The organism is Micromonospora chokoriensis, from assembly GCF_000718555.1.
Lineage (GTDB): Bacteria > Actinomycetota > Actinomycetes > Mycobacteriales > Micromonosporaceae > Micromonospora > Micromonospora chokoriensis_B.
Genome location: NZ_JOAN01000007.1, coordinates 1 through 115,343, shown reverse-complemented (window position 1 = coordinate 115,343; position 115,343 = coordinate 1). Strand labels below are relative to the sequence as shown.

Sequence of the window (115,343 nt, the reverse complement as noted above, 5' to 3'; positions counted from 1 at the left end):
CCAGCACCACGTACGCCAGGCCGCGCGCGCCGCGCGCCTTGGCCCAGTCCTGCCAGCCGTCCAGCTCCTTGCGGCTCTGCGCCGCGCCGCCCGGCATGACCACCGCGCCGACGTAGCCGCCCGCGTCGATCGCCCCGGCGAAGACCCGGAACTCGGTGCCGCGCAGGTAGTCGGTCAGCTCGGTCAGCTCGACCCCGTAGCGCAGGTCCGGCTTGTCGGAGCCGTACCGGGCCATCGCGTCGTGCCAGGTGATCCGTGGGATCGGCCCGGAGATCTCGTGCCCGGCCAGGTTCTTCCAGAGCGTCGAGACGATCGCCTCACCGAGGTCGATCACGTCGTCCTCGGTGACGAACGACATCTCGATGTCGAGCTGGGTGAACTCCGGCTGCCGGTCGGCGCGGAAGTCCTCGTCGCGGTAGCAGCGGGCGATCTGGTAGTACCGCTCCATGCCGCCGACCATCAGCAGCTGCTTGAACAGCTGCGGCGACTGCGGCAGCGCGTACCAGCTGCCGGGCTGCAGGCGCACCGGCACCAGGAAGTCGCGGGCCCCCTCTGGCGTCGAGCGGGTAAGCGTCGGCGTCTCGATCTCCAGGAAGTCCCGCTCGTGCAGCACGCCCCGGGCAAGGTGGCTGGCGCGCGAACGCAACCGCAGCGCGTTCGCCGGGCCGCTGCGGCGCAGGTCCAGGTAGCGGTACCGGAGCCGGATGTCGTCGCCGGCCTCGATCTGGTCGTCCACCGGCAGGGGCAGCGGCGCGGCCTCGGAGAGCACCTCCAGCTCGACGACGGTCACCTCGACCTCGCCGGTGGGCAGCTCCGGGTTCTCGTTGCCGGCCGGGCGGCGTGTCACCTCGCCGACGACCTTCACGCAGAACTCGTTGCGCAGCGCGTGCGCGTCCTCTTCGCGGAAGACCACCTGGACAACACCGGAACCATCGCGCAGGTCGACGAAGATGACCCCGCCGTGGTCGCGGCGGCGGGCCACCCAGCCGGCGAGCGTCACCGTCGAGCCGGCGTCCGCGGCGCGCAGGCTTCCGGCATTGTGGGTACGGATCACGGCTGGCAACTCCTCATCGTGGAACAGTCCTCACCAGCATTCTGTCAGGGGTGGCCGCCCCGCCTCCGGGCACCCGGCAGGCCGGCACGATTCGCTGGTGGGGTGGACCGGCGAACCCGACTCCCCCGGCGGCCGCGCCGGTTAACGTGGCGAAATGCGCGCCGTACCGAACTGGGCCGTCGCCACGGCGGCAGCCGCGCCCTTGTTGCTGGTGGCCGGTTGGACGGTGGCGCAGGCCCGACAGCCCGTCGGGTACGACCCGATTCGGGACACCATCAGCGAGCTGGCGGGGCAGGACGCCACCGACGCCTGGATCATGGTCGTGGCCCTGGTGCTGCTCGGCTGCTGTTACCTCTCGGTCGCCGCCGTCCTGCACGCGGCCGGTCTGCCCAGCCGATTCCTGCTCGCCGTTGGTGGGGTGGCCACCATCGCGCTTGTCGCCTTTCCCCGGCCTCCGGTGGGCGGCTCGCTCAGCCACGGCATCGCGGCGACGGTGGCCGTCCTCGCCCTGGTGCTCTGGCCGGCCGGCTCGGCGCTGTGGCTGCCGCGCGGTCGCGACACCGAGCATCCCACCCGACCGGAGCCGCCCTGGGCGTTCCGCCGAGCGGTGGGGCTGAGTGCCACGGCGGTGCTGCTCGCCCTCTTCGGCTGGTGTGCGTTCGAGGTGACAAGTGGGTCCCGCACCGGGCTGGCCGAGCGGGTGACGGCGGTGGCGGTCTCCCTCTGGCCCCTGCTGGCGATCCTCTCCGCCCGGCGGGCGCACCTCGCCTGGTCGGCCGGCGGCACCGTACGCGTCGGCCCGAACCTGCCAACCATCGGCGTGGTACCCACGGATCCGCTCGGAGGGCCGCGCCGGCCCACCCCCGGGCGACCCGACCAGTTGCCGTGAGGCGAGCCACCAACGCGACGCGGGCCGCCGGAGTGTTCCGGCGGCCCGCGAGCGGTGCGTGGATCAGAAGACGCTGACGCCGTAGACGTTCAGCGCCTCGGTGACCGGCTGGAAGAACGTCGTGCCGCCGGTGCGGCAGTTGCCGCTACCACCGGAGGTCATGCCCAGGGCGGTGCTGCCGCTGAACAGCGAGCCACCGCTGTCGCCCGGCTCGGCGCAGACGTTGGTGCGGATCAGGCCGGAGACCGAACCCTCGGCGTAGTTCACCGTGGCGTTGGTCGCGTTCACCGTGCCGCTGCGCAGGCCGGTGGTGCTGCCGGAGCGCTGCACCGACTGGCCGACCGAGGCGTTGCCGGCGCCGGTGATGTCCCGGTAGCTGCCGTTGTAGAGGTAGACGTTGCCGGCGGCGTTGGCCGAGTTGCTGTGCCGCACGATGCCGTAGTCGTTGCCCGGGAAGCTGGTGCCGGCACGGGTGCCGAGCAGCGAGGTCTGACCCGAGTTCGAGTACCAGCTCGACGAGATGTTGGTGCAGTGCCCGGCCGTCACGAAGTAGTAGGTGCTGCCGCTGCGCACGTTGAAGCCGAGCGAGCAGCGCCCGCCCCCGCCGGCGTAGATGGCCTGACCACCGGAGATCCGGGTGCTCAGCACGCCGGCCTCGGCCTCGACCCGGACCGCGCCGTTGGCCCGCGCGGCGGCGGCCTTGACCCGCTCCAGCTTGGCGCCGGTGACGGTGCTGTCGACGGAGACGACGACCTGGTTGGTGACCGGGTCGCTCCACCAGGCGGTACCCGGGATCTTGGCGGAGCGCTCCAGCTCGGCGGTGGCCCGGTTGAGCTCGGCAGCACCGCGGGTGACGTAGCGGACGACGGCGCCGGCCTTGCTCGCCTTGCTGGCGGCGGCCGCGTCGGTCACCGTGACGACGGACTTGCCGCTGGCGTCGATGTACGAGCCGGCGGAGCGGTCGCCGAGTTCCGCGGAGAGCGCGGCGGCGGCATCGGGCGACGCGGCGGGAGCGGCCTGAGCGGGCGCGCCGATGAGCGAGCCGACGACCAGGGTTCCGGAGACGGCGACTGTGGCCGCAACACGGAGTGAGGACCTCGTGGGTCGCATGTAACAAACCTCCTGGGCGGGGGAGCGGGTCTCGCCGGGGCGGCTGACCCGAGGGCAACCCGGCCGATCTGGGGAAACCGGCCGGCTGAGACTGAAGTATTCACATACTTAAGATCATTGACAAGGCTTGGATTCGCCCGGATTTGCCGATCTTGGCGGGCCGCGCAGCCGCAACACCGTCGACACGTTGGCGAACAGCCACCGTCACACCCAACCCACTCTTGGCGCGCACACCCATTAATGCCATCGGGCCGCTGCGGCGACGGAGGTCGTACGTCAGGGGGTGCGGCGACGGGCGCCCGGGCCCGGGCTGGGCATCACGTCGCGTGACCGACTCACGTCGTGCCCGTCGGCGCAGCGCAGTTCGGCGCGCACCTCGGCACCACAGTCACGGTGCGTCACGCTGAGCGGCGAGCCCGCCGCATCGGCGAGGTACCGGTCGCCCCAACCGAGCACCGCGACCAGCACCGGCCACAGGTCCAGGCCCTTCTCCGTCAGTCGGTACTCGTGGCGCAGTCGACTGCCAGGCTCCCGGTACGGCTCGCGGCTCAGCACGCCCTGCTCCACCAGGCCGGCGAGCCGGTTGGTCAGCACCTGGCGTGGGATGCCGGTGCGTACTCGCATGTCGTCGAAGCGGCGTACGCCGGTGAACACCTCGCGAAGGACCACAAGCGTCCACCGCTCACCGAGGACCTCCATCGCGCGGGCGATGGTGCAGTTCTCCACTGACCAGTCCAGAGCCGCGGGTCGCATCCGACCAGGCTAGATCTCGTTGACAGACTCAGCAACCTGCTGCCAGGCTGCGTCCATGACGCAGACGCAGGAACCGGCGCGCAGCCGCACCTTCACCTGGGCTGACCCGACCGTCAACGCCGCTCAGGTCGGTCAACGCAGCGGCCTCGACATGATCCAGGCGATGATCGCCGGCGAACTGGCCGCGCCGCCGGTGATGCATCTGCTCGACATGACCCGGATGGAGGCCGAAGAGGGTCGGGTCGTCGTCGAGCTGACCCCGCAGGAGTTCCACTACAACCCACTCGGCAGCGTCCACGGTGGCGTGCTCTCGACACTGCTGGACACCGCTGCGGCGTGCGCCGTGCACACCACACTGCCCGCCGGGGTCGGCTACACCTCGCTGGACCTCAACGTGAAGTTCCTCCGCCCGGTGACCGTCGACAGCGGCACCCTGCGCTGCGAGGGCACGGTGCTGCAACGCGGCCGCCGCACGGCCCTGGCCGAGGCCCGCATCACCGACGCCACCGCCCGCCTAATAGCCCACGCCACAAGCACCTGCCTCCTCCTCCCCTAACCACCCCAACCCCTGCCCCTGCCCATGCGTTGATCATGAAGTTATTGCCCCGACACGCCGGTGCGAGTGGGAATAACTTCAAGATCAGCGGGGAGGGCGGGCCGGACGCGGGAGGTGGGAGGGGCAGGGAGGAGGCAGGGGGGTGGGGGGTTAGCGGAGGGCTAGGCGGGCGGCTCGGGCGTCGCGCTTTTCTTCGAAGCGGCTCGCGGCGCGGTCCAGGTCCTCCAGCTGGGCGGCGAGCTGCTCGCGGGCGGCTTCGCCGTCGGCGTTGAGGCCGGTCACGTTGAAGACGTCCCACTGGCGCAGGACCGGCTGCAACACCTCGTCGCGGTGCTGACGCAGGTCGTAGATGCCGGCCAGCGCGATCGCCACCGACTTGCGGGCGAAGCCCTCGATGCCGCTACCCGGCATCTGGAAGTCGGCCACCACGTCGGCGACGGCCCGCATGGCCTGGCTCGGGGCCAGCTCGAACGAGGCCGCGAGCAGGTTGCGGTAGAAGACCATGTGCAGGTTCTCATCGGCGGCGACCCGGGCCAGCAGCGCCTCGCAGGCGGGGTCGCCGGTGGCCTTGCCGGTGTTGCGGTGCGAGATCCGGGTGGCCAGCTCCTGGAACGAGACGTACGCCAGTGAGTGCAGCACCTCGTCGCCGTGGGCGTTGGTGTAGCCCTCCGACATGTGCGTCATCCGGGCCCGCTCCAGCGCCACCGGGTCGACGGCCCGGCTGACGGTCAGGTAGTCGCGGATCGCCACGCCGTGCCGACCCTCCTCGGCGGTCCACCGGTGCACCCAGGTGCCCCACGCGCCGTCGCGGCCGAACAGGGTGGCGATCTCGTGGTGGTACGAGGGCAGGTTGTCCTCGGTCAGCAGGTTCACGATGAGCGCGGTGCGGGCCACGTCCGGGATGGTGGAGTCGGTCGGCGACCACGCCTCGCCGCCGAGCGGCCCGTCGAAGGTACGCCCCTCGCTCCACGGCACGTACTCGTGCGGGAACCACTCCTTGGCGAGCGAGAGGTGGCGGTCGAGGTTGCGCGCGACCACCGGCTCCAATTCGACGAGCAGCGCGGTCTGACTCATGGTGGTGCTGACGGTCACGAGAAACTCCCTACGGTGGCGTAACTTACGCTACCGTAGGTCCCCGCGGCCGTTAGCGCCAGTGGGCACACTCAACCGACCGTCGGCTTGAGGTCTTCCAGGGGTGGCATCCACTCCCCCGCACCGGCCGTGACCTGCGCACCGGAGCGGATGTCCTTCACCTCGTCCGGCGCTGCGTCGACACCCGGGAACCAGACGTACGGGATGCCGCGCCGCTCGGCGTAGCGGATCTGCTTGCCGAACTTCGCCGCGCTCGGCGACACCTCGGTCGGCACCCCGCGCCGCCGCAGCGCCTCGGCGACCCGGTTGCTGGCCGTCCGCTGCTCCTCGCTGGTCACCGCGACGAGCACGGCGGTCGGCACCGAACGCGAGACCGTCAGCTCCCCCGCGCCGAAGAGCAGCCCGAGCAGCCGGGTCACCCCGATCGAGATCCCCACCCCGGGGTACGAGACCGCGCCGGCGCTGGCCAGGTTGTCGTACCGGCCGCCGGAGCAGATCGAGCCGAACCGCTCGTAGCCGCGCAGCTGGGTCTCGTAGACGGTGCCCGTGTAGTAATCCAGGCCACGGGCGATGCGCAGGTCCGCCACGCAGAGGCCGGGCGAGTGCTCGGCGGCGGTCTCGACCACCCGGACCAGCTCCTCGATGCCCTCGTCGAGCAGCGGGTCACTCACCCCGAGCGCCCGGACGGCGTCGGCGAACGAGGCGTCCGGGGCGGAGATCTCGGCCAGCGCGAGGCACGCCTTGGCCTGCGCCTCGCTCGCCCCGGCGGTCTGGGCCAGCAGCTCGGCCACCTTCACTGGGCCGATCTTGTCGAGCTTGTCCACGGCGCGCAGCGCCGCCTCCGGGTCGGTCAGCCCGATGCCCCGGTAGAAACCCTCACAGATCTTGCGGTTGTTGACCTGGATCGTCACCGGCGGGATCGGCAACGAGCGCAGCGCGTCCCCGATGACCAACGGCATCTCCGCCTCGTGGTGCGGGGCCAGGGTGTCCCGGTCGACGATGTCGATGTCGGCCTGGACGAACTCCCGGTAGCGGCCCTCCTGCGGCCGCTCGCCGCGCCACACCTTCTGGATCTGGTAGCGGCGGAACGGGAAGTTCAGCTTGCCGGCGTTCTCCAGCACGTACCGGGCGAACGGCACGGTCAGGTCGAAGTGCAGGCCGAGCTGGTCGTCCGTGCCGGCACCCTCGGCGTCGGCGTGCAGCCGCCGGATCACGTAGACCTCCTTCGAGGTCTCGCCCTTGCGCAGCAGCTGGTCCAGCGGCTCTACGGCGCGGGTCTCCAGCGGCGCGAAGCCGTACAGCTCGAAGGTGGCCCGGATCTTGTCGAGCACGAACTGCTCGATCATCCGCTGGCCGGGGGTCCACTCCGGGAAGCCGGAGATGGGCGTGGGCTTACTCATCGGCGTACTCCTTGCGGTTCCGCGCCCGCGGCGCGGTGGTGTCGTGGGTCCGCGCGCGGCGCGGACGAAAGATCTAGAGGCCCCGGGTGGGCGCGGCCGGCGACGTGCCGGCCACCTCGATGAGGTACGGGTTGCTGGCGCGCTCGCGGCCGATGGTGGTGCTGGGTCCGTGGCCGGGCAGCACGACGGTGTCGTCGGCCAGCGGAAGGATCTTGTCGCGCAGGCTGGTGAGCATGGCCGGCATGCTCCCGCCCGGCAGGTCGGTGCGGCCGATCGACCCGGCGAAGAGGACGTCGCCGGAGAGGCACAGCTCGTCCGCCTCCCAGCTCGACCCGGCGCCTGGCAGCCGGAACAGCACCGACCCGCCGGTATGGCCGGGGGCATGGTCGACGGCGATCTCCAGGCCGGCGAGCGTGAGGGTGGCGCCGTCGGTCAGCTCCGCCACGTCCTCCGGCTCGGTGTAGCTCAGCCGGCCGCCGAAGAGCGACGTCAGGTCGGTCGAGAGGCCCTTGGACGGGTCGGCCAGCATCTCCCGGTCGCCGGGGTGCACGTAGGCGGTGATGCCGCGCGCACCGCAGACCGGCGCGACCGAGAAGGTGTGGTCGAGGTGGCCGTGGGTGAGCAGCACGGCGGCCGGATGCAGGCGGTGCTCGGCGAGCAGCGCGTCGAGCTGGTCGAGAACCCCGATCCCGGGGTCGACCACCACGCACTGCTCCCCCGGCGCGGTGGCAACCACGTAGCAGTTGGTGCCGAAGGCGTCCGCGGGAAAGCCGGCCACGAGCACGGGCGCTGTCCTTTCCGTCGAGCAGCTGTCGTCCTGCCCAGCAGCCTATCGGTCGGGCCGAGCGAGTTTGCCGGGTCCGTCCCTCGCGCCTCATCCGGCACAGTGACAACCTCCGATAAGCGCTGCTCGGGACGGGGTGGACCTCGTACACCACATTCCCAGTCACTAGCCGTACACTCTGGCGGGCGTGTGGCGCGGCACACGTGACGCCCGGACGGGCCGGGGCGACCGGCCGCCGGCGACGACCAGGCAGAGGAAAGGGGAGCACCGGTGGCTTCCAGCAGGGACCGGCAGCGCAAACTGGCGCGGGCCAAGCTCGACCGGCAGTTGGTTCGCCGGGCCGCCGCTACGCGGCGCCGTCGGCAGATCCAGGCCGGAGTTGGAGCGGCCCTGATCCTCGTGTTGGTCGTGGCCGGCTCGGCCTGGGGGCTCGGGGCGTTCGACTCCGACCCGAAGCAGAACACGGCCGCGGAGGACACCTGCCTCTGGACGCCGCAGGACGCGACGGCCAACACCAACCTCAAGGACGTCGGCACGCCGGCGACCAAGGATCTGCCCACCAATGGCACCCGGGCGATGACGGTGACCACCAACCAGGGTGCGCCGATCACCGCCGAGCTGAACCTGACCAACTCCCCGTGCGCGGCGGCGAGCGTCGCGCACCTGGCGAGCCGGTCGTTCTACGACAACACCAAGTGCCACGAGATCACCGCCGAGGGCGCGCTGCGCTGCGGCGACCCGAGCGGCACCGGTCTCGGTGGGCCGACCTACTCGTTCTACGACGAGGAGGTGCCGACCGTGCCGTCGGCGTCCCCGTCGGCCAGCCCGGCCCCCGGCCAACCGCCGACGTACCCGAAGGGCACGGTGGCGATGGTCTCCAACCCGCCGGGCAGCAACGGCAGCCAGTTCCTGATCTTCTTCAAGGACTTCACCACCGCCGACCCGAAGTACCCGGTGATCGGCCGGGTGACCGGCGGGCTGGACGTGGTGGAGAAGATCGGCGCCCTCCCGACCGTGGACAATGGGACCGGGGCCAAGGTCAAGCCCAGCACCGATGTGACGATCCAGAGCCTCACGGTCGGTGAACCGGTCACCGGTGCGGCACCGTCGGCCTCCGGCACCCCGGCCAGCAGCCCGAGCGCCGGCTGACCGGGCGCCACCACCCATCTAACGCGGCACTCAGCAGCAGACAGCCAGGAGGATCCAGGCGTGACGTCCACCAGAGAGCGGCAGCGCGCGGCGGCACGCGCCCGGCTCGAGAAGGATATGGCCGAGCGCGCGGCGAAGGCCCGCAAGCGCCGGCAGACAACGGCGATCGTCAGCGCGGGCGCCGCACTGGTGCTCGTGGTCGCCGGCACCGTCTGGCTGGCGGTGACCCTCGGCGGCGACGATGACAAGACCGACACCGCCGCGCCGGCGGCTGGCGCTTCCGAGTGCGCGTACACCGCACTGCCCAAGGAGCAGCGGCCCCCGCAGATCAAGGACGTGGGGGTGCCGAGCAACCAGCAGTCCGCCAAGGGCATCCAGACCATGACGATCGACACCAACCTCGGCCCGATCACCGCCAAGATCGACCGGTCGCTGGTGCCGTGCACGGCGGGCAGCTTCACCTACCTCGCGGAGAAGAACTTCTTCGACAACACCAAGTGCCACCGCCTCGTGACCGAGGGCATCAAGGTGTTGCAGTGCGGTGACCCCAGCGCCACCGGCAACGGCTGGCGGGACACCGACGGCCAGGGCGGCCCGAGCTACCGGATGGCCGAGGAGAACCTGCCCACCGACAAGCGCCCGCCGTACCCGGAGGGTGTCATCGCGATGGCCAAGTCCAGCGAACCGGGCAGCACCGGCAGCCAGTTCTTCATCGTGTACGGCGACTCTCCGCTGGACCCGGCGTACACCGTGCTGGGCACCATCACCGGCGGCATGGACCTCGTCATGGACGTGGCCAAGGCCGGCGACGACGGGGCGTTCGCCCAGCAGGCCGGCGGCGGCCACCCGAAGAAGGAGGTCATCATCAAGGACCTCACGATGAGCGCGCCGCAGAGCTGACACTCGCGCAGACGACCAAGCGCCCGCCGGCTGAGCCGGCGGGCGCTGTCGTGTCCGGGGTACGCGTCAGGCGCCGGAGGTGACCCGGTAGGCGTCGAAGACGCCGTCGACCTTGCGAACCGTGGCCAGCAGGTGGCCCAGGTGCTTCGGGTCGGCCATCTCGAAGCTGAACCGGCTCACCGCCACCCGGTCGCGGGTGGTGGTGACGGTGGCGGAGAGGATGTTGACCCGCTCGTCGGAGAGCACCCGGGTGACGTCGGCCAGCAGCTTGTGCCGGTCCAACGCCTCGACCTGGATGGCGACCAGGAACGTCGAGGCGGAGGTGAGCTTCCAACTCACCTCGACGACCCGCTCGGCCTGCGCGCGCAGGTCCTCGGCGTTGGCGCAGTCGTCGCGGTGCACGCTCACCCCGCCGGAGCGGGTGACGAAGCCGAACACCGAGTCCGGTGGGACCGGGGTGCAGCAGCGGGCCAGCTTGATCCAGACGTCGCTGACGCCCCGGACCACCACGCCCGGGTCGCTGCTGCTCTGCCGGCTGCGCGGTGGCCGGGTGGCGACGGCGGTCTCGGCGATGTCCTCCGCCGCGCCCTCCTCGCCGCCGTACGCGGCCATCAGCTTCTGCACCACCGACTGGGCGGAGACCTGACTGTCGCCGACCGCCGCGTAGAGCGAGGCCACGTCGGCCAGGTGCAGGTCCCGAGCGATCGACATGAGCGCGTCGGAGGTGAGCATCCGCTGCAACGGCATGCCCTGCTTGCGCATCGCCTTGACGATCGCGTCCTTGCCGGCCTCGATCGCCTCCTCGCGCCGCTCCTTGTTGAAGTACTGGCGGATCTTCGTGCGTGCGCGCGGGCTCTTGACGAAGCCCAGCCAGTCTTGCGTCGGGCCGGCCGTCTCGGACTTCGACGTGAAGATCTCGATCACGTCGCCGTTGGACAGCGTCGACTCCAACGGCACCAACTTGCCGTTGACCCGCGCCCCGATGCACTTGTGCCCCACCTCGGTGTGCACCGCGTAGGCGAAGTCCACAGGCGTCGACCCGGTCGGCAGCGGGATGACGTCACCCTTCGGGGTGAAGACGTACACCTCCTGGCTGGACAGGTCGAAGCGCAGCGCGTCCAGGAACTCGCTCGGGTCGGCGGCCTCGCGCTGCCAGTCGAGCAACTGCCGCAGCCAGGTCATCTCGTCGATGTGCGCGGGCGGGCCAACGATCTGAGTGCCCTTGTGCTCCTTGTACTTCCAGTGCGCGGCGATGCCGAACTCCGCGGTGCGGTGCATCGCGTACGTGCGGATCTGCATCTCCACCGGCTTGCCGGTGGGCCCGATGACCGTCGTGTGCAACGACTGGTACATGTTGAACTTGGGCATCGCGATGTAGTCCTTGAACCGGCCCGGCACCGGCTGCCAGTTGGCGTGGATCACACCCAGCGCCGCGTAGCAGTCGCGAACCGTGTCGACCAGGATGCGCACGCCCACCAGGTCGTAGATGTCGTTGAAGTCGCGACCCCGCACGATCATCTTCTGGTAGATCGAGTAGAGGTGCTTCGGCCGCCCGGTGGTCTCCGCCTTGATCTTGGCGGCCTTCAGGTCCGTGCCGACCTTCTGCGTCACCTGCCGCAACAGCGACTCGCGCTGCGGCTGGTGCTCCCCGATCAGCCGGTTGATCTCCTCGTACCGCTTCGGGAACAGCGTGCCGAAGGACAGATCCTCCAGCTCCCACTTGATCGTGTTCATACCGAGGCGGTGCGCCAGCGGCGCCAGGATCTCCAGCGTCTCCTTGGCCTTCTGCTCCTGCTTGGGGCGGGGCAGGAAGGTCAGGGTACGCATGTTGTGCAGCCGGTCGGCGAGCTTGATCACCAGCACCCGCGGGTCCTTGGCCATCGCCACGACCATCTTGCGGATCGTCTCGGCCTTGGCCGCGTCGCCCAGCTTGACCTTGTCGAGCTTCGTGACACCGTCGACAAGCAGGGCGACCTCGCCACCGAAGTCGGCACGCATCTGGTCGAGGGTGTACTCGGTGTCCTCGATGGTGTCGTGCAGCAGCGCGGCGACAAGCGTGGTGGTGTCCATCCCCAGGTTGCCGAGGATCGTCGCCACCGCGAGCGGGTGGGTGATGTAAGGGTCGCCGGACTTGCGGTACTGCCCGGAGTGCCACCGCGCGGCCGTGTCGAAGGCGCGCTGGAGCAGGCGGGCGTCCGCCTTGGGGTGGTTGTCCCGGTGGCTCGCGATGAGCGGCTCCAGCACCTCGCTGACCTGAGAGGTCTGCCAGGGCGCGTTGAACCGGGCCAGCCGGGCCCGCACCCGCCGGCCGGTGGGCGCGTTGGACAGCCCGAAGCCGCCACTGGGCGACGGGTCGATGCCGGCGTCGGTCGGGAACGGCACCACGACGCCGTCGGCGCCCGGGGACGCCTCGACGCTCGGCGGGCCACTGGTCGGATGCGCCGCGCTCTCGCTGGAAGCCCTGCCGGAGCCGTTGCCGGTGCCCGTCACCCGGGCTGGCACGTCGCTCGGCCGGTCGGTCATCGAGCCGTCAGCGTCGCCTGTCGGGTGCACCGTGCCCTCCGCCGGAGGGACGACATCGTGGGACACCGGCCTCCTCACCGCTCGCCGGAAACACGCCAGCCGAACATCGGCCGGCCTGGTCTCGCCCGCCGGACGGTGTACCGCCGGCGTCAGCAATGGGCAATGCTACCCGCACGGACGGTCCCCTGCCGCTCCGCCAGACGGTCGGCGCCCGGCCCATCCGCCGGGTCCGGGATCAAACGGTCAGTAGGGCGTGGACGGGACGCGGCGTCAGTCTCTCGCGCCCTCCCAGGAAGCCGAGCTCCAGCAGCACGGTGAAGCCGGTGACCGTCCCGCCGGCCCGCTCGACCAGGTCCAGCGTCGCCTCGGCCGTGCCACCGGTGGCCAGCACGTCGTCGACCACCAGCACCCGGTGCCCGGCGGTGAAGGCGTCCTCGTGCACTTCGAGGGTGGCCTCGCCGTACTCCAGCTCGTAGGAGACCGAGTGCGCCGGGCGAGGCAGCTTGCCGGCCTTGCGCACCGGCACCACGCCCACCCCGGCCGCGTACGCGACGGCGGCCGCGACCACGAACCCGCGCGCCTCGATGCCGACCACCACGTCGAAGGCGTCCCGCCCGTGGTAAGCGACGATCCCGTCGATCACGTCACGGAAGACCTTCCCGTCGGCGAAGAGTGGCATCAGGTCCTTGAACATGATGCCGGGCTTGGGAAAGTCGGGCACGTCCAGCACCCGACTGGCGACCAGTCGGGCGACCTCCGGGCCGCTGTCCCCGTGCGCCGCGGTGCTGTGGGTTTCCGTCACGGCTGTCTCGCTCCCCTTCAACGACGAACGGCGTCCGGCAACAGCATGCCGGACGCCGTTCGGGTGTTTCCTGTCGGGTCAGCGCCGCTTGGCGCCACCCGGCCGGTTGCCGCCGCCAGCCGGGCGACCGCCCCGGACGCCGGTCGGCCGCTTGCCCGCCGGCCGAGCGCCCACCTTGGGGGCGGCACCAGCCAGCGCGGCGGCGTCCGCGTCGAGCGGCTCGTCGGTCGCGTCGGCCGAGGCCGGGCTCACGACACCCTTACCGGTGACCTCGCCGCGGGCGAGGCCGCCCCGGCGGGTCAGGACGCGCTTGTTGTGCGCCTGGATCCGCGGGTCGTAGTTCTTGAGCAGCGCCAGCAGCGGGGTGGCCACCAGGATGGAGGTCAGGAACGCCACCGCCATACCGACGAACAGCACCAGGCCGAGGTCCTTCAGCGTGCCGGCGCCGAGCAGACCGGCACCGATGAAGAGCAGACCGCCGACCGGCAGCAGGGCCACCACGGAGGTGTTCAACGACCGCATCAGGCTCTGGTTGACGGCCAGGTTGGCCGCCTCGCCGTACGTCTGGTTGTTGTTGGCGGTGATGCCCCGGGTGTTCTCCTGGACCTTGTCGAAGACCACCACCACGTCGTAGAGCGCGAAGCCCAGGATGGTGAGGAAGCCGATGATCGTCGACGGGGTGACCTCGAAGCCGACAAGCGAGTAGATGCCGGCGGTGAGGACCAGGTTCGTGATCAGCGAGGCGACCGCGGCGACGGCCATCCGCCACTCGAAGCGCAGGATCAGGTAGACCATCACCAGCGCGATGAAGATGACCAGACCGAGGATGGCCCGCGAGGTCACCTGGCTACCCCACGCCTCGCTGACCTGGTTACCGCTGATCTGGTCGGCGTTGATGCCGAAGTCCTTGGCGATCTGAGCCTTGACCGCGTTGGCCTGCTCGGCGGTGAGCTGCCCGGTACGCAGCTCGTAGGAGTCACCGCCGGGGCCGCCGACCTTCTGCGCGGTGGCCACGTGGGCGCCTGTGTTCTCGGCGGTGAGGGCCGCGTTGACCTCGCGCTCGGCGTCGTTCAGGGTGCCGACGCTGGCCGGCACCTGGAACGAGTTGCCGCCGGCGAACTCGATGCCCAGGCTGAAGCCCCGGAGCGAGAAGCTGAGGATCGCGATCAGGACCAGGATCCCGGCGACGCCGAACCAGAGCTTGCGCCGGCCGACGATGTTGAGACCGGCCTCGCCGTTGTAGAGGCGGCTCGCCAGACCGTTTTCAGCCATCTCAGGCCTCCTTGGCGCGCGGGTTGCGGGGCTGAGTCGGCTGGTTGCGGGCCGGAAGCGCCCGGCCCAGACCGCTGACCCGCGGGGACAGGAACGCCCGGGTCCGGGCGAACATCGTCATGATCGGGTGGCGGAAGAGGAAGACCACGACCAGGTCCAGCACGGTGGCCAGACCGAGGGCGAACGCGAAGCCCTTGACCGTGCCGACCGAGACCACGTAGAGCACCACCGCGGAGAGCAGGGTGATCGCGTTGGCCGAGATGATCGTGCGGCGGGCCCGGATCCAGGCGCGGGGCACCGCGCTACGCGGGCTACGCCCCTCCCGGATCTCGTCCTTCAATCGTTCGAAGTAGATGACGAACGAGTCCGCCGCCACACCTAGTGAGACGATCATGCCGGCGATGCCGGCGAGGGTGAGCGTGAAGCCGATCTGCCGGCCGAGCACCACAAGCGCGCCGAAGACCAGCAGCGCGGAGAGGATGAGGCTCAGGAAGATCACCGAGCCGAGCAGCCGGTAGTAGAAGAACGAGTAGATGATGACCAGCAGCATGCCGATGCCCGCCGCGAGCAGACCGGCGCGCAGGTGGCTGGCGCCCAGGGTGGCGGTGACGTTCTGCGCCTCCTGCTGCTTGAAGGTCACCGGCAGCGCGCCGTAGCGCAGCTGGCCGGCGAGCGCGCTGGCGTCCTTCTGGTTGAAGTTGCCGGTGATCTGGGAGTTGCCGGTCAGCACGCCCTGGATCTCCGGGGAGGAGACGATCTCGTTGTCCAGCACGACGGCCACTCGGCACTTGCCGTCCTGGCCCAGCGCGGTCGCGTCGCAGGCCTGACCCTCGTTGTTGAACGCCTCACGGGTGAGGTTGGTCCACTTGCCCTGGCCGTCGCCGGTGAAGTCGAGGCTGACCACCCAGGCGTTGGTCTGGTCGAGCACCGCGTCGGCGTCGTCCACGTCGGTGCCGAGCACCTTGGCCTTGTCGAGCAGGTTCTTCGAGGCGCCGTCCTCGCAGGCGACGACCTGCTGGTTCGGGTCGGAGATCGACGCCGGCGGGCGCTTGTCGAGCTGCGCGCAGCTGATCGTCGGCACGTTGAACTGCATCTGCGCCGGCAGCACCGCGACCTCCTGCGCCGACAGCGTGCCGAACGGCTTGAGCTTGTCGGCGAGCGACGGGTCGGCGCTCAGGTCGGCCGGGGCCTGCAGCCCGTTGGCGGCCTGCCAGGATGCCGCGCCGACCTTCTGCTCGACGGCCTTGCGCTGCTCCTCGATGCTGGCCGGCACCGGCTCGGAGCTGGCACTGGGCGCGGCGGCGCTCGGCGAGGCCGTGGCGGACGCGGAGGGGGTCGGCGTGGCGCTCGGCGACGCCGGGGCCATCCCACCCTGACCGCCGCTGGGCGACGAGGTCACCTTCGGCGAGGCGCTGCCCGACGGAGTCGGCTGCACGCTGCCGGACGGGGTCGGGACGGCGCTGCCGGACGGGGTCGGCGTGGCGGCGGGCGGTGCCTCGGCCACGCCGCTGCCGGAGGCGGCTTTGAGCACCTTGCGGAAGCGCAGCTCGGCCGCGCTGCCCACCTCGTCGAGGTTCCGGTTCTCACCGGGCAGGGAGATGACGATGTTCCGGTTGCCCTCGGTGACCACCTCGGCCTCGGCCACGCCGAGCCCGTTGACCCGGTTCTCGATGATCTGCCGGGCCTCCTCGAGGTTCTCCGCCGTCGGCGGCTTGCCATCGACGGTGTTGGTCGCCTCCAGCGTCATCCGGGTGCCGCCGATCAGGTCCAGACCGAGCTTTGGCTCGAGCCGGTCCTTCAAGCTGCCGTTGGCTCCGGCGAAGAACACCAAAAGATAGAGGACCACGAAGATGAACCCGAGCACGGCGAGCTGCCGCCCGGGGCGCATCTGTCCCTGAGGTGGTGGTGCCACGGCTGTCCTGTCTCCCTGTACGGTCGCGCCGCTGTGCGCAGCGGCGGCGGTGTCGGGCCGGGGGCCCCGCCCGACGGGTCTGCCTTGAGCCGACGAGATGCCGACACGAAGACCGGGCGCCCCGGCGTGGAACGCCGACGGCCACGGAATCGTGCCGACGCCCGGCGTCGACCCAACTATCCAGTTTTCACGTCTCGTCCGCTGCCCCGTCGGGCGCGGCAACCCGGAAGCCGGTCGACCGGTCGTACGCCGGACCCACCGCTCCCGGGACGGGGTCAGTCCTTGGCGGTGTCCGCGTCCTCGGTGACCGGCTCGCTCGGCAGCTCCGCGCGGGTGACCACCCGCGCGATGGCCGGGCGGGCGTAGCGGGTCTGCACGCCCGGTGCGACCTCGATCAGGACAGTGTCGTCCTCGATGCCGGTGACCGTGCCGTAGAGCCCACCGATGGTCACGACCTCGTCGCCGGGGCCGAGGTTGGACTGCATCGACTCCGCCTCACGGCGGCGCTTCTGCTGGGGCCGGATCATCATGAAGTACATGACACCGAAGAGCAGGGCGATCATCAGGATCGGCGTGAAACCGCCGGCCCCGCCGCCCGCTGCTGCGTATTGCACGGTTACTGCCTTCCCATTGGCCACCTGCCCGGCACCGTGGGTGCCGGAGCGGAGGCGGATTCTCACGTCCTGTACAGACCGCGGCGAAGTCTAAACCCTGCACCTGAGAACACCGAATGCGGCACAGATCACGTTCACATCACGGCAGTTCGGTATCCAAGGAGAACAGATCGGGCACAGGCGGACTATCCGCGCCAAATGTACCATTCGGCGGGGTGCGTCCCAGATGCCGCCAGGCGGCCTCGGTAGCCACCCGCCCCCGGGGCGTACGGGCCAACAGACCAGCCCGCACCAGGAACGGCTCGCAGACCTCCTCGACCGTGTCCGGCTGCTCCCCCACCGCCACCGCGAGGGTGGACAACCCGACCGGGCCGCCCCGGAACGAGTCGACCAACGCGGTCAGCACCGCGCGGTCGAGCCGGTCCAGGCCGAGCGCGTCCACGTCGTACACGATCAGGGCGGCACGGGCGGTGTCGAGATCGACCACCCCGTCGGCCCGCACCTCGGCATAGTCGCGGACCCGGCGCAGCAGCCGGTTGGCGATCCGCGGCGTGCCCCGGGACCGACCGGCGATCTCGGTAGCGCCGTCGGGGGTGATCGGCACCCCCAGGATCCGCGCCGAGCGGTGCAGCAGCGTCTCCAGATCCGCCGGGGCGTAGAAGTCGAGGTGCGCGACGAAGCCGAACCGGTCGCGCATCGGCCCGGTCAACAGGCCCGAGCGGGTCGTCGCGCCGACCAGGGTGAACGGCTCGACGTCCAGCGGAATCGCCGTCGCCCCCGGACCCTTGCCGACCACCACGTCGACCCGGAAGTCCTCCATGGCGCTGTAGAGCAGCTCCTCGGCCGGCCGCGCGATCCGATGGATCTCGTCGATGAAGAGCACGTCGCCCTCGGCGAGACTGGTCAGGATCGCCGCCAGATCGCCGGAACGCTCGATCGCCGGGCCGCTGGTCACCCGGATGCCCGCGCCCAACTCGGCGGCGACGATGTTGGCCAGGCTCGTCTTGCCCAACCCGGGCGGGCCGGAGAGCAGGATGTGGTCCGGTGGCGACCCCCGCCGCATGGCGCCCTGCAACAACAGGTCGAGCTGGTCGCGTACCCGGTCCTGAGCGATGAACTCGGCCAGCCGCTTCGGCCGTACCGTGGCCTCCGCGTCCCGGTCGGCGTCGCTGACGTACGCCGACACGAGCCCCTCGGTCTCGCTCATCGGGCCACCCGCGCGCTCATCGGGTGCGGCCCAGCAGGCGGATGGCCTGCTTGAGCAGGACCGGCACCGGCGGGGTCTCCCCCTCGATCGACTCCGCCACCGCGGCCACCGCCTGATCGGCCTGACCGGCCGTCCAGCCCAGCCCGACCAGCGCCTGCCGGACCTGCTCGGGCCAGCTGCCGCGGGTCACCCCGGCCGCGCCGTCCGCGCCGATCGGGACCGGGCCGATCCGGTCGCGTAGCTCCAGCACCAGACGTTCCGCACCCTTCTTACCGATCCCCGGTACGCGGGTCAGAGCGGCCGTGTCGGCGTTGGCGATCGCCTTGCGCACCGCGTCCGGGGTGTGCACTGCCAGCACCGCCTGGGCCAGTCGTGGGCCGACCCCACTGGCGGTCTGGAGCAGCTCGAACAGCGACTTGGCGTCGTCGTCGGCGAAGCCGTAGAGGGTCAGCGAGTCTTCCCGCACGATCAGGCTGGTGGCGAGCCGGGCGACCTGGCCGACCCGTAGCTCGGCGAGCGTCCCGGGTGCGCAGTGCACGGCGAGGCCGACACCGCCGACCTCGATCACGGCCTGGTCCGGGCCCGTCGCGGTCACCGTGCCGCGCACGCTGGCGATCATCGCGCTCCTCCTCGTCGTGCCCGGTCGGCTGCGGCGGCCAGCTTCGAGCGGGTCCCGCCGCGCCACACGTGGCAGATGGCCAGGGCCAGCGCGTCGGCGGCGTCGGCCGGCTTCGGTGGCTCGGCCAACCGCAACAGCCGGGTCACCATCGCCGTCATCTGCGCCTTGTCGGCCTGACCGGACCCGGTCACGGCCGCCTTCACCTCGCTCGGGGTGTACGTCTGCACCGGCAACCCGGCCCGCGCCCCGGCCAGCACGGCGATGCCGCTGGCCTGCGCGGTGCCCATCACCGTGCGTACGTTGTGCTGGCTGAAGACCCGCTCGACGGCGACGCTCTCCGGTTCGTGCTTGGCCACCAGCTCGTTCAGCGACCGGTCCAGGTGCAACAGGCGCAGCGCCAGGTCGTCGGCCGGGTCGGTGTAGACCACGTAGTAGGCGACCAACGTGCAGGGTCGGCCGGGCACACCCTCGACCACGCCCACCCCACACCGGGTCAGCCCCGGATCCACACCGAGCACGCGCACGCCGCCCCCTCCCCAGCCGTTAGCAGTACGTGTGTTCGACACCCTAACCGGCGCCCTTCCCACCAGCCCCACGGGACACGCCCGCCCGCGCCCGCGCCGCCCCCGCGCAAGGCCGCGCCGCCCCGCGCGGGAGGCCAGCCCGGGCCAAGATCGTGCTCGATCCAGGTTCTAGTGGCCTTACCGACGCACCGATACCACTACATCCTGGATGTAGCGCGATCTTGGCGGGTGGGGCCACACAGCTTGGGTACGGAGTATGTGTCGCTGACCCATGTGCCGGGGAGCACACAGCTCGTAACTTCTTGCGCCATGACGGCAGAACCCGTGGTGGTCCCCCACGTCGTACAGGTCGACCTCTCCGGTCGGACCGCCCTGGTCAGTGGTGGCGGCAGCGGCATCGGGCGGGCGTGCGCCCTGCGGCTTGGCGCGGCCGGCGCCAAGGTGCTTGTGGTGGACCGCAACCTGGAGGCGGCCAAGGCGGTGGCCGCCGAGGTCGGCGGTCGGGCCGAGGGCGTCGACCTGTCCGACGCCGCGGCGGTGGACTCGCTCGACCTGGACGTGGACATCGTGGTGAACAACGCGGGGCTCCAGCACGTCGCGCCATTGCAGGACTTCCCCGTGGAGCGCTTCGAGTACATCCAGCGGGTGATGGTGGAGGCGCCGTTCCTGCTGATCCGCCGGGCGTTGCCGCAGATGTACGCCCGGGGCTGGGGGCGGATCATCAACATCTCCTCGGTGCACGGGTTGCGCGCCTCGCCGTACAAGGCGGCCTACGTCTCGGCCAAGCACGCTCTGGAAGGGCTGTCGAAGGTGGTCGCGCTGGAGGGCGCCGCGCACGGGGTGACCGCCAACTGCATCAACCCGGCGTACGTGCGCACCACCCTGGTGGAGAGCCAGATCGCCGACCAGGCGGCGAGCCACGGGATCGACGAGGCCGAGGTGATCGAGAAGATCATGCTGGCCCGGGCCGCGATCAAGCGGCTGATCGAGCCGGAGGAGGTCGCCGAGTTGCTCGCGTACCTCTGCTCGCCGCCGGCGGCGTTCATCACCGGCGCCTCGATCGCCCTCGACGGGGGCTGGACGGCCAACTAGTGGGGCTGAGCACAATGTCGACCATGTCATCGCCGGTGGAGTTCCTGGAGCTGCTCGCCCGTGAGGCCGCGGCGGTCGAGTTCGAGGGACCGCTGGTGGCCGCGCGGGCTGCCGGGCTGCCGCCGGACCGGCTGGCCGAGCTGGAGCAGGCCAGGTCGGTGGCGTTGCGGGTCCGCGCACTGCTGGAGCGTCGGCGTCGCCGCGAGAGCGAGCTGTCCGGCCTGTACGACACGGTCAGCGACCTGGCCGGGCTGCGCGACCTGGACGACGTGTTGCGGGCGATCGTGCACCGGGCCCGCCACCTGCTCGGCGCGGACGTGGCCTACATGACGCTCAACGACGACGAGCGTGGCGACACCTACATGCGAGTGACCGACGGCTCGGTCTCGGCTCGTTTCCAGCGGCTGCGCCTGCCGATGGGCGCCGGTCTCGGTGGCCTGGTGGCGCAGTCCGGCGCCCCGTACGTCACCGCCAACTATGGCGAGGACGCGCGCTTCCATCACACCGGTGAGATCGACGCCGGGGTCGGGGAGGAGGGGCTGGTGGCGATCCTCGGGGTCCCGCTGCGGCTCGGTTCCACCTCGATCGGGGTGCTCTACTCGGCCAACCGTTCGGCCCGGCCGTTCCTCCGGGAGGAGGTGGCGTTGCTGGTGTCGCTGGCCGCGCACGCCGCGGTGGCGATCGACACCGCCCGGCTGCTGACCGAGACCCGTTCGGCGTTGGCCGAGCTGTCGGCGGCGAACACCACCATCCGGGCGCACAGCAGCTCGGTGGAGCGGGCCGCGGCGGCCCACGACCGGATGACCGCCCTGGTGCTGCGCGGTGGCGGTGTGGAGGACGTGGCGGCGGCGGTGACCGAGGTGCTGGGCGGCGCGCTGTTGGCGTTGGACGCCGAGGGCCGGCTGCTGGCTCGGGTGGGTGAGATCGAGGAACCGGACCGGGCGGACATCGTCGAGGCGGTGGCCGCGTCGCGGACCGAGGGGCGCAGCGTACGCCGAGGTCCACTCTGGTACGCGGCCGTGGTGGCAGGCACGGAGAACCTGGGCGCGCTGGTGCTGCGCCCAGACGACGAGTTGGTCGACGCCGATCAGCGGATCCTGGAACGAGCCGCGTTGGTGACCGCGCTGCTGCTGCTGTTCCGCCGAACGGTCGCGGAGGCGGAGGGGCGGGTCCGTGGCGAGTTGCTGGACGACCTGATCGCCCGCCCGCTGCGCGACACCGACGCGCTGCGCAGCCGGGCCCGCCGGCTCGGCGTGGATCTGGACGCGCCGCACGTGCTGGTGGCGGTGGGCGACGACGCGATCGCCTCGACCGGCTCGGCCCGGCAGCGGGTGCTCTCCTGGGCCACCACGTACGCCTCGGCGCGCGGCGGGTTGGCCGCGGCGCGCGATGGCCGGGTGGTGCTCATGCTGCCGGGGCTGGACGCGGGCGGCAGTGCCCGCGCGGTGGCCCGGGACCTGTCCCGGGTGACCGGGCGACCGGTGACCGCCGGGGCGAGTGGCCCGTCGAACACGCCGTCGGCGCTGGCCGGGACGTTCCAGGAGGCGGACCGGTGCCTGACGGCGCTGGGCGCGCTGGGCCGGGCGGGGCAGGGCGCGAGCACGATGGAGCTGGGCTTCGTCGGGCTGTTGCTGGGCACGGTCGGCGACCGGGGTGAGAAGGACGTGACCGAGTTCCTCACCGCCACCGTCGGGCCGGTGCTCGACTACGACGCCCGGCGCGGCACGGCGCTGGTAAAGACCCTGGAGGCGTACTTCGGGGTGGGTGGCAGCCTGGCCCGGGCCGCCGAGCAGCTGCACGTGCACGTCAACACGGTGACCCAGCGGTTGGAGCGGGTCGGGCAGCTGCTCGGCGTCGACTGGCAGCGACCCGAGCGGGCGCTGGAGGTGCAGCTCGCGCTGCGTCTGCACCGGCTGCGCGCACCGGCCCGCTGACCGACGCCCGCCTGCGGGCCCAGCGAGCCGCTGGCCGGGCGTGCGGCGTCAGCGGGCCTGGATGCCCACCAGCACGGCGTCGACCACCCGCTCGGGCAGGGACTGCTCGTCCAGGTCCGGATTCCACTGCAGCACCCGCTGGATCAGCATCGGCCCGGTGAGCAGCGCCATCGTCACCTCGACGTCGATGTCGGCGCGGAGCACCCCCTCGTCGATGCCGCGTCGCAGCACCTCGCGCATCAGCTGACGCCGGGGCGAGATGATGTTCTGGTAGAGCTGGAACTGGTCCGCGCTGCGGTTCACAGCGGGGGCCAGGCAGGGCATGATCTTGGCTGCCCGTGGGTCGACGTTCTTGCCGATCGCGCCGACCAGCAGCACCAGGTCGTCGCGGACGGAGTGGCCCGCCGGCTGCGCCATGACGCCTTTGAGTCGCCGCAACGCGTCCAGCAGCAACGCGTCCTTGCCGGCCCAGCGGCGGTAGATGGTGGCCTTGCCGACCCCGGCGCGGGCGGCGATCGCCTCGATCGACAGCGCCTCGATGGTGCTGCCCTCGGCGAGCAGGTCGAGGGTGGCCTCGATGATCGCCTCGTCGGCGCGGATGCTCCGCGGTCGCCCGGGCGACCGCGGAGCATCGGCAGTGGACGTCATGTCCGCCATTCTCGCCGAACCTATGCCGTGCCGGCGAGTTCGGGCTCGGCGACCGGCGCCGCCGGGGCGACGCTGGTGTCCTCCTTGCCCGGCATCCAGCGCAGCACCACGATGATCCCGAGCGCGGCGATCACCGCGGAGAGCCCAGCCGCCCAGTGCATGGCGGTGACGAAGGCGTCGTTGGCCGCCGAGATCAGCGCCGGCGCCGCCGGGCCGAGCTGGCCCGCCACCGCGTACGCCCCGGAGATCGACTCGTTGGCCGCGTCGTGGGCCTGCGTGGGCAGACCGGTCAGCGCGTCACCGATGTCGCTGCGGTAGACGGCGGAGAGCACCGAGCCGAGGACGGCCACGCCGAGCGCGCCGGCCACCTGCCGGATGGTGTTGCTGACCGCGGAGCCGACACCGGCCTTCTCCCGGGGCAGCGCCGACATGATCGACTCGGTGGCCGGCGGCATGATGTTGGCCATCCCGGCGCCCTGGATCAGGAAGACGAGCAGCACGATCCAGATCGGGGTGGACGCGCCGATGAAGACGAAGGCACCGAGTGACACCACGGTCAGCGCCAACCCGACGGTGGCGACGGCCTTACCGCCGTAGCGGCGGACCATCGCGGCGCTGCGCGGCGCGAAGATCAGCTGAGCGCCGGCGAAGGGCAGGAAGAGCAGGCCGGTCTGCAACGGGCTGTAGTCGCGCACGAGTTGCAGATAGAACGAGCCGAAGAACATCGAGCCCATCGCGGCGAAGAACACCAGGCCGACGATGGCGACCGGCGCGGCGAACCGGGGCACCTTGAACAGTCGGACGTCCAGCGACGGGTGGTCGCTGCTCCGCTCGTGCTGCACGAACCAGGCCAGCACCGCGAGCCCGACCAGGATCGAGCCCCAGGCCAGCGGGCGGTCGAAGCCGTGCTCGCCGCCGTCGATGATGCCGTACGAGAGGGCGACCAGGCCGACCACGGAGAGCAGGACACCGAGCACGTCGACGCGACCAGGCCGGGGGTCACGCGACTCGGGGACCAGCAGCGCGACCAGGACCACGCCGGCGACTACCACCGGCACGTTGATCAGGAAGACCGAGCCCCACCAGAAGTGCTCCAGCAGCGCGCCGCCGAGGATCGGGCCGATCGCCACGGCGAGACCGACCGCGCCGGCCCAGACACCGATGGCCCGACCACGCTCGCGCGGGTCGAAGACGTTGGAGATGATCGACAGCGTCACCGGCATGATGGCCGCGCCGCCGACCCCCATCAGGGCGCGGGCCGCGATGAGCTGGCCGGGGCTCTGCGCGTACGCGGAGAGCAACGACGCCAGACCGAACAGCGCCAGACCGATCATCAGGAAGCGCTTGCGGCCGGCGCGGTCGCCGAGCACCCCGAAGGTGAACAGCAGCCCGGCGAAGACGAGCGTGTAGGAGTTGATGGACCACTCCAGCTCGCCCTGGCTGGCGCCGAGGCCGTGCACCGGGTCGGCCAGCGTACGCAGGGCGACGTTGAGGATCGTGTTGTCGAGGACGACCACGAGGAGGCTGATCACCAGCACCCCCAGGATCGCCCACCGCCTCGGGTGTCCGGTGTTGTTGTGCAGCTCCATGCCTGGCTATTCCCCCCACGCTTGTCACCCGCGACGCAATACGATACGGGTCAGACTCGTAACGCGAGTCAGCCTACGACGCGCATTAACGATACGGTACCGATCCGTATCGTATGTGGTGGGCGTCACGCCCGGCCGGGACGGTCCGGCAGGCGGCCACGGCGTCCGACAGCGTGCCGAGACGGATCGCCGGATCGCCGAGCGGCTCGATCCAGCCCGGCCCGGCGCCGTACACCCGCAGGAGCGGGAAGTCCCGGGCGAAGCGCACCAGGCGGTACGCGCGGCCGGTGAGCGGCGTCTGCGACCAGAGCACGACGGTGTGCGGGCGGGCCCGGCGCACCGCGCTGGTCAGCGCGGGCCAGGGCAGCGCGGGGCCGAGATTCAGAGCGCCACGGCCCTGCTCGCGCAACGCGGCGGCGAGCGCGAGCAGGCCCAGGCTGTGCGCCTCCTGCTCGGCCCCGGCCAGCAGCACCCCGCCGGTGGGCAGTGACCGGCCCGGCTCCCGGCGGTACGCGTCCAACCCGACCCGGACACCCTCGAAGAGGGCGTGCTCGATGACGACCTCGGCGGCGGTACGCCCCGACAGCCGGGCCAGCAGCGGACGGCAGACCTGCTCCCAGAGCGCCGGCACGCCCCACGCCTCGGCCACCGCCAACAGCGACGAGGCGACGCCGTTGGCGTCCAGGTCCTCAGCCGCCAGCGACACCTGCTTGTGCGCGATCTCCACGGCCTCCGCCGGCATCGGATCGGTCAGCACCAGACGTACCCCCGGGTAGACGTTCTCTACCCGGGGTTCGCTCGAAGGGCGCGTCGCGGATGCGCCGTCGCGGGATTCAGCGGCGGCGGGTCGCCAGCCGGTGGGCCAGCGCGGCGACGCTGCCCCAGATGCCGCGCCGGAACAGCACCACGACGAGGACGAAGATGCCGCCGGTCACCAGGCCGATCGCCTCGAACCCGGAGAACGACAACAAGTCCTCCAACCGGACCACGAGGGCCGCGCCGAGCACCCCACCCCAGAGGGTGCCGATCCCGCCGAGCACCACCACGATGACCGCCTTGCCGGAGGTGGTCCAGTGCAGCACGTCCAGCGAGACGAAGCGGTGGCCGACCGCGAACAACCCGCCGCCAAGGCCGGCGATGAACCCGGAGAGCACGAACGCGGTGAGTTTGTAGCGGTGCACCGGGTAGCCCAGCGCCCGCGCTCGGGCCGGGTTGTCCCGGATGCCGACCAGCACCCGACCGAACGGTGAGTGCACGATCCGCCAGGCGGCGGCGAGCCCGAGCAGCACGATCGGCAGGATCGCGTAGTAGAAGAAGTAGTCGTCGGTGAGGTCGACGCCGAACAGGTCGCGGGGCACCCCCTGCAGGCCGTTCTCGCCCTGGGTCACCGAGCGCCACTCGTTGGCGACGTAGTAGACCAGCTGCGCGAAGGCCAGGGTCACCATGGCGAAGTAGATGCCGGTCCGCTTGACCGCCAGGTAGCCGATCGGCACGGCCAGCACCGCCGCGGCCAGGGCCCCGGCCAGCACCGCGAGGGGGAACGGCAGGCCGGCGTGGATGGCCACCAACCCGGTGACGTACGCCGACGTGCCCCAGAACGCGGCGTGCCCGAAGGACATCAGCCCGGTGAAGCCGAGCAGCAGGTCCACCGCCACGGCGAACAGCGCCCAGCAGAGGATGTCCACCGCGACCGCCGGGTAGAGGCCGTTGGGCAGCCACGCCGCGACGGCCAGACCGACGGCGAGCAGCGCGTACCGCACCCAGCCGGGGGCCCGCGCCACGGCGATCAGTCCGGACGGCGGTGTCGAGCGGGACGCGTCGGTAGGAGTGTGCACGGTGTTCGTCATGCGGGGGCCTCCTCACGACCGAACAGGCCGGCCGGGCGCCAGAGCAGCACGCCGGCCATCACCACGAAGACGATGGTCTGCGAGACGAGCGGGAAGTTGGACAGGTACGCCTCGCCCCACGCCTGCACCAGCCCGATGCCGAAGCCGGCGGCAACCGAGCCGAAGATCGAGCCCAGCCCGCCGATCACCACCACGGCGAACACCACGATGATCAGGTCGGCGCCCATCAGCGGGTTGACCGCCCGCATCGGCGCGGCCAACACACCGGCGAGGCCGGCCAGCCCGATGCCGAAGCCGAAGACCGGAGTCACCCACCGCCCGACGTCGATGCCGAACGCGCGGGTCAGGTCCGGCCGCTCGGTGGACGCCCGGACCACCATGCCGATCCGGGTCCGGGTCAGCACCCACCACACCGCGACGCAGAGCAGCACCGTGAAGCCGAGGATGAAGACCCGGTACGTCGGGAAGTCGAAGAGCCCGAAGTCGACCGACCCGCTCAACAGCGACGGCGTCTCGTACGGGCTGGACTGCACGCCGTAGCGCAGCTTCACCAGGTCCTGGAGGATCAGCGTCAGCCCGAAGGTGAGCAGGAAGTTGTAGAGCGGGTCCAGTGTGGTCAGCCGGTGGATCACCGCGCGTTCCAGCGCCATGCCGAGCAGACCCAACCCCACCGGCATGATCACCAGGGCTGCCCAGAACGGCACGCCCGCCTCGGTGAGCAGCACGTACGCCCCGAACGCGCCGAGCATGTAGAACGCGCCGTGGGCGAAATTGACCACCCGCAGCATGCCGAAGATGACCGCGAGCCCGAGGGCGAGCAGGGCGTAGAACGCCCCGCTCACCAACCCGTTGAACGTGTTCTGCGCGAATCCGCTCATAGTTTGCAGTCCGCCGAGGGCGCGCGGAACGCCTCCGCGGCGGGGATCGTCTTGAGCACCTTCACGTAGTCCCACGGCTCGGTGACCTCGGACTGCGGCTTCACCTGGGCCAGGTACGCGTCGTGCACCACCCGGTGGTCCTCGGCGCGGATCTTCCCGTTGCGCAGGAAGACGTCCTCGACCGTCTTGCCCTCCAGGCCCTTGACCACGGCGTCCGCGTCGTCGGTGCCGGCGGCCTGCACCGCCTCCAGGTACTGCAATGCCGCCGAGTAGTTGGCCGCGTGCGCGAACGTCGGCCTGGTGCCCGCCTTCCCTTGGAAACGGTCGGCGAACTCCCGGTTCTTCGCGTCGAAGTTCCAGTACCAGGCGTCGGTGTACGTGGTGCCGGCCAGCGCTGCCGGGGTGAGCGAGTGGATGTCGGTGAGGAACATCAGCCCCACCGCGAGGCCGACGCCCTTGTCCCGCAGCTTGAACTCGTTGTACTGCTTCACCACGTTGACCAGCTCCGCGCCGGCCTGCATGGTGCCCAGCACGTCCGGCTTCGGGTTCAGGTTCGGTGCCTTGAGCAGGAAGGTGGAGAAGTCACCGCTGGTGTTCGGGAACGGCGCCCCGTCCTTGCCGACGACCGCCCCGCCGGCCGCCGTGATCGCGGTGGAGAAGCTCTTCTCCATGTCCTGACCGAAGGCGTAGTTCGGGTAGAGGATGTACCAGTTCTTGCCGATCTGCTCGGTGGTGGTCTTCCCGGTGCCGTTGGCCAGCATGTACGTGTCGTACGCGTAGTGGAAGGTGTATTTGTTGCAGCTCTTGCCGGTCAGGTCGGTGGTCGCCGCGCCGATGTTGAAGTAGAGCTTCTTCTTCTCCTTCGCCACGTCGGCGACCTTCAGCGCGGCCGACGAGGTGGGCACGTCCAGGATCAGGTCGACGCCCTTGCGGTCGTACATCTCCTGGGCCTTGGAGTTGGCCACGTCCGGCTTGTTCTGGTGGTCGGCGGTCTCCACGGTGATGTCCCTGGTCACCGCCTTGTCGCCGTACTTCGCGGTGAAGTCGGCGATGGCCATCTCCACCGCCGCCACCGAGTTCTTCCCGGACAACTCCGAGTACGCCCCGGACTGGTCGTTGAGCACGCCCAGCACGACCTTGCCGCCGGTCAGCTTCTGGTCGCCACTCGACTGCGGGCCACCGCCACCGCACCCGGCGACCAGCACCACCACGGCCGACGCCGCGGCCACACCCATCGTCCTGCGCATGCCCACTCCATCCATCCCGTGCGTCGTCGCGCGGGTCGTCGTTGAGAAGATTCAGATCCCGAGGTACGCGAGCAGTTCGCGCTCGCGCGAGCGCACCTCGGAGTTGTCCATCGCCTCGGCGACACGTCCCTCGGCGAGCAGGTAGTGCCGGTCGGCGACACCTGTGGCGAAGTGCAGGTTCTGTTCGACCAACAGCACGGTCACCCCGTGCCGTTTGGCCTCGCGCAGCAGGTCGCCGACCTGCTGCACCAGCAGTGGCGACAGCCCTTCGGTGGGCTCGTCGCAGAGCAGCAGCCGGGCGCCCATCCGCAGCACCCGGGCCAGCGCGAGCATCTGCTGCTCGCCGCCGGAGAGCATGGTGGCCGCCGAGTCCCGCCGGGTGTGCAGGGCCGGGAACGCCGCGTACACCCGTTCCAGCGACCACGGGTCGGGGCCGACGGTGGGTGGCAGCGTGAGGTTCTCGGTGACGGTCAACGTGGCGTAGCTGCCCCGGTCGTCGGGCACCCAGCCCAACCCGAGGCGGGCCCGCTTGTGCGCCGGCAGCCGGGTGATGTCCCGCCCGTCCAGCTCCACCGTGCCGCGCTGGCCGGGGTGCAGCCCCATCACGCAGCGCAGCAGGGTGGACTTGCCGGCGCCGTTGCGGCCGACCAGGGTGACCACCTCGCCGGCGGAGACCTGGAGGCTGACGTCGCGCAGCACCTGCGCCTCGCCGTAGGAGGCGGACAGGTTCTCAATGCGCAGCATCAGCGGCTCCCAGGTAGGCGGTGATCACACGCTCGTCGGCGCGAACCTGCTCGTACGGGCCCTCGACGAGGACCTTGCCGGCCTGGAGCACGGTCACTGTGTCGGCGAGTCGGCCGACCACGCTCATGTTGTGTTCGACCATCACCACGGTCCGGCCCTGGCGGACCCGGCCGATCAGCTCGACGGTGCGATCGACGTCCTCCAGGCCCATGCCCGCGGTCGGCTCGTCGAGCAACAGCACCTTCGGATCGAGCGCCAGAGCGATGGCCAGCTCCAGAGCCCGTTTACGGCCGTACGCCAGCGACTCGGACGGCACCTGCGCCAGCTCGGCCAGCCCCACCATGGCCAACAGCTCGTCGGCCCGCTCGGTGTAGCGGCTCATCAACTTCGCCGAACGCCAGAACCGCCAGCCCAGCCCGCTGGGCGACTGCAACGCAAGCGCGACGTGCTCACGGGCGGACAGCTGCGGAAAGAGGCTGGTGATCTGGAACGAGCGGGCCACGCCGAGGCGGGCCACCTGCTCCGGGGGCAGCCCGGTGACGTCCCGCCCGGCCAGCTCGATCCGGCCGCCGCTCGGTCGCAGGAAACCGGTGAGCAGGTTGAACAGGGTGGTCTTGCCCGCGCCGTTCGGGCCGACAAGCGCGTGCACACTGTCCGACGCCACGTCGAGGTCGACGTCGTCGACCGCCCGGAAACCCCGGAAGTCCCGGGTCAGCCCACGGGCCGACAGGAGCGCTTGCCCGGCCATCGCCTCATCCTCCGCACGCCGCAGCGACGGTCGATTCGGTGACCGCGGTCACAGGGCCGTCGCGTGGACGAAACCTACGGCGAGCCGACGGAGTCGAGCCATGTCGATGGACTCCATATTCGGCCTGCGGTTGACGTGCACGAACGCCACTCCCCCGCGCCGCCAACTTGACCGAGCCCCCTAGGTTGATGATCCACACAGTTCAGCGGAAGGTTCCCACCCCATGCCCGTCGGTTTCACCATGGCGATCGTCTTCGCCGTCGCCCTGGCGGTCAGCGCTGTCGTCGCTCTCGTCGCCCCCGCACGGTCGCCGAAGCGGATCGCCGCCCTCGCGGCGCTCGCCTTCCTCGCCCTCACCCTGGTGGTGGGTGTCGCCTCCAGCGCCCACTCGGTGCCCATCCGCTCGGTCGGCATCGTCACCAGCTTCGGCAAGCCCACCGGCGAGGTGACCGGCTCGGGCCTGAAGTGGGTGGCGCCCTGGCAGAAGGTCGGCGAGTGGGACGCGGGCCGGCAGAAGTACGACCACATCGGCGGCGACAACTGCGTCCGCGTACGCACCGGCACCCTCGCCGACGCCTGCGTCGAGGTGCTCGTCGAGTGGCAGGTCAAGCCGGAGAACGCACCGAAGCAGTTCATGGACTACAAGGGCGACTTCGACAGCTTCCGGGGGCAGCGGGTGGGTGTGCAGCTCGACAGCGCGGTCAACGACGCCTTCGCGGCGTACAACCCGCTGGAGAAGATCGACGCCCAGACCGGCGACCTCAACGTCGACCTGAAGCCGTTCGCCGCGAACATCAAGACCAGCGCGGAGACCCGGCTCGCCACCGACGTGGACATCCTCTCGGTGACCATCACCCGGGTGAACCACGACGACAAGACCGAGGGCAACATCAAGGCGTTCCAGGACAAGCTGGCACAGACCCGCAACCTGGAGCAGGACCGCAAGAACGCGGAGATCTCCAAGCAGATCACCGAGACCAACGCGAAGGTCGACAAGGTGACCCGCTGCCTGGAGATCGCGGAGAAGAACGGCGCGAACCCGGGGCTCTGCATCAACCCGGGCATCGTCACCGGCAAGTGACCCGCAGCCGGCCCACCCCGCTACAGGTGGGCCGGCTCGCGCGTTGCGTTGATCTCGGGCTAGGCGAAGCTGAACAGCGGCGGAAACACGAGGACCACGATCCAGGCCCACGCTGCGTAGACCGGCAGGTAGCCGGTCTGCCACCGAACGAGTGTCCCGAACGGCGTGCGCCGACGGATGAAGGACAGCAGCAGCCACGCCGACCACGCGAGGTTGACCAGGAGGATCACGTTCTCGCCGAGCGCGGCAGCCCGGTTGGGCGTACTGCCGTAGTCATCGGTGATGCGCCCGGTGATCTCTACCAACACCAGCACGTCGATGGCCAACGCACTGACCACGAGCGCGAGTTGAAGTTTGTCGAACGGGCCGGGCGGGGCCAGCGGATCGCGGGCCGAGAGTGAGTAGAGCAGCAGCCCCAGCACCACGACCAGCAGGAGGTCGAAGAGGAGCAGCGCCTCACGCTCGACGTCGATGCCGTGGCTGGTCCAGACGACAGCGACGAGGAAGGCGAGCAGGGCGGCCGTGAAGAGCGGGGTGAACAGCCGGGTGAGGACCGGCGCGATGTTCTCGACGACACTCTGCTTGGCCTCGACGAGCCACCCGGCCACGACGACCGCGGCTGCGGCGCCACCGGGCAGAAGCCACTGCGAGACGAACTCCTCCGGGACGATTCCGATGGCCGCGAAGGTGTTGAACAGGAACGCGGAGAGCACGCCGCCACCGAGGGCCATCAGCACCAGGTAGATGAACCACTCACCGGTGAACCGGATGAAGTCCATGCGTCGGCGGGAGGAGCGCCAGTCGTCGGCGACATAGGCCAGACCGACCACCAGCCACAGGGCGATGGGAAGGTGAACGCTGGTGACGACCACGGACTGCGAATCGTCCGCCAGGGGGTAGGCGTTGGCCGCCACCGCGCCGATTACGAAGAACACCGCCAGTGCCGCGATCACCGACCGTCGGGCTCCCCGGCGCCAGGCCAGGAACGCCGCCAGCCAGGGCAACGCGAACAGGGTGAAGTTCCGCGCGTAGAACGAGCCGTCGTCGGCGAAGCTCAGCCCGAACAACGCCGGCACCTTGACGGACACCAGCGCACCCGCCGCACAGCCGAGCATGACCCACAGGTCCCGACGCGAGCGCGTGCCGCCGACCGGGCTGCCGGAGTCGCCGGTCAGCACCAACTGCTTCCATAGCCGTTCCGAGTGTTCCCGGGCGAACTCCCGGGAGAGTTCGTCGAGGCTGCCCATCCTTTTCACCGCGACCAGAAACGCCTCGTCCGGGCTCAGGCCAGCGGCCACGAGCTCGTCGACGGAGCCGCGAAGGTGGTCTTCCAGCTCGTCGGCGTCCACCGCCTGCAGCTCCCGGCGGCGCAGCACGTACTGGCGCCACTGCTCAAACTGCGCTTCCAACTCCTGCGGCCCCTCGTGCGCCGTCATGCCAGGCCCTCCAACGGGCGCACCGTCAGCGGCGCGCGGTCGTGCCAGATCTCCTTGAGCGCACCCACCACGGTGTCCCACTGCCGGCGCTGCTCGGCCAGCTCGGCCAGACCCCGGTCGGTGATGCGGTAGTACTTGCGCTTCCGCTCGCCGGCGACCGCCTGCCAGCTCGACTCCAGATGACCGAGGCGCTCAAGCCGGTGCAGCAACGGGTACAGCAGCCCTTCGGTCCAGTCCAGCTCACCCCCGGACAGCTCGTTGATCCGCCGGAGGATGGCGTAGCCGTAGCTCTCGCCCTCGGCCAGGATGCCGAGCACCATCGGTGTCGCCGAGGCGGCGACCAGGTCCTTGGCGACCTTCATAAAACCTCCCGCCCCTAAACCTAGAAGTACGATGCATAGTACTGCTAGGCATACCTCCTGGCGCAACGGCCGGGGCGAGACGTCGACCGAATCGCCGTTACGGGCAGCTGTGGTGCCGCGAACGGCATGGTCCGGGTTAGCCTTGGCGCATATGGCTACCTTTCGCAGCGCCTCAGTCCTCCTTTCCTCAGACGGCACCAGGACCCCCGGCACCGCCGCGCTCTTCGCCGAGCCGGCCCGTAGGGGCGGAATTCCGCCCTGGGCAGGCGACTTCCGACCTGCCAACAGCGCCGGCAACGGCCCCAAGAACGCGGTCGGAAAGACCTTCACCCTGGAGCTGCCCGACGGCAGCACCGGCAAGGTCGTGGTCCAGGGCCTCAAGAGCGGCAAGGGCGGCGTCGTGCTGGCGCTGATGGGCGAGGACGCCCCGCCCTTCTGACCAGTCGCCCGGCTCTCGTCGCCCGGGTGCCCAGGGTTGGTCCTTCCGGGTCGACCCAGGGCACCTGGCCAACCACGCCCGCCGCTCCCCGAGTTGATATCGCAGCTCGACGCCGAGTGTCGGCTGTGACGAGCGTCAGTCCAGGGTGACCACCCAGCGGGCACCCTCGCCCCGCGCCAGGCGGTCGAACGCCGTGGGCGCCTCGTCCAACGGAATCGTGCCGCTGACCAGCACGCCCAGATCCAGCGCACCCGCGGCGAGTTCGGCAGCCAGCACCGGCACCTCCCGGTCGGGGTCGGACGAGCCGTACACCGAGGAGCGCAGGGTGCGGGCGGAGTGGAAGATGTCCAGCGCGCCGAGGCTCACCATGTCGTCCTTCGCGCCCATGCCGACCACGGTGACCGTTCCCCCGCGCCGGGTGAGCCGCCAGGCGGCGCGGATGGTGGCGGCCCGACCGACGCACTCGAAGGCGTGGTCGACGCCCCGACTCTCGGTGCGCGCCCGCACCTCCTTGGAGAGCCGGTCGTCGGAGAGCAGGAAGTCGGTCGCCCCGGCGGCGAGCGCCAGGTCGCGCTTGGCCTCGGCGACGTCGACCGCGAGGATCGTCGTGGCCCCGGCCCGGCGGGCGGCGCTCAGCACGGCGAGCCCGACCCCACCGAGGCCGATCACCGCCACCGACTCACCGGGGGCCACCCGGGCGGTGTTGCCGACCGCGCCGACACCGGTGAGCACCGCGCAGCCGAGCAGCGCGGCCTGCTCGGGCCGCAGCCCGGCGGGGATGGCGATGACAGCGCTCTCGGGCACCACCACCGCCTCGGCGAGCGCGCCGAGGCCGAGGGTCAGGTGCAGCGGTACCCCGTCCTCGGTCTCGCCGCGTGGCACGGTCGGGGCCGTGGTGTTGGCGCAGAGCCACGGCTCGTCGTGCCGACACCACCAGCAGGCCCGACAGGCGGGCGCCCAGTTGAGCACCACCGGCGTGCCTACCGCCAGCCGACTGCCCGGCCCGACCTCGGCCACTACCCCGGTCGCCTCGTGCCCGAGCACCAGCGGGAACCGCGCGGCGAGGGTGCCGTTGACCATGGACAGGTCGGAGTGGCAGACACCGGCGGCGCGGATCCTCACCCGCACCTCGCCGGGGCCGGGCGCGGGCAGGCGTACCTGCTCGACCCGCAGCTCGGCACCGGAGGAGCGCGCGACGAGCGCGCGAACAATTACCGGCACGGACGCCGGCTCGATGCCGTCCGTCGACGCGGCTGCCGGCTCCCGGTAGCTCATCGCTGGATCGCCTTCAGCTCGCAGAACTCGGCGAGCCCGTGCACGCCCAGCTCCCGGCCCAGGCCGGACTGCTTGTAGCCGCCGAACGGGGCGAGCGGGTTGAACGGGGCACCGTTGATGTCGACCGCGCCGGTGCGCAGCCGCCGGGCCACCGCGAGCGCCGCGTCGGTGTCGGCGGACCAGACCGCGCCGGCCAGCCCGTACTTCGAGTTGTTGGCGATGGCGACCGCCTCGTCGGTGTCGGTGAACGGGATGACGGCGAGCACCGGGCCGAAGACCTCCTCCTGGGCGAGCGCGCTGTCGGGGTGCACGTCGGCGAAGACGGTCGGGGCGACGAAGTGCCCCCGGGTCGGCACCGGAGCGTCCGGGCCACCGGCGACCAGCCGCGCGCCGTCGGCGAGGGCCCGGTCGACGTGGCCGCGCACCCGCTCGGCCTGAGCGGCGGAGACCAGCGGGCCGAGCCGGGTGGCCGGGTCGAACGGGTCGCCGAGTCGATAGCCGGCCACCGCCGCGGCGACCAGGTCGAGGGCTTCGTCGTACCGGTCGCGGTGCACCAGCATCCGGGTCCACGCCGTGCAGGTCTGACCGGAGTTGAGCAGCGCGTTGCCGACGCCCACCTTGACGGCGGTGGCCAGGTCGGCGTCGGGGAGGATCACGTTGGCGGACTTGCCGCCCAACTCCAGCGCGACCCGGGCGATCCGATCGGCGGCGAGCCGCATGATCCGCGCGCCGGTGACGGTGCTGCCGGTGAACGAGACCAGGTCGACGTCGGGGTGCCCGGCGAGGGCCTCGCCGACCACCGGCCCGGTGCCGGGGACCAGGTTGAGCACCCCCGGCGGCAGCCCAGCCTCGGTGACCGCGTCGAAGAGCAGGTACGCGGTCAACGGGGTCAGCTCGCTGGGCTTGAGCACCACCGTGCAGCCGGCAGCCAGGGCGGGGGCCAGCTTCGCCAGCACCTGGTGCAGTGGGTAGTTCCACGGGGTGATCGCGCCGACCACGCCGATCGGCTCGCGGACGACGAGGGAGTTGCCGATCGTCTCGTCGGCCGGTGCGCGGGCGGCGAGCGCGACGTGGTCGCGCAGCACGGTCAACGGGAGCCCGACCTGCACCCGGGTGGCGAGCTTGAGCGGTGAGCCCTGCTCGACGGCGATGGTGCGGGCGAGGTCGTCGGCGCGGGCGGCGAGCGCGGTGTGCAGCCGGTCGAGGTGAGCGGAGCGCTCCGCGGGGGAGGCGGCCGACCAGCCGGGGAACGCGGCACGGGCGGCGGCCACGGCGCGGTCCACGTCGGCCGGGGTGCCGGCCGGCACCTGCCCGATCAGCTCCCCGGTGCTCGGGTTCTCCACATCGGTCAGAGCGGCGTCGGCGGGAGGCGTCCACTCGCCGCCGAGGTGCAGGTGACGCCGGAGGCGCAGGGAGTCGGATAACTGCGACGGCGGGGCGGCGAGGTCCATGGCGTCCCTTCGGGGGTGGGCGACGGGCGATGGCGACGGGATGGGCGGTGGCGACAGGATCGCGACGGGCGATGAAACTAGCGCTGGGAGTTTGGACGCTACCCGTTGGGCCGGACGGACTCCACCGTGTCGACGGTGCGGGCGTACTCGGCGGCCAGGCCGTGCAGCAGGGCGTCCAGGCCGAGGGCGAAGGCGCCCTCGTCCACACTCTGCTGATGCTCGGCGAGCCGGTGCGCCTGGCGCAGGTGCGGGTAGTGCGCGGCGTACAACTCCGGGTCCTCGACGAAACCGCGAGCGAACGAGCCGAGCGCCGACCCGGCCACGAAGTAGCGCAGCGCCGCGCCAATGTGGGTGGCCCGCGCGGGCGGCCAGCCAGCTCGGACCAGGCCGCCGTAGACCGCGTCGGCCATCGCGAGGGCGGCCGGTCGACGGCCTGGACCCTGGGCGAGGTACGGCACGATGTTCGGGTGCGCGGTGAGCGCCCGCCGGTACGACCACGCCCAGTCACGCAGCGCGGCGGCCCAGTCCCGGCTGGCGAAGCCACTGGTGTCGACGGCGCCGGTGACCGTGTCGGCGACCGCGTCGAGGATCTCGTCCTTGGTGGCGAAGTGGTTGTAGAGCGACGGCCCGCGTACGCCCAACTCGGCAGCGAGCCGACGGGTGGAGAAGCCGGGTAGCCCCTCGGCGTCGATGAGCGCGGTGGCTGTCTCGACGATCAGCTGCCGGGTGAGCCGGGGCTGGCGGGGTCGGGGCACTGCGCTCCTCGCGGGTCTGGGACCTGGGGTCTGGACGGGACAAAACTTGCACCGCTAGTTTAAGCGGGACCGGCAGCGCCGACGCCAGGAGGACCACCGTGGACTTTTCGCTTACCGACGAGGAGCGGGCGGTGCGCGACACCGTGCGCGCGTTCGTGACCCGCGAGGTGATGCCCCTGGAAGCGGAGGTGCTCCGCCGGGAACGGGCGCACAAGCCGGGCCTGGACCACTCCGAGGTGCGCGAACTGCAACTCAAGGCGCGCAAGTTCGGTTTCTGGGGCCTGGCCACTCCGGAAGAGTACGGCGGGATGAACCTGCCAGCCGTACTCCAGTCGTTGATCTGGACCGAGTTGGGCCGTACGTTCGTGCCGTTCCGCTTCGGCGGCGAGGCGGACAACATCCTGTTCCACGCCACCGAGGAGCAGAAGCGGGAGTTCCTCGTCCCGACCATCGAGGGCGAGCGACGCTCCTGCTTCGCGATCACCGAACCGGGCGCCGGCTCGGACGCGGCCAACATCCGACTCTCCGCCCGCCGCGACGGCGACGACTGGATCCTCGACGGCGAGAAGACCTTCATCACCGGCGGTCACGACGCCGACTTCGCCATCGTGGTCGCGGTGACCGACCGGGAAAAGGGCGCCCGCAACGGCGGGGCCACCGCGTTCCTGGTGGACCGGGCGATGGGCTGGCGCTCGGAGTTCATCCAGACGATGGGCGAGGGCGGGCCCGCGTCGCTCATCTTCGACGGCGTACGCGTGCCGCACCGCAACATCCTCGGCGAGATCGGGCAGGGCTTCACGCTCGGCATGGAGTGGATCGGCAAGGGGCGCTACACCATCCCGTCGCACGCCATCGGCATCGCCGAGCGGGTGTTGCAGATGGCCATCGACTACGCCAACACGCGGGAGACCTTCGGCACGAAGATCGGCACCAACCAGGCCATCCAGTGGATGATCGCCGACTCGGAGACGGAGCTGGAGGCGGCCCGCTGGCTGGTGCTGCGCTCGGCGTGGACGGTCGATCAGGGCCTGGACCCTCGGCACGCCTCGTCGATGGGCAAGCTCTACGGCGCCGGCATGGTCAACCGGGTGGTCGACCGGGTGCTGCAGATCCACGGCGGTATGGGCTACACCCGGGAGTTGCCCATCGAACGGTGGTACCGGCAGGTCCGGCTCTACCGGATCTTCGAAGGCACCGACGAGATGCAGCGGCTGATCATCTCGCGGGACCTGCTGCGCGGCTACACGAAGATCGGCGGCCACCTGGCCTGATCGATGCGGTATTCACCTGACCTGATCGGCTAGGTGGACACCTCATCCTTTCGGCGATTCGAGGGCTGACGGAAATTGACTGGTAAATGACTGAGACATCGGTCACCAAGCCCACCAATCGATCACAAGACCCGCCCTGAACAGGGGTTTCTGCGACCATCCACCCACTCCGGAATGGTCGGAACCACTGGCCGGGCGTGCGCTGTCAGCTAGCCGTCGGTTAATTCTGTTTACCTATAGCGAGGTCATGCCGCTCACTGTTGACATCCCATTGATGAAACGGAGTCAGCGGTGTCCACGACCAATCAAACCGGGCAAGCGATCGTCCTCGGCGGCAGCATTGGCGGCCTGCTAGCCGCGCGGGTCCTCAGCGAGTCGTACGCGAAGGTGACCGTCTTCGACCGGGACGAGCTGCCAACTGAGAGCACCGACCGCAAGGGTGTGCCGCAGGGCGTACATTCACACGGCCTGCTTGCCCGGGGCCGTCAGGTTCTGGAGGAACTCTTCCCCGGCCTCACCGCCGACCTGACCACCCAGGGGGCCGTCGCCGTCGACCTTCAGCGCGACTGTCTGTGGGTCAACGACGGCCACCGCATCCCCCGGGTCGCCTCCGGCCTGGAAGGGCTCTGCGTCAGCCGCCGCGCCCTGGAGGGGTACGTCCGGAACCGGGTCCGCGCACTGCCCACTGTGGAGATCCGGGACCGCTGCGAGGCGTTGGGGTTGCTCGCGGACGGCGACACGGTCACCGGCGCGCGAATCCTGCCGCGCGGCGCTGGCGAGGAGCACCACCCGGCGGATCTGGTCGTGGACGCGACCGGCCGTGGCAACCGGGGGCCCACCTGGCTCGCCGAACTCGGCTATGAGCAGCCCGTCGAGGACCACGTGGACCCGCAGACGGTCTACGTCTCCCGCGACTACCGCCGCACCCCGGGAGACTCCACCTTCACCGCGTTCATCAGCAGCCCGTCGCCGGGCGCCCCACGCGGCGGGGTCGCCATCGCGGCCGAGGGCGACCGGTGGATGGTAACGCTGCTCGGCGTCGGCGCGGACCAGGCCCCGCCGACCGACCCCGAGGGGTATCTCGCCTTCGCCGGGCGACTGCCCGCCCCGGAGCTGCACACGCTGCTGAGCCGGGCAGAGCCGCTCGGGCCGCCGAAGCGGATGCGGCTGCCCACCAGCGTGCGTCGCCGCTACGAGCACCTCACCCGTCTGCCCGACGGCTTCATCGCGGTCGCGGACGCGATGTGCAGCTTCAATCCGGCGTACGGGCAGGGCATGACGGTAGCCGCAGTGGAGGCGACGGTGCTGCGCGACTGTCTGCGGCAGAGCCGGCGCGAACTCCCCCGCCGCTTCTACGCCGGAGCGGCGAAGGTAGTGGACGTGCCCTGGGACATGGCCGTCGGCGCCGACCTGCGCCACCCGACGATCGTCGGACCGCGCAGCCGTCGTACCCGGTTCCTCAACGGGTACGTCGCGCGGCTGCACGTCGCCGCCGCTCGGCACCCCGCCGTCGGGCGGCGTTTCCTGAGCGTCGCCAACCTGATGACGCCGCCGCCGGGGCTCTTCGCGCCGAGCATCGCCGCCCGGGTCCTCTGGTCCGGCCGGCGTGGCGCCCCGCAGGTGGACGCCACACCGGTCGCGCCGCAGAACGACGAGAAGATCCTCACCCAGGTCGCGGTCTAGCCGGTCAACGCCGACAACGCGGCGTCCACATCTGCCTCGGTGGAGTAGATGTGGAAGGAGGCCCGGACCCGTCCGGCGCGCACCGCCGCCCGGATGCCGGCCGCCGCGAGACGCTGTTGCGCGTCGGGCACGTCCACGCTGACGATGGCGCTCTCCCCCGGTGCCCGGCCCAGCCCGGCCAGGAACCGGTTGGCGAGCGCCACATCGTGCGCCTGGATCGCCGGCACGCCGATCGCGGCGACCACCTCCAGTGCAGGCGCGGCGCCGACCCAGCTGAACCAGGCCGGGGAGATGTCGAACCGGCGGGCGTCGTCGGCCAGCCGCAGCGGCGGGCCGTAGTAGGAGGCGTGCGGGTCGCGGCCCGCGTACCAGCCGGCGGCGTCGGGGCGCAGCCGCTCGCGCACCGCCGGGGCCAGATAGGCGTACGCGGTCCCACGCGGATTCATCAGCCACTTGTAACCGCCCACCGCCACCACGTCGGCCCGGCTGCCGTCGAACGGCAGCCAGCCGCACGCCTGGGTCGCGTCCACCACCACCAACGCGTCGTACGCGCGGGCCGCGGCCACGATCTCGTCGTACGCCGCGACCGCCCCGTCGGCCGACTGCACCAGGCTGAACGCGACCAGATCGGTGTCGGCGTCGATGGCGTCGACAAGCGACTCCAGCGGCACCGTGCGGACCTTGACGCCACGCTCCTCCTGCACCAGCCAGGGGAAGAGATTCGAGGTGAACTCGACCTCGGGGACCACCACCGTGGCACCGGCCGGCAGGGCGGCAGCGACCGGCGCGAGGATCTGCGACACGGCCGCACCGACCGCCACGTCACCGGCCGGCACCCCGATCAGGTCGGCGAAGGCCGTACGGGACCGGTGCACCGACTCGCCCCAGCCCTCCCACGACGTCCGGCCGACCCGCCACGCGTCCAGGGCCTCCTGTAATGCCGTCCACGCCGGCTCGGGCGGTAACCCGTAGGAGGCGGTGTTCAACCAGCCGGGCTCGGGCTGCCACAGCTTCTGCGCCTGCTCGATCTCCATGCCGTCGACGCTAGGCGGGGCGGCGTCGAACGGGCACGGCCAATCGGCGATCGGCGGCCTTGCCAGATCCGTACGGTGGCCTGGCCTGGCCGAGAATCGACCCAGCCGGCAATACTGATTGTGCGCGGGGGACTACGCTGCTTCGGCATGGATAACGGCGCGATTGTCTCGGCCAAGCATCGCGTAGCTGCCGCTACCGACGGGCATGTCAACCTCAGCGGTCTCGGCCTGACCACTGGCGACCTTGCCGAGCTTTTGCGCGACACCCCGGCTCTCGCTGATGTGACTCACCTCGATCTCGCCGGGAACGACCTGGACACCCTGCCGGACGCCGTCGCCGCCTGGACCTCCCTCACCGAACTGAGCCTGAGCACCAACCGGCTCACCGCGCTACCCAATGCAGTCGCCGCCTGGACCTCCCTCACCGAACTGAGCCTGAGCAACAACCGGCTCACCGCGCTACCCAATGCAGTCGCTGCCTGGGCGGCTTTGACCCACCTACATGCGGACCGCAACCAGCTCAGCGCCCTACCGGACACGGTCGCCGCCTGGACTGCCCTGACACAACTCGACCTGGACTACAACCAGCTCAGCGCGCTACCGGACGCGGTCGCTGCATGGACCGCCTTGACACGGCTCGATGTGGACCACAACCGGCTCAGCGCGCTACCGAGCGCGGTCGCCGCCTGGACCCGCCTCGGTGTCCTTTACCTGGACGACAACCAGCTCACCGCCCTACCCGACGCCGTCGCCGCCTGGACCTCCCTCACCGAACTGGGTCTGGAGAGCAATCGGCTCACCGCCCTACCCGACGCCGTCGCCGCCTGGACCTCCCTCACCGAACTGCACCTGGCCGGCAACCAGCTCACCACCCTGCCCGACACCATGGCCGCCTGGGCCTCCCTCATGTCCCTGGACCTCGACGACAACCAGCTCACCACCCTGCCTGATGCCATCGACGCCTTAACGTCCCTCGTCGAGCTGTACCTCGTAGGCAATCAGCTCACCACCCTGCCCGACGCCATTGGTCGGCTCGCAGGGCTTCAGGTGCTCGTCGTACAGGAAAATCCACTTCCGCCTGAGGTGCTGGCCGCCGAGGTGGAGGGTACGAAGGCGCTGCTGGCGTTCCTCAGGGATGTCGCCACCGATGGGATCTCGATCTCGGAGGCGAAACTGCTGTTCGTGGGCGCCGGCGAGGCTGGGAAGAGTTCCCTGCTCGGGGCGTTACGCGGCGAGCCCTGGCAAGATCGTCACCAGACGCAGGGCATGGAGATCAAGCCATTGGTGGTGAGCCACGCCGGCCATGAGATCACCCTGAACGGGTGGGACTTTGGCGGCCAACAGGCCTACCAGCCGGCGCACCAGTTGTTCTTCAGCGCGCCGGCCGTCTACGTCGTTGTCTGGAAACCACGTCCGGGTGTCGCGGCCGGCATGGTGGAAACGTGGATCGCCATGATCGCCCACCGGGCCCCGGACGCTCGGGTCCTCGTGGTCGCGTCCCACGGCGGGCCGTCCTCGCGCGCCGATGCCATCGACGAAGCCCACCTGAAGCAGCGCTTCGGCGATCTGATCGTTGGTTTCCACGAGGTCGACAGCGCCGTCCCGGACGGCCGGCTGGAGGCACTGCGGGAGGCGATCGCCAGGACCGCCGGCACGCTCCCGCACGTACACCGCAACTACCCGGCCAACTGGCAGCGGACGATCGAGGCAGTCACGGCCGGCGGCCAGCAGGTGATCGATTACCGCAGCTACGAAGCGGTAGCCGCAGCGCACGGACTGAACGACTTCCAGGCCCGAACGCTGGCCAGTAACGCCCACCATCTGGGGAAGTGGATCTACTACGCGGACGATGACGCGTTGGCCGCGTTCGTGATTCTTCAACCGGACTGGCTCAACGTCGCGATCGCCGCTGTCCTCGACAGTCGAGACGCCGTCGACGCTCTCGGTCTCGTCTCACACCGCATGCTCGGCAGCCTGTGGAGTACTGCCCAGGCTCCCGACAGCACGCTCTACACGAGGGAACAGCAGCGACTGTTCCTGGCGCTCATGGGGCGCTTCGAGCTGACCTACCAGGTCTCACTCGACGCCGCACCCGAGCCGGTGAGTCTCATCGCGCAACTCGTCCCTGCCGCACAGCCGGACCTGCGGATGGCGTGGGTCGAGTTCCGCCCCGGCGACCGGGAGTACCTGGAGGTGTGCCGGATCTCGGAAGGTCCCGCAGGTCGCGTGGTCATTCCCGACTCCCTGATGTACCGGCTCATCGTTCGACTGCACCATCAGCGCTACACGGAGCCCGATTCCCTGCAGGGCGTGCACTGGCAGCAGGGCATGGTCCTACAGAGCAGGTACGGTGCTCGCGCGCTGCTCACGGTTCGTACCGGGGTCGGTGTCCAGGTCCAGGTGCGTGGCCCGGACGCCGTCACCTACCTGCGCCAGGTCACCGACGAGATCCGTTACTGCATCGAGCGGTTCTGGCCCGGCCTGAGCACCGTCGCCCTCGTCGCCTGCCGGGACGGGTGCGGCTTGCCCACGCCGGGTGCGGGCTTGTTCGATGTCGACAAGCTCATCAAACTGCGCGACGCGCACGGGCAGAGCATCGCGCAGTGCCCGATCTCCGGCTGTGACGCCTTCCCCGCCATCAACTCGCTACTGGGCGGTTCGGGCGCGAGCCAGGACGCGCTTGCCAGTCTGCAGGACGGCGTGGCGCTGATGGACAGCCATGTCCGCGGGCTGAGTCAGCGGGTGACCGAGCTCAACGACACCGTCAAGGCCAATCTCGCGGGCGTGAACGCACAGCTGACCGCGTTGATGTGGCAGCTCAACGACGAGGCCGCAGACGGGCCGCGCCTGTTCACCCTCACCCCCGTCGAGGCGTCCATTCGCAATCCGCAGTGGACCTCCACGCGGATGCGACTGACGTTGTACTGCGAGCACTCGCTCCAGCCCGTGCACGTCCTCGAGCCCGGTCGGCGCGATGCCGGCGTCTACTACACGGACGTCTCCCGAGAATGGTGGACCAGAGCGGTCCCACTCCTGAAGGCCACCACCATGCTCCTCAAGCCTCTCCTGGGCGTGGGTTTGGCCGAGCTCAAACTCGATTTCAGCGAAGAGCAGTGGAAAGCCATCGAAGAGCAGGTCTCCCTGGCGAACGAGACACTGAACGCCGCGGCGGAGGCGGCGAACCACCTCACCGCGGACGACCACAGCGCCGGGCTCGCGGAACGCGTCCCCACCGCACCGACAGCTCCCGTCCACGCCGAGGGTGCCGCCCTCCGGACGCTGCACGTCATTCTCCGCGCCCAGGACGTCACCATCGCCGACCTCCGCAAGGTGGTACGCCCCGACGGCCGCATCCTCTGGGTCCACCGCCAGTTCGAGCACCTCTACCACAGCGGCCTACCCGTCATCCCCTGATCCGGGCTGGCTCACGGTCGCCGTGCGGAGTCGGAGGTCGGGTGGATCCGGGCCAGGCTGTCGGCGAGACCGGCCAGCCACCGGTCGACCTCCACCAGGTGCCGCACCGCCGAGGCGTCGACCTCGCCGAGGAGCGGGCGGATCCGGTCCAGCTGGTCGACGCAGGTGGTCGAGACCGGTGCCCGGCTCGGTGTCCGGCCGTGGGCGACCTCGTCGGCAAGGGCGCCGTACGCAGAATGCAGTTGCCCGGCGGACTCCCGCAGCAGCGCCGCCGCCTCGGGCCAGCCGGCGAGGCAGCCGGGCGGGTTGCGCCGCAGCAGCGACTCCGCGCCGGGCACGACGTGGTGCCCGGCGCTCAGGACGGCGTCCCAGTTCACCTGCTGACGGTGCGGATCGTGCCGCTCGGAGTGGTACTGGCAGTACGACGAGTCGATCAGGACCATCCGGCGGCGCACCCGGTCGATGGCGCCCTCGGGTGGCGGCGCAGCACCGAGCACCGCCTGGACGCTCTGTTCGACCGCGTCCGCGTTGGCCGCCAGGTAGCGGGTGGCGTTGTGCCGCAGGTCGTGGTCCGCGCCGCGCGGCCACATCGCCACCCCGGCGAGCACGCCGATCAACGCGCCGAGCAGGACGTCGACGAGGCGTGCCTCGGCGAGCCGCCACCCCTCCGGGCTGAGCTGGGCGAAGACGACAGTCAGCAGCAGGGTGAACAGCGCCTGCTGCCACACCGGGCCGAGCAGACGACCAACGCCGAAGGCCAGCATCAGGGTGATCGGCAGGACGATGGCGTACACGATCGGCTCGTCGACGACGAGCATCACCCCGCCGCTGAGGAGCGCGCCGGCGATCGTGCCGAGCACGGCCGGCCGCAGCGCGGTGCGGGTGTCGGCGGCCGAGGTCCGCAGGACCGTGAGGGTGGCCAGCAGCACCCAGAAGCCGTGGGTCAGCTCCAACACCCCGGCGGCCACCCGGGCGATGGCGAGCGCCACGGCCAGCCGCAGCGAGCTGTGCAGGTGGGCCGAGCGCGGCGCCAGGTGGGAGCGGAACTGCCACAGGTAGAGCGTCCACGGGCTGCGCCGGGCGTACTCGAACAGCCCCGAGGAGGCGTCCACGCCGTCGAGCCGTGCCCCGGTGGCCACCCGGCAACCGATGGCGAAGACCCGCACCTGGTCCGCGAGGGCCAGCGCGGTCGCGTCCCGACACCACCGGGGTACGTCCGGCGCGTCGCGGACATCGCCCGCTCCCCCGGGGTACGCCGCCTCGGCTCGCCCGACCGCCGCGTCCAGGTCAGCGGGGTCCACCGGCGGGGCACCCGGCGTCAAGCTCCGGCCGGCGGCGCGCGTCGTCTCCGCGCCCGCCCGCAGCAGACGCGCCGCCTTCAGGTCCGGGATCGGCTCCGGCGGGGTGTCCGCCGCCAGTCGGTCCGCCTCGGTGAGCACCTCCCGTAACGCAGCCGCGCAGATCCGCAACGACCGGTCCTGAGCGCCCGCCGCCGTGGGCGCCCACGCCGGCGGGATCCGGCCCAACTCGATCGCCGCCACCACGTCGTACGCCCGCTCGCGCCGAGGGTCTCGACCACTCGCAGCGGCGTGCGGGGCGGTCCACCCCTGCGCGACGGCGTCGAGGAAGGCCGCGACGCCATCCGCCGCCTCGGCGAGGCGCTGCCGGTAGGAGATCGGCACCGGGTCGGGCCAGAGCAACACCTCGGCCGCAGCGAGCAGCACGATGGCGAGCGTCACCCCACCGAGTCGCTCCGGCAGCGTGCCCGGCTGGTACGGCGGAAAGGAGGCCAGGATGTAGAAGAGCTGGAACGCGCTCGCCAAACCCACCAGGCGCGGGTTGCCGACCCCGGCGAACGCCACGACGAACCCGACGACAAGCATGCCGCCGGCGGCCGCCCAGGTGCTCCATGCCAACAGCGAGCCCACGGTGATCAACGCCCACACCGCCGGCAGCGACAGCACGAGGATCCGCGCCCGCTGCGGCGCTGGACCGGGCAGCTGCGCGAACGACCCGGCGGCGATCGTGCCGAACAAACCGTACGTGGCGAGGGTCGAGCTGCCCGCGCCGTAACGGCAGCCGTAGAAGACGACGGACGCCACGAGCGTCAGCCGCGCCGCGCGCCGCAGGATGGCGTCACCCGGGTCACGGCGGCGAAGCCGGCCAAGGAGGCTGGTTCCGAGCACGACCGCCCCCCGGGTTCGTCGCAGCACCTCTCCCCGGCCCACCATTCTCCGCCGCGCCGGGGCGTGGGCGGCGGGTTTGGCGACGAATCACCGCCGAGAGTTGCCAACCGCAGCCCCGTCGTCAGCGCTCAGGTGGCCCGCCACTTCTGGTTGGCTTCACCGCTGCACTGCCAGATCTGCAACTTGGCACCGTTGTCCGGGTTCGAGTCGACCACGTCGACGCACCTGTCCGCCTTGGTGTTCACCAGGTCGAACGCCTTGTTGAGGGTGAACTTCTGCGACGACGCGCCGGAGCACTCGGCCAGGATGACGGCTGCCCCGTCCGTGGTGGAGTGGCCTTTGACATCCAGGCACATGCCCATCGAACGGACAGTGCCGTCCGACGGGAAGGTCCACAGCTGCTTCGCGCTCCGATAACAGTCCCAGATCTGCAGTCGCGCACCGGCGTAGGGGTTGCCATCCTGGATGTCGATGCAGCGGTCACTGGCGAAGCTGGAGATCTGCTTGCCGGCGGGCGTGCTGGCCTTCGTCGGAGACGGTGGCGGGGCAGAAGGCTGCTGCGCCGGATTCCCCGGCGCGGTCGTCGTACCGCTGCCCGTCCCCGGCGACGGCGGCGGCAGCGGCGGCCCCCCGCTGGCCGGCGGTGGCGCGCTGGCGGATCGGGACGCCGGGGCGTCCGCGACCGGTAGGCCCTGGAAACCATCCGCGATCAGCGCGAAGACGGCCGTGCCCGCAGACCATTCGGCGGCCGAGGTGGTCCAGTCGATCGAGTACGCGTGCCCGTTCTGGCCGACGAACGCACGGCTCGACGTGTGCATCGGCGTGCCGTCCTCGTGGGTGTACGTCCACTCCCATTCGGCGGCCCGCACCTGGTAGCGCAGCGCGTCGAGCCGGACCTTCCGGTACTGGGCGTACCGCTTGCGATCCGCCGCCTCCCGCTCCCGAAGCTGGGCGACCAGGTCCGCCGGGACGGTCCGGAGTTCGTTGAGGACGAGCACGCGGCTGCCGTCCGGCTCACGGAACACGGCCCGCTCACCGTCGCGCCGCGCCTGCCAGCCGTCCGGCACCGGTACGAGGAAGCGCGGATCGTCACGGTAGTAGCGCCAACCCGCCGGCGCCGGTGGCAGCACCCTGGACACCGGCGTCTCCGCGATCGGTGACGGATTCGCGGCCGGCGCCGCCAGGTCACCGTCACCCGCGCCGCCGAGCAGCCCACCCTTCAGCAGGGACGCGGTCACCAGCAGGACGACCAGCAGCGCGGCGGCGGCGATCGAACCGATCAGCCGAGCCCGACGCTTGCGTCGCGGCCCCGTCACCGGGACGGGCGTGGGCGGGACGGGCTCGGCGGTGACGAAGTCGGGCACGATCATCGGACGGGGCGTGTCGTCGGTGGCGTCGGCGGCGGCCACCGCACTGTCATCGGTGCTGCTCCCCGGGGTGACGGGTTCGACGACGCTCGGCTCCAGGACGGCGGGCTCGACCGGGGTAGCGGGCTCGGCCGGGACGGCGGGCTCGAGCGGAACGGCGCGCTCGACCGGAACGGCGGGCCCGACCGGAACGGCGGCCTGGCGCAGCAGCCGCTCGGCCTCATCCGCACTGATCCGCTGGTCCGGGTTCCGTCGCAGCAGTCCGTCCAGGAGCGGGGTCAGCCGTCCGGCTCGCTGGGCCCTCGGTGGCGCCTCGGTAGCGAGGGCCGCCAACGTCGCGAGCGGAGACGATCGGTGGTAAGGGGTGCGTCCCTCGACCGCCGCGTAGAGGGTGGCGCCGAGCGACCACAGGTCGGCGGCCGGCCCCACGTCGCCGTCGGTGGCCCGCTCGGGCGCGAGGAACGCCGGCGAACCGAGCACCATCCCGGTCTGGGTCATCCGTGGGTCGCCGGGAATGGTGGCCAGACCGAAGTCGGTAAGCACCACCCTGCCGTCGTCGCCGAGCAGCACATTGGCCGGCTTGACGTCCCGATGCAGCACACCGGCCCGATGTGCTGCCTGAAGGGCACTCAGAACGCCCAGCCCGATCCGCGCGGCGCGGTCCGCCGGCATCGGCCCCTCGGCTTCGAGCACCTGGTGCAGAGACCGGGACCGGACGAGCTCCATCACGATCCACGGGTCGCCGCCGGAGTTCAGCACGTCGAAGACGCGTACCACATTGGGGTGGCCCAGGCGGGCGACGGCGCGCGCCTCGCGCATGGACCGCTCGCGCATCTCCCGGCGTTCGTCGTCGCGCAGGCCGGCCGGTGCCACCAACTCCTTGATGGCGACGTCGCGCTGGAGCATCTCGTCACGGGCCTGCCATACGCGGCCCATCCCGCCCTGGCCGAGCGGACGGACCAGCCGATAGCGATCGGCAATCAACTGTGAAGAGGCATCGAGCACGACAGGAAGGTACCCGGCGAAGTTTACGTACCCAATTTTTGCGGCAGATGTAAATGCGACAGTTGGATATGTCACACGCAAGATCGACTGCTAACCGATCGTTCATTTCGACGTAACTGCATCAGTGCCGCGACCATTGTGGCCCACCGCGATGTTACCAACACGTATATCGGCCTTCTGCTATGAATATCGAGTGAATTCGAATTCCGCTGGACGCCGGACCGGTTGGGCCTTCCTGCGCCTGGTGGTGGCCTTGTCCGCCTGCACGCCGGCTGGTGACTCGCGCCAGCCCACCACGCCGCTGGCCAACGGCGCGCTCGCGTCGACGGACGCCAGCGGTGGCGGGCCGCCCTGCACGGCATCGGTCGAAGCGCTGCCGGCACTGCCAGCGGGCTACCGGTTGGTGCGGAACCTCGGATGGGGTGCCACCAGAACGGCCGAGGCGACCGCCCCGGTCCACGCCAGTGGCTGACCTTCCCTGCCCCACCGCGCCACCCAGCCCCGGTCGATCAAGAGCTTTGCGTCATCCGTGGCGGCGTGCCGTGACGCGAACCTCTTGATCACCGCGCACAGGGAGGGCTGGGGGTGGACGGGTGGGTCTACTGTCTACAGCCTGCGTTCCGGGCGTTCTGTCGAGAGGTCGCCGACATGCTGAAGGCCGAGGATCTTCCCCCGTTTCAGCGCGCCGTCTCCTACGAATCGCAGCGCGGCCAACGCGTGTACGCAACCCTGATCGCGCTGCGGCTGTCCCTGCTCCTGGTTGCGGCGGTCGCGGGAGTCGCCACCTGGAAGCTCGACGATTTTGCCGTAGGCCCGGCGCTGGCCGCAGGCGCCTTCGCGGCCACGTCGATCGTCGAGGTCTTCCTCCTCACCAATCGCCCCAACGAGCGGTGGTACGTCGGAAGAGCCCTCTCCGAATCCACCAAGTCGCTCACATGGCGATTCACCACCGCAGCCGACCCTTTTCCCCGATCGCAGAACGAATCGGACAGCATTGAGGAATTCACCAACCGACTGCTGGGCTTGACCCGAGACATGTCGGCCGCCGGGTTGGCCGCTCCCGCCGTGGCTGGACAACAAATCACCGAAGGAATGCGGACGCTACGGTCCGCTTCCCTTGACCACCGCCGCGACGCGTACCTGACCGGCCGCCTCGAGAGCCAGCGAGCGTGGTACGCCGAGCGGTCCTTGTCGAATCGGGCGCGGGCCACACAATGGTCGGTCGGCATGCTCGTCCTGGAGATAGTCGGCGTGACCCTGGCCGTGTCGAGGGCTGCCGGGCTGACCGACCTCGACCTGCTCGGAGTGGCCGCCGCAGCGGTCGCGGCCGGAGCGGCCTGGACGCAGACGCGGCAGCACGGTGCGGTGGCGACCGCGTACGCCCTGGCAAGTCAGGAGCTTGCCGCCATGGGGTCGCTGGCCAGCCGGATCAGCTCGGAGGCCGAGCTGTCGCGGTTCGTGAACGACACGGAGACAGCGATCTCCCGGGAGCACACGATGTGGCGAGCACGCCGACGCTGACGCCTACAACTCCCAGGGCGAGCTGCCAGGAGATCGACTCGGTTTTCAGGAAGTCGCGGTGTCGGGGTGGCTCGGATGCCCCGATCTTCGGGAAACGTGGTGGATCACCGCCGGGCGGGGGCGCGGCGACACTCGGCCACCGCGACCCCGGCCATGCCACGACTCAGGCCGACGCTCCGACCGACGCGGTCTCCTTCTCGTCGGCGCGCGGCGTCGCCGCCTCGTCGTCGTCGTGCTCGTCGAGCATCGTGGCCTCGTCGAACGGGTCGTTGCCGCTCAACACTCCGGCCGCCCGCTCCCGGTCGAACTCCCCGGTCCAGGTTCCCACCAGCACGGTCGCCACCGCGTTGCCGGCGAAGTTGGTAAGCGCCCGAGCCTCCGACATGAACCGGTCGATGCCGACGATCAGCCCCACCCCGTCAACGAGGTCCGGCCGGTGCGACTGGAGCCCGCCGGCCAGCGTGGCGAGCCCGGCACCGGTGACCCCGGCGGCGCCCTTCGAGGCGATGATCATGAACAGCAGCAGCGAGATCTGCTCGCCGATGGCCAGCGGCTTGCCCAGCGCGTCGGCGATGAAGAGCGACGCCATGGTCAGGTAGATCGCCGTGCCGTCCAGGTTGAACGAGTAGCCGGTGGGCACCGTGATGCCGACGACCGGCTTGCTCACGCCGAAGTGCTCCATCTTGGCGATCAGCCGCGGCAGCGCCGACTCCGACGACGAGGTGGACAGGATCAGCAGGAACTCCCGGCCCAGGTAACGCAGCAGCGAGAAGATCGAGATCCGGGCCACGAACCACAGCAGCGAGCCCAGGAACACCAGCACGAAGATCAGGCAGGTGACGTAGAAGCCCACCATGATCTGAGCGAGGCTCTTGAGGGCGTCCACGCCGGTCGCGCCGACCACGGCGGCCATCGCGCCGAACGCGCCGATCGGGGCCAGCCACATGATCATGGCGAGGACCTTGAAGACGACCCGCTGGATGACGGTGATGGCGCTGAGCACCGGCTCACCCCGCCGGCCCATGGCCTGCACGGCGAAGCCGACCAGCAGGGCGACCAGCAGCGTCTGGAGCACCTTGCCCTCGGTGAGCGAGGAGAGCATCGTCGTCGGGATGATCCCGAGCAGGAACTCCGCCGTACCGGCGGCCTCGTCACCGGCGGCGGCCTTGCCGGAGCCGGCGAGGTCCGGGCCGAGGTTCAGGCCGGAGCCGGGGTGGATGAGGTTGCCGACGACCAGGCCGATGGCGAGGGCGACGGTCGACATGGTCAGGAAGTAGCCGAGGGCGAGGCCGCCGACCTTGCCGACCTTCGCGGCCTGCCGGACGGAGCCGACGCCGAGCACGATGGTGCAGAAGATGACCGGGCTGATCATCATCTTGATCAGGTTGACGAAGCCGGTGCCGATCGGCTTGAGTTCCTTGCCGAAATCGGGGGCGACCAGGCCAACCACGATGCCGGCGAACACGGCCACGATGACGGCCAGATACAGGTAACGGGTACGGTCCCGGCGGACCGCCGGTGCCGGGGTGGTGGCGGATGCGGTGGTGTCCATGTCGACAATGTGAAGCGCGTCTCACCCGTTGACATCCTTGCGGTCATTCTGTTCACCGCGAACGCACTGACAGCGCGCGACGAGGAGGTGGTGGAGGTGGCCCGACGCCAGTGGAGCATCGCAGGGCAACTCTTCGCCCTCCAGGCGATGGTGGTGACGCTGCTCGTGCTGGCTGGCGCGGCGGGCGCCGTCTGGCTGGCTCGTAGCGACTCCCAACAGGCCGCCGAGGACGAGGTGCTCGCGGTGGCCCAGACCGTGGCCGGCTCCCCCGACGTCCGCGCGGCCCTCACCACCGCCGACCCTGCGAGGGTCCTGCAGCCGTACGCCGAATCGACCCGGCAGGCCACGGGCACCGACTTTGTGGTGGTGATGGCCCCCGACCGCACCCGGTTCTCGCACCCGACCCAGGAACGGATCGGCGAGCCGTTCGTCGGCGAGATCGGGCCCGCCCTGGCGGGTCGCGCGTTCACCACCACAAACATCGGGACGCTCGGCGAGTCGGTGCGCGCGGTCGTTCCGGTCTACGACGAGCAGAAACGCCTTATCGGTCTGGTCTCGGTGGGCATCACCACCCGCGCGATCGACCGCAAGCTGCTCGGCCAGTTGCCGGTGCTGTTCGGGGTGGCCGCGCCGGCCCTCGCGCTCGCCGCGACGGGCTCCTGGCTGCTCAGCCGTCGGCTACGCCGCCAGACGCACGGTCTGGGGCCGGCGCAGATGACCCGGATGTACGAGTACTACGACGCCGTTCTGCACTCGGTGCGCGAGGGTCTCGTCGTGCTGACCACCGATCGGCGGTTGGCGCTTGTCAACGACGAGGGCCGTCGGCTGCTGGGGCTCGACGCGGACGCGCCGGTGATCGACCAGCCGGTGGCCGGGATCGACCTGCCGCCAGCGGCGGCGGAGCTGCTCGCCTCCGGGCGTGACGCCCACGACGAGTCGATCCTCGCCGGTGACCGGGTGCTCGTCGCCAACCAGCGGACCACCCGCTTCGAGGGCGCGGTGCTCGGCACCGTGTTGACCCTGCGCGACCAGACCGAGCTGCGCACGCTGGCCAGCGAGCTGGATTCGGTACGCGCGCTGACCGAGGCGTTGCAGGCGCAGACCCACGAGTCGGCCAACCGGCTGCACACCGTGCTGACCCTGGTCGAGTTGGGCCGCGCCGACGAGGCCGTCCGGCTCGGCACCCGGGACCTGGCCCTCGCCCAGCAACTGACCGACCGGGTGGTCGGCGCGGTGACCGAGCCGGCGCTGGCCGCGCTGTTGCTCGGCAAGTCCGCGCAGGCCGGCGAGCGCGGCGTAGACCTGGTCATCGAGCCGGACTGCCGCCTCGACGACAGCCCGCTGCCGACCGGTGACCTGCTCACCGTGGTCGGTAACCTGGTCGACAACGCGCTGGAGGCGGTGGCCGGCACGCCGACGCCACGCCGGGTACGGGTCTTCGTCGGCGCGGTCGACGACGAGCTTGTGGTCCGGGTCGCCGACAGCGGCCCCGGGCTGGCCCCGGAACGGGTCGCCGACGCGTTCCGGCGCGGCTGGTCCACCAAGAGCACCGGCCGTGGCCTCGGCCTGGCGCTGGTCGGGCAGGTGGTCCGCCGGCACGGCGGTAGCGCCGAGGTGGCCCGCGCGGACGACGGCGGCAGCCTGTTCACCGTCCGGCTGCCGGCCAGGATCGAGCCGTCATGACCGGCATCAGGGTGCTGGTCGTCGAGGACGAGCCACTGCTGGCCGAGGCGCACAGCGCGTACACCGAACGGGTTCCCGGTTTCGTGGTGGTCGGGGTGGCGCACACCGCCCGAGCGGCGATGGCGGCCCTGCGCGCCAACGGCGGCGGCGACGTGGACCTCGTACTCCTGGATTTTCGGCTGCCCGACCTGCACGGCCTGGACGTCTGCCGGGCGCTGCGCGCGGCCGGCAGCAGCGTCGACGTGCTCGCCGTGACCTCCGCGCGGGACCTGGCGGTGGTGCGCACCGCGGTGTCCCTCGGGGTGACCCACTACCTGCTCAAGCCGTTCACGTTCGCCGCGTTCCGCGACAAGCTGGAACGGTACGCCGACTACCGCGCGCAGGCGCTCGCCGACGGCGAGGTCGCCGCCCAGCATGAGGTGGACCAGATGTTCGCCACCCTGCGCGGCACCGCCGGGCACAGTCTGCCCAAGGGCCTCGACGCGCAGACCCTCAATCGGGTACGCGCCGCCCTCACCGACGGCACCCGCGCGCAGGTCGGGCTGTCCGCGACCGAGGTGAGCGCGCTGACCGGCATCTCCCGGGTGACCGCCCGCCGCTACCTGGAATACCTAGTGACGGTCGACCGAGCCGCCCGAACCCCCCGCTACGGCACCCCCGGCCGCCCCGAGGTCGAGTACCGCCCCCGCTGAGACCCCGCCCCATGCCAGCCCGCCGCAAGATCGTGCTCGATCCAGGATCTAGTGGTCTCGGTCGAAGAGCGAGGCCACTACTTCAACGATCGAGCACGATCTTCGCGCATCCGGCTCCCATTCCCAGCTCAGCACCCCAGTCGGGAATGCGGTGGCGGGGCGGAGATCCGTTGTTAGACTCGGCGGCGTTGGGTTAGTGGCACGACCAGGGAGACCAGACATGGCGGGTGACGACGACATCTCCGGGTGAGACCGGATGTGTTCGGCCATCGGTTCGGCGCGCGCCTGCGCAGCCGCCGAGGCCATGTCGTCGTTGCACCGGTCCCCGTCGCCGTCGGGCGGCTCAGGCGCGCCCACCCCACCCTTTCGAGGTCACTCGCATGTCTGATGCGTTCATCGTCTGCTCGAACCTGTCCTTCTCCTGGCCGGACGACACCCCGGTCTTCACGGAGCTGTCCTTCACCGTCCCCGGCGGGCGTACCGGCCTGGTCGCGCCGAACGGCGCCGGCAAGAGCACCCTGCTGCGGCTGATCGCCGGAGAGTTGCGGCCCAGCGGTGGCAGCGTCACCGTCGACGGTCTGCTCGGCTACCTCCCGCAGACGCTGCCGCTGGTCGGCGACCTGGCCGTGGCACAGGTGCTCGGCGTGGCCGAGCGGATCGCGGCCCTGCACGCCATCGAGGCCGGCGACGCCAGCGAGGAGCACTTCGCCACCATCGGCGACGACTGGGACATCGAGGAGCGCACCCGCTCCGAGTTGGACCGGCTCGGCCTGGGTGAGCTGTCGCTCGACCGCCGGCTGCACACCCTCAGCGGCGGTCAGGTGATCTCCCTCGGCCTGGCGGCGCAACTGCTGCGCCGCCCGAACGTGCTGCTGCTCGACGAGCCCACCAACAACCTGGACCTGGCGGCCCGGCACCAGCTCTACGACGTGCTCACCGACTTCACCGGGTGCCTGCTGCTGGTCAGCCACGACCGGGAGCTGCTGGACCGGATGGACCGCATCGCCGAGCTGGAGCATGGTGAGATCCGCTGGTACGGGGGCAACTTCACCGCGTACACCGAGGCGGTGCAGGCGGCGCGGGAGGTGGCCGAGAGCAACCTGCGCAACGCCGAGCAGGAGGTCAAGCGGGAGAAGCGGGAGCTGCAGCAGGCCCGGGAGCGGGCCGACCGGCGGGCCAGCAACGCCTCCAAGAACCTGAAGAACGCCGGCCTGGCCCGGATCGTGGCCGGCGGGCTCAAGCGCAGCGCGCAGGAGTCGGCGGGCAAGGCGCAGGAGACGCACGCCAGCCGGCTCGGTCAGGCCAAGGCCCGACTCGACGAGGCAGGCCGGGCGGTACGCGACGAGGACCGGATCGTCGTGGACCTGCCGGACACCACCGTCCCGGGTGGGCGCACTGTCTTCTCCGGCCAGGGGATGCGGGCCCGCTTCGACGACCGGGAGTTGTTCGGCGGCGACGGTGCCGATCTGGTGATCCGGGGACCGGAACGGATCGCGCTCACCGGGGGCAACGGCGTCGGCAAGTCGACCCTGCTGCGCCTGGTCAACGGTGACCTGGACCCGGCCGGCGGCGAGCTGAAGCGGGCCGACGGGCGGATCGCGTACCTGTCGCAGCGGCTGGACCTGCTGGACCTCGACCGGACGGTGGCGGAGAACTTCGCCGCGTACGCGCCGGACCTGCCGGACGCCAAGCGGATGAACCTGCTGGCCCGGTTCCTGTTCCGGGGTGCCCGGGTGAACCTGCCCGTCGGGGTGCTCTCCGGCGGTGAGCGGCTGCGCGCCACCCTCGCGTGCGTGCTGTGCGCCGAACCGGCGCCGCAACTGCTGCTGCTCGACGAGCCGACAAACAACCTGGACCTGGTCAGCGTCGCCCAGTTGGAGAGCGCGCTGTCGGCGTACCAGGGGGCGTTCGTGGTGGTCAGCCACGACGAGCGGTTCCTCGCCGAGATCGGCGTGCAACGCTGGTTGCGGCTGGCCGACGGTCAGCTGCGCGAGATCAGCGCCCCCGACCGGGGCTGAGCCGAGCGGCCCGGCCGGACGTACGCCGGCCGGGTCGCGGCCCGGTCAGCTCACGTTGGCCGGGCCGAGGACGCTCTTCAGGTCACCCATCAGCGCGGTCGTCGCCGCCACCCGGAACGGACCCAACCGCAGGGTGGTGGTGCGCCCGCCGTTCTGCAGTTTGACGTGCACCTCGGTGTCGCCGGGGTGCAGCACAAGGGTTTCCTTGAGCTTCTCCATCAGCGGCGGCGTGCACCGGTGCACCGGGATGGTGAGGGTGACCGGCTTGTTGGTGGCGCTGGTGCTGACGTCCGGCATGGACATGTCCATCGCCATGATCCGTGGGGTGTCGTCGCGGCGGTCCACCCGGCCCTTGACCACCACGATGGCGTCCTCGGCGATGTACTGCCCGATCACCTCGTAGGTGTTCGGGAAGAACAGCGCCTCCACTCCACCGGCCAGGTCCTCCAGGGTGGCCGAGGCCCAGGCCCGGCCCTGCTTGGTGACCCGGCGCTGCACCCCGGAGAGGATGCCGGCGAGGGTGACGACGGCCCCGTCGGGCACCGCGCCCTCCTCGGCCAGGGACGCGATTGTGGTGTCGGCCGCCGCGTTGAGGATGTGCTCCAGGCCGAACAGCGGGTGGTCGGAGACGTAGAGGCCGAGCATCTCCCGCTCGAAGGCGAGCTTGTCGCGTTTGTCCCACTCGCTGTCGCCGATGGTGGGCATCACCGTCGTGCTGCCGGTGTCGGCGTCGCCGAAGCCGGCGCCGAACAGGTCGTACTGGCCGACGGCCTCCTTGCGCTTGACGTCGGCGTACGCGTCGATCGCGTCGGCGTGCACCGCGAGCAGGCCCTTGCGGGGGTGTTCGAGGGAGTCGAACGCGCCGGCCTTGATCAGCGATTCGATTGTCTTCTTGTTGCAGACCACCGCGTCCACCTTGGACAGGAAGTCGTAGAAGTCGGCGTAGTCGCCCTTCTCCTCCCGGCAGCGCATGATCGAGGCGACCACGTTCGCGCCGACGTTGCGCACGGCGGCCAGGCCGAAGCGGATGTCCTTGCCGACCGGGGTGAACGGCCCGGCCGAGGTGTTCACGTCCGGTGGCAGCACCTGGATCCGCATCCGGCGACACTCGGCCAGGTAGAGCGCCATCTTGTCCTTGTCGTCGCCGACGGACGTCAGCAGCCCGGCCATGTACTCGGCCGGGTAGTGCGCCTTCAGGTACGCGGTCCAGTAGGAGACCAGGCCGTACGCGGCGGAGTGCGCCTTGTTGAACGCGTACCCGGCGAACGGCACCAGGACGTCCCACACCGCCTGGATCGCCTCGTCGGAGTAGCCGCGCTCGCGGCAGCCGTCCCGGAACGGGATGAACTCCTTGTCGAGGATCTCCTTCTTCTTCTTACCCATGGCCCGGCGCAGCAGGTCCGCCTGACCGAGGGTGTAGCCGGCGAGGATCTGCGCGGCGCGCTGCACCTGCTCCTGGTAGACGATCAGGCCGTGGGTGGGCGCCAGGATCTCCCGTAGCGGCTCCTCCAGCTCCGGGTGGATCGGTGTGATCTCCTGGAGGCCGTTCTTGCGCAGCGCGTAGTTGGTGTGCGAGTCGACGCCCATCGGGCCGGGTCGGTACAGCGCCAGGACGGCGGAGATGTCCTCGAAGTTGTCCGGCTTCATCAACCGAAGCAGCGACCGCATCGGCCCACCGTCGAGCTGGAAGACGCCCAGGGTGTCACCGCGGGCCAGCAGCTCGTACGCGGCCTTGTCGTCCAACGGCAGGCCCAGCAGGTCGAGCTTTCGGCCGTGGTTCAGCTCGATGTTCTTGACCGCGTCGTCGATGATCGTCAGGTTGCGCAGGCCGAGGAAGTCCATCTTCAGCAGCCCGAGCGACTCGCAGGTCGGGTAGTCGAACTGCGTGATGATCGCCCCGTCGGCGTCGCGGCGCGTCAACGGGATGTGCTCGATGATCGGCTCGGCGGACATGATGACGCCGGCGGCGTGCACACCGGTCTGCCGGATCAGCCCCTCGATGCCCTTGGCCGTGTCGATCACCTTACGGACGTCCGGGTCGGAGTCGTACAGGCCACGGATCTCGCCGGCCTCGGCGTAGCGGGGGTGCTTGTTGTCGAAGATGCCGGTGAGCGGGATGTCCTTGCCCATCACCGCCGGCGGCATCGCCTTGGTGATCCGGTCGCCGACCGCGTACGGGTAGCCGAGGACCCGGGCCGAGTCCTTGATCGCGGCCTTCGCCTTGATCGTGCCGAAGGTGGCGATCTGGGCGACCTTGTCCTCGCCCCACTTGTCGGTGACGTACTTGATCACCTCGCCGCGCCGACGCTCGTCGAAGTCGATGTCGACATCCGGCATCGAGACCCGCTCGGGGTTGAGGAACCGCTCGAAGATCAGGCCGTGCTGGATCGGGTCCAGGTCGGTGATGCCCAGCGCGTACGCGACGAGCGAGCCGGCGGCCGAGCCACGGCCCGGACCCACCGCGATGCCCTGGTTCTTGGCCCACTGGATGAAGTCGGCGACCACGAGGAAGTAGGACGGGAAGCCCATCTGGTTGATGACGCCCAGCTCGTACTCCGCCTGGACGACGTGCCCCTCCGGGATGCCGTTCGGGTAGCGGCGGCCCAGGCCGGCGAAGGTCTCCTTGCGGAACCAGGACTCCTCGGTCTCCCCCTCGGGCACCGGGAAGCGCGGCATCAGGTTGTGAAACTCGAACATCCCGGTCGGGTCGACCTTCTCGGCGACCAGCAGGGTGTTGCGGCAACCCTCCTGCCACAGCTCGGACGAGTCCACCGCGCGCATCTGGTCGGCGCTCTTGATGAAGTAACCGCCGCCCTCGAACCGGAACCGGTTGGGGTCGTCGATGTTGCTGCCGGTCTGCACGCAGAGCAGCACGTCGTGGGCGGTGGCCTGCGCCTCGTGGGTGTAGTGCGAGTCGTTCGTGACCACCGGCGGAATGTCCAGCTTGCGGGCGATCTCGGTGAGCCCCTCGCGGACCCGGCTCTCGATGGAGAGGCCGTGATCCATGATCTCCAGGAAGTAGTTGTCCTTGCCGAAGATGTCCTGGTAGCTGGCGGCGACCTTGAGCGCCTCGTCGAACTGGCCCAGCCGCAGCCGGGTCTGCACCGCGCCAGATGGGCAGCCGGTGGTGGCCATGATCCCCTCGGCGTGCTCGGCGATCAGCTCCATGTCCATCCGGGGCCACTTGACGTAGTGCCCCTCCATGGAGGCGCGCGAGTTGAGGGTGAAGAGGTTCTTCAGGCCCTGCGCGTTCTTCGCCCACATGGTCTTGTGGGTGATCGCGCCGTTACCGGAGATGTCGTCGCTCTTCTGCTCCGGCCGACCCCACTTGACCCGCGCCTTGTGATAGCGCGACTCCGGCGCCACGTACGCCTCGACGCCCAGGATCGGGGTGATCCCGGCGGCCATCGCCTGGTTGTAGAAGTCGTTCGCGCCGTGCATGTTGCCGTGGTCGGTGATCGCCACGGCGGACATGCCGAGCCGCTTGGCCTCGGCGAACAGGTCCTTGAGGCGGGCCGCTCCGTCGAGCATCGAGTACTCGGTGTGCACGTGCAGATGCGCGAACGAATCAGCCATGCGTGGCGCCCCCCGGCGGTGTGGATCTTGTTGGTCGGAGCCGACCGGGACCTACCCTACCGAGGTGATCTCGGCGGCTCCACCGTCCGCGCCGACGGCCGTGGCCCTCGTCTCCTGATCGCCGGACGGTGCGCCTAGGCTCTTCAGGATGGCGAGGTACTACGACGTACACCCGGAGAACCCACAGCCCCGAGTCATCGGCCAGGTCGCCGACCTGATCCGCGGCGGTGGGCTGGTCGCCTACCCGACGGACTCCTGTTACGCGCTCGGCGTCCAGCTGGGCAACCAGGACGGGCTGGACCGGATTCGGCAGATCCGCCACCTGGACGATCGGCACCACTTCACGCTGGTCTGCCGCGACTTCGCGCAGCTCGGCCAGTTCGTCCAGATCAGCAACTCGGTCTTTCGCCTGGTGAAGGCGTCCACCCCGGGCAGCTACACCTTCATCCTGCCGGCCACCAAGGAGGTGCCCCGCCGGATGCTGCACCCCAAGAAGCGCACCGTCGGTGTCCGCGTGCCCCGGCACGTCGTCACCCAGGCGCTGCTGGCCGAGTTGGCCGAGCCGCTGGTGTCCAGCACGCTGGTCCTGCCCGGTGACGATGAGCCGATGACCCAGGGCTGGGAGATCAAGGAACGGCTCGACCACCAGGTCGACGCGGTGCTCGACGCCGGCGAGTGCGGCATGGAGCCGACGACGGTCATCGACCTGTCCGGCGCGGAGCCGGAGATCCTGCGCCGGGGCGCCGGCGACGCGTCCCGCTTCGAATAGGGCGCCCGACGCGGCGAGCGCGTCACCACTTCGATCACCTGGCCTGGCGTCTCTGAGCGCCAGGCCATCGCCGTGCGCGCTCCCTTTGCTCTGCTGCCGCATACGCACCACCCTGCGGCACCGTGCTGGCGCATCCGCGGCAGCAGAGCAGAGGGAGTGAACAACCCTCGTCTCCCCGGGCGCCGCGCGGGACCGCGGGTCGCACCCCAACATCCCCAACAGACGCGACGTTGTTGGCGTAGACAACACTGTGTGCCACACAGTATGGTGTGACACATGGTTAGCGAGGACGTTCTACGGACGCACCTACAGGAGTTGCGTCGAGGCACCGTCGTGGTGGCCAGCCTGGTCGCGCTGCGCCGACCGGACTACGGCTACGCACTGCTGCAACGGCTTACCGACCACGGCTTTCCGGTCGACGCCAACACCCTCTACCCGCTGCTGCGCCGCCTCGAAGACCAGGGCCTGCTGACCAGCGAGTGGAACACCGAGGAGAGCCGACCGCGCAAGTTCTACCGGACCAGCGACGAGGGCGAGTCGATGCTGAGCCGACTCCTTGACGATCTCGCCGCCGTGCAGACCTCCATGACCGGGCTGATCCAAGGAGTGGACCGATGAACACGCTGACCGACCGCTACCTCGCCGCCACCCTGCGCTCGGTGCCCGCCCAGCGCCGCGACGAGATCGCCACCGAGTTGCGGGCCTCCATCGACGACATGATCGACGACCGCACCGGCAGCGGCGAGGACCCGACCGCGGCCGAGCGGGAGGTGCTCACCGAGTTGGGTAACCCGGACGTGCTGGCCGCCCGGTACGCCGACCGCCGGCTGCAGCTCATCGGCCCGACCTACTACCTGCTCTGGCTGCGACTGCTGAAGCTGCTGCTCAGCTTCATCCCGGCGCTCGTCGGCACGATCGTCACAGTTGTCGAGGCGGCCGAAGGAAAGGGTTTCGGGGCCATCGGGCCGGGCATCGTCACGGCCATGCAGGTGGCCGTGCAGATCACCTTCTGGCTCACCCTGACCTTCGCCATCATCGAGCGCACCCAGACGGCCGTGGACCTGCCGGAGTGGACTGTCGACCAACTGCCCGACGCCCCGGTGCACCGGGGGATCCCGCTCGCCGACACCATCGCCTCGGTGATCATGCTGGTGCTGACCATCGCGTACCTGCCGTTGCAGCACTACCAGTCCTGGGTTCGCGGCACCGACGGCGAGAACGTTCCGATCCTCGACCCGGCGCTGTGGTCGTTCTGGCTGCCGGCGCTGATCGTCGTCCTGGCCGCCAGCGTGGTGTTCGAGATCGTCAAGTACCGGATCGGGCGGTGGACCTGGACGCTTTTCGGCATCAAGGCGATGCTCAACCTGGCGTTCACGGTGCCGCTGATGTGGTTGGCGCTCTCCGACCGGCTGCTCAACCCGGCCCTGGCCGAGCGCCTGAGCTGGGTGGCGGAGGCAGACAACCGGGACGCCCTCGGGCTGGCCATCGCGGTCGGCGCGGCGGCGGTCGTCGCCTGGGACCTGATCGACACCGCCCGGAAGACCCGCCAGCAGACCGCCTGAGCGACACCAGAGACGGCGGCCCGGCGCGTACCCCGCGCCGGGCCGCCGCCCGTGCGACGTGACCGGGCTGGCCGGTCGACGGGCCCGGCGGGTGGCGTGGCATCGTTCCCGGATGACCGTGGCATCGCGCGAGGAATGGCACCGCCCGGGTCCAACTGTCGAGCAGCGCCGAAACGACCTCTGGATCGGCCTGGGAATGACCGGGCTGGCGCTGGTGAGCCTCACCCTGGCCCGCAGCACCGGGGCGTTCCTGCTGGGCCCACCGCCATCCGGGCCGGAGCAGCTGCTCTGGACCGTCGCGGTGACCCTGCCGCTGATCTGGCGACGACGGTGGCCGGCCGCGGTCCTGCTGATCGTCGCGGTGGCGTTCATCGCCGCGCAGGCACGATCGGCCCCGGAGACCCAGTTCTCCTCCTGGGCTCTGTTCTGCGCCCTCTACACCGTCGGCGCCTGGGGGCAGGACCGCCAACGGTCCCGCCGCCTGCGCATCGGTGTGATCGCCACGATGTTCGCCTGGCTCGGGATCTACTACACGGTGATGATCGACCACATCCCCTCGGACGCCTTCGCCGACGCGGTCGGGCCGGTGCCACCGGTGCTCGCCGCGATGGTCAACGGCGTGCTGCTCAACGTGCTGGTCTTCGCGTTCGCGTACTTCTTCGGCGAGACCGCCTGGGTGGCCGCGCACCGCGAGCACGAGCTGCGCGCCCAGGCCGAGGACCTGCGCCGGTCGCAGGCGCAGGCCCGGGAACGGGCGGTGCTCGGCGAACGGGTCCGGATCGCCCGGGAGCTGCACGACGTCGTCGCCCACCATGTGTCGGTGATGGGTGTGCAGGCATCCGCCTGCCGCCGGGTGTTCGACCGCGACCCGGGTAAGGCCCGCACCGCGCTCACCGCGATCGAGCAGAGCGCCCGCACCGCCGTCGACGAGCTGCGCCGGATGCTCGGCGTGCTGCGGACCTCCGCCGGCGCCGACCCCGAGCCGCCAATGGCCGGCGGCATCGAACGGATCGACGAGTTGGTCGTGCGGGCTCGGGCCGCCGGGCTGACGGCAACCCTCGGGGTGTACGGCGACCCGGTGGCGCTGCCCGAGTCGGTGTCCCAGGCGGCGTACCGGGTGACGCAGGAAGCGGTGACCAACACCTTGAAGCACGCCGAGGCTGCCCTGCTTGACGTGCGGGTCCGGTATCTGGCCAGGGAGGTCGAGGTCGACGTGACCGACGACGGGCGGGCCGGTGGCCGGGTCGACGCCGTCGGGTTGGGTCTGATCGGGATGCGCGAACGGGTCACCGCCCACGACGGCGACCTGGAGGCCGGGCCGCGGGCCGGCGGCGGTTGGCGGGTACGCGCACGCTTTCCCCTCGCGGCGTCGGCGGACCCGCCGGTCGGCGCGCAGCGGAGGCAGGGCGACGGGCAACAGGTGCCAGCCGGCGCGGAGCAATCGGCGTGAGCGCGACAGAACAGCACGCGCCGGACCCGGGCCAGCTGGTCCGGGTGCTGCTCGCCGACGACCAGCACCTCGTCCGTACCGGCTTCCGGGTCATCCTTGAGGTGGAGGACGACATCGCGGTGGTCGGTGAGGCCGCCGACGGCGAACGGGCCGTCAGCATGACCCGAGCCACCCGCCCCGACGTCGTACTCATGGATGTGGAGATGCCCGGGATGGACGGCCTGGAGGCCACCCGGCAGATCGTCGCCGACGGCCCCGGGGCGCCCGCGGTGCTGATCCTCACCACCTTCGACCGGGACGACTACCTGTTCGCCGCGCTGCGGGCCGGGGCCAGCGGCTTCCTGCTCAAGAACGGCACGCCGGAGGAGCTGGTCGAGGCGATCCGGGTGCTGGCCCGGGGCGACGGGCTCCTCGCCCCGGAGATCACCCGGCGGGTGATCTCCACGTTCGCCCGCCCCGGTGACCCGGCGGGCACCGCCCACCGAGGCCCGGACGCCGACGCCGCGTTGGCAGCGCTGACCCCGCGCGAACGGGAGGTGCTGATGCTGCTCGCCGCCGGGTCGAGCAACGCGGAGATCGCCGCGACCATCCACCTGGGCGAGGCGACGGTGAAGACGCACGTGAGTCGGGTGCTGGCCAAACTCGGCCTGCGCGACCGGGTGCAGGCCGTGGTGTTCGCGTACGAGAACGGCGTGGTCCGGCCGGGCGGGTGACGGCGTCCGCCGCGAGGTGGACCCGCCCGCTCACCCGCCGGGCGGACGGCGCAGCGGCGCGATCGATCTAGCGTGAGTGCGTGACCAGAACGCTTCGCCTCGACGGCGTCGACCGCAGCTTCGGCGACCGTCAGGTGCTCAGGAACGTGTCCTTCGAGGTGTCCGCCGGTCGGATGACCGGTTTCGTGGGCGCCAACGGCGCCGGCAAGACCACCACCATGCGGATCATCCTGGGTGTCCTCGCCCCCGACGCCGGTGAGGTGAGCTGGGGTGGCACGACGCTGACCCGGCAGGACCGTCGGCGCTTCGGCTACATGCCGGAGGAGCGGGGCCTCTACCCCAAGATGACCACCCGCGAGCAGGTGACCTACCTGGGCCGGCTGCACGGGTTGGACGCCGCCGCCGCACGGCGTTCCACCGACGTGCTGCTGGACCGGGTCGGGCTCGGTGAGCGCGGCGACGACCTGCTGGAGACCCTGTCGTTGGGCAACCAGCAGCGCGCCCAGATCGCCGCCGCGCTGGTGCACGACCCCGAGGTGCTGGTGCTCGACGAACCGTTCTCCGGCCTCGACCCGTTGGCCGTGGACACCGTCGTCGCCGTGCTGCGGGAACGGGCCGCCGCTGGCGCGCCGGTGCTCTTCTCCAGTCACCAGCTCGACGTCGTGGAGCGTCTCTGCGACGACCTGGTGATCATCGGCGACGGGGTGATCCGGGCCGCCGGGAGCCGGCAGCAGCTGCGCGACTCGTACACCGTGCCCCGCTTCGAGCTGGTCGTGGAGCACGACGCCGGCTGGGTACGCGACCACCCCGGGGTGACAGTCGTCGAGTTGGACGGCGCGCGAGTGATCTTCGACCTGCCGGCCGGCACCGACGAGCAGCCCGTGCTGCAGGCGGCCCTCGCCCGTGGACCGGTCCGCGCCTTCCGCCCGGTCAGCCCCTCGCTCACCGAGATCTTCCGAGAGGTCACCCAGTGAACGTCACCCAGGCCACCCGGCTGGTCGCCGAACGCGAGATCCGGGTCAAGCTCCGCGACCGGACGTTTCTGTTCGGCACGCTGTTCTTCCTACTGATCGCCGCGGCGGGCACCATCCTGCCGCCGCTGTTCTCCGGCGGGCCGTCCACCGTCGCGGTGACCGAAAGCCTGGCCGCGCCGCTGCGCGCCGCCGGGCTGGAGGTCCGGGTCGTCCCCGACGACCGGGCCGCCGAGCAGGCCGTCCGCGACGACGACGTGGACGCCGCGGTGGTCGCCGGACCAGCCGTCCTGGCCATGGATGACGCCCCCGACGACGTGGTCCGGGCCCTGAGCAGCCAGCCGACCGTACGCCTGCTCGACCCGGACGCGGTCGACCCGGTGGTGGCGTTCCTGGTGCCGTTCGTCTTCGCGTTCGTCTTCTTCCTCACCTCGCAGACGTTCGGTGTGCAGATCGCGCAGAGCGTCATCGAGGAGAAGCAGACCCGGATCGTGGAGATCCTGGTCGCCGCCGTGCCGGTCCGAGCCCTGCTGGCCGGGAAGGTGCTGGCCGGGGCGATCCTGGCGTTCGCGCAGATCGCGTTGATCGCGGTGGTGGCGGTGATCGGGTTGCAGATGGGCGACAGTGGGGGTCTACTCACCCTGCTCGCCCCGGCGATCGGCTGGTTCGTGCCGTTCTTCCTGGTCGGGTTCGTGCTGCTCGCCGCCATGTGGGCGGCGGCCGGCGCGCTGGCCAACCGGCAGGAGGACATCGCCGCCGTGTCGACGCCGGTGCAGCTCGCCGTCATGCTGCCGTTCTTCGCGGTGATCTTCCTGAACGACAACGCCACCGCGATGCGGGTGCTGTCCTACCTGCCGTTCTCGTCGCCGACGGCCATGCCGCTGCGGCTGTTCACCGGCGACGCGGCCGCCTGGGAGCCGGTCGTCTCGCTTGTCATCCTGCTGCTCGCCGCCGGCGCGTTCCTCCTCGCCGGGGCCCGGGTGTACGAGGGGTCGCTGCTGCGCACCAACGGCCGGACCTCGCTGCGAACCGCCTGGCGGGAACGGGAGACGATCGGCTGAGTCGACGGATCGTCCGCAGCGGGCGTCGGTGTCCTGATCGGATGCCGGCGCCCGCTGTCGTACGGCACCGTTCCGAGCGCTGTTCGGAGGCTGTGAACAGCGCTAACACTCCTACGGTGAGCCGATCCTCACGGCCACGACCTGGTCGTCGCCGCCCCGGACCGGAAAGGCTCTCGATGTCCCCACCGATCAACGCACGACAACTCCGTCGACTGCTCAGCGCGGTGCTCGCGGTCGCCCTCGCCAGCACCCTCACGGCCCTCGTGCGGCAGGCGCCGGTCGCCGCCGCAGCGGGCGACCTGATCCTCAACGGCACGTTCGACAACGGCAGCACCCAGCCCTGGTGGACCCGGCTCTCCTCGACCAGCACGACGGTCAACGCCGGGCAACTGCGCGTCCGCACCAGCGCGACGGTCGGCAAGCCCGTCTGGGAGGACCTGGTCGGTCACTTCGAGTTCGGGGTGACGGCCGCGCAGCCGTACCGGTTGCAGTTCGACGCCTCCGCCGACGTCAACCGTTCCCTGCGCGTCTCGGTCTCCCGGGTGGACACGCCGTTCACCTCAGCGGTCGACCAGACCGTCGCGCTGACGTCCTCGATGCGCCGGTTCACGTTCGACTTCGTGTCCCCGTTCGGTGACCCGAAGGCGGTGCTCCTGTTCCACCTCGGCGCGCACGCGGCCTCTACCGTGCGGCTGGACAACATCTCGCTCACCCCGTTGGCCGTCGACCCGGCCACCGACCCGATCCTGTACTGGAACGGTGTCCTGCTGGCCACCTACCGGGCGCTGGACCTGCCGCCCACCACCTCCTCGCGGGAGGCAGCCATCCTGCACGCGGCGATGCACGACGCCGCCGTCTCGGTCACCGGAGTGGGCAACCCCTATCGGGTCCGGGTGCCGGTCAGCTATCCGGGCACCATGGACAACGTCGTGGCACCCTCGCTGCACGCGGCCATCGACCGGGCCGCGTACGACGTGCTGACCGCCCTGTACAGCGGCCAGGGCCAGTCGTACTCCCAGGCCCTCGCCGGCGCTGTCGCCCGCCGGCCGTCCGGGGTGAACACCGCCGAGGTCGCCCGTGGTGACACCGTCGGCGCGGCGGCGGCCGCCGCGAACCTCCAGGCCCGCGCCAACGACGGCTCCGGCAACAGCACGCCGTACCAGCTGGACGGCGTACCCGGGTCGTGGCGGCCGACCAACGGCAAGGCGGCGGTCAGCCCGAACTGGGGTTTGGTCACGCCGTTCGCACTCACCTCCGGTCGACAGTTCCGCCCAGGCCTACCGGCCGGCGCCACCGGGTACGCCGACCTGCTCGGCAAGTCGGAATACCGCACCCAGGTGCAGGAGATCCGCGACTACGGCGGTCGCACGTCGACGCTGCGGACCGCCGAGCAGACGCAGATCGCGTTCTTCTGGGCCAACGACCTGGGGGGCACGTACAAGCCGCCGGGTCAACTCTTCGCGCACACCCGGATCGTGTCGGAGCAACGTCAGCTCGGCATCCTGGCCAACGCCCGGCTCTTCGGGCTGGTCGCGCTCGCGCTCGCCGACGCCGCCATCGCCGCCTGGGATGCCAAGTACCAGACGCCGATCGACCTGTGGCGGCCGGTGACCGCCATCGAGGCGACGGAGGGCCCTGGTTGGCAGCCACTGTCGCAGAACCGCGAGGGCGTGCCGTACACGCCGGCCTTCCCGGCCTACGTCTCCGGGCACGCCACCTTCGCGGGGGCCTGGTCGGCGGTGATGCAGCGGTTCTTCGGCACCGACGCGATCGCCTTCGACGCCACCACCGACGATCCGCACGCCGTGGGGGTCGTCCGGCAGATGACCGGCTTCGACGACGCCGCCGAGGAGAACGCGATGAGCCGGATCTACCTCGGTGTGCACTACCGGTTCGACGCGGACGCCGGGCTCGCCACTGGCCGTTCGGTGGGCGCATACGTGTACGCCAACCGGCTGCGACCGTGAGTCGTACGGCGGCGTGAACGGGGGGCTCCCCGTCCGGTCCTCGGACCGGACGGGGAGCGGCGTGCCGTCACCTGACGGAATCGCACTGCCACTGGCCGAAGCCGCCGTTGCGTAACCAGACATTCCGCGCTGCCCGAATGCTCCACCTCGGGTCCAGTGCGGTCCGACGGTCCGCGCCGAACCGCGACACCTCCATATCGCTGAACTGGAACAGCCCCCAGCGTCGTGACCCGTCCGCTCGGACCTCCACCCGATGCGGGTCCAGCCCGGACAGGCACCGGGCCAGCTCGATCGCCCCGGCCGGATCCTCCGGGAACAACTCGCGCATGTGCTTGCGGATCCGGTCCTCCGGCCACACGACCGTCGCCACCGGAGCGCCCGCCAGCTCGTCGAGGACCTGACCGTCGGCGGTGCCGCTGACCGGCAGCCCACCCAGCGCCTGGAAGGCCATCACCCGGCTGGTGGTGTCCGGGCCGAACCAGCCATCCGCCGCCACCGGCAGCCCGCTCGCCACCAGTTGCTCCTGGAGGTTCAGCACGCACGGGCCGTACATGCCCTGGCGCAGGATCGGCGGGCAGGCGTCGGTCGGCCCGTCCGGGCGGCCCAGCTGGGACACCAGCACACCGGACGCGCCAACCGTCAATGCGCCGAGCAGCGCGAACACCGTCAACCGAAGCCGTCGGCGGGCCGGTCGGGGCACCTGGGGCGTCGGCCCCTCCACCACGGACGTGGGGGGTGGGTCGACAGCCACGGGCGGGTCGCCCTCCGTCGATGGCGTCACCACGCTGTGCTGCGCCACCTGGGTCTCGTCGTGCTCCCGCTCGCTCAGGCGGGCCTCGATGTCCCGACGCACGGCCACGAACCGCTGGGTGTCCTCCGTCGTCGCACCGCAGGCCACCAACAACGCCACGACGGTGCGTTCCCGGGGCAGCGTCGTCCGGCCCAGCATCGTGGCGAGGGTGCTCGGCGGCAGCCAGTGCCCCACCGACGAGGCCCGCCTGGAGATTTCCCGGTAGGTGAGCCCGGAGCGTCGACGCATGTCACGCAGGAGCGCCACGTACTCGATCGCCGTCCCCGGTTCACGGGCAGCGTCATCCATCGAAATCTCCCCCGTGTCGACAATGTCCTTCGGGCCTGTCCGGTAGCTGTCCGAGCCCGGCGGCCGAACGCCCGTTGGCGGCGCGGCCATCGAGAAACGACGCTAGACATGCCGACCGGCCGGAACAATGCCCTGGTACCAGAGGTGCAATGTCCGGGCAGCTCAGTAGCCCCTGTCCGGGTTATGTCCGACCACGTCGGACAGTGACCCGGACCCGGTTTGCACCCGAGCCCGGGGTGTCTGGACAATCGGGCGATGACCACGGGGGACATACGACCGGACGAGGCGGCCGACCCGGCGGAGTTCGTCGACCTGCTGCGCCAACTCAAGGACCGGTCCCGCCTGACGTACCGGCAACTGGAGCAGCGCGCGGCCGCAGCCGGTGACGTCCTGGCCCGCAGCACGGCCGCCGACATCCTGCGCCGATCCACCCTGCCGCGAGCCGAGGTGGTGGCCGCGTTCGTCCGCGCCTGCGGCGCGCAGGAACAGGTCGAGGTGTGGCTGCGGGCGCGGCACCGCATCGCAGCCGGTGAGTTCGTCCCGACATCGCCGGCACCGGACCTCCCGCCGGTCGACACGGTCACGACCGTGGCCCCGGAGGGCCCCAGCGCGGGTCGCCCACGCTGGTTCGCGCGGCCCGCGCCGCTGGCGTTGCTGGTCGTCGCCGCCCTGCTGGCCGCGCTCGGCGTGGGCTTCTGGATCCAGCGGCCGGACGACGGAACGCCACCTGCCGATCCGGCCGCGTCGGCGGGTAGCGACGCCCGTTCGTCGAGCACGCCGAGCGCGGGGCGCAGCCAGATCCGCCCCGTCCGCAGCCCGCACCTCTGCCTCACCGAGGGACGCGACCGCACCGGCGCGTACGACAAGGAGATAGCGGTCCAACGACCCTGCACGCAGGCCACCCCACCGGACACCTCGCTGGAACCGGTGGCCGACGGGCTGTACTTCATCAACTGGGAACACCCGGTACACGGGAAGGGCTGTCTCACCGTCCGCGAGGCTGATCCCGGCCGGAACCTGCTCGAACCCTACGACGACGAAGACTGCAGCGCGAGCAGGTCGAAGCAGGTGTTCCGCTTCGAGTCGACCGGAGCGGCGCCCGGCACGTACCGCATCCGGCCCGACCGTAGCGACCTGTGCGTCGGCCTGCGCGACGACGCCACCGACGTGTCGGCCGAGGCGCTTGTCGAGCCGTGCACCGGCGGCCCGGATCAAGTCTTCCTGGTCGACGCGCTGCCGGGAACCTGACCACGGCGCGGCTCAGCGCGCGGGTGGCACCTGATCCCAGCCGGCGGGCAGCGGGGGCGCCGCCCAGGCGGGGTCGGGCTGCCACTGCGCCCACGCCGGGTTCCACCAGCGCTCGCCCTGATCGAGCAGCGCGGCGATCCGGTCGCCCTCGGCCTGGATGGCGTCTCCCATACCCGGGTAACGCCCCTCGACGAGGCGCTGGGCGAACATCTCGACGTCCTTCCAGACGTACCGGTCGGCGTCCGCGGCCCACCACAGGTCCAGCTCGTGGTCCAGGGTGTCCACCCCGATCGGCGTACGCCGAAACGGGTCCTGGAGGTTGAAGTACCAGCCGGCGAAGTCACGCCCCGGCCCCGTCCAGAACACGTCGAGCGAGTGCGCCTCACCGGGGCGTTGCAGCATCAACTTGCCATGGCCCGACCAGGAGCGGTGCCCGGCGGTCTCCCACGGGTGCCGCCCACATGGGAAGACGCCGGTCTGCGGGAAGCCGAACTCGGCCCCCGGTGGGAGGTAGAGGGCGAGCAACTCGGGCGAATCCTCGACGCAGATCGTCGGGCAGCCGAACCAGACCTCGCCGCGCAGCACCTCACGCCGCACCACGGTGTCACCAGCCGCGAACCGTTCCACCACCACGCCGAGCCTCCTCACTGGCAACCCCCAGCGCGATCTTGCACTTTCTGCTGACGATATGCCCTGCGTGACCCGGTCTGTCGGGTCAGAAAGTGCAAGATCGCGGTGGGATGAGGCGGGGCCAGAGCGAGGTCAGGCGTCTACCGCTGCCATTACCTCGTCGGACACGTCGAAGTTGGCGTAGACGTTCTGGACGTCGTCGCAGTCTTCCAGGACGTCGATCAGCTTGAAGATCTTGCGTGCGCCCTCTTCGTCCAGCGGGATGTTCATGCTGGGGATGAGCGAGGACTCGGCCGACTCGTACTCGATGCCGGCGTCCTGCAGCGCCGTCCGCACACCGATCAGGTCGGTCGGCTCGGAGACCACCTCGTACGCCTCGCCGAGGTCGTTGACCTCTTCGGCGCCGGCGTCCAGGACGGCAAGCATCACGTCGTCCTCGCTGGCGCCCTCCTTGGGGACGATCACCACGCCCTTGCGGGAGAACATGTACGACACCGAGCCGGCGTCGGCGAGCGAGCCGCCGTTGCGGGTCAGCGCGGTGCGTACCTCGGTCGCCGCCCGGTTGCGGTTGTCGGTGAGGCACTCGATGAGCATGGCCACGCCGTTCGGGCCGTACCCCTCGTACATGATCGTCTGCCAGTCGGCGCCGCCGGCCTCCAGGCCGGAGCCGCGCTTGACGGCGCGATCGATGTTGTCGTTCGGCACCGAGCTCTTCTTCGCCTTCTGGATGGCGTCGAAGAGCGTCGGGTTACCCGAGGGGTCACCGCCGCCGGTCCGTGCGGCCACCTCGACGTTCTTGATCAGCTTGGCGAACATCTTGCCGCGCTTGGCGTCGATGACGGCCTTCTTGTGCTTGGTCGTCGCCCACTTTGAGTGGCCGGACATCTTCTACCTCCGTTGCTACCCGCCGTCTGCATCGACCGCACCGCTCACGCCCTGCTCCCGCCGGCGCACGCGGAGGTGCCGGTCAGCCCTGGTGGAAGCTGTGGCGGGCAGATGGCCCTGCCGAATCTCCGCAATCCTACCGACGTCCCCCGGGTCACTGTCATGCACCGCGCACGGCATCGCCGTCCGGTCCTCGCGTACCAGGGCAGACGGGACAAAATCGTGGACGGCCACGAGCATCATGGACGGCCGCGCCGGTCGCCTCCGTCAGGTGGCGGCGCGGACCAGGTCCACGAAGTACGCGTGCACGCGCAGGTCACCTGTCAACTCCGGGTGGAACGAGGTGGCCAGCAGGTTGCCCTGCCGGACCGCCACGATCCGGTCGGCGGCCGCGCCGCCGGTCACCACCCCGATGACCTGCACGCCGGCACCGACCCGCTCGACCCACGGCGCACGGATGAAGACCGCGTGCAACGGCCCACCCGACACCCCGGCGACGGTCACCGGCGCCTCGAACGAGTCGACCTGCCGGCCGAACGCGTTGCGCCGGACGGTCATGTCGATGCCAGCGAAGCCCCGCTGATCGGGTCGGCCGTCGAGCACCTCGGTCGCCAGCATGATCATTCCGGCGCACGAGCCGTAGACCGGCAGGCCGTCGGCGATCCGCTTGTCGATCGGCTCACGCATCTCGAAGATGTCGGCGAGCTTGCTGATGGTGGTGGACTCCCCGCCGGGGATGACCAAACCGTCGACCGCGTCCAACTCCGCCGGGCGGCGCACCGGGCGGGCGTCCGCACCCACCGCGGCCAGCGCCGCCACGTGCTCGCGGACGTCGCCCTGCAGCGCGAGCACACCGATCACGGGTGCCGTCACCGCGACATCACCAGGCCCGAGTGGAGCACGGTTCACCAACCCTTCCTTCCCTCGCGACTGCGGGGCTCGCAAGAGCGGCTCACTCCTCGCGCTCACCAACCCTCCTTCCCTCGCGACTGCGGGGCTCGCAAGAGCGGCTCACTCCTCGCGCTCACCAACCACGCTCGGCCAGGCGGTGCGGCTGCGGGATCTCGTCGACGTTGATGCCGACCATCGCTTCGCCGAGACCCCGGGAGACCTTGGCCAGGACGTCCGGGTCGTCGTGGAAGGTGGTCGCCTTGACGATCGCGGCGGCCCGCTGCGCCGGGTTGCCCGCCTTGAAGATGCCGGAACCGACGAAGACACCCTCCGCGCCGAGCTGCATCATCATCGCCGCGTCGGCCGGAGTGGCGATCCCGCCCGCGGTGAACAGCACCACCGGCAGCTTGCCGCTCTCGGCGACCTCCTTGACCAGCTCGTACGGGGCCTGCAACTCCTTGGCCGCGACGTACAACTCGTCGGCCGGCAGCGAGGACAGCCGACGGATCTCCTGGCGGATCTTGCGCATGTGGGTGGTGGCGTTGGAGACGTCACCGGTGCCCGCCTCGCCCTTGGAGCGGATCATGGCCGCGCCCTCGGTGATCCGGCGCAGCGCCTCGCCCAGGTTGGTCGCGCCGCAGACGAAGGGCACGGTGAACGCCCACTTGTCGATGTGGTTCGCGTAGTCCGCCGGGGTCAACACCTCGGACTCGTCGACGTAGTCCACGCCGAGCGACTGGAGGATCTGCGCCTCCACGAAGTGCCCGATGCGGGCCTTGGCCATCACCGGGATGGAGACCGCCTCGATGATCCCGTCGATCATGTCGGGGTCGCTCATCCGGGACACCCCGCCCTGCGCGCGGATGTCGGCGGGCACCCGTTCCAGAGCCATTACCGCGACCGCGCCGGCGTCCTCGGCGATCTTGGCCTGTTCGGCGTTGACGACGTCCATGATCACGCCGCCCTTGAGCATCTCGGCCATGCCACGCTTCACGCGGGCGGTGCCGACGACGGGGGCGCTACCGGTGTTCGAGGCGGTGTTTTCGGGCACGGCTCATCGCTCCTTGGACGTGCTCTGGGGGTGGGGCAGCGAAAATGCTACGCGCGGTTCAACGCCGTACCGACAGCCAATTGGACCCCGGGTGGCCTGCCCTGTGGCCCTGGTCACCGACCCGGCGGGGCCCGCCGGGGCCCGGCTGCGCTCAGGCCGCGGGGACGTCCGCCGGGACGACGAGGGTCGGATCGTCGATGTCGAAGTAGCGCGGCCACTCCCGACCACGTCCCATCCGCAACAAGCGCACCAGCGGCCGGCTGCGCGCCGAGCGGGCGTCCCGGACCAGGTCGGTGTGCACCTGCCGGGACAACGCGAGCCGCCGGCTGGCGGCGATGACCGCCGCGCAGCTCGGATCGTTCGGGTCCAACTGCACGCCCCGCAACTGCCGGGTGAGGTCGTTCTCCGCCGCCTCCCGCTCGTCCGGGCCGGCGTCCAGGGCGATCCGGGCCGCCGCGTACAGCTCGACGCCGAAACGCCGCTCGGCCAGGACGGCGGCGGCCGCCGCGCGGCGCAGCAGGTGAGCGTCGAGAGCCCGGGCCGCCAGCTCCGCACGACCCTGCAACCGCTCGACCCGGCCGGCGGTCCAGATGAGGTACGCCGCGACCAGCCCCACGACCACGCTCGCGGCCACCACCCACCACATGTGCGGCATCGTAGTGCTGCTCCGTTTCGTCCGATTGGGCGCGGCCGGACCGGGCCCGCCGGTCACCACCGCACCATCCGTCACACCGGCTCAGCCCAGCCCCACCCATTCCTGGTCGATGACCCGCCCGTCGGTTGCCTCGATCGCCGCTGCGTATACCTCCAGAACGCGGCGAGCAACCACCGGCCAGTCGAAATTCGCCACCACCTGATCGCCGCAGGCACTCAGCGTGGCCCGCCCGGCCGGGTCGTCCAGCAGCTCGCTCAGCACGGCACGCAGCCCCACCGGGTCACCCGTGGGGAAGAGCCGACCGGCACGCCCCCCGTCCAGCACCCGCCGGAACGCGTCCAGGTCACTGGCGACCACAGTCGTACCCGCCGCCATCGCCTCGGTGAGGATCATGCCGAACGACTCACCGCCGGTGTTCGGTGCGACGTAGAGGTGCACACTGCGCAGCATTCGCGCCTTGTCCGGTTCGCTGACCAGGCCGAGGAACGTGATCCGCTCGTGCAGTTCGGCGGGGAACTGGTCGTACAGGTCATCGGGGTCACCCGGGCCGGCGACGAGCAACCGCAGACCGGGCCGGGTGGGCGCCAACGCCACGAACGCGTCACGTAGCACCGGGAAGCCCTTGCGCGCCTCGGTGAACCGACCCAGGAACCCGATCGTGCCGCCGGTGTTGGCCGCGCACTCCCCCGGCCAACCCGGCAACGGCTCGGCGTCGGCGAACTTGGCCACCGCCACCCCGTTGGGGATCTCCACCGCGCCGCCGTCCATGTGCTCGACCTGCACCTTACGGGCCAGAGCGCTCACCGCGATCCGAGCCGTGATCCGCTCCAACACGATCTGGAGCACACCCTGCGCGGCGGCGAGGACCCGCGAACGGGTCATCGCGGTGTGGAACGTGGCGACCACCGGGCCACGGGCGGAGAGCACGGCCAGTAGCGACAGGCTCAACGTCAGCGGCTCGTGCACGTGCAGCACGTCGAAGTCGCCGTTGGTGATCCACCGCCGGACCCGAGCGGTCGAGACCGGGCCGAACGCGATCCGGGCCACCGAGCCGTTGTACGGCAGCGGAACGGCACGCCCGGCGGACACCACGTACTCCGGCAGCGGCGAATCCTCGTCGGCTGGCGCGAGCACGCTGACCTCGTGGCCGAGCGCGATCAGCGCCTCGGCGAGGTCCATGACGTGGTTCTGCACCCCACCGGGGACGTCGAAGGAGTACGGGCACACGATGCCGATCCGCATACGTCAGCCCACCCCCTCTAGGCCTGACCGGAGGCCGGCGAGGGCAGCGCCGTGCCCTCCCCCGACCTCCCCTGGTCCAGCCACATCCGCTGCAACATGTGCCAGTCTTCCGGATGCCGGGCGATACCCGCCGCCAGACGGTCGGCGATCAACTGGGTCAGCGACCGGACCCGCTGGTCCAGGGGCCCCACCTCGGGCCCCGGCACCGGCAGCGGGCCGGCGAGCGACGCACAGGCGGCGTCCGATTCGTACCACATCGAGGCCACGTAGAGCGGCGCGCCGGTGTGCAACGCGAGCAGCGCCGGCCCGGCCGGCATCCGGGTCTTCCCACCGAAGAAGTCCACCTCCACCCCCCGGGCGGAGAGATCACGGTCGGCCAGCAGCGGCACCACCGCGCCGGCCCGGAGCCGGTCCAGCAACACGTCGAACGCCGGACGCGGCCCCCCGTGCGTCGGCAGGATCTCCATCCCCAGACTCGCCCGGAAGGCCATGAACCGCTTGTACACGCCCTCCGGCTTGAGCCGCTCCATGACCGTGGTGATCGGCCAACCGCTGGCCGCCACCCAGGCGCCCGCGGCGTCCCAGTTGCCGGCGTGCGGCAACGCCACCACGGCGCCCCGACCGGCGGCCACGTCGGCGGCGAGCAGCTCGGCGCCGTCGAGCCGGAAGTTGGACAGGATCTTCGACCGGCTCAGGGCGGGCAGCCGGAACGCCTCCATCCAGTACCTGGCGTACGAGCGCAACCCGCGCTTGACGAGATCGTCCAGCTCGGCCTCGGGCAGCTCCGGGCCGACCACCCGACGCAGGTTCGCGCGCAGTCGGGCCGTACCCCCGCCGCCGGCACGATGGGCGCGGTCCGCGCCCGCCTGGAACGCCGCCGCCACCAACGGCCGGGGTAGCGCGCGGACCACCCGCCAACCGGCGACGTAGCCCAGCTCGGTGAGGTTCACGCGACTCGGCCGGCGGTCGTCCGACGCCCGGTCGCCGGCGCGGCGCTCACGCCTGGCCGTCCGGCTGCAACTGCTGGGCCTGGCGGTAGACGTGCGTCATCCGCTGCCCCACCGTGAAGATCGACACTGCGGCCAGCAGCCAGAGCGCGATCTCCAACGCCGGCTTCACGTTCAGGCCGGTGAGGATCCCGCCAACCCCGACGATCAGCAGCCGCTCGGTGCGCTCGGCGATGCCCACGTTGCAGGTCATGCCGAGCCCTTCGGCGCGAGCCTTCACGTACGAGACCAGGCTGCCGGCGGCCAGGCAGACCAACGCGGCGGCCACCCCGGAGTAGTTGCTCTGCGTGGCCAACCAGTACGCGACGGCACCGAAGACGGCGCTGTCGGCGACCCGGTCCATGCTTGAGTCGAGGAACGCCCCGAACTTGGTGGAGCCGCCGCTCATCCGGGCCATCGTCCCGTCGAGCAGGTCGGTGAGCGCGAACACGGTCACGATCAACGCGCCCGCGACCAGGTGGCCGCGAGCACCGAAGCCGAGCGCGCCGACGAGCACACCAACGGTGCCCGCGACGGTGACGGCATTGGGGGTAACGCCCGCGCGCAGAAGGGCACGGGCAATCGGCTCGACGACGCGGGTCATCCCCGCGCGGGCCGACACTTGGAAGATCTTCGCCATGGCGGTCCCCACGATAACGGTCCGCCCAGCTCCGGCGATACGGACGGTCCCGCCGACCCGCCTGGGGGAGGCTTGTGCCTACCCGGCAACGGGTGTGAGATCGAGCCGGGAGGTGAGCCAGCTCACCCGTCCACCCGTCCCGTTCCCGCTGTGCAGCAGACCACCGGAGGATGACGCCGCGCACTCGCCCCGGGCCGCTACCCGTCGCGCGGCGGTCGCCACCACCACCGGCTGAGGGAGGTGCGCCCCCATGGCGCAGAAGAGTCACGACAAAGGTTCCACCGGCGGCACGCCCGTGGTGACCGAGCCCGAGCAGGTTCGCAACGTGGTGCTCGTCGGGCACTCCGGGGCGGGCAAGACCACCCTGGTCGAGGCCCTGCTCGCGGCGACCGGCACGATCGGCCGGGCCGGCACCGTGGTCGACGGCACCACGGTGGGCGACCACGACCCCGCGGCCGTACGCCAGCAGCGCTCGGTCAGCCTGTCCTGCGCACCGCTGCTGCACAACGGCATCAAGGTCAACCTGCTGGACACCCCCGGGTACGCCGACTTCGTCGGTGAGCTGCGCGCCGGGCTGCGGGCCTCCGACGCCGCGCTCTTCGTCGTCTCCGCGGCGGGTGGCATGGACGCCGCCACCGTCGCGCTGTGGGAGGAGTGCGCGGCCGTCGACATGCCCCGCGCGGTCGCGGTCGCCCGACTGGACCAGCCCCGCGCCGACGTCGACGAGACCGTGGCGCTCTGCCAACGCCTCTTCGGTGACAACGTGATGCCGCTCTACCTGCCGATGCTCGGCGACGACGGGGTCTCCACCGAAGGTCTGCTCGGCCTGATCACCCGTCGGGTCTTCGATTACAGCGCCGGGCTGCCCGCCGACGTCCGCGACCCGGACCCGGAGCACCAGCGGGCCATCGACGAGTCCCGCGACGAGCTGATCGAGGGGATCATCGCCGAGAGCGAGGACGAGACCCTCATGGACCGCTACCTCGACGGCGAGGAGATCACCGACGAGGTGCTCATCGACGACCTGGAGAAGGCCGTCGCCCGGGGCCACTTCTACCCGGTGGTGCCGGTCTGCGCCCAGACCGGTGTCGGACTGGACGTGCTGCTGGAGGTGCTGACCGCCGCGTTCCCGTCGCCGCTGGAGCACGAGTTGCCGGCGGTGACCGGCGTGGACGGCGACCCGCGTCCGCCGCTGACCTGTGACCCGGCCGGGCCGCTGGTCGCCGAGGTCGTCAAGACCACCGTCGACCGTCACGTCGGCCGGGTCTCCCTGGTCCGGGTCTTCTCCGGCACGCTGCGCCCCGACCAGACCGTGCACGTCTCCGGGCACGGCATGGCCGAACGCGGGCACCCCGACCACGACGCCGACGAGCGGGTCGGGCACATCTACACCCCGCTGGGCGCCACCCTGCGTGAGGTGTCGCACTGCGTGGCCGGCGACATCTGCGCGATCACCAAGTCGGGTAGCGCCGAGACCGGCGACACCATCTCGGCCAAGGACGACCCGCTGCTGATCGCCCCCTGGGAGATGCCGGAGCCGCTGCTGCCGGTGGCGATCGTCGCCCGCAGCCGCGCCGACGAGGACACCCTGGCCCGCAACCTGGCCCGCCTGATCGCCGGCGACCCCACGCTGCGGCTGGAGCGCAACCCGGAGACCCACCAGTTGGTCCTCTGGTGCATGGGCGAGGCGCACGCCGACGTGGTGCTCGACCGGCTCCGCGCGGGCGGCGTCGAGCTGGACACCGAGCCGGTCAAGGTGTCGCTGCGCGAGACGCTGACGGTGCCCGCGAAGGGACACGGCCGCCACGTCAAGCAGTCCGGTGGCCACGGCCAGTACGCGGTCTGCGACATCGAGGTCGAGCCGCTGCCCGCTGGCGGTGGCTTCGAGTTCGTCGACCGGGTGGTCGGCGGCGCGGTGCCGCACAACTACATCCCGTCGGTGGAGAAGGGCGTACGCGCCCAACTTGAGCGCGGCCTGGTCGCCGGCCACCCGGTGGTGGACCTGCGGGTGACCCTGGTCGACGGCAAGTCGCACAGCGTCGACTCCTCCGACGCGGCCTTCCAGACCGCCGGCGCGCTGGCGCTGCGCGACGCCGCCGAGCGCGGTCAGCCCGCTCTCCTGGAGCCGATCGACGAGGTCACCATCCGAGTCCCGGACGGCTCGGTGGGCACCGTGCTGGGCGACCTGTCCGGCCGCCGCGGCCGGGTGCTCGGCACCGAACCGGACCCGGACACCGAGGGCCGCACCCTCGTCCGCGCCGAGGTGCCGGCCACCGAGCTGCTTCGCTACGCCGTCGAGCTGCGCTCCATGACGGCCGGCACCGGCACCTTCCGCCGTCACTTCGTCCGCCACGATCCCATGCCCACCCACCTGGCCGACCAGACCCGCAAGGAACAAACCCCGTAAACCCCGACCCGCGTCGCGTCGCGTCGATGGGCCGAAGGGCCCCGGCGCTCGCAGAGTCGCGGCACCGGGCAGGGCGGGCGCGGCGCGGGGGGCGGATCGGACGGGACGGGGCAGGATTGGGGCGAAGGGGGCAGTTGGGGGCAGGCCGGGCAGCCGGAGCGGCAGTCGAGACAGGGCCGGTCGTGACCACGTACCCTTTCGGCATGTCCACCCCCGCAACGGGCGCGGCCACACTCACGCCGCGCCGGTCGAGCCGGTTCGTTGCCTGGGTGCGCGCGTGGCGCGCCGGGTTGGTGCCGTACGACGAGGTCGCCGACGCCATCGCCGGCGACGAGGAACACCTCGTGGCGGACGCCCCCGGCACCTGGACCGACGTCCCGCTGGGCGCCGCGCTACCGACTCTGGCCAAGCTCTCCCCGGATGACATCCGGCTGGTGCTGCCCGCACCGGGCGATCCTCGAGGGCTGCCTGGCCCGGGCGATTTCGCCGGTGCGGCGCTGGTCATGGGCGAGGCGGTCATCGCCGGTGGGCTCGGGTTGATTCCTGAGGTGCGGATGCACACCTCCGGCTCGGGGGACTGTTTCGAGACGGTGCTCTGGCGGGTCTACCCGCTGCCGGCCAACGCGCCCGCCGCTTCACTGGCGCTGCCCGGTGCCGCCGAGGCGGAGGCCGAGCTGGCCGCCGCGCTGGCCGAGACGACCGCCGTGCTGACCCGTCTCGACGTGGCCCAGTGGCGGCCCGAGCTGGCCGGCGCTTTGGCCGCGCTGCGCCGCCCGGATGGCGCGACCGATCTGCCGCCGGGCTTCGACCCGCGAGCACGTCGGCTCTTCGCCCGAGCGGCGGTGCTCGACCGGGTGCTGGCGTTGGCCGGGCACGTAGCGCCGGGCGGCGCGATCAACAACTACGAGGCGCAGCAACGGGACGCGGCACTACGACCGCTCACCGCGGCCTGCCGTCAGGCGTTGGTGGCCGCCTGCAACGCCCCACTACGCCCCTGACCACACCACCCACCCCGGTAACCGCGAGCGCCCCAGCAACCCATGATCGTGCTCGATCCAGGATGTAGTGGTCTGCGGGCGCTTCGTGACCACTACATCCTGGTTACCGCACGATCATCCGCCAGGGCTGCTCAGATCTCGTCGAGCAGGTCCGCGACGGAGTTGACGATCCGGGACGGGCGGTACGGGTAGCGCTCTGCCTCGGTACGGCTGCTGATCCCGGTGAGGACCAGGATGGTCTCCAGCCCCGCCTCCAGGCCGCACAGGATGTCGGTGTCCATCCGGTCACCGATCATCGCGGTGCTCTCCGAGTGCGCGTTGATGGTGTTGAGCGCGGAACGCATCATCATCGGGTTGGGCTTGCCGACGAAGTACGGCTCGACCCCGGTCGCCTTGGAGATCATGGCGGCGACCGAGCCGGCAGCGGGCAGGGCGCCCTCCACGGACGGGCCGGTCACATCGGGGTTGGTGCAGATGAACCGGGCCCCGTCGTTGATCAGGCGGACGGCCTTGGTGATCGCCTCGAAGCTGTAGGTGCGGGTCTCGCCGAGCACCACGTAGTCGGGGGCGAAGTCGGTCAGCACGTAGCCGACCGCGTGCAGCGCCGTGGTCAGCCCGGCCTCACCGATGACGTACGCGGTGCCGCCCGGCCGCTGGTCGGCGAGGAACTGGCCGGTGGCGAGGGCGGAGGACCAGATCGACTCCTCCGGCACGTCCAGCCCCATCCGGCTGAGTCGGGCCGTCAGGTCCCGCGGCGTGTAGATCGAGTTGTTGGTCAGCACCAGGAACGGCTTGCCGGAGGCGCGCATCCGGTTGATGAACTCCGGTGCGCCGGGCACTGGCTGGCCCTCGTGCACCAGTACGCCGTCCATGTCGGTCAGCCAACTCTGCACGGGCTTACGGTCCTGCATGATGATCCTCAGTTGTCAGGGTCGACGGGTCGGTACGCAACAGACGGTGGCGCAGGTGTCCCACATGGGCAGCTCGCCCAGGCGGCGGCGCAGCTGCGCACCGTCCGGGTCGGTCCGCTCGGTGACCAGCTCACGCACCATGGTCACGAAGCGCGGGTCGGTGCCCGGGGTGGCGGCCCGGACGAAGTCCAGGCCGAGACGCTTGGCCGTGTCCAACGCTTCGGTGTCCAGGTCCCACACGACCTCCAGGTGGTCGGAGACGAACCCGATCGGGCTGACCACCACGCCGGTGGTGCCACCCTGCGCGAGGGCGGCCAGGTGGTCGTTGATGTCCGGTTCCAGCCACGGCACCTGCGGTGGGCCGGAGCGGCTCTGCCAGACCAGGTCGTACGCCAGGTCAGGGGCGGCGGCCGCGGCGACGAGCCGGGCGGTCTCGTGCAGCTGCGCCTCGTACCGGCCGCCGTGCGGGCCGGCGTTGGCGGCCATGGAGTTGGGGATGGAGTGGGCGGTGAAGACCAGCCGGGTGGTGTCCCGCTTCGCGGGGTCGAGCTGCGCCAGGGCAGCCCGGACCGCGTCGACGTGCGGCTCGACGAAGCCGGGGTGGTCCCAGAACTGGCGCAGCTTCTCGATCACCGGGGCGTCCGGGCCGACCGCGGCGCGCGCGGCGGCGATGTCCTCCTGGTACTGCCGGCAGGACGAGTAGCCGCCGTACGCGCTGGTGACGAAGGCCAGCGCCCGGGTGATCCCGTCGTCGCGCATCTGGGTGACGGTGTCGGCGAGCATCGGGTCCCAGTTGCGGTTGCCCCAGTAGATCGGCAGGTCGACACCGTGCGCGGCGAAGTCGGCGCGGACGGCGGCCAGCAGGTCCCGGCACTGCTGGTTGATCGGGGACACCCCACCGAAGTGCTGGTAGTGCTCGGCGACCTCAGTCAGCCGCTCGGGCGGCACACCCCGGCCCCGGGTCACGTTCTGCAGGAACGGCATCACGTCCTCGGGCCGCTCCGGCCCGCCGAAGGACACCAGCACCACCGCGTCGTACGACATGGGGTTCATTCTTGCCCCCCGGCCGGGACGTCCCGGCGACGCCCCCTGGTCCGGATGCGTAGATCACGCGAACGGCGACCAGGGAGCGTCGTCGGTCACGCGTCAGGAACCGATGGCGTGGTAGCCGCCATCGACGTGGACGATCTCGCCGGTGGTGGCCGGGAACCAGTCGGAGAGCAGCGCCAGGCAGGCCCGCGCGGCGGGCTCCTGGTCGGTGAGGTTCCAGCCCAGCGGGGCCCGCTCGGCCCAGGCGGACTCGAACTGGTCGAAGCCGGGGATCGACTTCGCGGCGATGGTGCGCAGCGGCCCGGCGGCGACCAGGTTGCTGCGGATGCCCTGCTTGCCCAGGTGCAGCGCCAGGTAGCGGGACGCGGACTCCAGGCCGGCCTTGGCCACGCCCATCCAGTCGTAGACCGGCCACGCCTTCGTCGCGTCGAAGGTCAGGCCGACCACCGCGCCGCCGGGCGACATCAGCGGCAGCGCCGCCATGGCCAGCGACTTGTACGAGAAGGTGGAGACGTGCAGGGCGGTCGCCACGTCCTCCCACGGTGCGTCGAGGAAGCCGCCGCCCAGGCAGCTCTGCGGGGCGAAACCGATCGAGTGCACGACACCGTCGAGGCCGTCGACGTGCTCGCGTACCCGGTCGGCGAGGCCAGCCAGGTGCTCGGTGTTGGTGACGTCCACCTCGATGACCGGCGCCGGCTCGGGCAGCCGCTTGGCGATCCGCTCGACCAGGGAGAGCCGGCCAAAGCCGGTGAGCACGACCTGCGCGCCATTTTCCTGGGCGAGCTTCGCCACCGAGAAGGCGATCGAGGCGTCGGTGATGACACCGGTGACGAGCAGTCGCTTACCGGCGAGCAGTCCGGACATCGCAGAAATCCTCCGTAGTCAAAAAGGTTAGTGGCCCATGCCGAGGCCGCCGTCGACCGGGATGACGGCGCCGGAGACGTACCCGGCGCTGTCGGAGGCCAGCCAGGTGACCACGGCGGCGACCTCGTCCGGGCTGGCCATCCGGCCGGCCGGGATGGACTTGCGGATCTCCGCCTTGCGGTCCTCGGAGAGGCCGGCGGTCATGTCCGTGTCGATGAAGCCGGGCGCCACCACGTTCGCGGTGATGTTGCGGCTGCCCAGCTCCCGGGTGATCGAGCGGGCGACGCCGACGAGGCCGGCCTTGCTGGCGGCGTAGTTGACCTGCCCGGCGCCACCGGAGAGGCCGACCACCGAGGAGATGAAGATCATGCGGCCCCACTTGGCGCGGAGCATCTTTGCGGAGGCCCGCTTCGCGACCCGGAACGCGCCGGTGAGGTTGGTGTCCACCACACCGGTGAACTGCTCCTCGCTCATCCGCAGCAGCAGCGTGTCGTCGGTCATGCCGGCGTTGGCCACCAGCACCTCGACCGGCCCCAGCTCGGCCTCGACGGCGGCGAACGCAGCGTCGATCGAGGCGGCGTCGGTGACGTCGGCGCGGACGCCGAACAGCCCGTCGGGCGCCTCGCCGCTGCGGTGGGTGACCGCCACCCGGTCGCCCTGCTTGGCGAAGGCCTGCGCGATGGCCAGGCCGATCCCCCGGTTACCCCCGGTCACCAGCACGGTACGGGCCACTGTTCCCCCTTGCGAATGGTCGGCACGGACGCGTCGGAGCCTAGGCGTTACCGGCAGGTAAGCGCTAACGGGAGGCGCGTCACATTGAGGTATGACACGGGGATCAACCCCTGGTGGCATGCCTCGTGACGGGGTCGGCCCGGAGCCTCGGCCGGCCCCGGCCGCAGCGCCAGCCGGGCGGTGGAGGGGGTGCCGGCCGGTCGGCCGAGTGCGTTCCGTCGGCACCGCGGGTGTACGATCATCGACGTTCCGGCCGGCCCGACTTGCAGGAGGTGATCGCTGTGCGAGATAGCGATCCTCCCAGTCGTGGCCGGGCCGATGGTCAGTCCCGCTGAGCCACGACTCAGTCTGGTGAGCTGACCCCGCTCCGCTCCCCCACCGCTTCGGCACCTGCCGAGGTGAGTGTGTCGCGCCGCCCGATCCCGGGCGGTCGCCGGGAGCCGCCCGGTCACGACTTCGTGTGCGCGTCCCCGCCCCCTGCGGTCCGCCCCCGCACGCGGACCGTCCAGCCGCCACCCGGAGCCGTCATGAGCCGCTACGTCGCCCCGCTGGGCTTCACCCTCGCCGCCGTCTGGGTGGCCATCGTCTTCGTGCTCGCCGGCGGCGGTCACTGACCGCCGCCGGTACACCGTTCAGAGCATCCGCGACGACCAGAGCAGGCTGAGCGCACCCGCACAGAGCGCCAGCAGCAGCGCCACCCCGGCGTACCACTGGGTCACCTCACGCGGCTCGGTGCGGAACCCGATCGAGCTGCCCATGTCCTGATAGACCTGCTTCAGCTCGCTCACCGAGGCCGCCTCGTAGAAGTAACCCTCGGTGGTCTCGGCCAGCTCGGCGAGCGCCATCCGGTCCACCGGCACCCGCTGCAACTGCCCGCCGATGTCGACCTGCCCGGTGTCGGTGCCAAAGGCGATGGTGGAGACCGGGACGTTGGCCGCCTGCGCGGCCGCCGCCGCCTCCTCCACCGCCCGACCGGAAGTCCGGAAACCATCGGAGAGCAGCACGATCCGGGCCGGCGGAATGCCCGCCGCGCCGTCGGCCGGCACCGACCGGATCGCCTCCAGGCAGGTGAACACCGCCTCGCCGGTCGCGGTCGCCTCGGCCAACACCAGCCCGTCGATGGCGCTGGTCACCGCGTCCCGGTCCTTGCCTGGCGGCACCAGCACGTTGGCCGCCTTGGCGAACGACACGAGGCCCAGGTTGTAGCTCTCCGGCAGCTCGCTGACGAACTGCTTGGCCGCCTCCTGCGCCGCCTCGAGCCGGTTCGGTGCCACGTCGTCGGCCTGCATCGACAAGGACACGTCGATGGCGAGCATCACGGTGGCCCGCTCCAGCGGCTCCTTGGTGTCCACCGCGGGCCGGGCCAGCGCGGTGGCCAGCACCAGCAGGCAGAGCAGGAACGCGGTCGCCGGGACGTGCCGACGCCAGCCCAGGCCCTTCGGCGCGACCGTACGCAGCAGGTCCACATTGGTGAACCGCATCGCGTACGCCCGGCGGTGCAGTTGCCGCCAGACGTAGAACGCGGCAAGTGCGAGCACCGGCAGCACAGCCAGCAGCCACCACGGTTGCATGAAACGGATCATCGTGTCGTCCCCCGGGTGCGCGCGTGCCGCTGCGCGGCCACGAATCGCACCATGTCCAGCAGCCAGTCTCGGTCGGTACGCAGACGCAGGTGGGCCGCGCCGGCACCCCGCAGGGCGGCGGCGATCGTGGCCCGTTGGGCGGTGGCGGCGTCGGCGTAGCGCTGCCGCAGCCGCGGGTCGGCGGTCTGCACCTCGTGCAGCTCGCCGCTCTCCGGGTCGACCACCGGCAACACGCCCACGTCGGGCAGCTCCAACTCGCGCGGGTCGACCACCTCGATCGCCAGCACGTCGTGGCGGACCCGCAGCTTGCGCATCGGCCGCGCCCACTGCTCGGCCGGCGCGAGGAAGTCCGAGACCACCACGGCCACCCCGCGTCGTCGGGGTGGTCGGTTGAGCATCTCGATCAGGGCGCCCAGGTCTCCTCGGCCGGGCTGGATGGTGGTGCCGGCGACGGCCCGCAGCAGGCCCTGCGCCTCCTTGCGGCCGGAGCGGGCCGGCAGCCGGGTGAGCACCCCGGGCCCGGCCGGCGGTGGTCCGCCGCGCCAGCGTCGGGCCGGCGCGGACACGCCGCCACCGGTGCCGATCACGGCGCCGATCCGGTTACCCCCGCGCACGGTCAGGTGGGTGATGGCGGCAGCGGCGGCCACCACGACCTCCCGCTTGAGCCACTGCCCGGTGCCGAAGTCCAGGCTGGCGGAGAGATCCAACGCGAGCCAGGTCTCCAACTCCCGGTCGGCGACCGTACGCCGCACGTGTGGTGTCGTGGTCCGTGCCGTGACCGGCCAGTCCATCCGACGCACGTCGTCGCCGGGGCGGTACTCCCGGGACTCGCCCGCCTCGCTGCCCGGTCCGGGCAGCAGGCCGGCGTAGTCGCCCTGAAGCAGACCATCGAGTTTGCGGGTGACGAGCAGCTGCAGCCGGGACAGCACGGCCTCGCTGCGGTCGGCGAGCGGGGCGGGACGAGGGGTGGGTGAGGTCACGGCCGCTGCCCGGGCCAGCCAGCGCCCGGCGGCGGCGCGATCGGCGACGGAGTGGCCTGCTGCCGGGGGGCGACCGCCGGGAGCGGGATCGTCGACATCACCCGCTGCACGATGTGGTCGGCGGGCACGTCGTCGGCGAGCGCGTCGTAGCTGAGCACCAACCGGTGCCGCAGGATGTCCGGCGCGATGTCCTGCACGTCCTGCGGCAGGGCGTAGTCACGCCCGCGCAGCAGCGCCAGGGCACGGGTCGCCCGGACCAGACCCAGCGAGGCGCGCGGGCTGGCCCCGTACTGGATCAGTTGCGCGACGTCGGGCATGCCGTGCTCGGCCGGGGCGCGGGTCGCCAGCACCAATCGGACCGCGTAGTCGACCAGGGCGTTGTGGACGAAGACCTGGTCCGCCTTGCGTTGCAGGGCGATCAGCTCCGGGGTGTCGAACACCGCGGTCGGCTCGGGCGCGGCCACGCCCATCCGGTAGACGATCTCCCGTTCCTCCGCGTCGGTCGGGTAGCCCACCACGATCTTCATGAGGAACCGGTCCCGCTGCGCCTCCGGCAGCGGATAGACGCCCTCCTGCTCGATCGGGTTCTGGGTGGCCATCACCAGGAACGGGTCGGGCACCCGGTGGCTCTCCCCACCGATGGAGACCTGCCGCTCACTCATCACTTCCAGCAGCGCGGACTGCACCTTCGCCGGAGCCCGGTTGATCTCGTCGGCGAGCAGGAAGTTGACGAAGACCGGCCCCAGCTCGACGTCGAACTTCTCGCTCGACTGCCGGTAGATCCGGGTGCCCATGATGTCGGCCGGCACCAGATCCGGGGTGAACTGCACCCGCGCGAAGGACCCGCCGACGACCTTGGCGAGGGTCTCCACCGCCAGGGTCTTGGCCACCCCGGGCACCCCTTCGATCAGGCAGTGACCGCGGGCGAGCAGCGCCACGAACATCCGCTCCACCATCCGGTCCTGCCCGACGATCACACGTTTGATCTCGAACAGCGCCTTCTCCAGCAGGGTGGCGTCCTGGGCCGGTGTGGTCACCGGCGTTGGCGCCGCTCCGTTCGGTGTCGGGGCGTCGGGCATGGTCGGCTGGGCCACCGGTCCTCCACAGCGTTTGTCGGTCGTCGCGGCTCGTGCGGTATCAAGACTCGCACGCCTTGCTGAGTGCCGAGGTGGTGAGAAGCCGATTTTCGCCGCGTCGTCCCCAGCAACCGAACCGCGCATCGCGGGTATGCACGGACCGGCCCACCGCGTGTACGATTCACCCCGTCGCCGGGCGACTCCCCCCGTGGTCGCCCGGCGCTCAACCTCTCCGTCCGGCCGCCCTAGACTGGCCGGGATGAGCACCCCCTCCCCCGCCGACGAGGCCCTGGTCTGTTCGGCCCGGGGCTGCCGGTCCGCCGCCGTCTGGGCGCTGAAGTGGAACAATCCCCGTCTGCACGACGCCGATCGGCGCAAGACCTGGTTGGCCTGTGCCGAGCACCGGGGCAGCCTCGGTGACTTCCTGGACGCTCGCGGCTTTCTGCGTGCCGTCACTCCGGTGCCCGGATCGCCTACGCTCGACATGTGAGCGGCGACCCACCGGCTTCCCCCGGCCCCACCTCCCCGTCCTGGCCGCCCACCCCGGCCACCGCACCTCCCGGCGTCGAGCCGGCGTCCGGCGCGTTTCCCACGCTCGGCCCGGAGCCCGCCGCGCCGCCCGATCCCGGCGCGTCCGGCCCTCTGCTGACCACCGCGGCGGGCGACCGGGGGCCGCTGGAGCCCTGGCCGGACACGGTCGGATGGCAGCCGATCTCCACCGACCTGATCTGGGTGGAGCTGATCCGGCTGGCGGTCGTGGTCGCCATCGGGCTGGCGGTGACGTCGGTCGGCTGGGCGTTCAGCGGCCACTGGCTGTTGGGGCTCGCCGTCGCCGTCGTGCTGGCGCTCGGCGCGTGGCGGGCCGTCGCGATCGTCCGCGCCGTGCGGGCCTGGGGGTACGCCGAGCGGGACAACGACCTGCTGGTCCGGCACGGGCTGCTGGTCCGCCGGCTCTCCATCGTGCCGTATTCGCGAATGCAGTTCGTCGACGTGAGCGCCGGGCCGTTGGAGCGCGCCTTCGACCTGGCCACCGTGCAGTTGCACACGGCGGCGGCGGCGAGCGACGCCCGGGTGCCCGGGCTGCGTCCGGCGGAGGCGTCCCGGCTGCGCGATCGACTCACCGCGCTCGGCGAGGACCGGGCGGAGGGGCTGTGAGCACCCGTACGGGCAGCCGCCGACCGTGCCGAGGACCAGCCCGATGAGTGACGGCCCCGCCGGGCCGGTGCCACCGGTGGTGCCCGCTGACGCGGCCCCTGCTGGGCCCGTGCCGCCAGGGGCGCCCGCGCCGTGGTCGGCGTCGCCGGGCGTCGGCGACGGCGAGCCCCGGCAGCGACTGCATCCGCTCAGCCCGGTGTTGCACGGCGCCAAGTCCCTGGTCGTGGTGATAGCCGGGTTGTCCTGGTCGACGCTTTCCCGGGTGGGCTTCGGCTGGTTCGCCGCCATGGTGGCCGTGCTGGCGCTCGGCGCGACAGTGCTGTCGGTGATCAGCTGGTACAACACCGGCTACCACGTCGTGGGCCGGGAGCTACGGGTGTACGAAGGGCTGCTCTGGCGGCGTACCCGGGCCATTCCATTGGAACGGTTACAGGCCGTGGAGGTGGTTCGGCCGCTGCTCGCCCAGCTCACCGGTCTGGCCGAGCTGCGTCTGGAGGTCGTCGGCGGGGGCAAGACCGAGGCGCCGCTGGCGTACCTCGGGGTGGCCGACGCGGCCCTGCTGCGCGAGCGGCTGCTGGCGCTGGCCGGGCGGGTGGCGCAGGCGCCCACGCCCGGCGACGCGGCGGTCCCGGCGGTCGGGGGTGCGACGGTGCCGCCGGCAGCCGTGCCGGGTCGGCCACTGCACGCGGTACGCAACCAGAACCTGTTGATCAGCCAACTGCTCACCCCGCAGGCGTTCCTGCTCCCGTTCGGTGTGGCCTTCGTCGTGGTGCAGTTCCTCACCGCCGGGTCGTGGTCGTTCGTCGCGGTGGCGAGCACGCTGACCGCGATGGCGGGTGTGCTCCTGCAACCGATCCGCCGGGTCCTCGACGACTGGAACTTCCGGCTGGCCCTCGACGGCGGCACGCTGCGGGTGCACAACGGCCTGCTGGAGACGCGGGCGCAGACCGTGCCGCTGGAACGAGTGCAGACCGTGCGGGCCACCTGGCCGCTGCTGTGGCGGGTGAACGGCTGGCTGCGGCTGCGCCTGGAGGTGGCCGGTTACTCCGTCGCGGAGGCCGACGACCGCAACCGGCCCGACCGGCTGCTGCCGGTCGGCGACCTGCCGACGGCGACGGCGATCGTCGCCGAGGTGCTCCCCGGGGTACGCCTCGACGTGCTCACCCTGAGCCCGCCACCGCGCCGGACCCGCTGGCTGCACCCCCTGGGCCGGAACGCGTTCGGCGCGGGGCTGTTCGAGCAGGTGTTCGCCACCCGGTCCGGGCGACTCACCCGGCAGTTGGTGATCGTGCCGTACGCCCGGATCCAGAGCGTGCGCGTGGTCCAGGGGCCGATCCAACGCCGTCTGGGGTTGGCCTCCGTCCACGCGGACACCGCCGGCGGTTCGGGCGCCACCGCCCAGGACCGCGACCTAGCAGAAGCCTGGGCCCTGGCAGCCGCCCTGGTTGCCCGTTCCCACGACGCCCGCACCCCCAGCTAACCCCTGTTGATCATGAAGTTATTGCCCTGCCGCACGGCGTGTCGGGGCAACAACTTCATGATCACCGGACCTTGGTTGGGTTGGGGTGGGGGTGGGGGTTGGTTCTGCGGGCTTGGGGTGGCTGGTGCGCCACTTCGCCCAGGCGCGTTCTGCCAGGCCTACCACCAGGAAGGTCAGCCCCACGTACGCCCAGCCGACCAGCACGTCGATCACGTAGTGCTCGCCCGAGTAGACCAGGGTGAAGGTCATCGCCAGCGGGTACGCGAGCAGCAGCGGCCACCAGCGACGACGGGTGGCGGTCAGGAAGAACAGCACCACGAACAACGCCCACGCGGTGTGCAGCGACGGCATCGCGGCCACCGGGTTGGAGGCGATCTGGCCGGCGTTGAGGACGTTGCCGGCACCGTGCATGCCGAACGCCTTCCAGCCCCGCGTCGAGATCCGGGCGACCTCGGTGAGCAGCCCGTTCTGCGCCGCCCACCAGGGCGGCGCGGCCGGGTAGATGAAGTAGGTGACCAGGCCGGCCGCGCAGAGGAAACCCCAACGCCGCATGTACGCGGCCCAGCGGTGCCGGTCGCGCAGCCAGAGCACCGCGGCGGCGGTCAGCGCCACCACGAAGTGCGAGAAGTACACCCAGCTCGCCGCGACATCCCACCAGTGCACCTGCGGGCGGTAGAGGTGCTGCTGCAACCAGACGGTGGGCACCTCCCCGCCGGTGGCCCAGCCGAACATGAACCGGTCGGCGACGATCAGCTCCATCGCGTGCGGGGTGGCCCCGTTGTCGGCGAACCCGCGCGAGAGGTTGTACACGACGAACAGCAGCACCACCGGCACCCAGTCCCGGGCGAAGCGCAGGTGACTGCGCCACGGCCGTTCGCTGTTCCAGGCGATGGTCGCGGCCCAGATCCAGACGAAGGCGTACGTGGGGTCGGTGGGCAGCCCAATGGCCAGCCACGCGCCGACGAAGGCGACCGCCCAGACGGTCATCGCGACGACGCGCCGACGACCCCCGTCCGGGGACGCGGGCGGGTCGGTCCGGGCGGGGGGCTGGGGGTCAGTCACGACGGCCATCGCGGTCAAGGTTAACGACGGGGGCGGCATCGACCGACGGGGACCACCTGGCGAGGCCGCGCACAGGTTGTGCTGGATCGCCGGGCGAGTGCTCGGCCGGCTCGGCGAGCACTAGGCTGACGACCATGCAGGAGCAGCCCGAGCCGGCCTTCGCGCCGGGTCTGACCGCCCAGGTCGAGTTGACCGTCACCGACGCGGACACCGCCCAGGCGGTCGGTTCCGGGGACGTACCGGTGCTGGGCACTCCCCGGGTGCTGGCGCTGGCCGAGGCGGCGACCGTCGCGGCGACGGCGACCGGGATGCCGCCCGGTTCGACGACCGTGGGCACCCGGGTCGAGTTGGAGCACCTGGCGCCGACAGTGGTCGGCCGGACGGTCCGGGCGCAGGCGCTGCTGGCGACCGTCGACGGTCGCCGGCTGTCGTTCGAGGTCACGGTCAGCGACGGTGATCAGACGGTGGCCCGGGGGCGGGTGGACCGGATCCTGGTCGACCGGGGACGCTTCGTCGAGCGCGCCGGGCGGGCGTCGTGAACGCCGGTTTCGTCGAGGTCGCCGACCGGGTGCACGTGTTGGCCGAGCCGCTGCTGCGGGTAAACGTCACCCTGATCGTCGGCGACGACGAGGCGCTCCTGGTGGACACGCTCTCGTCGGCCGCCCAGGCCACCGAGCTGGCCGCGGCCGTCCGAGCCGTCACCGACCGCCCGTTGACGCTTGTCAACACCCACCACCACTACGACCACTGCTTCGGCAACGCCGTCCTGGCCGGTGACCCACCCCGCCCGGTGTACGCGCACGAGTTGGCTGCCACCGCCCTGCGCGACGAGCCGGAGCGGCTGCGCCGCGAGGCGTACGAGGAGTTGCGCACCGAGCACCCGGCGCTCGCCGCCGAGCTGGCCGGCACCCCGCTGCTGGCCCCGACGCACACCGTGCACGTCGAGACGACAGTCGACCTGGGCGGCCGGCAGGTGCTGCTGCGACACCCGGGGCGGGGGCACACCGAAGCCGACCTGGTGGTGCACGTGCCGGACGCCGACGTGTTGGTCGCCGGGGACCTGGTGGAGCAGAGCGGCCCGCCCGCCTTCGAGGACTCGTACCCCCTGCAGTGGCCGGACGCGGTCGCGGACCTGCTGCGGCTGACCACCGCGCGCACGGTGGTCATCCCCGGCCACGGCGACCCGGTGGACGTCGACTTCGTCCGAGCCCAGCACGCGGAGCTGGCAAAACTGGCCTGGCTGATCCGGGCCGGGCACACCGGCAGCGCGCCGGCGGAGCGGGTGGCCGCCGAGGCGCCCTTCGGGGCCCGTGCCGCACTGATCGCCACCCACCGCGGCTACCAGCAGCTCGACGGCTCGATCTAGCCCTCGAAGCGGCGTTGGACGGCTGCTCGGGTGGGCATCGCGGTGGCGCCGCCCGGGGATTCGCAGACCAGGCCGGCTACCCGCAGGGCGAAGGCGACCCGGTCGGGCCAGCCGGACGGGCTCTCCGGCTCGCCGTCGACGAGCAGGTCGGCGATCAGCGCGGCCATCACCGAGTCACCGGCGCCGGTGGCGTCGATCGCGTTGACCTTGGGAGCCGGCACCCGGACCGGGTCGGCGTCGGCAGCGGCCAGCACCGCACCGGCCGCGCCGAGCGTCACCACGACCGTGGCCGCCCCCAACTCCCGCAGGTACGTCGCCACCCCCTCGACCGGCTCACCGGGATAGAGCAGCACGGCGTCGGCGGCGCTCAGCTTGACCAGGTGCGCGCCGGCGGCGAACTCCGCCACCACCTCGCGCAGCCCTTCCAGCGCGCCTGGTCCGTGCAGCAGCCGGGGACGCACGTTCGGGTCGAAGACCCGCAGACCGGTGGCGAGCGACCAGGCACGTCGGGCGGCGGCGAGCGTGCTTGGTTGGAGCAGCACGATCGAGCCGCAGTAGAGCACGTCGGCGCCCTCCAGCAGCGCGAGATCCAGATCGTCGGGGCCGAGCAGGCCGTAGGAGGCCGGCTCGCCGTAGAAGCGGAAGTCTGGCTCCGGCCCGGCGTACGTGACCACCGCGAGCGTGCTCGGCGCCGGCACCGTGATCGCACCGGCCACCCCGACGTCGGCCGCGGTGAGGAAGGCGCGGATCCGGCCGCCCAGCGCGTCGTCACCGAGCGAGCCGACGAACTGCGCCGCACCGCCGAGTCGGGCCACCCCGACGGCGACGTTGAGCGGCCCACCGCCGATGGCCTGCCGATAGACCCGCTCCCCGTCGAGTTCGCTGTCGAGCAGGTCGACGAGCGCTTCGCCGAGCACCACCGCGTATCCCATGCCGATCCTCTCGTCGTCACCACCGGCCGCCACTCGCCGAGCCGATCGCCGTGGCATCAGGCTGGCACAACGCACGGCCCGATGGGCGCCGAAGACCACGCACCGACGTGCGCGCTAACCCGGGTGGTGGACCGGCCCGTCGAGCGCCGCAAGGGGGCGGCCGGTGCCGCCCCATCGGGCCGCGACGATCTGCGCGGCCACACTCACGGCGGTCTCCTCCGGGGTACGACCACCGAGATCCAACCCGATCGGGGAGGCGAGCCGGGCGAGCTGCGCCGGACTGAGCCCCGCCTCGCGCAGCAGCTTGTGCCGCTCGTCGTGGGTGCGCCGTGAGCCCATCGCCCCGACGTACGCCAACGGGTGACGCAACGCCAGCTCCAGCAACGGCACGTCGAACTTCGGGTCGTGGGTGAGCACGCACACCACCGTCCGCTCGTCGAGCCGATCGGCCGCCAACTCCGTACGCAGGTAGCGGTGTGGCCACTGCGCCACCACCTCGTCCGCCTCGGGGAAGCGCCGCGCGGTGGCGAAGACCGGCCGGGCGTCGCAGACGGTGACCCGGTAACCGAGGAACGCGCCGATCCGGGCCACCGCGGCGGCGAAGTCGATCGCCCCGAAGACGATCATCCGGGGTGGGGTGGCGTACGCGGTGACGAAGAGGTCGATGCCGCTGCCTCGGCGCTGCCCGTGATACCCGTACCGGAGCATCCCGCTGTGCCCGGCGGCGAGCAGCCCGAGGGCGTCGTCGCGGGCGGCGTCGTCGAGCCGGTCGTCGCCGAGCGAGCCGATGCTCTGCTGGCCGGTCAGCACCAGCCGCCGGCCGAGCCGCCGGGCCGGGTCGGGTGGTGGATCGTTGTCTGCTGGTGGATCGCCGGCGTCGGCGGCCACGCAGGTGACGATTGCCGCCGGGCGGCCGCTGCGCCGGGCGGCGGCGACCGCGTCCAGCGCCGGCAGGGCGCTGGAGTCGACGCGTTCCACGAACACGTCGAGGATGCCACCGCAGGTCAGGCCCACGGTGTACGCGTCGTCGTCGCTGATCCCGTACCGGCACAGCGCGGGTTTGCCGGTGTCGAGCACGCAGCGGGCCCGTTCGTAGAGATCCGCTTCGACACAGCCGCCGGAGACGCTGCCGATGACCGTGCCGTCGGTGGCGACCACCATGGCGGCACCGGGCGGCTGCGGGGCGGAGCGCCAGGTGGCCACGACGGTGGCCAGCGCGACGGGTTCGCCGTCACGGCACCGGCGGTGCACCTCGTCGAACACGTCCGGCACCGGCGGCAGCCTCTTTCGTTCCGTCATCCCCGTACGCAGGATATGGCGTGCGACGGGGACCGGTGGCCCTTCTCATGCATCGAGGAACGCCTATTGTGCTGGGGCGTTCGGCGTGGTGGGATGACGCGTACCGGGCGGTGCGAGGGCTGCCGCGCCGCCGGTTGCCGGGTTCATTTGGCGCGAGGGCACCGGTCCAGGGCAAGGACCGTCGACGGCGCACGTCCACCGGCTGTTTCCCGCCGGGGCACGTCGCCATGATCGTCGCACCGCTCACGACAGCGGGGCGATCACGCCACATCCCACCCGATTGCGGTGGGGCGGCTCAGGCAGCGCCCCTCGCGAGTCAGGAGAACCCGTGAACCGTTCCCGTATGGCCGCGTTGCTCATCGCGGCCGTGACCCTCGCGCTGGGCGCTGTCGCCCTGGCGCCCAATCCGCAGCCAGCGGCAGCACACGGCACGCCGTTGACCCCGGGCAGCCGCACCTACCTGTGCTGGCAGGACGGCCTCACCCAGACCGGTGAGATCAGGCCGATCAACCCCGCGTGCTCCGCGGCGGTGGCGCAGAGCGGGGCGAACTCGCTCTACAACTGGTTCAGCGTGTTGCGCTCCGACGCCAATGGCCGGACCACCGGCTTCATTCCCGACGGGCAGCTGTGCAGTGGCGGCAACTCCGGCTACAGCGGCTTCAACCTGGCCCGCACCGACTGGCCGCTGACCCACCTGACCTCAGGTGCGCGGTTGGACTTCCGGTACAGCAACTGGGCGCACCACCCGGGCACGTTCTACTTCTACGTGACCAAGAACGGCTGGAGCCCGACCCGGGCGCTGGCCTGGAGTGACCTGGAGGAGCAGCCGTTCCTCACGGTGACCAACCCGCCGCAGCGCGGCTCGGTCGGCACCAACGAGGGGCACTACTACTTCAGCGGCAACCTGCCCTCGGGCAAGAGCGGCCAGCACATCATCTACTCCCGTTGGGTCCGCTCGGACTCACAGGAGAACTTCTTCGGCTGCTCCGACGTGGTCTTCGACGGCGGCAACGGCCAGGTGACAGGCGTGAAGGGCGGCACGTCGCCGACCCCCACCCCGACCACCCCGACGCCCACGCCGACCACCCCGACGCCGGGGCCGACCGACCCGCCGCCGACGACCACCCCGCCGCCGGCCGGTGGCGACTGCATGGCGGTCTACAAGGTGAGCAGCGCCTGGCAGGGCGGCTTCCAGGGCGAGGTCACGATCATGAACCACGGCAGCACGCCGTTCTCCGGTTGGACAGCGAGCTGGACCTGGCCCAACGGGCAGTCGATCAGTCAGATCTGGAGCGCCACACAGACGACGTCCGGCTCAACGGTGACGGCGACGAACGTCTCCTACAACGGCACTGTCGCACCGGAGGGCACCACGACGTTCGGCTTCCTGGCCAGCACCACCGGAACCAACGGGCTCCCCACAGTCACCTGCGCCCGCCGCTAACCACCACCACCTGAAATGATCAAGAGGTTTGCGTCATCCGGAACCGCTCCGGTGACGCAAACCTCTTGATCGACAGGGTTGGGGTCGGGGTCAGCGGACCATGGAGCCGACCACCGGCTTCGTGATCAGGGCGGACTGGTTGCGCTGGATACCCGGGTCGAGGGTCTTGGCCACGAAGATCGCGTGCCAGATGCAGAAGATCAGCACCGTCCACACCTTGCGGGAGTGGTCGGCCTCCTCCCGCTTGTGCTCGTCGAGCAGCCGCAGCGCGTACGACAGGTCGAGCAGATCGCCCGCACCAGAGGTGCTGATCACGTGCCGGGCCCACTCGTACATCTCGCCGCGCAGCCAGACCCGGGTGGGGGTCGGGAAGCCCAACTTCTTGCGGTTGACGATGGCCGGCGGCACGACACCCTGCAACGCCTGACGCATCGCGTACTTGGTGGCGTCGGAGCGCGGCGGCAGCTTCAGGTCGACCGGGATCGTCGCCGCGACGTCGAAGACCTCACGGTCGAGGAACGGCACCCGCACCTCCAGCGAGTGCGCCATCGAGATGCGGTCGGCCTTGACCAGGATGTCGCCGCGCAGCCAGGTGTAGAGGTCGACGTACTGCATCTTGGTGACGTCGTCGAGCTCCGTGCACTCGGCGTAGATCGGGGCGGTGACGTCCGTGTAGCGCACCGAGGGGTCGTAGCGGCGCATCAGGTGCTGCTTCTCCTCCTCGGTGAACATCCGGGCGTTGCCGTAGTAACGCTCCTCGATCGGGGTGGTGCCGCGTTCCAGGAAGCTCTTTCCCTTGACCCCCTGCGGGATCGCCTTGGAGACCGCGCGCAGCCCCTTCTGCACGCCGCCGGGCAGGCCGTTGACGGTGCCCAGCGACAGCGGCTCCCGGTAGATCGTGTAGCCGCCGAAGAACTCGTCCGCGCCCTCACCGGAGAGCACCACAGTGACGTGCTCGGCGGCCTTCTTGGCCACGAAGTAGAGCGGCACCAGCGCCGGGTCGGCCACCGGATCGTCGAGGTGCCAGACGATCGTCGGCAGCGCGTCCATCATGTCCTGCGGACCGATCTTGGTGGGGATCGTGGTGACGTCGAGGTGCCGGGCCGAGTCCTGGGCGACGTCGATCTCCGAATATCCCGGTACGTCGTAGCCGACGGTGAAGGTGAGGATGTTCGGGTTGAACTCCCGCGCCAGCGCCACCACCGCGGTGGAGTCGATGCCGCTGGACAGGAACGAGCCGACCGGCACGTCGGAGCGCATGTGCATGCGCACGCTCTCCCGCAGCGTCTCGCGGATCTCGTGGTAGAGCTTCTGCTCGTCGTCGACCGGCGCCGGCCGGAACACCGGCCGATACCACCGACGCACGTCGATGCGGCCGCCCGGGGTCCAGTTCAGGTACTCCCCGGAGCCGATCCGGCTGATGCCCTTGTGCAGGGTGCCAGGCTCGGGGACGTACTGCAGGGTCAGGTAGTGGCTCAGGTTGGCCGTGTCGACGCCCGCGTCGCCCTGGTAGTTGCTGTGCGCGAACGGCAACAGCGCCTTCTTCTCTGACGCCAGGTAGAGGCCGTCGGCTGTCTCCAGGTAGTGCATCGGCTTGATGCCGAAGTAGTCGCGGGCACCGAACGCCCGACGCTCCTGCCGGTCCCAGATGACGAAGGCGAACATGCCCCGCAGCCGGGTGAGCACCTGCTCGCCCCAGAAGTGGTAGCCCGCGACGATCACCTCACCGTCACCGGCGGTGGCGAACTGGGCACCGAAGTTCCTGATCAACTCCTCGCGCAGCTCGATGTAGTTGTAGATCTCGCCGTTGAAGGTCAGCAGGTAACGGCCGTTCGCGTAGGGCAGTGGCTCGTGGCTCGACGCGACGTCGATGATCGCCAGCCGCTTGTGGGCGAACACGCCGTCCGCGTACCGGCCGGAGGCGTCGCCGACCACCTCGACCCCGGTCTCGTCGGGGCCGCGGTGGTGCAGGCATTCCAACGCTCCGGCGATGTGGTCGCGATGCGCGGCGGCGTTACCGTTCGCGCTGAAGAAGGCCAGAAGTCCGCACATGGTGGCCATCTTCCCACGCGCGCTGTCGGCCCTTGCAGCCGTCCGTCGATCCACCCGACTCCGCAGGGGGCGCTACCGCCAACCGGGCGCGCGGTACCGTCGGGACCAGCAATGACGCGGAGGGAGCGGCGCAATGACCGAGGGACGCACCGACGGTACGCCGACGGACGGTACGGAATCACACGATCCGGACTTCCCGGAGGCATTCCTGTCCTTCATGCGGCAGGGGTGGCGGGACACCGCGCTCCCGGTGACTCCCCGCCCGGAGACGCCGAACTACGCCAAGCGGCGGGCGGCGCTCTCGGCGGCCTTCCCCGGCGAGACGCTGGTGATCCCCACCGGCACCGACAAGGTCCGGGCCAACGACACCGACTACCCGTTCCGGCCGGGCAGCGACTTCGCCTACCTGACCGGCGACCGCGACGCAGACAGCGTGCTGGTGCTGCGTCCGAACGGCTCGGGGCACGACGCGACGCTCTACACGCGGCCCCGATCCTCCCGGGAGACCGACGACTTCTTCCGCAGCCGCCACGGAGAGCTGTGGGTGGGCCGGCGGCACACCCTCAGCGAGAAGTCGACCGAGCTGGGCCTGCCCACCGCCGACCTGACCGGCCTGGAGGCGACGCTCGCCGACCTGGCTCCGGGGCGTACCCGGGTGTTGCGCGGTTTCGACGCCCAGGTGGACGCGGCCGTGCGCCCCTACGACGGCCCCCGTGCCGAGGGTCAGCCGGCCCGTGACCGGGAGCTGGCCATCGCCATCTCGGAGATGAAGCTGGTCAAGGACGAGTGGGAGATCGGCCAACTCCAGGACGCGATCGACGCCACCGTGCGCGGCTTCGAGGACGTGGCCCGGATCCTGCCGGCCGACCGGGCCGTCTCCGAGCGGCTGCTGGAGGGTGTCTTCGCGCTGCGGGCCCGCCACGACGGCAACGACGTCGGGTACGGCTCGATCGTCGGCGCCGGCGAGCACGCCACGATCCTGCACTGGGTGCACAACCACGGCGCCACTCGACCGGGTGATTTGCTCCTGATGGACATGGGTGTCGAGGGTCACAACTTCTACACCGCCGACGTGACCCGGGTCCTGCCGGTGAACGGCCGGTTCACCGCGCTACAGCGCCAGGTCTACGACATCGTGTACGCCTCGCAGCAGGCCGGCATCGAGGCCATCCGCCCCGGCGTGAAGTTCAAGGACGTCCACCTGACCTGCATGCGGGTGCTCGCCGAAGGTCTGGCCGAGCTGGGTCTGCTACCAGTCAGCGTGGACGAGGCGATGGACGAGAAGTCCACGGTCTACCGGCGGTGGTCGCTGCACGGCTTCGGCCACATGCTCGGCATCGACGTGCACGACTGCTCCAACGCCCGCAAGGAGACGTACCGCGACGGCACGCTGGGCGAGGGGTACGTACTCACCGTCGAGCCGGGCCTGTACTTCCAGCCGGAGGACGAGCTGGTCCCCGCCGAGCTGCGCGGTGTGGGCATTCGGATCGAGGACGACGTGCTGGTCACCGCGACCGGCGCGGTGAACATGTCGGCCGGGCTGCCCCGCACCTCCGACGAGGTGGAGACCTGGCTGGCCGAGCAGCGCGAAGCCGGCCCCCGCCTGCCCGGCTGATCCGCCTGCCCGCCTGATCCGCCTGACCCGCCCTCAGCCCGGCGGGCCCTCCCTCGGGCGCCGTGATCCACTCGGTTTTCTTGAAGTCGCGCTATCCACACCGCCCGGATACCGCGTTATCAGCAGAACCGAGTGGATCACGCGCCGAGGGCACGCGACGTGCGGCATCCGAACACCCCACGGCCGCATCGGCGATAGCAGCGACGCTCGCCCCGCACATCCCCCTCCGGCCCACCCCCCGCCCCCCGGCCCACCCCCGCCCTCCGGCCCACCCTCGCCCTCCGGCCTCAGCCCTCTCCGGCCTCGTCGATCATGGAGTTGTGGTGGGTGACAAAGTGCCCGTATACCACCAAGCCGGGCACCACAACTCCATGATCGACATAATTCGACCGCGATCTTGCACTTTCTGTCCCAGCAGAGGGGGCATTTCGTGCATATCGGCGACCGAAACTGCAAGATCGGCGCGAGCGGAGCGTTCGTGGAGTCGCTCCGTTCGTCATCGCTGAGCGACGAGCCCGGGTGCCGCGAGGGCGCCGCACCCCTGACTGACGGCGACGGGGGTGGCCTCGCCTCAGAGCCGCGCCGCTTGCCTGTCGGCGACGTCGTCCGTCGGTGTTTGTGCTGCTCACGGCTGTTTACGACCGGCCCGGACCGGTTGCCCGCCGTCACCTGACCTGCGCCTAATGCGTGGTTATCTCGGATACGTCCGCATCGCGAAGATGGTTCTCATACGGTGGGGATCAGTGGCTGCAACCCATTTGTAGCTGGTCGTGGCGCCTCGGGCGGTGCGATCCCGTCTGGTAGCAGGAAAGGGCGGAAGGCTCTGATGTCCAACGACGTAACGAGTACCGACGGCGGGGCCTCGACTGCTCCGCCGACACGACGAAGGCGGGCACTCTGGGTCGCCGGCGTGGCCGGGTTGACCGGCGTGGTCGGGTTGGCGGCCCTCGGCGGCATCGCCGCTCGGGACGACAAGCCCGACTCCAACCGGGTGTCCGACGCGCAACCGTCGACCAACCGGCAGAACGTCAGCGACGACGGCAGCGCGGGCAAGAACGCCGCCAAGGACGACGACTGGAGCGGCGACGACTGGAGCGGCTTCGACGACCAGGCCGGCAAGGATCGCAAGGACGGCGGGCACGACGAGAAGGACCGCACCAGGCAGGTCCCGTGCGACACCGACAAGCTGATTCAGGCGATCACGTTCGCCAACAACGAGGACGGCGGGGTGCTGGAGCTGGCCCGGGGCTGCACCTACACCCTGACTCGCAACCAGGACGGCAACGGCCTTCCGGTGATCACCGAGAACATCACCCTCAAGGGCGAGCACACCACCATCGGCCGTGAGGCCACCGCCGACTACTTCCGCATCCTCAACGTCGGAGCCGGTGGGCGCCTCACGCTCAAGGGCCTGAGCATCAGAGGTGGCCAGACCCTCCAGTCACCGATAACCGCCGACCCGGCGACGGTCTGGGCGCCATACTCGGCCGTGGTCCGATCCACCGCGACCAAGCCGCCGGTCACGGCAGCACCCGGCGCCAAGCCCGCGACCGGAGGCGCCAAGCCCGCGACCGCAGGCGCCAAGCCCGCGGCAGCAGCCAAGGCAGCGAAGCCCGCCGCAACCGCTGCCAAGCCGGCAGCCGCCGAGCCGGCAGCGAAAGCCGCGGCAGCCAAGGCACCAGCGGCAGCAACCAAGGCGGCCCCAGCGGCAGCAACCAAGGCCACCCCAACGACCACAAAGGCCGCCGCAAAGGCCGCCGCAAAGCCGGCCGCCGCACCGACCACCGCCAAGCCCATAGCCGCGGCGGGGCCTGCGGTGTCGCCGCTGGTCGAGCAGCCCGGGTTCCGCGACGGCGCCGGGGTGCTGGTGCAGCCTGGCGGTCGCGCGGAGATCCTGGACAGCGAGTTGCTCTACAACCAGGCCGGCGGCAACGGCGGCGGACTGGCCAACTTCGGCAACACCCGGCTCAGCAAGACGACGGTGGCGCACAACACCGCCTTCCTCTTCGGCGGCGGCATCTTCAACGCCGGCGTACTTCAGGTCGACGAGTCGAAGATCAAGGACAACACCGGGATCATCGGCGGCGGCGGCATCTCCAACGGTGCCGCGGAGATCTTCACCGACGATGTCGACGGCGGCTCGGTCTGGGTCTACAAGAGCGAGGTCACCGACAACGAGACGCTCGGCTTCGGCGGCGGCGTCCTGGATGTCGAGGGCACCACGACGTTGCACCAGACGACGGTCAGCGACAACACCGCGGTGCTCGACGGTGGCGGCGTCGCGGTCGCCGACAGCCAGCTCACCCTCAAGGACGCCACGGTGGCCAAGAACAGCGCGGCTCGCGACGGTGGCGGCGTGTTCCTGACCTCCGACAGCGTTGCGACGATCGAGAACAGCAAGATCAAGGACAACACCGCGGGCTTCTCCGGCGCCGGCCTCTTCAACGACGACAGCGTCACCACGCTGCGCGACAGCGAGGTGGTGGGCAACCGGGCCGTCGGTCCGTTCGGCCGCGGCGGCGGCATCGTCAACACCGAGGGGAGCGAGGTCAGGCTCCACCGGACGACTGTGGCGCACAACTTCTCCACCCTTGAGCCGGGCGGCATCTTCAACAGCCTCGGCGGCACCGTGACGCTTGACGACAAGTCTGCGGTCACTGCCAACCGCCCGACCAACTGCTTCAACGTTCCGGACTGCTTCGCCTGATCGGGTGGGGCTGAACCACATAGAGAGGGCACGCCCCTCCGGGCCGGTCGCGGCCCGGAGGGGCGTACCTGTTTGGGCAGGTCACGGGCCCGCCGGTCGGCTTGGGCGGTGGTGTGTCAGTCCGGACCCGCTGGGGGCAACATGAACCGAATGTGGGGTTCTCTCGGATAAGCCCGCGAGGCGAGGAACCTTCTCATACGGTGGTTTTGGGAGCTACAACCGATTTGTAGCAGGGGACGCCCGTCTGACGGCGGCGACCCTGTCTGGTACGAGGAGAGGGCAGAGAGCTCCGATGTCCAACTACCTTACGAACAACGAAGCCTCCGGGCGGGCGACGGCGAAGAGCCGCCGCAAGCTCTGGCTCGCCAGTGGCGTGGCCGGTTTGACGGGCGTGATCAGTCTCGCGGCGGTGGGCGTCGCGGGCAGCGCCGGGGCGGTCGGCCTGAACTGGAACACCGCGCAGGTCAGCAAGGATGGCGACCAGCGGGGTGACGAGGGACGCGACTGGGACAAGGACAAAGACAAGGACCGCGACAAGGACAAGGACAAGGACCACGAGCGCGGGAAGGAGGTGCCCTGCGACACCGACAAGCTGATCCAGGCGATCGTGTACGCCAACAACAAGCACGGCGGTGTGCTGGAACTGGCCAAGGGCTGCACCTACAACCTGACCCGCAACGACTACCAGGGCAACGGTCTCCCGGTGATCACCGAGCGGATCACGCTCAAGGGTGAGCACACCACGATCTCCCGGGAAGCCACCGCCGACTACTTCCGGATTCTCAACGTCGGCAGCGGTGGGCATCTCACGATCAAGGGCCTGACCATCAAGGGCGGGCAGACCCTCGAGCGGTACAACGGTGTCGAGCCGGCCGCGGTCTGGGCGGCCTACTCGGACTCCGAGGCGCTCGCCGCGCAGGTGAAGGCGGGCACCCCGTTGGCCCAGGCGCTCACCGCGCGGCAGGCCAACCCGAAGGCGAGCCTGAAGGCCGCGCCGAAGGTCACTGCCAAGGCCACGCCGGGCGTCGTCACGCCGCTCGTCGAGTACCCGGAGGACACCGACGGCGCCGGCATCCTGGTGCAGCCGGGCGGCACCGCCGAGATCCTGGAGTCCGAAGTCGTCCTGAACCAGTCGGGCGGCAACGGCGGTGGCGTGGCCAACTTCGGCACCACGAAGATCTGGCACAGCACCGTCACCCGCAACACCGCCTTCTTCTTCGGTGGCGGTGTGTTCAACGCCGGTCTGCTCAAGGTCGAGGAGTCGAAGATCAAGGACAACACCGCCATCATCGGTGGTGGCGGTATCTCCAACGGCGCCGCCGAGATCTTCCGCGACGACGTCGACGGCGGTACGGTCGAGCTCAAGAAGGCCGAGATCACCGACAACGAGACGCTCGGCTTCGGCGGCGGCTACCTCGACATCGAGGGCAACACCACGGCGTACGAGACCAAGTTCGTCTCGAACACCGCAGTGCTCGCCGGCGGCGGTCTCGCGGCGGCGGACAGCCAGCTCAACCTGCACCACGTGACGGTCGAGAAGAACAGCACCGCCGGTGTCGGTGGCGGTGTGGCCATCGCCTTCGACAGCGTGGCCACGTTCGAGAAGAGCAGCATCAAGGACAACACCGCTGGCTTCTTCGGCGGCGGGCTCTTCAACGCTGGCAGCGTCACCACGCTGCGCGACAGCGAGGTCGTCGGCAACCGGGCCATCGGCCCGATCGGGGTCGGCGGCGGCGTCTTCAACATCTTCGGCCAGGTCAACCTGTCGAAGACGAACGTCGCCCACAACTTCTCCACCTTCGAGCCGGGCGGTGTCTTCAGCTTCTTCGGAGACGTGAACGTGGACGACAAGTCCGCCATCACCGCGAACCGTCCGACCAACTGCCTGGCCATCCCGGGCGGCACCATCGACAACTGCTTCGCCTGATCGCCAAACGGGCCGGCCCCCTTCCGCAGCACGCGGAAGGGGGCCGGTTCGCGTCATCTCTGGACGAACACCGCCACGCTGCGCGCCGGCACGGTGAACGTGCCGGCCGCCCGGTCGAACGAGGCGGTACGCAGCACCGGGTCGGCCGAGCCGACGAGCACCGGGTGCAGTGCCACGTCCGCTGCGCGCAGCCCGGTCACCGTCTGGGTCGCCGTCGATCCGGTGGCGTTGAAGACGACGGTCAGCGACTGCCACGGCCCGCCGAGCCCGCGAGCGTCCAGGGTCATGGTCAGCACCCCCGGCGTCTCCTGCGCCCCGGAGAGCGGGAACGCCACCCGCTGCTGCACCTGCTCGGCGGTGGCCAGCCCGAACACCGGTGACGACGCCCGGATCCGCAGCAACTCGGCGTACCGGGCGTCGGTGGTGTTGATCGCCGCGCAGTCCGGCACCAGCGCCGGGTCGGCCAGCAGCGGCTTCGCGTACGACCACTTGTCCTCGTTGTCCTGCGCGGGCGGCAGACCGACGCCGAACCCGTTGCCCCGTGCACAGTCCCACCGGATCTGGTTGAACCAGTCACCGGAGTTGTACGAGTTGCGGTCCAGCGACTTCGACCGCAGCCGTTCGGTGCCGGCGGTGACGAACCCGGTGCCCTGTCCCAGCACCACAGTGCCCAGCGCCAGCACCTGCATCCGGGAACGGTCCGCCGCCGAGGTGGCCTGCGGCAGTTTGTACGCCAACGCGTCGTACAGGATCTCGTTGTCGTGCGCGTCGGCGTAGGTGACGGCCTCCCCCGGCGCGGCGGTGTAGCCGGCCGGGGAGCCGTTGTAGTCCACCTGGGCCCCGGTGACCTGCCGCCCGGCGGTGTCGGTGAACCGGTAGCCGCGCAGGTTGCCGGTGAGCCCCACCTTGATCAGGTCGTGGGCGTGCAGCAGCCGGGCCTTCTGCTCGGCCGCCGACCCGTTGACCGCATCCCCGTTCGGGTCGGTGTAGAGCCCGGAGGCGAAGCCCTGCACCCGGGGGTTGGCGTCGAACGGTCCCCCGCCGCGCACCGCGTCGCGCAGCCGGTCGTTGAAGGTGCCGATGCCGGTGCCGGCCATGTTCGCCTGGGTGGCCTGGACGAAACGGGCGTCGTTGGCGACCTCGCCGAAGTTCCAGCCCTCGCCGTAGAGCAGGATCGATCGACCGTCCACGCCGTCGCGGGCGACGGTCAGCCGGTCCAGTGCCGTGCGGACGGCCAGGATGTTCGCCTTCGGGTGGTGCCCCATCAGGTCGAAGCGGAAGCCGTCCACCTTGTACTGCCGGGCCCAGGTGACAAGCGAGTCGACCACCAGCTTGCCCATCATGGCGTGCTCGGGAGCGGTGTTGGCGCAGCAGGTGGAGTTGGCCACCGTGCCGTCGTCCAGCAGCCGGTGGTAGTAGCCGGGCACGATCTGGTCGAGCACCGACTTCGCGTCGGTGCCGGCCGCCGAGGTGTGGTTGTAGACCACGTCCATGACCACCCGCAGCCCGGCGTCGTTCACCCCGGCGACCATCCGCCGAAACTCGGTGGTCCGCGCCGCGCCGACCGGGTCGACGGCGTAGCCGCCCTCCGGCACGGTGTAGTGCAGCGGGTCGTACCCCCAGTTGTAGCCGTCGGCTTCGGCGACCGCCGCCACGCACTTCTGCTGCTCCGGCGAATCCGGCGGCAGCGCCGCCAGGTCGCAGGCCGGCTGGCGCTGATCGGCCCGCTTCTCCGGGATCGTCGCGAAGTCGAACGCCGGCAGCAGGTGCAGATGGGTGACCCCGGCGTCGCCGAGCGCCCGCAGGTGGGTCATGCCGGCGGTCTTCGGGTCGGTGAACGCCAGGAACGTCCCCCGCCGCTCGGCCGGCACGGTGTCGTCAGCGATGGAGAAGTCCCGCACGGACAGCTCGGTGATCTGCGCCTTCGCGGGCGGGATCGGTGCCGGTTTGCGAAGCGTGCGCCACCCGGGAGGGGCCAGCGCCGGGTCGTTCAGGTCGACCAACTGGCTGTGCGTGGAGTCGGCGGCGAGGGCCACCGAGTACGGGTCGGTGACCACCGCGGCGACCATCTTCTGCGCGGCCGGCTGCCACGCCCGCACCTCGTACCGGTAGTACTTCCCGGTCCAGGTGTGGTCGCCGCGCACCGACCAGACGCCGGTGCGGTCGTCGCGGCGCATCGGCACCGTCTTCGGCGCCGCGGTGGGCGAGTCGTACAGGTGCAGCGCCACGCTCCGGGCGGTCGGCGCCCAGAGCGCGAGGCTCGGCGTCCGGCCCGCGAACGTGGGCCCGAGGGTGGCGTCGGCCGCCCGGGCGTACACGTCGTCGAGCACACCGGGGATCTGCACGCCGGTCGCGGCGAGCAGCGCACCCTCGGCGTCGCGCTCGGTGACCAGCAACTGCCCCCGCAGCGCCGCCGGGACCTTGGCCAGGTCCGCGCGGTCCAGGGCGAAGCTACGGTACGACCACAGGTGCGGGAACCTGTCGCGCTGGGCCTCGGTGAGCCCGTTGCGTTGCGCCCGCAACGGCAAGGTGGTGTACGCCCCGGTCAGCTCGCCGTCGACCACGCTGACCCCGCCGGTAGGCGCGGCGACCAGCGCGTACGTCTTGCCGTCGGTCGGGGGTGTCTGCCACGCCACGGTGGACCTGTCGATCCAGTGCGCCTTCTGCTTGCTGATGTCGGTGTCCCCGCCGGTGATTGTCGCCGCCGACGGCAGCAGGCGGCCCGGTGTGGCGGCGAGCAGCCACACCTCGCGGCCGACGCTGGCGAAGTCGAGCCGCTGGTCGTCGGGCAGATCCTTGGTGTCGCCCTGGTGGATGATGTAGTTCAGCCCGGTCGCACCGGCGGCCAGCGGCACCCGGAACACCGCCCCGAACGCGTCGACGGCGCTCGGCCGCAGCGGAGCCGCCCACTCGGTCGGGTTGGCCGCGCCGTCCCACAGGTGCAGGCCCCAGCCGTCGTAGTTGCCGTCGGCCCGCCGGTAGTGCAGCACGGCGGTGCCCTCCTCGACCGGCGGTTCCGGCTCGCCGGTGGCCGCCTGCCGGCTCGGGTAGATCGCCGGGTCGCCCTGCTTGAGCCAGATCTCCCCGGTCTGGGTGACGTCGATGCTGCGGTCCTGGGCGACGTCCTTCGTCCCAGCCTTGTCGACAACCAGGAAGCTCACCGAGGTCGCACCCGGCTTGAGTTTCACCCAGGCGAACCGGCCGTAGGAATCCTCCCCGGCGAACGGCTGCCCCTTCGGCCACTCGGTGACGTACGCCGGGTCGATGTCACCCCAGGCGTAGAGCCCCCAGTCGTCGTATCCCCCGGCGGGGCGCTGGTAGTGCACCACCGCCCACTCCCGGGAGCCGCCCTGCGCCGGGGTGCCCACGACGGCGGTGGACCGGGCGGTGGCGGTGCGGCCCCGGCCGTCGCGGACCACCGCCTTGTACTCGACGCGGACGCCGCCGGCCAGGCCGGTCAGGTCGTGCTGCACGGTGTACGGGGCGTGGTCGGCGCTGCCCAGCAACGTCCACCGGCCGCCGGCCACCCGGGCCGCGACGGTGACGGTGGCGAGGGGATCGCCGGTCACCCGGGCGGTGACCGCCGCCCGGGTGGCGACCGGCGCGTCCGGGGCCGGGCTGGTGATGGTGATGGTCGGCTTGTCGGCCGCCGGTGCGATGGGGCTGCCGGCCCGGTACACCGCCGCCGACAGTGGCGGCACGGTGAGGGTCAGTTCGCCGTCTCCACCGGCCCGAGGCGTGCCCGAGCCGCCGTAGATGCCGGTGAAGGTGGCGCCGGCCGACCAGGTGTCCACGGTGACAGTCTGCGCGGTGTCGGCGTTGTTCACGGCCACCACGTACTCGGTGCGGTCGGCCGGGGCGATCCGGGAGGCGGCGAAGACCCCCGGGCCGTCGGCCGCGTACCGGGTGACCTGCACACCGTCGCGCAGCGCCGGATGCGCCTGGCGCAGCCGGCCCAGATCGGCGATGGTCCGGTACAGCGGATGGGCGGTGTCGAACTGGTCGCTCGCGTGGGTGCGGTCGGTGCCGAGCAGGTCGTCGTCGAGGTAGTCGGGGACCGACGAGGCGAACATGTCCTGCCGGGCGTCCTTGTCCCCGCCCGGGCCGGTGAAGCCTTGTTCGTCGCCGGAGTAGATCACCGGCTGGCCCCGGGTCAGGAACATCAACTGGTGCGCGAGCTGGTCGCGGCGCAGGTGGCTGGCCGGGTCGGTGCCACCACCGGCGATGAACGAACCGATCCGGCCCATGTCGTGGTTGCCGAGGAAGGTGGGCGACCGGCCCGCGTCGGTGTCCCGGGCCGCGTAGAGGTCGTCGCGGGCGTACACGTCGGCGAGCGCCTTCGCGGAGCCGGCGCCGGCGGTGAAGCCCCGCGCGGCCTCCTGAAAGGCGAAGTCGAGGGTGGCCGGCAGACCACCCTGGCGGACGTAGCTGGAGCTGATCTCCGGGTCGGCGCTGTACACCTCGCCGAACATGAAGAAGTCCTTCTTGCCGGCCTTCTCGGCGGCCCGTTCGATGCCCTGGCTGAACTGCGGCCAGAAGTCCATGTTGACGTGCTTCACGGTGTCCAGCCGGAACCCGTCGACGCCGGTCGCGCCGATCCAGTCCCCGTACGCCTTGGTCATCCCCTGGACCACCTCGGGACGCTCGGTCCACAGGTCGTCGAGGCCGAAGAAGTCGCCGTACTCGCTGTTCTCGCCGGCGAAGGTGGAGTCGCCCCGGTTGTGGTACATGGTGACGTCGTTCAGCCAGGCCGGGACCTTGACGCTCGCGTCCTTAGGCTCGGCGAAGGTCGGCGTGTACGGGAACGATTCGCTGTCGACTGGTGGGAACGCGCGGGTCCCGTCGGCGTAGTTGCGGTCCTCGAACGCCCGGCCCTGCGCGTCGGTGTACGGCGAGGTCGCCTTGTCCACGTACGCGTACTTGTCCTCGGCGTACTTGATGACGTCGGCGGTGTGGTTGACGATCACGTCGAGGTAGATCTTGATGCCGCGTTGGTGGGCGAGCCGGACCAGCCGCTTCATCTCCGCCATCGTGCCGAAGTGCGGGTCCACCTCGGTGAAGTCCGTGATCCAGTAGCCGTGGTAGCCGGCCGAGATGTCGTTGCCGGCACCCTGCACCGGCCGGTTCTTGAAGATCGGGGCGAGCCAGATGGCTGTGGTGCCCATCCCCTGGATGTAGTCCAGCTTGTCGATGACGCCCTTGAGGTCGCCGCCGTGGTAGAAGCCTTTGTCGGTCGGGTCGAGGCCGGTCCGCAGCCGGTCGCCGGTAAGGCCGCCCCGGTCGTTGCGGGGGTCACCGTTGGCGAACCGGTCCGGCAGGACGAAGTAGAACTGCTCGGCTCGGGCGGAGCTTCCACCCGCCTTCAGCAGGGCCTCAGCGGTGGGTTCAGCGCGCCACTGGGCTGCGCCGCCGACCGCGAGTGGGGTGCTGTCGGACGGTCGGGGTGCCGCGGCGGCGGGGTGCGCCGCGACCGGAGTGCCGACGAGCGTAAGGGTGAGCAGGGAGGTGAGGGCCAGCAGGGCGGTGCGCGGTATCGGCGGGGGTTTCATCGACGCCTTCCTCTGGTCGCTGATGGCCGCACGCTAACCCTTGCCGAAACATTCTGCAATGCCTTGCAAACATGGTCGTAACAAAGCAGCTTCCTTGCGGAAGCGCCGCTCAGAGCCCGGGCCCGACGCAGCGCCCGCCGTCCACCGTGCACTCCCGCGGCAGGGTGGGCGCCCGCTCCATGTGGAACCGCAACGACGCCGTTCCGTCGGGTGGCACCTCAACCCCGCTGACGTACGTGAAGCCGTTGTCGGTCTGCCGGAGCGTCCCCTGCGGCACGCCCTCCACCCAGGCGGTCACCAGCCGTCCGCTGGAGAACTCCAGCCGAACCGTCCAACCATGGCTCTCGTCGGACGTGTTGACCATCAGCACCTCGCCGATGAAACCCCCGTCGAAGCTCTGCACCACTCGGTACGCCCCGATCATCGGCGGGGTCCCCTGCGCCGCCCGGCTCGGCGACCGCGTCGCCGTCGGCCTCCCGGTCGCAGCGACCGTCGGGCCCACCGACGGTGACCGCGGCACGGCCGTGGCGGTCGGCGGCAGCCCACTGGCACGCCCGGACAACCCCGGCAGCACCGGCACCGGAGACGGCACCGACGTGGGCACGCTCGGCGCCGCCACCGCCGACGGCACCGGCAGCGCCGGCGGCTGCGCACCGTCGGGCGCCGGGCTCCGTCCCCGGTACGCGCCCAAAGCCACGATGAGCAGCACCACCATCACGACGACACCGGCACCCACCACGATCCAGGGCGACGATGCGATCGCGACCGGGCCATGCGGCGAACGCGGAACACGGCGCATGCCGGACATGTACCTCCTTCAACGGACCGTCCGCGCAGCGTAGCGATCGGCGGCCCGGCCCGGAAAGCCTCGACGGCGTACCGCGTCCCCGGTGCTCAGCCGATCCGGCAGTCGACCCCGTTGATCGTGCACTTCAGCGGTTTCTCCGCCGACTCACCCCAGCCGACGCGCAGCCGCAGCGTCCGAGACTCACCCGGTTTCAGCGAACGGGTGCCGCGCAACACGAACTCGCCGTGCCCACGCCCCCGCACCGAGATTCCCGAGTCGTCACTAACTCGCAGCGCCCACATGTCGTCGTCGAACGCCAACTCGACCTGCCACTCCACCGACCGACTCGACTCGTTGGCAATCGCCAGCTCCGCCGAGTCGCCGTCCCAGCCGTTCGTACCGACCTGGTAGCGGGCGCTGATCGTCTTCTCCGCCGGCGTCGTCGGCGTCACCAGGACGCTCGGCTTTCCCGGCGTCGGCGAGCCGGTCACCGAGGCGCGCGGCGACGGCGTCCGGCTGCTGCGCGACGGTCGCGGCGACACCGAACGTCGCTCCACACCGGCCGGAGTCGGCCCACCGGTGGCCGACGCGGCGGCCGGCACGGTCGGCAGGAACGCCGGAGGCGCGGCCTGCGGCGGGGCGTCCCGCTCCCTGGTCCGGAACGACAACATCGCGATCACCAGGAGCACCACCAGCGCGCACACACCGAGTAGCACCACAATCCACGGCATCGACACCAACATCCGCGCCGCCCGCGAATCTGCCGCACCCTCCGGCTGCACCGCCACCAGGTCTCCCCTCGTCTCACCGACGCGACAGCGTAGCCAGCACCGCGCGAAGCGGAAACCGGGCGGGTACGGATCGGGCCGACCGGCCGACGCGTCACGGAAAACGGCTCGACCCGGCGGCGAACCCGGTCGGTCAGGCCGTCCGGATGACTGTGCAGATCAGTGGTCCGTCATCCGAGGTACGCAACAGGTAGCGGTACCGCTCCCCCGGCACCGCCTGCCCCCGGCTGTCCAGGAACTCCCACTGCACCGCCACCATCGTCAACAGCGCCGACACCGGCTGCACATCCTCGATCTGGGCATGGGCCGCGACCAACTCCCGGTCCTGGTAGTCGGGTGCGGCGCCCACGAAGGACAGCGCCACCGCCGCCGCAGACGTGAACGAGAAACTGTAGGTGTCGGCCACCACCAACCCCGGCAGCGCGTAACAGCCGGCGATGGCCGGCAGGTCACCGGAGGTCAACGCCACGCCGTACCGGTCGAAGAAGTCGGCCAACGTGTCAAGATCCGTGGGAGCGTTCACGGCCACAGCAATTGCCGGTCACCGCCCGGGTCAAACCTCAGCGCGGCGGCACCCGTACCTCGATCTCCGAACCCAACCGAGCGTCGGCGGCCAGGCCCAGGTCGTCGCCACTCCAGAACCGCCCCGGGTCATACCAGTTCGGACGCCGCCCCGCCGGCAGCAACCCCATGGCCTCATAGGTCACCGCCACCACCTCGGCGCAGTACGCCGTCTCCAACGCCCGATCCCGCTCCTTCGCCGAAGCGGCCGGGTTGGCGGGGCTGCCTTGGCCGGTGGAGTCAGCGCGGTTGGCGGGGTTGGCCGGGGCTGACCGGGATGCCGGTTGGCCGGGGTGCCGCAGCGCCGAGAGCCGGTTGGGCAGTGGCAGCGCCGGCACCCGACCGCGCACCCAGCGCCACGCCAACTGAGCGGTCGACGGGAACGGCGTACCGTCCAACCGCGCGATCGTCCGCAGTACCGCCCGCTCCATCTCCCCGTCGGCCGGCGGATCGAGCTGCCGCAGCCAGGCCCGTTGGCCGTACCGATTGGCCCAGACGCAGACCGCGTCCCGCAGGTCGTGCAGTTGGACGCCGCGCTGGTGGGTGCCCGACCACAGGTCCGGCAAGGACCTGCCCAACTCCGCGTGCCACATCAGCGGCGGCATGTCGTCCAGCACCACCGCCATCCCGACGTGGTTCACCGGGCTGTTGGTGGTGAACTGGATCGCCCGGTCCGGCACGCTGCGACCCCGGAACACCCACACGTCACCGGTGCGGGTCAACTCGACGGCCTCATCCAGGCTGATGCTCATGAGGGTCTAGCCTAGGCCGATGCGGCAACGAATGCGGTGGTGGAAGGTCCTCGGGCTCGCCGGCCTGGCCGGCGTCGCAGCCTCCGGCGTGGTCATCGCCCGGGCCGAACGGCGTCGGCGCGCGTACACCCCGGAGGAGATCCGTCAGCGGCTACTGGAGCGGCACGCCCAGGCCGGTGACGCCGCGAAGCCCAGCGACACGGCCTGACCAACCGTCCCCTGTAGATCTTCGACAGGGCAGTTGGGCGGGGCGATGATCGATACGTTGGGGTTATGACGACGCCCGTCGCGCAGCGACCCTTCGTCCTGTCCACCCCGGCCGCGCCGGTCGAACGACACGGCAACGTCGACCTGCACCCACACCGGTCCCGCGCCTGCCGTCGTGGTGGTGCACGGCGCCCCGCTGCCACCCGACGCGCCAGACCCCCGCGACTGGTTGCGCTACCGCGGTTACGGCGCACTGCTCGCCGCGAGCGGCGTGGTCACCGCGCTGGTCAGCTACCAGGTGTCCGATCTGTCAACACTGCCCGCCGCAGCCGACGACATCGCCGCGACGATCGAACAGGTCCGCGTCGACCCGCGGGTCGACCCTGACCGGGTGGTGCTGTGGTTCTTCTCCGGAGGCGGCCTCTTCGCAGCCGACTGGCTCCGTGCCGCGCCGCCGTGGCTTCGCGGGATCGCACTGACGTACCCGCTTCTCATCCCGTTTCCCGGCTGGGAGGTCGACGCTCGGTTCCTGCCCGTCGAAGCACTCAGCTCCGGCACGAACGTGCCACTGGTGCTGACCCGGGCCGGCCAGGACATCCCACCGGTCCTGGCCGGCATCGACGCGTTCCTCCCGGCGGCGACCGCCCAGGGCTGGCCGTTGCGGTTGATCGAGGTGCCGGACGGGCAGCACTCCTTCGACATCCTCGACCACAACCCGCAATCGGAAACAGCCGTACTGGCCGCCCGCGACGCCGTCCTGGAGCTACTCGGCGCACCTGACCACGCTCATCCTGCCGGCCTGCCCCGCTGACCTGCCCCGGTGGCCCGCCCCGCCGGAGGACCCTGCCCTGCCCCGCATGATCGTGCTCGATCATTGATGTAGTGGCCTCGTCCGCGCAGTGAGGGGCCTCTTTCCTGGATCGGGCACGATCTTGCAGGGGTGCTCGCCGGGTGGTCGCGCTGTCCAGTCAGATCCGCGTCGGTGGTACCAACCGGACAGGCATTTCGGCCGAAATCGCCTGGTTCGTCCCGGGCTTGTAGCGGCGCGTTTGAGGCCGCCTTCGTCACCCGTGGATTTCGCCCTGGGCCGGGACCGGCCCATGGGCGCAATCAGCCCAGCTGGGCATGATCGGCTCGGGTTTCATGAAGTCGGGGCATCCTCGACCGTGGGATGCGTGGCAGCCGCCGGGAACATCCGGCAGCCCGCCCCGGTTACCTCCCCCGCACCGCCAAGCACCACACCGGCTCCCGCCACGGAATGATCCGCTGGCCCGGCCGGTTACACACCCCGCACCACCGAGTACCGCTCCCGCCGGACGCGGAATGATCCGCCGGCCGAGACCGTTACACCCTGTCCCGACGCCGACCCCCCTTCACGGGTCGCCGGGCAAGAACCCCTCGAACTTCCCCCCGCACGGCCACCCCCGATGCCGTCGCGGGCACCCCCGACACCAGAGGAGCACGCCATCATGCGTACCGATCTGATCCGTAAGACCGCACTGACCGCTGCTGGCCTCGCGTTCACCGGCGGCGCCATCGCCGGCCCCGTGA

96 protein-coding genes (1 of these 96 running past the window's edge) are annotated in these 115,343 nt (G+C 70.9%); 39 read left to right on the top strand and 57 right to left on the bottom strand.

The genetic code is table 11. The features are described 5' to 3' along the window. Positions 1-1,054, bottom strand: the 5' portion of a protein-coding gene (gene aspS / locus IF46_RS0111860) for an aspartate--tRNA ligase (protein ID WP_030488368.1). Its footprint begins 752 nt before the window's first position; only the first 1,054 of its 1,806 coding nucleotides appear in the window; it begins with the start codon at positions 1,052-1,054; its stop codon lies off the left edge, out of view. A gap of 154 nt (positions 1,055-1,208) precedes the next feature. Here aspS and IF46_RS0111855 point away from each other — a divergent pair, with 154 nt between their 5' ends. Beyond that, positions 1,209-1,943: a DUF998 domain-containing protein gene (locus IF46_RS0111855; protein ID WP_030488367.1), complete on the top strand. Its 735-nt coding sequence runs from the start codon at positions 1,209-1,211 to the stop codon at positions 1,941-1,943. Positions 1,944-2,006: 63 nt separating this feature from the next. Here the strand turns inward: IF46_RS0111855 and IF46_RS0111850 are convergent, their stop codons facing one another. Then, positions 2,007-3,053, bottom strand: a complete 1,047-nt coding sequence (locus IF46_RS0111850; protein ID WP_030488366.1) for a S1 family peptidase — start codon at positions 3,051-3,053, stop codon at positions 2,007-2,009. 276 nt (positions 3,054-3,329) lie between these two features. Next, the gene (locus tag IF46_RS0111845; protein ID WP_030488365.1) at positions 3,330-3,806 is read right to left on the bottom strand and encodes a winged helix-turn-helix transcriptional regulator; all 477 of its coding nucleotides are present in this window, start codon (positions 3,804-3,806) and stop codon (positions 3,330-3,332) included. A 55-nt stretch (positions 3,807-3,861) separates the two neighbouring features. Between IF46_RS0111845 and IF46_RS0111840 the strand changes: the two genes are divergently transcribed. Next, positions 3,862-4,362 (top strand): PaaI family thioesterase, encoded by a 501-nt coding sequence (locus tag IF46_RS0111840; RefSeq protein WP_030488364.1) that lies wholly within the window; start codon positions 3,862-3,864, stop codon positions 4,360-4,362. A gap of 150 nt (positions 4,363-4,512) precedes the next feature. Here IF46_RS0111840 and IF46_RS0111835 read toward each other — a convergent pair whose 3' ends face one another. From IF46_RS0111835 to IF46_RS0111825, 3 genes are all read right to left on the bottom strand, one after another. Beyond that, complete coding sequence (locus tag IF46_RS0111835; RefSeq protein WP_030488363.1) at positions 4,513-5,436, bottom strand: acyl-ACP desaturase; 924 nt, start codon at positions 5,434-5,436, stop codon at positions 4,513-4,515. An 89-nt stretch (positions 5,437-5,525) separates the two neighbouring features. Next, positions 5,526-6,854: a histidine--tRNA ligase gene (gene hisS / locus IF46_RS0111830; protein ID WP_030488362.1), complete on the bottom strand. Its 1,329-nt coding sequence runs from the start codon at positions 6,852-6,854 to the stop codon at positions 5,526-5,528. A gap of 73 nt (positions 6,855-6,927) precedes the next feature. Continuing rightward, on the bottom strand, positions 6,928-7,638 hold the full coding sequence (locus IF46_RS0111825) for an MBL fold metallo-hydrolase (RefSeq protein WP_030488361.1): 711 nt from the start codon (positions 7,636-7,638) through the stop codon (positions 6,928-6,930). A gap of 270 nt (positions 7,639-7,908) precedes the next feature. On the opposite strand from IF46_RS0111825, the gene IF46_RS0111820 reads away from it, so the two are divergent. Next, positions 7,909-8,787: a peptidylprolyl isomerase gene (locus IF46_RS0111820; protein WP_030488360.1), complete on the top strand. Its 879-nt coding sequence runs from the start codon at positions 7,909-7,911 to the stop codon at positions 8,785-8,787. Between the two features lie 60 nt (positions 8,788-8,847). After that, complete coding sequence (locus IF46_RS0111815) at positions 8,848-9,687, top strand: peptidylprolyl isomerase (protein WP_030488359.1); 840 nt, start codon at positions 8,848-8,850, stop codon at positions 9,685-9,687. A gap of 66 nt (positions 9,688-9,753) precedes the next feature. On the opposite strand, the gene IF46_RS0111810 is transcribed toward IF46_RS0111815, so the two are convergent. The 8 genes from IF46_RS0111810 to ruvC all read right to left on the bottom strand — a co-directional run bounded on the left by IF46_RS0111810 (position 9,754) and on the right by ruvC (position 19,160). Then, positions 9,754-12,276 carry a RelA/SpoT family protein gene (locus IF46_RS0111810; RefSeq protein WP_030488358.1) on the bottom strand — a complete coding sequence of 841 codons (2,523 nt, stop codon included), beginning with the start codon at positions 12,274-12,276 and terminating at the stop codon, positions 9,754-9,756. A 169-nt stretch (positions 12,277-12,445) separates the two neighbouring features. Continuing rightward, on the bottom strand, positions 12,446-13,012 hold the full coding sequence (locus IF46_RS0111805) for an adenine phosphoribosyltransferase (RefSeq protein ID WP_030488357.1): 567 nt from the start codon (positions 13,010-13,012) through the stop codon (positions 12,446-12,448). Positions 13,013-13,090: 78 nt separating this feature from the next. After that, the gene (secF, locus tag IF46_RS0111800) at positions 13,091-14,284 is read right to left on the bottom strand and encodes a protein translocase subunit SecF (protein ID WP_030488356.1); all 1,194 of its coding nucleotides are present in this window, start codon (positions 14,282-14,284) and stop codon (positions 13,091-13,093) included. Position 14,285: 1 nt separating this feature from the next. Further along, the gene (gene secD, locus IF46_RS0111795; protein ID WP_030488355.1) at positions 14,286-16,172 is read right to left on the bottom strand and encodes a protein translocase subunit SecD; all 1,887 of its coding nucleotides are present in this window, start codon (positions 16,170-16,172) and stop codon (positions 14,286-14,288) included. A 299-nt stretch (positions 16,173-16,471) separates the two neighbouring features. Beyond that, positions 16,472-16,810, bottom strand: a complete 339-nt coding sequence (yajC, locus tag IF46_RS0111790) for a preprotein translocase subunit YajC (protein WP_030488354.1) — start codon at positions 16,808-16,810, stop codon at positions 16,472-16,474. Positions 16,811-16,949: 139 nt separating this feature from the next. After that, entirely contained in the window at positions 16,950-18,017 is a 1,068-nt protein-coding gene (gene ruvB / locus IF46_RS0111785) for a Holliday junction branch migration DNA helicase RuvB (protein WP_030488353.1), read from the bottom strand. 16 nt (positions 18,018-18,033) lie between these two features. After that, complete coding sequence (ruvA, locus tag IF46_RS0111780; RefSeq protein ID WP_030488352.1) at positions 18,034-18,636, bottom strand: Holliday junction branch migration protein RuvA; 603 nt, start codon at positions 18,634-18,636, stop codon at positions 18,034-18,036. Continuing rightward, positions 18,633-19,160, bottom strand: a complete 528-nt coding sequence (ruvC, locus tag IF46_RS0111775; RefSeq protein WP_030488351.1) for a crossover junction endodeoxyribonuclease RuvC — start codon at positions 19,158-19,160, stop codon at positions 18,633-18,635. Before ruvC ends, ruvA begins: the two co-directional genes overlap by 4 nt. Positions 19,161-19,469: 309 nt before the next feature. On the opposite strand from ruvC, the gene IF46_RS0111770 reads away from it, so the two are divergent. Then, complete coding sequence (locus IF46_RS0111770) at positions 19,470-20,252, top strand: 3-hydroxybutyrate dehydrogenase (RefSeq protein ID WP_030488350.1); 783 nt, start codon at positions 19,470-19,472, stop codon at positions 20,250-20,252. 14 nt (positions 20,253-20,266) lie between these two features. Then, positions 20,267-22,186: a helix-turn-helix domain-containing protein gene (locus IF46_RS0111765; protein ID WP_030488349.1), complete on the top strand. Its 1,920-nt coding sequence runs from the start codon at positions 20,267-20,269 to the stop codon at positions 22,184-22,186. Positions 22,187-22,234: 48 nt separating this feature from the next. Here IF46_RS0111765 and IF46_RS0111760 read toward each other — a convergent pair whose 3' ends face one another. The 8 genes from IF46_RS0111760 to IF46_RS0111725 all read right to left on the bottom strand — a co-directional run bounded on the left by IF46_RS0111760 (position 22,235) and on the right by IF46_RS0111725 (position 29,887). Then, positions 22,235-22,843, bottom strand: a complete 609-nt coding sequence (locus IF46_RS0111760) for a TetR/AcrR family transcriptional regulator (RefSeq protein ID WP_030488348.1) — start codon at positions 22,841-22,843, stop codon at positions 22,235-22,237. A gap of 11 nt (positions 22,844-22,854) precedes the next feature. Further along, the gene (locus tag IF46_RS0111755) at positions 22,855-24,423 is read right to left on the bottom strand and encodes an MFS transporter (protein ID WP_030488347.1); all 1,569 of its coding nucleotides are present in this window, start codon (positions 24,421-24,423) and stop codon (positions 22,855-22,857) included. An 85-nt stretch (positions 24,424-24,508) separates the two neighbouring features. Beyond that, positions 24,509-25,180: a transcriptional regulator gene (locus IF46_RS0111750; RefSeq protein WP_232234011.1), complete on the bottom strand. Its 672-nt coding sequence runs from the start codon at positions 25,178-25,180 to the stop codon at positions 24,509-24,511. A gap of 76 nt (positions 25,181-25,256) precedes the next feature. Then, positions 25,257-26,270: a branched-chain amino acid ABC transporter permease gene (locus IF46_RS0111745; protein WP_030488345.1), complete on the bottom strand. Its 1,014-nt coding sequence runs from the start codon at positions 26,268-26,270 to the stop codon at positions 25,257-25,259. Next, entirely contained in the window at positions 26,267-27,148 is an 882-nt protein-coding gene (locus tag IF46_RS0111740; RefSeq protein WP_030488344.1) for a branched-chain amino acid ABC transporter permease, read from the bottom strand. The genes IF46_RS0111745 and IF46_RS0111740 overlap by 4 nt, the downstream gene beginning before the upstream one ends. Continuing rightward, positions 27,145-28,395, bottom strand: a complete 1,251-nt coding sequence (locus IF46_RS0111735; RefSeq protein ID WP_030488343.1) for an ABC transporter substrate-binding protein — start codon at positions 28,393-28,395, stop codon at positions 27,145-27,147. Before IF46_RS0111735 ends, IF46_RS0111740 begins: the two co-directional genes overlap by 4 nt. Before the next feature lie 51 nt (positions 28,396-28,446). Then, the gene (locus IF46_RS0111730) at positions 28,447-29,139 is read right to left on the bottom strand and encodes an ABC transporter ATP-binding protein (RefSeq protein ID WP_030488342.1); all 693 of its coding nucleotides are present in this window, start codon (positions 29,137-29,139) and stop codon (positions 28,447-28,449) included. Beyond that, positions 29,126-29,887, bottom strand: a complete 762-nt coding sequence (locus IF46_RS0111725) for an ABC transporter ATP-binding protein (protein ID WP_030488341.1) — start codon at positions 29,885-29,887, stop codon at positions 29,126-29,128. Before IF46_RS0111725 ends, IF46_RS0111730 begins: the two co-directional genes overlap by 14 nt. Before the next feature lie 223 nt (positions 29,888-30,110). Here IF46_RS0111725 and IF46_RS0111720 point away from each other — a divergent pair, with 223 nt between their 5' ends. Then, positions 30,111-30,968, top strand: a complete 858-nt coding sequence (locus IF46_RS0111720) for an SPFH domain-containing protein (RefSeq protein WP_030488340.1) — start codon at positions 30,111-30,113, stop codon at positions 30,966-30,968. Positions 30,969-31,027: 59 nt separating this feature from the next. Here IF46_RS0111720 and IF46_RS0111715 read toward each other — a convergent pair whose 3' ends face one another. Next, on the bottom strand, positions 31,028-32,404 hold the full coding sequence (locus IF46_RS0111715; protein ID WP_030488339.1) for a permease prefix domain 1-containing protein: 1,377 nt from the start codon (positions 32,402-32,404) through the stop codon (positions 31,028-31,030). Further along, positions 32,401-32,766, bottom strand: coding sequence for a PadR family transcriptional regulator (locus tag IF46_RS0111710; protein WP_030488338.1), 366 nt, complete (start codon positions 32,764-32,766; stop codon positions 32,401-32,403). The genes IF46_RS0111715 and IF46_RS0111710 overlap by 4 nt, the downstream gene beginning before the upstream one ends. A gap of 151 nt (positions 32,767-32,917) precedes the next feature. On the opposite strand from IF46_RS0111710, the gene IF46_RS0111705 reads away from it, so the two are divergent. After that, positions 32,918-33,205: a hypothetical protein gene (locus IF46_RS0111705; protein ID WP_030488337.1), complete on the top strand. Its 288-nt coding sequence runs from the start codon at positions 32,918-32,920 to the stop codon at positions 33,203-33,205. Positions 33,206-33,340: 135 nt separating this feature from the next. Here the strand turns inward: IF46_RS0111705 and IF46_RS0111700 are convergent, their stop codons facing one another. The 3 genes from IF46_RS0111700 to IF46_RS0111690 form a co-directional block, all read right to left on the bottom strand. Next, a complete protein-coding gene (locus tag IF46_RS0111700) occupies positions 33,341-34,480 on the bottom strand; it encodes an alcohol dehydrogenase catalytic domain-containing protein (protein WP_232234010.1) in 1,140 nt (379 codons plus the stop codon). Then, a complete protein-coding gene (locus IF46_RS0111695; protein ID WP_030488335.1) occupies positions 34,477-35,931 on the bottom strand; it encodes an aldehyde dehydrogenase family protein in 1,455 nt (484 codons plus the stop codon). Before IF46_RS0111695 ends, IF46_RS0111700 begins: the two co-directional genes overlap by 4 nt. Before the next feature lie 98 nt (positions 35,932-36,029). Next, complete coding sequence (locus IF46_RS0111690) at positions 36,030-36,686, bottom strand: TetR/AcrR family transcriptional regulator C-terminal domain-containing protein (protein ID WP_030488334.1); 657 nt, start codon at positions 36,684-36,686, stop codon at positions 36,030-36,032. Positions 36,687-36,784: 98 nt separating this feature from the next. Here IF46_RS0111690 and IF46_RS0111685 point away from each other — a divergent pair, with 98 nt between their 5' ends. Continuing rightward, on the top strand, positions 36,785-37,957 hold the full coding sequence (locus IF46_RS0111685; RefSeq protein ID WP_030488333.1) for an acyl-CoA dehydrogenase family protein: 1,173 nt from the start codon (positions 36,785-36,787) through the stop codon (positions 37,955-37,957). Positions 37,958-38,248: 291 nt separating this feature from the next. Continuing rightward, on the top strand, positions 38,249-39,640 hold the full coding sequence (locus IF46_RS0111680; RefSeq protein WP_157562929.1) for a hypothetical protein: 1,392 nt from the start codon (positions 38,249-38,251) through the stop codon (positions 39,638-39,640). Here the strand turns inward: IF46_RS0111680 and IF46_RS0111675 are convergent. Then, complete coding sequence (locus IF46_RS0111675; RefSeq protein WP_030488331.1) at positions 39,637-40,674, bottom strand: aminotransferase class V-fold PLP-dependent enzyme; 1,038 nt, start codon at positions 40,672-40,674, stop codon at positions 39,637-39,639. The two genes, IF46_RS0111680 and IF46_RS0111675, sit on opposite strands and share 4 nt — an antisense overlap. A 147-nt stretch (positions 40,675-40,821) precedes the next feature. Between IF46_RS0111675 and IF46_RS0111670 the strand changes: the two genes are divergently transcribed. Beyond that, a complete protein-coding gene (locus IF46_RS0111670) occupies positions 40,822-44,088 on the top strand; it encodes a COR domain-containing protein (protein ID WP_030488330.1) in 3,267 nt (1,088 codons plus the stop codon). Between the two features lie 11 nt (positions 44,089-44,099). Here IF46_RS0111670 and IF46_RS0111665 read toward each other — a convergent pair whose 3' ends face one another. After that, on the bottom strand, positions 44,100-46,274 hold the full coding sequence (locus IF46_RS0111665) for an FUSC family protein (protein WP_030488329.1): 2,175 nt from the start codon (positions 46,272-46,274) through the stop codon (positions 44,100-44,102). A gap of 128 nt (positions 46,275-46,402) precedes the next feature. Next, complete coding sequence (locus IF46_RS0111655; protein ID WP_157562923.1) at positions 46,403-48,646, bottom strand: serine/threonine protein kinase; 2,244 nt, start codon at positions 48,644-48,646, stop codon at positions 46,403-46,405. A gap of 193 nt (positions 48,647-48,839) precedes the next feature. Here IF46_RS0111655 and IF46_RS0111650 point away from each other — a divergent pair, with 193 nt between their 5' ends. After that, positions 48,840-49,118, top strand: coding sequence for a hypothetical protein (locus IF46_RS0111650; RefSeq protein ID WP_157562919.1), 279 nt, complete (start codon positions 48,840-48,842; stop codon positions 49,116-49,118). A 176-nt stretch (positions 49,119-49,294) separates the two neighbouring features. Further along, the gene (locus IF46_RS0111645) at positions 49,295-50,167 is read left to right on the top strand and encodes a DUF4231 domain-containing protein (RefSeq protein WP_157562916.1); all 873 of its coding nucleotides are present in this window, start codon (positions 49,295-49,297) and stop codon (positions 50,165-50,167) included. 163 nt (positions 50,168-50,330) lie between these two features. On the opposite strand, the gene IF46_RS0111640 is transcribed toward IF46_RS0111645, so the two are convergent. Next, the gene (locus tag IF46_RS0111640; RefSeq protein WP_030488325.1) at positions 50,331-51,719 is read right to left on the bottom strand and encodes a cation:dicarboxylate symporter family transporter; all 1,389 of its coding nucleotides are present in this window, start codon (positions 51,717-51,719) and stop codon (positions 50,331-50,333) included. 96 nt (positions 51,720-51,815) lie between these two features. Between IF46_RS0111640 and IF46_RS0111635 the strand changes: the two genes are divergently transcribed. The 3 genes from IF46_RS0111635 (at position 51,816) to abc-f (ending at position 56,112) form a co-directional block, all read left to right on the top strand. Continuing rightward, positions 51,816-53,402, top strand: coding sequence for an ATP-binding protein (locus tag IF46_RS0111635; protein ID WP_030488324.1), 1,587 nt, complete (start codon positions 51,816-51,818; stop codon positions 53,400-53,402). Continuing rightward, the gene (locus IF46_RS0111630) at positions 53,399-54,094 is read left to right on the top strand and encodes a response regulator (RefSeq protein ID WP_030488323.1); all 696 of its coding nucleotides are present in this window, start codon (positions 53,399-53,401) and stop codon (positions 54,092-54,094) included. The genes IF46_RS0111635 and IF46_RS0111630 overlap by 4 nt, the downstream gene beginning before the upstream one ends. 380 nt (positions 54,095-54,474) lie before the next feature. After that, complete coding sequence (gene abc-f / locus IF46_RS0111625; protein ID WP_030488322.1) at positions 54,475-56,112, top strand: ribosomal protection-like ABC-F family protein; 1,638 nt, start codon at positions 54,475-54,477, stop codon at positions 56,110-56,112. Positions 56,113-56,157: 45 nt separating this feature from the next. On the opposite strand, the gene dnaE is transcribed toward abc-f, so the two are convergent. After that, positions 56,158-59,688, bottom strand: a complete 3,531-nt coding sequence (gene dnaE / locus IF46_RS0111620; protein ID WP_030488321.1) for a DNA polymerase III subunit alpha — start codon at positions 59,686-59,688, stop codon at positions 56,158-56,160. A 148-nt stretch (positions 59,689-59,836) separates the two neighbouring features. On the opposite strand from dnaE, the gene IF46_RS0111610 reads away from it, so the two are divergent. From IF46_RS0111610 to IF46_RS33760, 8 genes are all read left to right on the top strand, one after another. Beyond that, positions 59,837-60,457, top strand: a complete 621-nt coding sequence (locus IF46_RS0111610) for an L-threonylcarbamoyladenylate synthase (RefSeq protein WP_030488320.1) — start codon at positions 59,837-59,839, stop codon at positions 60,455-60,457. 276 nt (positions 60,458-60,733) lie between these two features. Then, the gene (locus IF46_RS0111605; protein WP_030488319.1) at positions 60,734-61,075 is read left to right on the top strand and encodes a PadR family transcriptional regulator; all 342 of its coding nucleotides are present in this window, start codon (positions 60,734-60,736) and stop codon (positions 61,073-61,075) included. Further along, a complete protein-coding gene (locus tag IF46_RS0111600; RefSeq protein WP_030488318.1) occupies positions 61,072-62,019 on the top strand; it encodes a permease prefix domain 1-containing protein in 948 nt (315 codons plus the stop codon). Before IF46_RS0111605 ends, IF46_RS0111600 begins: the two co-directional genes overlap by 4 nt. A 112-nt stretch (positions 62,020-62,131) precedes the next feature. Beyond that, on the top strand, positions 62,132-63,469 hold the full coding sequence (locus IF46_RS0111595; RefSeq protein WP_030488317.1) for a sensor histidine kinase: 1,338 nt from the start codon (positions 62,132-62,134) through the stop codon (positions 63,467-63,469). Then, the gene (locus IF46_RS0111590; protein ID WP_051723848.1) at positions 63,466-64,182 is read left to right on the top strand and encodes a response regulator; all 717 of its coding nucleotides are present in this window, start codon (positions 63,466-63,468) and stop codon (positions 64,180-64,182) included. The genes IF46_RS0111595 and IF46_RS0111590 overlap by 4 nt, the downstream gene beginning before the upstream one ends. A gap of 80 nt (positions 64,183-64,262) precedes the next feature. Continuing rightward, positions 64,263-65,156, top strand: coding sequence for an ABC transporter ATP-binding protein (locus tag IF46_RS0111585; RefSeq protein WP_030488315.1), 894 nt, complete (start codon positions 64,263-64,265; stop codon positions 65,154-65,156). Further along, entirely contained in the window at positions 65,153-66,214 is a 1,062-nt protein-coding gene (locus IF46_RS0111580; protein WP_030488314.1) for an ABC transporter permease, read from the top strand. Before IF46_RS0111585 ends, IF46_RS0111580 begins: the two co-directional genes overlap by 4 nt. 176 nt (positions 66,215-66,390) lie before the next feature. Beyond that, on the top strand, positions 66,391-68,181 hold the full coding sequence (locus IF46_RS33760) for a carbohydrate binding domain-containing protein (RefSeq protein ID WP_198041423.1): 1,791 nt from the start codon (positions 66,391-66,393) through the stop codon (positions 68,179-68,181). 67 nt (positions 68,182-68,248) lie between these two features. On the opposite strand, the gene IF46_RS0111570 is transcribed toward IF46_RS33760, so the two are convergent. Further along, the gene (locus tag IF46_RS0111570) at positions 68,249-69,280 is read right to left on the bottom strand and encodes a peptidoglycan-binding protein (protein ID WP_030488312.1); all 1,032 of its coding nucleotides are present in this window, start codon (positions 69,278-69,280) and stop codon (positions 68,249-68,251) included. 255 nt (positions 69,281-69,535) lie between these two features. Between IF46_RS0111570 and IF46_RS0111565 the strand changes: the two genes are divergently transcribed. After that, positions 69,536-70,528, top strand: a complete 993-nt coding sequence (locus tag IF46_RS0111565; protein ID WP_030488311.1) for an RICIN domain-containing protein — start codon at positions 69,536-69,538, stop codon at positions 70,526-70,528. A gap of 12 nt (positions 70,529-70,540) precedes the next feature. Here IF46_RS0111565 and IF46_RS0111560 read toward each other — a convergent pair whose 3' ends face one another. The 8 genes from IF46_RS0111560 to pgsA form a co-directional block, all read right to left on the bottom strand. Then, complete coding sequence (locus tag IF46_RS0111560; protein ID WP_030488310.1) at positions 70,541-71,161, bottom strand: DUF402 domain-containing protein; 621 nt, start codon at positions 71,159-71,161, stop codon at positions 70,541-70,543. Positions 71,162-71,290: 129 nt separating this feature from the next. After that, positions 71,291-72,043, bottom strand: a complete 753-nt coding sequence (locus IF46_RS0111555; protein WP_030488309.1) for a YebC/PmpR family DNA-binding transcriptional regulator — start codon at positions 72,041-72,043, stop codon at positions 71,291-71,293. A 267-nt stretch (positions 72,044-72,310) separates the two neighbouring features. Beyond that, positions 72,311-72,916, bottom strand: coding sequence for a pyridoxal 5'-phosphate synthase glutaminase subunit PdxT (pdxT, locus tag IF46_RS0111545; RefSeq protein WP_030488307.1), 606 nt, complete (start codon positions 72,914-72,916; stop codon positions 72,311-72,313). Positions 72,917-73,067: 151 nt separating this feature from the next. Beyond that, positions 73,068-73,985: a pyridoxal 5'-phosphate synthase lyase subunit PdxS gene (pdxS, locus tag IF46_RS0111540; RefSeq protein WP_030336887.1), complete on the bottom strand. Its 918-nt coding sequence runs from the start codon at positions 73,983-73,985 to the stop codon at positions 73,068-73,070. A 151-nt stretch (positions 73,986-74,136) separates the two neighbouring features. Continuing rightward, the gene (locus IF46_RS0111535) at positions 74,137-74,640 is read right to left on the bottom strand and encodes a hypothetical protein (RefSeq protein ID WP_036391884.1); all 504 of its coding nucleotides are present in this window, start codon (positions 74,638-74,640) and stop codon (positions 74,137-74,139) included. Between the two features lie 81 nt (positions 74,641-74,721). Then, a complete protein-coding gene (locus IF46_RS0111530; protein WP_030488305.1) occupies positions 74,722-75,882 on the bottom strand; it encodes a glycosyltransferase family 4 protein in 1,161 nt (386 codons plus the stop codon). A 17-nt stretch (positions 75,883-75,899) separates the two neighbouring features. Beyond that, the gene (locus IF46_RS0111525) at positions 75,900-76,832 is read right to left on the bottom strand and encodes a phosphatidylinositol mannoside acyltransferase (RefSeq protein ID WP_030488304.1); all 933 of its coding nucleotides are present in this window, start codon (positions 76,830-76,832) and stop codon (positions 75,900-75,902) included. Between the two features lie 46 nt (positions 76,833-76,878). Continuing rightward, a complete protein-coding gene (gene pgsA / locus IF46_RS0111520) occupies positions 76,879-77,508 on the bottom strand; it encodes a phosphatidylinositol phosphate synthase (RefSeq protein ID WP_030488303.1) in 630 nt (209 codons plus the stop codon). Positions 77,509-77,758: 250 nt separating this feature from the next. Here pgsA and IF46_RS0111515 point away from each other — a divergent pair, with 250 nt between their 5' ends. After that, on the top strand, positions 77,759-79,915 hold the full coding sequence (locus tag IF46_RS0111515) for an elongation factor G-like protein EF-G2 (protein ID WP_030488302.1): 2,157 nt from the start codon (positions 77,759-77,761) through the stop codon (positions 79,913-79,915). Between the two features lie 203 nt (positions 79,916-80,118). Further along, the gene (locus IF46_RS0111510) at positions 80,119-80,913 is read left to right on the top strand and encodes a hypothetical protein (protein ID WP_030488301.1); all 795 of its coding nucleotides are present in this window, start codon (positions 80,119-80,121) and stop codon (positions 80,911-80,913) included. A 131-nt stretch (positions 80,914-81,044) separates the two neighbouring features. Here IF46_RS0111510 and IF46_RS0111505 read toward each other — a convergent pair whose 3' ends face one another. The 4 genes from IF46_RS0111505 to fabG form a co-directional block, all read right to left on the bottom strand. Then, positions 81,045-81,824: an HAD-IIA family hydrolase gene (locus IF46_RS0111505; protein ID WP_030488300.1), complete on the bottom strand. Its 780-nt coding sequence runs from the start codon at positions 81,822-81,824 to the stop codon at positions 81,045-81,047. 15 nt (positions 81,825-81,839) lie between these two features. Then, a complete protein-coding gene (locus tag IF46_RS0111500) occupies positions 81,840-82,868 on the bottom strand; it encodes a ferrochelatase (protein ID WP_030488299.1) in 1,029 nt (342 codons plus the stop codon). 102 nt (positions 82,869-82,970) lie between these two features. After that, on the bottom strand, positions 82,971-83,738 hold the full coding sequence (fabI, locus tag IF46_RS0111495) for an enoyl-ACP reductase FabI (protein ID WP_030488298.1): 768 nt from the start codon (positions 83,736-83,738) through the stop codon (positions 82,971-82,973). Positions 83,739-83,765: 27 nt separating this feature from the next. Beyond that, positions 83,766-84,470, bottom strand: coding sequence for a 3-oxoacyl-ACP reductase FabG (gene fabG, locus IF46_RS0111490; protein ID WP_030488297.1), 705 nt, complete (start codon positions 84,468-84,470; stop codon positions 83,766-83,768). Between the two features lie 398 nt (positions 84,471-84,868). On the opposite strand from fabG, the gene IF46_RS32480 reads away from it, so the two are divergent. Continuing rightward, positions 84,869-85,084 (top strand): hypothetical protein, encoded by a 216-nt coding sequence (locus IF46_RS32480; RefSeq protein ID WP_157562913.1) that lies wholly within the window; start codon positions 84,869-84,871, stop codon positions 85,082-85,084. A gap of 18 nt (positions 85,085-85,102) precedes the next feature. Here IF46_RS32480 and IF46_RS0111480 read toward each other — a convergent pair whose 3' ends face one another. From IF46_RS0111480 to IF46_RS0111470, 3 genes are read right to left on the bottom strand one after another with little or no spacing between them, the layout of a single operon-like run. Beyond that, complete coding sequence (locus tag IF46_RS0111480) at positions 85,103-86,053, bottom strand: VWA domain-containing protein (protein WP_030488296.1); 951 nt, start codon at positions 86,051-86,053, stop codon at positions 85,103-85,105. Further along, positions 86,050-87,051: a DUF58 domain-containing protein gene (locus tag IF46_RS0111475; RefSeq protein ID WP_084597873.1), complete on the bottom strand. Its 1,002-nt coding sequence runs from the start codon at positions 87,049-87,051 to the stop codon at positions 86,050-86,052. Before IF46_RS0111475 ends, IF46_RS0111480 begins: the two co-directional genes overlap by 4 nt. Then, the gene (locus tag IF46_RS0111470; protein ID WP_030488294.1) at positions 87,030-88,127 is read right to left on the bottom strand and encodes an AAA family ATPase; all 1,098 of its coding nucleotides are present in this window, start codon (positions 88,125-88,127) and stop codon (positions 87,030-87,032) included. Before IF46_RS0111470 ends, IF46_RS0111475 begins: the two co-directional genes overlap by 22 nt. 241 nt (positions 88,128-88,368) lie before the next feature. Here IF46_RS0111470 and IF46_RS0111465 point away from each other — a divergent pair, with 241 nt between their 5' ends. The 3 genes from IF46_RS0111465 (at position 88,369) to IF46_RS0111455 (ending at position 90,744) form a co-directional block, all read left to right on the top strand. Then, positions 88,369-88,599 (top strand): hypothetical protein, encoded by a 231-nt coding sequence (locus tag IF46_RS0111465; protein ID WP_030488293.1) that lies wholly within the window; start codon positions 88,369-88,371, stop codon positions 88,597-88,599. 152 nt (positions 88,600-88,751) lie between these two features. Continuing rightward, a complete protein-coding gene (locus IF46_RS0111460; protein WP_036391881.1) occupies positions 88,752-89,264 on the top strand; it encodes a PH domain-containing protein in 513 nt (170 codons plus the stop codon). A 43-nt stretch (positions 89,265-89,307) separates the two neighbouring features. Then, entirely contained in the window at positions 89,308-90,744 is a 1,437-nt protein-coding gene (locus IF46_RS0111455; protein ID WP_084597872.1) for a PH domain-containing protein, read from the top strand. An 18-nt stretch (positions 90,745-90,762) separates the two neighbouring features. Here IF46_RS0111455 and IF46_RS0111450 read toward each other — a convergent pair whose 3' ends face one another. Beyond that, the gene (locus IF46_RS0111450) at positions 90,763-91,815 is read right to left on the bottom strand and encodes a phosphatase PAP2 family protein (protein WP_232234009.1); all 1,053 of its coding nucleotides are present in this window, start codon (positions 91,813-91,815) and stop codon (positions 90,763-90,765) included. Between the two features lie 125 nt (positions 91,816-91,940). On the opposite strand from IF46_RS0111450, the gene IF46_RS0111445 reads away from it, so the two are divergent. Together IF46_RS0111445 and IF46_RS0111440 are read left to right on the top strand one after the other, a co-directional pair. Next, on the top strand, positions 91,941-92,345 hold the full coding sequence (locus IF46_RS0111445; RefSeq protein ID WP_030488289.1) for a thioesterase family protein: 405 nt from the start codon (positions 91,941-91,943) through the stop codon (positions 92,343-92,345). Next, positions 92,342-93,172, top strand: a complete 831-nt coding sequence (locus tag IF46_RS0111440; RefSeq protein ID WP_030488288.1) for an MBL fold metallo-hydrolase — start codon at positions 92,342-92,344, stop codon at positions 93,170-93,172. The genes IF46_RS0111445 and IF46_RS0111440 overlap by 4 nt, the downstream gene beginning before the upstream one ends. On the opposite strand, the gene IF46_RS0111435 is transcribed toward IF46_RS0111440, so the two are convergent. Both IF46_RS0111435 and IF46_RS0111430 read right to left on the bottom strand, forming a co-directional pair. After that, positions 93,169-94,104: a PfkB family carbohydrate kinase gene (locus IF46_RS0111435; RefSeq protein WP_030488287.1), complete on the bottom strand. Its 936-nt coding sequence runs from the start codon at positions 94,102-94,104 to the stop codon at positions 93,169-93,171. The two genes, IF46_RS0111440 and IF46_RS0111435, sit on opposite strands and share 4 nt — an antisense overlap. A 114-nt stretch (positions 94,105-94,218) precedes the next feature. After that, entirely contained in the window at positions 94,219-95,403 is a 1,185-nt protein-coding gene (locus IF46_RS0111430) for an XdhC family protein (RefSeq protein ID WP_198041422.1), read from the bottom strand. A 343-nt stretch (positions 95,404-95,746) separates the two neighbouring features. Here IF46_RS0111430 and IF46_RS0111425 point away from each other — a divergent pair, with 343 nt between their 5' ends. Then, entirely contained in the window at positions 95,747-96,847 is a 1,101-nt protein-coding gene (locus IF46_RS0111425) for a lytic polysaccharide monooxygenase (RefSeq protein WP_030488285.1), read from the top strand. Between the two features lie 90 nt (positions 96,848-96,937). On the opposite strand, the gene asnB is transcribed toward IF46_RS0111425, so the two are convergent. Beyond that, on the bottom strand, positions 96,938-98,899 hold the full coding sequence (gene asnB / locus IF46_RS0111420) for an asparagine synthase (glutamine-hydrolyzing) (RefSeq protein ID WP_036391874.1): 1,962 nt from the start codon (positions 98,897-98,899) through the stop codon (positions 96,938-96,940). A 133-nt stretch (positions 98,900-99,032) separates the two neighbouring features. Between asnB and IF46_RS0111415 the strand changes: the two genes are divergently transcribed. The 3 genes from IF46_RS0111415 to IF46_RS0111405 all read left to right on the top strand — a co-directional run bounded on the left by IF46_RS0111415 (position 99,033) and on the right by IF46_RS0111405 (position 105,148). Continuing rightward, positions 99,033-100,514 carry an aminopeptidase P family protein gene (locus tag IF46_RS0111415; RefSeq protein ID WP_030488283.1) on the top strand — a complete coding sequence of 494 codons (1,482 nt, stop codon included), beginning with the start codon at positions 99,033-99,035 and terminating at the stop codon, positions 100,512-100,514. An 826-nt stretch (positions 100,515-101,340) separates the two neighbouring features. Next, positions 101,341-103,221, top strand: coding sequence for a right-handed parallel beta-helix repeat-containing protein (locus tag IF46_RS0111410; RefSeq protein ID WP_030488282.1), 1,881 nt, complete (start codon positions 101,341-101,343; stop codon positions 103,219-103,221). 292 nt (positions 103,222-103,513) lie between these two features. Further along, positions 103,514-105,148, top strand: a complete 1,635-nt coding sequence (locus IF46_RS0111405; RefSeq protein ID WP_030488281.1) for a hypothetical protein — start codon at positions 103,514-103,516, stop codon at positions 105,146-105,148. Between the two features lie 53 nt (positions 105,149-105,201). Here the strand turns inward: IF46_RS0111405 and pulA are convergent, their stop codons facing one another. The 5 genes from pulA to IF46_RS0111380 form a co-directional block, all read right to left on the bottom strand. Beyond that, on the bottom strand, positions 105,202-110,697 hold the full coding sequence (gene pulA, locus IF46_RS0111400) for a pullulanase-type alpha-1,6-glucosidase (RefSeq protein ID WP_030488280.1): 5,496 nt from the start codon (positions 110,695-110,697) through the stop codon (positions 105,202-105,204). A 109-nt stretch (positions 110,698-110,806) separates the two neighbouring features. Beyond that, the gene (locus IF46_RS0111395; RefSeq protein ID WP_030488279.1) at positions 110,807-111,505 is read right to left on the bottom strand and encodes a cellulose binding domain-containing protein; all 699 of its coding nucleotides are present in this window, start codon (positions 111,503-111,505) and stop codon (positions 110,807-110,809) included. 86 nt (positions 111,506-111,591) lie between these two features. Next, complete coding sequence (locus IF46_RS0111390) at positions 111,592-112,272, bottom strand: cellulose binding domain-containing protein (protein ID WP_030488278.1); 681 nt, start codon at positions 112,270-112,272, stop codon at positions 111,592-111,594. A gap of 133 nt (positions 112,273-112,405) precedes the next feature. Further along, positions 112,406-112,795 (bottom strand): hypothetical protein, encoded by a 390-nt coding sequence (locus IF46_RS0111385; RefSeq protein ID WP_030488277.1) that lies wholly within the window; start codon positions 112,793-112,795, stop codon positions 112,406-112,408. A gap of 37 nt (positions 112,796-112,832) precedes the next feature. Beyond that, positions 112,833-113,585 carry a hypothetical protein gene (locus tag IF46_RS0111380; RefSeq protein ID WP_030488276.1) on the bottom strand — a complete coding sequence of 251 codons (753 nt, stop codon included), beginning with the start codon at positions 113,583-113,585 and terminating at the stop codon, positions 112,833-112,835. Positions 113,586-113,604: 19 nt separating this feature from the next. Here IF46_RS0111380 and IF46_RS32475 point away from each other — a divergent pair, with 19 nt between their 5' ends. Together IF46_RS32475 and IF46_RS32470 are read left to right on the top strand one after the other, a co-directional pair. Next, positions 113,605-113,793 (top strand): hypothetical protein, encoded by a 189-nt coding sequence (locus tag IF46_RS32475; RefSeq protein WP_036391807.1) that lies wholly within the window; start codon positions 113,605-113,607, stop codon positions 113,791-113,793. A gap of 180 nt (positions 113,794-113,973) precedes the next feature. Continuing rightward, positions 113,974-114,603, top strand: a complete 630-nt coding sequence (locus IF46_RS32470) for a hypothetical protein (RefSeq protein WP_232234008.1) — start codon at positions 113,974-113,976, stop codon at positions 114,601-114,603. The last annotated feature ends 740 nt before the right edge of the window (positions 114,604-115,343 follow it).

What these genes read in the sequence shown, in the direction of transcription:
- IF46_RS0111480 (WP_030488296.1), bottom strand. Translation starts at nt 86,053, where the DNA reads ATGATCCGTTTCATGCAACCGTGGTGGCTGCTGGCTGTGCTGCCGGTG.
- IF46_RS0111735 (WP_030488343.1), bottom strand. Translation starts at nt 28,395, where the DNA reads ATGCGCAGGACGATGGGTGTGGCCGCGGCGTCGGCCGTGGTGGTGCTG.
- IF46_RS0111710 (WP_030488338.1), bottom strand. Translation starts at nt 32,766, where the DNA reads ATGAAGGTCGCCAAGGACCTGGTCGCCGCCTCGGCGACACCGATGGTG.
- IF46_RS0111715 (WP_030488339.1), bottom strand. Translation starts at nt 32,404, where the DNA reads ATGACGGCGCACGAGGGGCCGCAGGAGTTGGAAGCGCAGTTTGAGCAG.
- IF46_RS0111740 (WP_030488344.1), bottom strand. Translation starts at nt 27,148, where the DNA reads ATGAGCGGATTCGCGCAGAACACGTTCAACGGGTTGGTGAGCGGGGCG.
- IF46_RS0111430 (WP_198041422.1), bottom strand. Translation starts at nt 95,403, where the DNA reads ATGACGGAACGAAAGAGGCTGCCGCCGGTGCCGGACGTGTTCGACGAG.
- dnaE (WP_030488321.1), bottom strand. Translation starts at nt 59,688, where the DNA reads ATGGCTGATTCGTTCGCGCATCTGCACGTGCACACCGAGTACTCGATG.
- IF46_RS0111610 (WP_030488320.1), top strand. Translation starts at nt 59,837, where the DNA reads ATGGCGAGGTACTACGACGTACACCCGGAGAACCCACAGCCCCGAGTC.
- IF46_RS0111450 (WP_232234009.1), bottom strand. Translation starts at nt 91,815, where the DNA reads ATGGCCGTCGTGACTGACCCCCAGCCCCCCGCCCGGACCGACCCGCCC.
- IF46_RS0111675 (WP_030488331.1), bottom strand. Translation starts at nt 40,674, where the DNA reads ATGGAGATCGAGCAGGCGCAGAAGCTGTGGCAGCCCGAGCCCGGCTGG.
- IF46_RS0111455 (WP_084597872.1), top strand. Translation starts at nt 89,308, where the DNA reads ATGAGTGACGGCCCCGCCGGGCCGGTGCCACCGGTGGTGCCCGCTGAC.
- IF46_RS0111415 (WP_030488283.1), top strand. Translation starts at nt 99,033, where the DNA reads ATGACCGAGGGACGCACCGACGGTACGCCGACGGACGGTACGGAATCA.
- IF46_RS0111700 (WP_232234010.1), bottom strand. Translation starts at nt 34,480, where the DNA reads ATGAGCTACCGGGAGCCGGCAGCCGCGTCGACGGACGGCATCGAGCCG.
- IF46_RS0111435 (WP_030488287.1), bottom strand. Translation starts at nt 94,104, where the DNA reads ATGGGATACGCGGTGGTGCTCGGCGAAGCGCTCGTCGACCTGCTCGAC.
- IF46_RS0111645 (WP_157562916.1), top strand. Translation starts at nt 49,295, where the DNA reads ATGCTGAAGGCCGAGGATCTTCCCCCGTTTCAGCGCGCCGTCTCCTAC.
- IF46_RS0111395 (WP_030488279.1), bottom strand. Translation starts at nt 111,505, where the DNA reads ATGTCCGGCATGCGCCGTGTTCCGCGTTCGCCGCATGGCCCGGTCGCG.
- IF46_RS0111835 (WP_030488363.1), bottom strand. Translation starts at nt 5,436, where the DNA reads ATGAGTCAGACCGCGCTGCTCGTCGAATTGGAGCCGGTGGTCGCGCGC.
- IF46_RS0111730 (WP_030488342.1), bottom strand. Translation starts at nt 29,139, where the DNA reads ATGCTGCGCATTGAGAACCTGTCCGCCTCCTACGGCGAGGCGCAGGTG.
- asnB (WP_036391874.1), bottom strand. Translation starts at nt 98,899, where the DNA reads ATGTGCGGACTTCTGGCCTTCTTCAGCGCGAACGGTAACGCCGCCGCG.
- IF46_RS0111410 (WP_030488282.1), top strand. Translation starts at nt 101,341, where the DNA reads ATGTCCAACGACGTAACGAGTACCGACGGCGGGGCCTCGACTGCTCCG.
- IF46_RS0111425 (WP_030488285.1), top strand. Translation starts at nt 95,747, where the DNA reads ATGGCCGCGTTGCTCATCGCGGCCGTGACCCTCGCGCTGGGCGCTGTC.
- IF46_RS0111595 (WP_030488317.1), top strand. Translation starts at nt 62,132, where the DNA reads ATGACCGTGGCATCGCGCGAGGAATGGCACCGCCCGGGTCCAACTGTC.
- IF46_RS0111850 (WP_030488366.1), bottom strand. Translation starts at nt 3,053, where the DNA reads ATGCGACCCACGAGGTCCTCACTCCGTGTTGCGGCCACAGTCGCCGTC.
- IF46_RS0111530 (WP_030488305.1), bottom strand. Translation starts at nt 75,882, where the DNA reads ATGCGGATCGGCATCGTGTGCCCGTACTCCTTCGACGTCCCCGGTGGG.
- IF46_RS0111705 (WP_030488337.1), top strand. Translation starts at nt 32,918, where the DNA reads ATGGCTACCTTTCGCAGCGCCTCAGTCCTCCTTTCCTCAGACGGCACC.
- IF46_RS0111380 (WP_030488276.1), bottom strand. Translation starts at nt 113,585, where the DNA reads ATGAGCATCAGCCTGGATGAGGCCGTCGAGTTGACCCGCACCGGTGAC.
- hisS (WP_030488362.1), bottom strand. Translation starts at nt 6,854, where the DNA reads ATGAGTAAGCCCACGCCCATCTCCGGCTTCCCGGAGTGGACCCCCGGC.
- IF46_RS0111745 (WP_030488345.1), bottom strand. Translation starts at nt 26,270, where the DNA reads ATGACGAACACCGTGCACACTCCTACCGACGCGTCCCGCTCGACACCG.
- IF46_RS0111405 (WP_030488281.1), top strand. Translation starts at nt 103,514, where the DNA reads ATGTCCAACTACCTTACGAACAACGAAGCCTCCGGGCGGGCGACGGCG.
- IF46_RS0111510 (WP_030488301.1), top strand. Translation starts at nt 80,119, where the DNA reads ATGTCCACCCCCGCAACGGGCGCGGCCACACTCACGCCGCGCCGGTCG.
- IF46_RS0111670 (WP_030488330.1), top strand. Translation starts at nt 40,822, where the DNA reads ATGGATAACGGCGCGATTGTCTCGGCCAAGCATCGCGTAGCTGCCGCT.
- IF46_RS0111565 (WP_030488311.1), top strand. Translation starts at nt 69,536, where the DNA reads ATGACCACGGGGGACATACGACCGGACGAGGCGGCCGACCCGGCGGAG.
- IF46_RS0111465 (WP_030488293.1), top strand. Translation starts at nt 88,369, where the DNA reads ATGAGCACCCCCTCCCCCGCCGACGAGGCCCTGGTCTGTTCGGCCCGG.
- IF46_RS0111720 (WP_030488340.1), top strand. Translation starts at nt 30,111, where the DNA reads ATGCCCGTCGGTTTCACCATGGCGATCGTCTTCGCCGTCGCCCTGGCG.
- ruvB (WP_030488353.1), bottom strand. Translation starts at nt 18,017, where the DNA reads ATGAGCGAGACCGAGGGGCTCGTGTCGGCGTACGTCAGCGACGCCGAC.
- secF (WP_030488356.1), bottom strand. Translation starts at nt 14,284, where the DNA reads ATGGCTGAAAACGGTCTGGCGAGCCGCCTCTACAACGGCGAGGCCGGT.
- IF46_RS0111505 (WP_030488300.1), bottom strand. Translation starts at nt 81,824, where the DNA reads ATGCAGGACCGTAAGCCCGTGCAGAGTTGGCTGACCGACATGGACGGC.
- IF46_RS0111765 (WP_030488349.1), top strand. Translation starts at nt 20,267, where the DNA reads ATGTCGACCATGTCATCGCCGGTGGAGTTCCTGGAGCTGCTCGCCCGT.
- secD (WP_030488355.1), bottom strand. Translation starts at nt 16,172, where the DNA reads ATGCGCCCCGGGCGGCAGCTCGCCGTGCTCGGGTTCATCTTCGTGGTC.
- IF46_RS0111570 (WP_030488312.1), bottom strand. Translation starts at nt 69,280, where the DNA reads ATGGATGACGCTGCCCGTGAACCGGGGACGGCGATCGAGTACGTGGCG.
- IF46_RS0111760 (WP_030488348.1), bottom strand. Translation starts at nt 22,843, where the DNA reads ATGGCGGACATGACGTCCACTGCCGATGCTCCGCGGTCGCCCGGGCGA.
- IF46_RS0111855 (WP_030488367.1), top strand. Translation starts at nt 1,209, where the DNA reads ATGCGCGCCGTACCGAACTGGGCCGTCGCCACGGCGGCAGCCGCGCCC.
- IF46_RS0111605 (WP_030488319.1), top strand. Translation starts at nt 60,734, where the DNA reads ATGGTTAGCGAGGACGTTCTACGGACGCACCTACAGGAGTTGCGTCGA.
- IF46_RS33760 (WP_198041423.1), top strand. Translation starts at nt 66,391, where the DNA reads ATGTCCCCACCGATCAACGCACGACAACTCCGTCGACTGCTCAGCGCG.
- IF46_RS0111755 (WP_030488347.1), bottom strand. Translation starts at nt 24,423, where the DNA reads ATGGAGCTGCACAACAACACCGGACACCCGAGGCGGTGGGCGATCCTG.
- pgsA (WP_030488303.1), bottom strand. Translation starts at nt 77,508, where the DNA reads ATGGCGAAGATCTTCCAAGTGTCGGCCCGCGCGGGGATGACCCGCGTC.
- IF46_RS0111770 (WP_030488350.1), top strand. Translation starts at nt 19,470, where the DNA reads ATGACGGCAGAACCCGTGGTGGTCCCCCACGTCGTACAGGTCGACCTC.
- IF46_RS0111515 (WP_030488302.1), top strand. Translation starts at nt 77,759, where the DNA reads ATGGCGCAGAAGAGTCACGACAAAGGTTCCACCGGCGGCACGCCCGTG.
- fabI (WP_030488298.1), bottom strand. Translation starts at nt 83,738, where the DNA reads ATGTCCGGACTGCTCGCCGGTAAGCGACTGCTCGTCACCGGTGTCATC.
- IF46_RS0111695 (WP_030488335.1), bottom strand. Translation starts at nt 35,931, where the DNA reads ATGGACCTCGCCGCCCCGCCGTCGCAGTTATCCGACTCCCTGCGCCTC.
- abc-f (WP_030488322.1), top strand. Translation starts at nt 54,475, where the DNA reads ATGTCTGATGCGTTCATCGTCTGCTCGAACCTGTCCTTCTCCTGGCCG.
- IF46_RS0111840 (WP_030488364.1), top strand. Translation starts at nt 3,862, where the DNA reads ATGACGCAGACGCAGGAACCGGCGCGCAGCCGCACCTTCACCTGGGCT.
- IF46_RS0111640 (WP_030488325.1), bottom strand. Translation starts at nt 51,719, where the DNA reads ATGGACACCACCGCATCCGCCACCACCCCGGCACCGGCGGTCCGCCGG.
- IF46_RS0111630 (WP_030488323.1), top strand. Translation starts at nt 53,399, where the DNA reads ATGACCGGCATCAGGGTGCTGGTCGTCGAGGACGAGCCACTGCTGGCC.
- pulA (WP_030488280.1), bottom strand. Translation starts at nt 110,697, where the DNA reads ATGAAACCCCCGCCGATACCGCGCACCGCCCTGCTGGCCCTCACCTCC.
- IF46_RS0111535 (WP_036391884.1), bottom strand. Translation starts at nt 74,640, where the DNA reads ATGCCGCACATGTGGTGGGTGGTGGCCGCGAGCGTGGTCGTGGGGCTG.
- IF46_RS0111445 (WP_030488289.1), top strand. Translation starts at nt 91,941, where the DNA reads ATGCAGGAGCAGCCCGAGCCGGCCTTCGCGCCGGGTCTGACCGCCCAG.
- IF46_RS32475 (WP_036391807.1), top strand. Translation starts at nt 113,605, where the DNA reads ATGCGGCAACGAATGCGGTGGTGGAAGGTCCTCGGGCTCGCCGGCCTG.
- IF46_RS0111555 (WP_030488309.1), bottom strand. Translation starts at nt 72,043, where the DNA reads ATGTCCGGCCACTCAAAGTGGGCGACGACCAAGCACAAGAAGGCCGTC.
- IF46_RS0111725 (WP_030488341.1), bottom strand. Translation starts at nt 29,887, where the DNA reads ATGGCCGGGCAAGCGCTCCTGTCGGCCCGTGGGCTGACCCGGGACTTC.
- IF46_RS0111845 (WP_030488365.1), bottom strand. Translation starts at nt 3,806, where the DNA reads ATGCGACCCGCGGCTCTGGACTGGTCAGTGGAGAACTGCACCATCGCC.
- IF46_RS0111500 (WP_030488299.1), bottom strand. Translation starts at nt 82,868, where the DNA reads ATGTCGTACGACGCGGTGGTGCTGGTGTCCTTCGGCGGGCCGGAGCGG.
- IF46_RS0111600 (WP_030488318.1), top strand. Translation starts at nt 61,072, where the DNA reads ATGAACACGCTGACCGACCGCTACCTCGCCGCCACCCTGCGCTCGGTG.
- ruvA (WP_030488352.1), bottom strand. Translation starts at nt 18,636, where the DNA reads ATGATCGCCAGCGTGCGCGGCACGGTGACCGCGACGGGCCCGGACCAG.